Source organism: Microbacterium sp. NPDC057944, assembly GCF_042887445.1.
In the GTDB taxonomy this organism is placed as follows: domain Bacteria; phylum Actinomycetota; class Actinomycetes; order Actinomycetales; family Microbacteriaceae; genus Microbacterium; species Microbacterium natoriense.
Map to the genome: position 1 here is coordinate 547756 of NZ_JBHVPJ010000001.1, position 112741 is coordinate 660496.

Consider the following 112741-nt stretch of genomic DNA (forward strand, 5'->3'; position numbering starts at 1 on the left):
CGTCCAGCACGATCGCATGGTCGGCGAGCACCTCTCCGGCGAGCACGTCGGCGACCGCTCCGGCGCGGATCACCCTGATGTCCGTCGCCGCGCTCATCGGACGACCTCCACACCGTCGACCGCGACGAGTCTTCGGCCGAAGCCGATGCGCACGACGATCATCGCGACGGCGACGGCGGCGCCCACGATCGCGAATGCGGCGAAGTAGCCGGTCTCGTTCTCGCCCGGCGCGAACCCCTCGCCGGTCACGCCGGCCGCGGCGATCCCCATGGCGACCGCGAGGTAGTGCACCGAGAGCATCCTGGTCTCGAACCCCGGGGGTGCGACGGCCGTCGCGAGGGAGAGGCCGGAAGGGGAGACGACGACGTCGGAGGCGCCGAAGACGAACACGATGAAGACGAGGACGATGATCGGCGTGAGCCCTCCGGCTCCCGAGGCGACGGCGAGCCACCCCATGCCGATGGCGCATCCGGCGAACGCGACCGCGAACTTCACGGCGAGGGAGGGCTGGCGATCGCCGAGCCGTCCCCACACCGCGGCGAGGATCGGCGCCACGAGGATCGTGCAGAGGGGAGCGATGCCGAGCACCGTGGACGGCGGCAGCTCCACGCCGAACACGACGCGGTCCGTGCTGGCCTCGGAGTGGATCGCCACGGTCGTGTAGAGCTGCTGGTAGAGCATGGCGAACACGCCCGTCGCGACGAAGAACGGGAGGTAGCGGATGACCCGGCCCTTCTGCTCGCGGGTGAGATCGCGGCGCGACAGCAGCTTCACCAACGCTCCGACCGCGAGGACGAGGGCCCCGAGGCCGACGATCGTCGCGGGGTTGAACCCTGCCGCGACACTGCCCACCACCAGCACGATCGCGAGCGCCACCGCCGCGATCGGCCACACGAGGGCCCAGCCGCGGACGCCGGTCACCGGGACGGGCGGCGCCGTCGCCTCGGTGCCGCGTCGGAACGGCAGGTAGATGAGGAGTCCGATCAGGATCGCCACGGCCGACGCGAGGAAGCCGAGTCGGAAGCCGACGGCCGACTGCAGCACGCCGCTGAGGGTGATGCCGATGAGAGCGCCCCCTGCGCTGCCGAGGTAGTAGACCGTGAAACCCGCCTCCCGGTGCGATTCGTGCGCGTCGAGCGTGCCGCCCAGCACCACGCCCTCACTCACCCACATCGAGGCGGCGCCGAACGCGATGGCGATGAGTCCGATCGTGAGCCCGATGGCGCCGGGGACGATCGCGAGGGTCAGGTAGCCGGCGAACGCGAGCACGGCGCCGTAGCGGAGTCCTCGCCCCGCGCCGAGCACGTTGTCGGCGAGCCACCCCATGAAGATGGTGGCGAGGAAGGTCGCGGCGCTCGACGTCGACACGATCGCGATCGCGACGGCCGGCTCGAGAGCCAGGCCCCCCTCGCTCGCGGAGAAGTACACGTAGTAGACGAGGATCGTCTGCATCCCGTAGAAGGAGAGGGCGTCGAAGCCGGCGAAACCCGCCACGGGGAACATGGTGCGAGGCAGGCCGAAGAACGTGCGCCCGACGGGTGGGGCGTCTGTCGTGCTGCTGAGGGTCATTGCGCCTCCATCGGAGCAGTGGTGCCGCCGCGCGGCTTCAGGGTTGTCGAGAGTCAATCCGATCCCCGAGGCGCCGAGGATCCGACAGACGTCGGAATGTCCGGCAGAACCTGCGACACATGTCGCCTCCACCGCCATCATCCACCCGCGACCATGGTCGGATGAGCATCGACGCAGATCTGCCCTTCACCCGAGACGAGTACGCCGATCGCCTGCGACGTCTGCGGGCGGCGATGGCCTCGGCCGACGTCTCCGTGGCGGTCCTCACCGCTCCGGACACGATGGCGTGGCTCACCGGCTACCGCAGCCGGTGGTACCGCCAGCACACGTCGACGTCGATGCCCCCTGCGCAGTGCGTGGTCCTCCACGTCGAGGAGGGCGCCCCCTTCCTCATCGAGGCCGGCTACCACGAGGAGCTCGCCCGCACGACGACCGTGCTCGACGACATCCGCACCCTCTCCACGACGGACGAGACCAGGGAGTCCACCCTCGGCGAGTACGTCGCCTTCCTCGCCGAGCAGCTGCGGCCGTGGGCGGGGAGCCGCGTCGGCATGGAGCGGTGGAGCTGCATCCCGAGTCCTGCCGTCGCCGACGTTGTCGACGAGATGCTCGACGGCCTCGGATGCCGGGTCGTCGACGTGACCCTGCCGTTCCGGGGCGTCCGGCGCCTCAAGAGCCCCGCGGAGATCGGGAAGATCGAGGCGGCGCAGCGCGCGGCGGATGCCGGCATCCGCGCGATCCTCTCCGAGGCGACGCCCGAGACGACCGAGCTCGAGGCCTGGGGCCTCTACTCCCTCGGCATGGTGCGCGCTGGGGGCGAGCCCGCCGTGCTGCACGAGACCGTCGCCGCAGGGTCCTCCGTGTCGGCGCTGCACCGGCTGAGCGGGCACACGCGCCTCGGCTCCGGACCGGTCGTCCACCCCGACATGGCGTCGGCCGTCGACGGCTATCACGCCCGCGCGACCAGGCCCCTGATGTTCGGCGCGCCGTCGGCGGAGCACAGGCGGGAGGTCGCCGTCGCCGCGGGGGCCTACGACATCCTCGCCGAGCACGGCAGGGTCGGCGCCCCCTGGCGCGTGCTGCTCGACGCGCTCCGACGCCACTTCGCCGACAGCGGCGTCGACGGGTCGGGAGCCGGAGGGTACGAGCTCGGCCTCTCCGTCGCTCCGACGGACTGGGTGGGCGAGTTCTGCTGGTCTCTCGGCGATGACAGGGACGACGTGATCGAGGCGGGACTCGTGACGAACTTCGAATCGTGGAACTCCCTGATCCTCGTCGACACGGTCGTGTTCGAGCAGGACGGCCCCCGCTTCCTCTCCTCCCTCCCCCGCGAGATCCTGGAGTTCTCGTGATCGGGGCGCCGTGGATCCGCGAGTTCGAGATGCCCGTCGCGCACGGGAGTCTGCGCGTGCGCGAGTGGGGCGACCCGCACGGTCCGCTGGTGGTGTTCCACCACGGGACCCCGAGCAGCTCGATCGCCGTGCCCGGCGGATGGAGCGGACCGGCATCGGCGGGTGTGCGGCTGTGCTCCTACGACCGCCAGGGCTACGGCGGCTCGCCGACCCTCCCCGGTCGGACGGTCGCGGATGCCGCGGACTGGAGCGCCCGCATCGCCGACGCGTGCGGGGCCGACCGCTTCGCCGTCATGGGCACCTCCGGCGGTGGCCCGCACGCCGTCGCAGCGGCGGCCCTGCTCCCCGACCGGGTGACCGCGCTCTGCGTCGACGTCGGGATCGGCCCGTCCGGGTTCGGCTTCGACGCGTCGACGGGCATGGTGCCGGAGACGCTCGCGGAGATCGACGCGGCACGGCGGGGCGAGACGGCGCTGCGTGCGTACGTGGAGTCGCTCGGCGACGGCGCGGAGGCCCTGAGCGACTGGGTCGAGCGCCTGCCCCCGAGCGACCGCGAGGTGCTCGGCCGCGCAGACGTGCAGCATGAGGAGTCCGTCGAGGCCGACGAATGGGCGGCGCAGGGCGTCGAGGGCTGGATCGAGGACGATCTCGCCCTGTTCGCGCGCGAGTGGTCCTTCGACGCCGCGGCGATCACGGCGCCGACGCTCCTGGTGTACGGCGGAGCGGACGTGCTCGTGCCCTCCGCGCACGGAGAGGCCTGGCTCGCGCTGATCCCCCACGCGGAGCTGCGGATCGTCGCGGGCGGCGGGCACTGGCTGCGCGATCACGAGGTCGGCGCCCTGCGCTGGTGCGCAGCGCAGGGCGCGGCGACTCCCGTCGTCTGAGCTCAGTGCGCGGGAACGGGCATCACCGTGTTGCTCCGGCGCGCCTCCTCCGCGAGCCACACGATCCGGTGCGTGGCGAGGCTCTCCGCCGGTCCGGAGAGCAGCAGCGACCTGTCCCCCGTGCGCACGGCCGCCAGGAAGGCCTGGACCAGCGCGTCATCGGCGCCGCCGTGGCCGTCGGCCGCGCTCGCCGCCCCGCGGGACTCGGGCACGACCTCGTACTTCTCGTCGCGCACGAAGTCGTGCACGAGCAGCGTCCTGCCGTCGCCCTCGATGCTCCCCGACGTGCCGAAGAGGCGCGTCTTGCGGAAGTCCAGTTCGGTGAACGCGGTCACGGTGAAGGATGCCGTCACCCCGCCGCTGTACTCGATGTTCACGACCTGATGGTCGACGACGTCGTTCTGGCCGTCGAACACGCATCGTCCGTACGGGCCGTCGCGGAGCGCGCGCTCCACCCCCTCCGGGGTGACGTCGGTCGTGAGCACCGCGAGGGGCCAGCGCTCGAAGGTCTCGTCGCCGAGGAAGCCGCGGTAGATCGTCGTCGCGGAGTACGCGCAGGAGTTCTGCAGCGGGCAGTCGAGGCACCGCGCCGTGGCGTCGGCCGGCTTGTTCTCCGGCCGGAAGTGCAGGAGGCTCCCGAACGACGACACGCGCTCGGCCGGGAGACCGACGATGTACGAGAGCCAGTCGATGTCGTGACTGCTCTTGGTGAGCAGCATCGGCCCCGACTCCTCCTCGCGGGCCCAGTTGCCCCGCACGTACGAGTGCGCGAAGTGCCACCAGCCGATCGGCTCGAGGTGCTCGACCGACACTAGCCGGCCGATCGCGCCGTCGTCGAGCAGCCGCTTGAGGGTGTGCGAATAGTCCGAGTACCGCATGACGTGGCACACCGCGAGCATCACCCCTGCGGCATCCGCGGCGGCGACGATGCGGCTCGACTCCTCCTCCGTGGGGGCGATCGGCTTCTCCAGGAGGAGGTGGTACCCGGCTCCGGCGAGGCCGATCGCGGGCTCGGCGTGCAGGCGGTCCGGCGTGGAGACGACCACGGCATCCGCGACCCTCTCCTCTCGCGCGGCGAGGTCCTGCCAGGTGCCGAAGCACTCGATCGGCTGATCGGCGAACTCGGCGAGGAACACCCGCAGTCTCTCCGCATCCGGCTCCACCACGGCGGTGATCGTCGCCCCGTCCGCGACGGCTCGGCGCGCGTATCCGGTCCCGCGCGATCCGGCTCCGACGATCGCGAGGCGGAGGGGGGCGTGGGCGGTCATTTGAGGGCTCCTTGCACGAGGCCGGCGACGAACTTTCGCTGGAAGATGAAGTAGAGGACGACGATCGGCGCGATCACGATGATCGTCCCGGCCGCGAGCAGCGGGATGTTCTCCCCGTACTGCTGCACGAACGTGCCCAGCCCGGACGGGGCCGTGCGGCGCGAGGGATCGCGGATGAGGATGAGCGCGAGGAGGAACTGGTTCCACGCCCACATGAACGTCAGCAGCGCGTACGTGATGATGGCGGGCTTGGCGCCGGGGATCAGGATCTGCACCAGGGTGCGGAACCGACCGGCGCCGTCCAGCTGGGCGGCCTCGATGATCTCGGCGGGCACGGATTCGAAGTGCGTCCGCATCCAGAAGATCCCGAACGGCATGAACGCTCCGACCAGGGGGAGGATGACCGCCCAGTACGTGTCGATCAGGCCGGTCGACCTCATCGAGAAGTACAGCGGCACGACGATCGCCTCGTACGGGAGCGTGAGCCCCGCGATGAAGAAGGCGAACAGCACGCCCTTCGCCGGCATCCTCATCGTGCCCATCGCGTAGCCGGCGAGCGTGGCGCACACCACCGAGATCGGGACGACCACGACCGCGATGATCGCGCTCGAGGCGAGGAGGGAACCGAAGCCGGCCATGCTCCACGCCGTGGCGAAGTTGCCCCACTGCGGATCGCTGGGCCAGGTGAGTCGGGGGACGAGGGTGTCGGCCGGCTGGAGGGCCGCGGACACCAGCGCGAGGAACGGGATGACGACGCTGAGCACCGCGACGAGCAGGAACACCGCCGACAGCACGCGGGAGGCGGAAGATCTCATGCGCTGCGCCTTCCCACTCGGCCGATCACGGCGACGAAGACGAGGATGATCGCGCTCAGCACCGTCGCGAGGGCGCAGGCGAGCCCGACCTCGTTCGAGGTGAAGACGAGCTTGTAGATCAGCACGCCGGGCACGATCGTCTGATCGCCGGGGCCGCCCCCGGTGGTGACGTAGACGATGTCGAAGCTCGCGAGGGCGGAGATCAGCGTCACCGTGACGGCCACGACGATCTCTGCGCGCACCCCTGGCACCGTGACGTGCCAGAACTGGCGGATCGGTCCGCAGCGGTCGAGTCGCGCCGCCTCGTAGAGCGAGGGGTCGATCTTCTGGATGCCGGCGAGCAGGAGCATCATGCACAGTCCGGTCGTGACCCAGGTGCCGATGATGCCGACGGCGGGGTACGCCCAGGTGAAGTCGCCGAGCCATGCCCTCGCGACATCGCCGAGGCCGATGGCGGTCAGGAACTGGTTGATCGGACCGTCTGCCGCGTAGAGATAGCGCCACACGACGCCGACGGCCACCAGCGGGAGGATCTGCGGCAGGAAGAGCACGGTGCGGACGAGCCCGGAGCCGCGCCTCGGGCGCGCGGCGATGACCGCCGCGATGACGAGACCGAGCACGAGCGGGAACGCGGTGTAGAACACGATGAATCCGAGGCCGTTGCGCAGGGCGACGAGGAGCCGGTCGTCCGTGAACACGCGGAGGTAGTTCTCGATGCCGGCCCAGGTGGCGGCCCCGATCCCGTCCCAGTTCCAGAAGGAGAGCCAGATGCTCTGCACCCAGGGGGCGATCGTGAACGTGCCGTAGAAGACGAACGCCGGGAGCAGGTACAGGAGCGAGCTCCACCCTCGGCGGGGCCGACGGGAGGGGCCGGCCGCGAGACCGGACCCCTCCCGCCGGGGAGACAGCGACGTGGTCATGGATCAGCCGGCGTGGGCGTCGGCCCAGTCGTCCTGGACCGAGGTGAGGAAGTCGTCGACCGAGGCCTGTCCGGCGATGAGCTTCTGCGTGCCGGCCTTGAGCGTGTCGTTCATGGTCGCCGTCGCGTTGTTGTTGAACGCCACGAGTCCGTTCGCCTCCGCGACCCGCGCCCAGGCCGCGACGATGTCGCCCTGCAGGGTTCCCTCGTCCGCCACCGCGACCGTCGGGTCGTCGGGCATGAAGCCCTGCGCGAACTGCTGGGCGCTCGCCTCGGGGGACCGCAGGAAGTCCAGGAACGCCGCCGCCTCGTTCGGGTGCGCGCTCTTCGTGGAGATCGCGTAGGCGACCGAGGTGCCGATCCCCGTCACGTTCTTGCCGGGGAACGGGAGGAAGCCGGCATCCGCTCCCAGCCCCTCGGCGATCTTGCCGGCGTCCCAGATCCCGTCGACGAGGAACAGGCCCTTGCCCGCGATGAAGTTGTCGACGGCGCCCTGGAGGTCGGTGCCGTTCACCGTCGTCGGATCGCCGAGGTAGCCGGCCTTCTGCCAGGAGACGAGGGTGTCGACCGCGGTGCGGTTGGCGTCGGTGTCGAACGTCTCGCCCTTGTGCCCGAACGCCCAGGCGTTGGCGTCGTCGGCGCCGCCCTCGCCCTGGCCGAGCAGCTGCACCACGAAGGCCGCGTGCCCCTCCGCGTTGCCGAGCTGGACGGGGAGGATGCCGGAGCCCTGGGCCGCGGCGAGCGCGCTCTCGAAGTCGCCCAGGGTGGTGGGTGCGGTGATCCCGAGCTGGGCGGCCAGGGCCTTGTTGTAGTACGTGCCGACGAGCGAGAAGCCGGCGGGGGCCGCGTAGAGGTCTCCGCCTTCGCCGAGGGTGGAGCCGTCGTCGGCGACGCGCCACTGGTTGAGCTGGTTGGTGGGGAAGAAGTCGTTCCACCCGTAGAGGTCGGCGTAGTCGTCGAGGGGCAGGACGAGCTTGTTCTTGACGGTGTTCGCGACCGCGTTCAGCAGGACGATGTCGGGGGACTTGTCGCCTGCGAGGTTGAGGTTCACGCTCTGGTTGTAGTCGTCGTAGTTGGTCTGGGAGTACTCGATCGTGATGTTCGGGTGCTCCTTCTCGAAGGCGGCGATCGTGGCCTCGGTCGCCGCGCCGGACTCCGGTGTCGACATGAGCGTGAGGGTGATGTCGTCGTCGGTGAGCGTGGTGCTGGCGTCGACGGCGGCGCCGCTGCCGTTCGTCGCCGGTCCTGGCGCGCAGGCGGTGAGGGCGAGGCCGAGGAGGGCGCCGGCGGCGAGAGGCGCGAGCACGAGTCGGGTGCGTCGTTGCATGTGAGTGTCGCTTTCTGGTGAAGAAGGGGAAAGGGTATTTCGCAACTCTCTGTTGTAATTCACAAGATAGGTCAGCCCCCTCGCACTGTCAAGCCGGGGTTGCCGGAATGTGATAGTCAGGACAGGTGACCACCCAGGCGCTCGGCACCGACCTCGCAGCGATGCGTCGGCTCAACGACCACGCGGTGCTGACCACCCTGTGGGACGCGTCCTCCCCGATGACGGCCAGCCAGCTGGCGACCTCGACCGGCCTGTCGCGCACGACGGTCGAGACCGTGCTGTCCGGGCTCGTCGAATCCGGCCTGGCCGACTCCGAGCAGCTGCGCCCGACGCGCGCCGGCCGCCCGGCGCGCGGGTACCGATTCGCCGCCGATCAGGGCGTCGCCGTGGGGATCGACGTCGGCCCGCACGGCATCTCCGGCGTGGCCGGCGACCTGCGCGGAACGGTCAGCGCGGCCCACCGCCGCCAGGAGCACGACCTGTCGAGCGGAGAGCATGCGGCGGCCGCGATCATCGCGCTCGTGACCGAGCTGCTCGACGAGTCGACGACGGCATCCCACGAACTCGTCGCGCTCACCGTCGGCATCCCCGGCATAGTGGATGCGGACGGTCGCCCGGTGAAGACCACGGTGGTGCCGGACTGGCTGACCAGCGACATCGACGCGCAGCTGCGCGCCGCCTTCCCCGGCGCCAGGATCGCCTTCGACAACGACACCAAGCTCGCCGCACTCGCCGAGATCGAGCACGGATCGGTCGGGGCGGATGAGACCGCCGTGCTCCTGCGCATCGGGAACCGGATCTCCGCGGCATCCATCGTCGACGGCCGCGTGGCCCGAGGGGCGCACGGGGCGGCCGGCGAGATCGGAGCGCTCGGCAGGGTCGCGTGGCCGGAGGCGCAGCAGAGGCTGGCCGAGCGCGCCCCCGACGGCCTGGAGCAGCTGTTCACGGCCTCTGCGGCGCCCGGTGCAGAGGGCACGGATGCCGTCACCGGGTTCGCCGCCGACATCGCCGACGGCCTGGGCGCCCTGGTCCTCGCGATCGATCCGCACGTCGTCGTCGTCAGCAGCAGCATCCCCGGCGCCTCCGCGAGACTCGCGGCGGCACTGGGCTCCGAGCTCGCCGGACGGTCACTCTTCCTCCCCGACGTGCGCACCTCCGACCTCGGTGCGATCGCACCGTCGGTCGGAGCGCTGGCCGTCAGCGCGGCGAGCGTGAAGGAACAGCTCTTCGCCCGCGAGTATTGACAATTACGCAAGAGTTCGGGTTAATTACCTCGCAGGACGGTGCGCACCGCACCGCGTCCACGCACTGATCACCGACGATCACCGAGGAGAACCCCATGTTCCATCGAAAGACATCCCGCGGCGCCGCCGCCGCAGCCGCGTTCGCCGTCGCGGTCACCGCCTTCACACTCGCCTCCCCCGCCGCCTTCGCGGCCGACACCCCGCCGAATCCCGTCGACAAGCCGGGCTACACCCTCGACTTCAGCGAGGAGTTCACCGGTACGACGCTCAACACCTCCAAGTGGCTGCCGAACTACCTCCCGCACTGGGTGCCCGCCGCCGACATCGCCGACACGGCGGCGCGCTACACGATCTCGAACGGCACGATCAAGCTCCGCGTCGACCAGGACCAGCCGCCGTGGAACCCCGACCAGGACGGCACCGTCGTCTCGTCGGCGATCCAGACCTTCAACCAGAACAACTGGCACAGGTTCAACTCGTCGGCGGTGAACCGCAACAACCTGCCCACGTTCAACGGCTACTCCACGAAGTACGGCTACGTCGAGGTGCGCGCCAAGAACTCGAACGCCGGGGGCGGCGGGCACCAGGCCCTCTGGCTGGTCGGCACGAACACCACCGGCGGCCAGTCCGAGATCGACATGATCGAGACGTTCTTCAGCACCCCGAACAGCTGGCGCATCGCCGCCTACGGCTGGGGTGACCCGAACTTCCTCGGATCGTGGTCTCTCGACACCGTGCCCGTCTCGGGCTCTCCGACCACGGAGTTCCACATCTACGCCATGGACTGGACGCCGACCCAGCTGCGCTTCTACTACGACGGTCAGCTCGTGAAGACGCTCAACGACGCCCCGAACACCGCCATGGGCATCATCATGAACATCTACACCGGTGCGGGCTCCGGCCAGCCCAACAGTGTCTGGCCCAAGCAGTGGGAGGTCGACTACCTGCGCGTCTACAAGGACAACGCCGGATACTCGGAGGCCGTCTCCCCCACCTGGAAGCTCATCAACAACCGGCACAGGGCCGGCGCCGTCAACGTCGAGCCCAACGACGGCATCGTCCGCTTCGGCGAGGTCCCCAGCACCTACTGGAGCGCCCAGTGGGTGCCCGAGACCACGGCATCCGGCACCACCAAGTACCGCAACCGGTGGACCAACCAGTACCTCTACGTGAGCGGCTCGACCGTTCGCCACGGCACCGCGGCGACGGCGGGAACCGCCGCCGAATGGTCGACGCCGTCCGCCGGCAGCGGGTACACACGCATCCAGAACGCCTCCGGCGCCCTGCACGTCGAGAACGGCACGGGCATCGTCGAGTTCGGGAACGTGCCGACCACGTGGTGGTCGTCGCACTGGCAGCTCAACGCCGCTCCCGCCAACTGACCGACCGAGAGACCCGGGGAGGGCCGCACCGCCCTCCCCGGGAGGAGGAACCCATGCTGAGAACCACCGCGAAGGCCCTCGCCGTCCTCGTCTCGCTCGTGATCGGATCGGTCGCGCTGTCCGGATGCACGGACAGCGGCCCATCGACGGCATCCGAGGGCTCAGCGGCCACGCCGAGCGCGAGCCCCACACCGCACTTCGACCCCGACGACACCCTGTGGACGATCGCGTCGACAGGGGAGCACCTGACCCTCGACGACCCCGACGTCCAGGCGCTGCAGCAGGTCGTCGCGCTGCACTCCGGAGCATCCGACAACCGGACCCCGAGCACGGTCGCCGACTCCGTCGCGGCGGAGGAGCAGTTCTTCTCGCCGCTCTTCCTCGACAAGCTGGCAGGCGAGGACTACGCGGATGCCGTCACGGCCATGTACGTCGACAACGACCTGTCGATCGCGCAGACCGGAGTGGCCTGGACAGCCTCGACGATCGACGCCGACCGGCAGCACGCGACCGTCGGATTCGAGTCCCTCTTCACGATCGTCAGCGCCTCCGACGGCTTCCTCCACGAGCTCGGAGCCGACGCCGGAGACGAGTTCGCCCAGCCCCGCGAGTACACCCTGACGAAGGTCGAAGGCGCCTGGCTCATCGACGACATCGCGAAGGGCCCGCTGCGCGCCGCCGCCGCGACCCCCTGAACTCGCTCGCAGGACGGATGCCGTCACCCGAGTAGCGTTGTGCCATGCGCATCCCCGTCGCGATCAGGGCCGCCAGGCGCTCACCCCTGCTGCAGGTGGTGAAGTCCGCCGCGGCGACCATCGCCGCGTGGCTCATCGCGGGGGCGATCTTCCCGGAGCAGCTGCCCGTGTTCGCGGCGATCGCCGCGCTGCTGGTCGTGCAGCCCAGCGTCAACCAGTCGCTGTCGAAGGCGCTCGAGCGCAGCATCGGCGTGATCGCCGGCGTCGTGATCGCGCTCGCGCTGGGCTGGCTGCTGGGCTCGCCCGCGTGGATCGTGCTGCTCGCGATCGTCGTCGCCATGCTCGTCGCCTGGGCCTTCCGCGCCTCCCCCGGAACCGGCAACCAGATCGCCATCTCGGCGATGCTCGTGCTGGCCCTCGGCTCGTCGACACCGGCCTACGCGCTGTCGCGCATCGTGGAGACGCTGATCGGCGTCGGCATCGGCATCGTCGTGAACGCGCTCATCGTGCCGCCCGTGCTCACCGGACCCGCACGGCGCGACCTCGGGCTCCTCGGCCGCGAGCTCGCCGCCTGCCTCGACCGTCTGGCCGCGGCCCTGCCCGCACCGCAGTCACCAGCCCGCCTGCAGGAGCTCATGCTCGAGGTGCGGCTGCTGCGGCCGATGAAGGATGCCGCCGAGGCCTCGATCGCCGCTGGAGAGGAGTCGCTCACCCTCAATCCGCGGCGCTCGGCCCATCGCGACGAGCTGCGGGAGATGCGCGCGCTGCTGGAGCGGCTGTCGCCGATCGTCACCCAGACCATCGGCATGACCCGCGCCTACTTCGACCACTACGACGACACCATCGGCGAGGAGCCCGCGGTGGCGGCGATCGCCGAGCAGCTGCGGCGCGCCGGCCACGACGTGCGCCTCGCCGTGCAGCTCGCGGAGGTCTCGCCGGAGCCCGAGGCGCTGACCTCCGCGATCCCTGCGCTCACCGCTCCGCTGGTGATCACACCGCCCTCCTCCGGCCACTGGATCCTCATCGGTTCGCTCATGGAGGATCTCCGCCGCATCCACGGCGAGCTCCTCGGCGAGGGCTGAGCGCGCCGCGTCGCGCCGACACGGGTGCACCGACACGGTGATGCCGCGGCATCCTCCGGTCGCGGCATCCTCCGGCCGCGCATCCTCGAACGGCGGCATCCGTGTGCGGCATCCTCCGGTCGCGGCATCCGAAATTCGGACGGATGCGCGGAATTCGGATGATGACGGCGCGTGCGTCCGAGAAAAGCGCCATCATCCGAAATTCGGACGACCCCGGACGGACACGGACGACCCCGGACGGACGCGGACGGGACACGGACCGCGCCACGACTCGAGAGGATGCGAGGGACGCCGCGGCCCCGAGCCCTACCCTGGAGACATGGAACTCGCTGATGCCCTCGCCGAGCTCGCGGCGCTGGAGGATCCGAAGATGCGCGCGGCGAACGAGAAGCGCGGCGACGATCACGGCATGAACCTCAGCCGCCTCCGCGCGGTCGCGAAGAAGGCCAAGACCGATCAGCCGCTGGCCCGCGAGCTGTGGGAGACGGGCGAGACCCCGGCCCGGCTGCTCGCGCTGCTGGTCTGCGCCCCGCGGCAGTACTCCGCGGAGGACCTCGACGGGATGCTGCGCGAGCCGCAGCCGCCCAAGGTCAACGACTGGTTCGTGAACTACGTGCTCAAGAAGACGCCGCTCTCCGACGACCTGCGAGAGGGGTGGCGGCACGACCCCGCCGACACCGTGTCGGCCGCGGGGTGGTCACTGACGTCCGTGCGGGTCGTGAAGCAGCCCGACGGCCTCGACCTCGGCGCCCTGCTCGACGAGATCGAGCGGGAGATGAAGGATGCCGCACCACGGACGCAGTGGGCGATGAACGAGACGCTGGCGCAGATCGGCATCCACCATCCGCACCTGCGCGACCGCGCCCTCGCGATCGGGAACGATCTGCAGGTGCTCGCCGACTATCCGACGGCGCCGGGGTGCACGTCTCCGTTCGCCCCGATCTGGATCGCCGAGATGGTCAGGCGCCAGGGCTGACCGGTCGTGCGGATGCACGACGTCGCACCCACAACGCGACGAGCAGCACGCCCCAGCCCATCTCGAACGCCATCACCGCGATCTGATACCAGAGCGGAGCAGCACCCGGGGTGATCAGCTGCGTCCAGTTGCCGAGCGCGTGCAGCACGACACCCGGCCAGATGCTGCCGACGAAGAGCCGCAGACGGGCGAAGCAGACGCCGAACGTCGTCGCGCTGAGCACCTGCCACCACGTCTCATCCGGACTGCTGCCGAAGAACACGCCGTTGCCGAGATGCCACAGACCGAACAGCACCGAGGTCACGAGCACCGCCCGCCAGATCGCCCCGGTCGAGGCGACCGCTCCCAGCGGCAGTCCACGCGACCCGGTCTCCTCCGACACTCCGAGTGCGAGCATCCCGATCGCCAGACTGATCATGACGCCGCCGTCGCCCTGTACTCCGGGCACGCCTTCGCGTCCGAGCCACAGGTAGCCGAGGGCGATCAGCAGCACGGGAGCTCCGGCCCACAGCATCCGCGCCTCGCCACCGCGCCAGCCCGCCAGAACCTGAAGCCCCGTGTCGCCGAGCCACCCCGCCCGCGAGAAGAGCGCCGCGGCGGCCCACACGGCTCCGAGGCTCAACAGGTTCGTGATGACGGTTCCGAGGTTCGGGAACCATCCCGGCTGCAGTTCGGGGAACGGGATCGATCCGAACCCGTAGGTCACCACCCACCAGAGAAGCATCAGCGAGACTGCGACCACCCCGCGTCTGACGTCGGTCACGCGGACCACCCTACGTCACAGAGCAACCGCCGTCATTACTCATGCGACTCTTCGGCTCGCGACACTCATGCGGCTCTTCGGCTCGCGACCCGGCCGCAGCTCTAGAGGACGTACTCCCAGATGATGACGGCGATCCCGCAACACAGCGCTCCCAGTGCGATCGCCGTCCACACCCGCCTCCGCCGATGAGCAGCAGCGGCACGACGCGCGTTCTCGATTCGGGTGGCCTGGAGTGAATGCGCGCCGAACGTGCGGACGGCGGCCGGTGCCATCCACGCGAGCATCATGAGCGCGTCGCGTGGCCGTCTCAGCTCGGTGAAGGTGTCCGAGATCCTCTCGGCCGCCTCGAGCGTGACGAGGTGGTCCGATCCATGCTGCAGTTCAGCCGCCTCCACTGCGCGGGCGTACTCGCGAATGGCGGAGTCCCGCTCACCGAGCGTGCGGAGCCGGTCACCGGCGACGATCTGCTGACGTATGAACTCGCTCTGTTCGCTCGCGTCCGGCACTCTCGACCGCCTCCCCCATCCGTGTCACCACCGTGTCCAGCATCTGCGAGAACCCGAGTCGCCCAGCCGCCCTGCTCACGAGAACAGCGCCGCGGTGGCCCACACCGCCCCGAGGCTCAGCAGGTTTCGCGACCACCGCTGACTCTAGGCGATCGCCGCCTGCTCCCGCGTGCTCTCCACGCGTCCGCGGATGAAGATCAGCAGTACCAGTCCGACGATGATCACGACGATGTTGCCGAGACCGGCGATGCCGGTGAGCGCACCCTCGGCGGGGTGGGCGGACTGCAGGAAGATGCTCGGATCGGTGGTGGCGTGCAGCAGGATCGGCACGATGATCGTTCCGGTCACCCGCATCGCGAGGTACATGCAGATCCCGAACGCGAAGGTGTAGCCGAGCTGGACCAGCGTCGGGAGCAGCGCCTGACCGGACAGCAGGTTGCCGGCGTGCAGACCGGCGAAGACCGCCGCGGAGACGACGGCGACGACGATCTCCCGGTAGCCGGCCTTGCGGAGCAGATTCACGACGAGTCCGCGGGTGAGCACCTCCTCCGCGAAGCCGATCAGCAGCCCCGCCAGCATCCAGGCCGGCACGACTCCCGCCTCGGTGTCGGCGTAGTCGATCGTGGCGAAGCGCAGGATGTTGAACAGCAGGACGGCCGCGACGGCGATCCACATCCAGCCGCTGCCGCGGATCGGCTGCGGTCCGAAGATCTCGCCGAACCAGCCGACCGACCAGATGAACGCGATCAGCAGCAGCGCGCCGACCGTCACGGGCAGGACGTAGAAGACGAACACGGCCGCGGCGCTCTGCGGGTCGGTGATCCCCTCGGCCAGCGGTCCGAAGAGGAGCGACAACCCTTCGTACAGCACGAAGTAGACGGCCGCGAGGACGAGCGCCCTCCACCAGCCGCCGCGCTCCCAGAATCCGCGCCACCCCGATGCCGCCGCGTGCTCCGCCATGTCGCCTCCCTCTCGCCGCGAGAATCGCGATCCCCTTCACGCTATAGGAACCGGAATATCAGTTCCAGGCACCCCGCGCGGCGACCCCTCACTACGCTGACCCCATGAGCACGCACATCGCCGCAGAGCCCGGCCAGATCGCCCCCATCGTCCTGTTCCCCGGAGATCCGCTGCGGGCGAAGTGGATCGCCGAGACCTTCCTCGACGACGCGCAGCTGTACTCCGAGACGCGCGGGATGCTGGGCTTCACCGGCACCTGGGAGGGGCACCACGTCTCGGTGCAGGGGTCGGGCATGGGCCAGCCCTCGATGGCGATCTACGCGAACGAGCTGTTCGACTCCTACGGGGTGCAGACGGTCGTCAGGGTCGGGTCGTGCGGCGCGCTGACCGAGAAGCTGAAGGTGCGCGACATCATCATCGCGAACGGGGCGTGCACCGACTCCGGCATCAACCGGGTGCGCTTCCACGGACTCGACTACGCCCCCGTCGCCGACTTCTCGCTGCTTCGCGCCGCCGTCGAGGCGAGCGAGTTCGAGCCGCCGGAGTCGAATGTGCACGTCGGGCTTCTGCTCTCGAGCGACCAGTTCTACAGCACCCGCCCCGAGCTCACCGAGCCGTTCGTGCAGCACGGCGTGCTGGGCGTCGAGATGGAGACGAGCGGCCTCTACACGCTCGCGGCGTACTACGGTCGGCGGGCGCTGAGCATCTGCACCGTCTCCGACCACATCGTCACGGGCGAGGAGACCACCGTCCTCGAGCGCGAGCAGACCTTCGGAGACATGATCCGCATCGCGCTGCAGGCCGCGACCGCCTGAGGGTCGCACACCTCCTCTCGCGCGGGCTTCTCCCTCTCGGGCTTCCCCCTCGCGGGCTTCCCCCCTCGCGGGCTTCCCCCGCGCGCGGACCTTCCCCTTCACGCGCCTCCCTGCCCTCACGTTCGGGAGGAGAACTCACGCATCGGCTGAGGATCCGTCCGCATTCCTCAGCCCGAGGGTGCTTTCTCCTCCCGAACGCGCGAGCGGCGCACGCGTCAGGGAGACCCCCGGACGCGAGGAAGGCCGCCGCGACGGATCGCGACGGCCCTCCTCATCCTCGGTCAGTCGATCTCGACGGCCTCAGCGGTCGCGCGGCGGCGACGCATCAGCACGAGCGCCGCGCCCAGGAGGAGCAGCAGACCGGCCGCTCCGCCGAGCACCCACGGCACCGCACCACCCGTGACCGCGAGGCCAGGAGCCACGATCGGAGCAGGAGGCGCGAAGCCCGCGTCGAGCGTCGGCAGGTCGACCTCGCCCGGCAGCGCCGAGTTCGATCCCGTCGCCGGAGTGGTGAAGGTCACGCGGCCGGTCTTGGGGTCGGCATCCGAGTCCTTGTCGTCACCGCCGACGTTCGCGGACGTCAGCGGATAGGTGACCCCTCCGATGACCACGGAGGTCGGGAACTCGATCGAGTACTGCGTCGACGGCTCCAGGTCGGTGAACACGTAGAACCCGTTCGCGTCCGTCTTCGTCGTCGCGACGAGGTTGCCGTCCGCGTCGTACAGCTTCACATCGACGCCGGCGACCGGCTTCTCCGCGGGGTCCTGCACGCCGTCGCGGTCAGCGTCGATCCAGACGTAGTCGCCGACCGAGACCTTCACGGGCGCGTAGCCCGCATCGATCGTCGGGTCGTCGGCCTCGCCGGGCTCCGCCGAGTTCTGCCCGGAGGCGGGCGTGGTCACGGGTGCGCGACCCGTCGTCACGGCCGGGTTCGAGTCCCCTCCGTCGCTCTCGCCCGCGCCGGGCGTGGTGAGTCGGTGCTCCACGCCGTCGACGGTGACCGAGAGCGGGAACTCCACGATGAAGTCCGTCGAGTTCGGCAGGTCGGTGAAGACGTAGTAGCCGTTCGCGTCGGTCGTGGTGGTCGCGATGACCGTCTCGCCGTCGGGCGAGAGCAGCTTCACCTCGACACCGGCGACGGGGGACTCGCCCTCGTCCTGGATGCCGTCTCCGTCGGCGTCGAGCCACACGTAGTCGCCGATCGAGACCAGCACCGGCACGTAGCCCGCGTCGATCGTCGGGTCGTCGGCCTCGCCGGGCTCACCCGAGTTGCCGCCGCCGAGGGGCGTCGTCACCGGGGCACGGCCCGTGTCGACGGCCGGGTTGGAGTCGGTCGCCGACCCGCCCTGCGCCGGCGCGGTGAGCACGTAGCGCACGCCGTCGACCGTCACGGTCGTCGGGAACTCCACGACGTAGTCGACGCCCGGCGCCAGGTCGGTGAAGGCGTAGAAGCCGTTCTCGTCGGTCGTCGTGGTCGCGATGACCGTGGCGCCGTCGGGCGACAGCAGCCGCACGGTCGCGCCGGGAACCGGCTTCTCGCCCTCGTCCTGCTGGCCGTCGCGGTCGGCGTCGAGCCACACGTGGTCGCCGATCGAGACCGGCGGGGCGATGAAGCCCGCGTCGATCGTCGGGTCGTCGGCCTCGCCGGGCTCCGCCGAGTTCGCTCCGGACGCCGGCGTCGTGATCGAGACGCGGCCCGTGTCCGGGTCGGCATCCGAATCCGCAGCGTCGTCATCGCCCGCGTCGCGCTCGGTGAGCGGGTAAGTGATGCCGCCCACGGTCACCGTCGTCGGGAACTCGATGATGTAGTCGGTCGAACCGGGCAGGTCGGTGAAGACGTAGTAGCCGTTCGCGTCGGTCGTGGTGGTCGCGATGACCGTCTCGCCATCGGCTGACAGCAGCCTCACCTCGACCCCCGCGACGGGCGTCTCGCCGGCATCCTGCACGCCGTCCTTGTCGGCGTCGATCCACACGTAGTCGCCGACCGAGACGATCGGCACGTAGCCCGCGTCGATCGTCGGGTCGTCGGCGTCACCAGGAGTGCCCAGGTTGTCGCCGGACGCGGGGGTGCGCACCGGCGCGGCGCCCGTGTCGACGGCAGGGTTCGAGTCGGATGCCGAGGCGCCCCTGCTCGGCGCCGTGAGACGGTACACGTCGCCGTCGACCGTCACGGTCGTCGGGAAGACGACCGTGTAGTCGCTCGATGCACGCAGATCCGTGAAGGAGTAATAGCCGTCGGCATCCGTCGTCGTGGTCGCGATCACCGCTCCCGTCGAGTCCTTCAGCTGCACGGTGATGCCGGCCACCGGAGGCTCTCCTGCGTCCTGCTGCCCGTCGTTGTCGCGGTCGATCCAGACGTAGTCACCGATCGAGACCGGCGTCGGGACGAAGCCGAAGTCGAAGGAGTGGTCGTTGCGGCCTGCGGCAGGGGAGGTGACGTTCGCGACGACGGTCGGAGTGCCGCCGACGTCGACGGTCTCGCCGTTGCTGTCGATGCCGCGGTTCGGCCCCACGGCGGTACCCGTGGGAACGGTTCCGGCGAGCGGCCCTCCGGCGGCGAAGTCCGCCGGGCGGTCGAGACGGATCTGGTAGTCCGTCGCCGGCAGCAGACCGTCGTCGGTGTCGAACCAGTACTCGCCGTTCGCGTCGGTCACGGTGGTCGCGATCAGCGTGCCGGCCGTGTCGTACAGCGACACCTGCACACCGGCGACCGGCGGCTCGTCGGCATCCTGGATGCCGTCCTCATCGGTGTCCAGCCAGATGCGGTTGCCGATCTGCTGGGTCGCCGCGAGCACGAGCGCCTCCATGTCAGCGAGTCCTTGCGCCTTCTGGAAGTCGTCGGTGACGAGCACGTTCGCGGAGCCGGTGCTGCCTGCCGCCTGGTTGCCCGTGGCGGGGTTGAAGGCACGCAGGCCGTTCGAGAACAGCCCGGTGGCATCCATCTGGTTGATGACGAGTCGGTCGGTGCCCGGCACGTGGACCATGCCGCCGAACGCGGCCTCGTTGTGGAAACCGCCGAAGTCATCGAAGTCGCCGCCCCGGGGCTGGCTGCCCCGGCAGTCGAAGTCGAGCGTGGAACCGGAGGCGCACACACCGACGATGTCTCCGGCGGTGACGTAGTTCGAGTAGGCGCCGAGACCGTTGGTGCGGGTGCCGTAGTAGAGCAGCGAGCTGTACTGGTCACCACCACGGTCGCGGAAGGCGAGGATCATGTCGCCGGCGGCGGTGAACTCGATGTCGGAGAGCATCGGCTGCGGCACCGAGAACTGCCCGGCGAGTCCGTTGGCCGCCGGGTTGATGGGCGTCGAGGCGGCGCCGGCGTTGATGCACGCCTGCGCGACGCCGTCACTCCACGGCAGCCAGTCCACGAAGCGGCACGAGGCGTCGACGGCGAGGTTGCCCGACATGGCGCCGCTGTGCCCGGGGGCCGTCGTCGGGTCGCCGGAGTAGACCACGCCGGTGGGACTGAGGATGCCGGAGGCCGAGATGTCGTACTCGATCACGCTCGCCTGCATGGTCACGCCGCACACGGCGCCGACGTAGATCTTGCCGGCGTTCTCGCCGATCGCCATCGGCGCCCAGTCCTGATCCGCCGCACAGGCGACGGCCGGGATCGGGAGCGTCTGCACCGGAGCAGGGTTCGGGGCCGTCTGCACCGGGTACACGACGACCGAATCGGTGTGCATGTTCACCGCGAGGAGGTACTTGCTGTCCTCCGTGACCTCCACGTCGCCGAGGCTCTCACGGCCCACCGCGGTGCGGAAGTCGAAGTCCTGGGTCTGGTGCCCTGCACCGTTGACGCTGGTCATGTCGTGCACCGTGGTGCCGACGTCGGCGACCGTGGCGTAGACCTCGGTGGCTCCCGACCACGGGTCCACACGGTAGATCGCACCGGGGCCGCCCGCACCGTAGACCGAGCCGCGCTTGGCGTAGGCGCCGGCGTAGAGCTTCTGTGCCTTCTGGTCGAGGCCGATGCCGTACACCGACCCCGTCGTGACCCGCGAGGTGACGCCCGTCGGGGCGCTGTTCAGGCGGTAGGGGACCTGGTAGATCTCGCGACCCTCACCCGCGCCCGGCCAGATGCTGTCGGGCTGGATGGCGGAGAAGATCGTGGCGTTGGAGGGGCCCAGCGTGCTCACGTCCACGTAGCCGATGCTGAGCGCGGCATCCGCACCGCTCGACACGTCGACGAAGGAGGTCGCCGGGGCGAACTGCGGCTCGGCGTGCCCGTCGAGGATGCGCGCCTCGGTGTAGGTGCCGGTGTTCGGGTTGGTCACCTCGATGCGGTACTTGCCGCCCACGAGCGTGTTGCCCGCATCCGCTCCGCCGAGCACGACCTGACCGGCCGCGTTCGTGGAGCGCGTGAACGTGTGGTTCTGCGGGTCGGTGAAACGCACCGTCACCCCGTTGAGCGCGGCGTCGGCGGCGTCGCGCGTGCTGTTCGCGTTGACGTCGTTCACGACGGTGAGCGTGATCGTCCCGTCTCCTGCCGCGGCGACCGCCGGCGGCGCGACGACGATGGACAGTGCGGCCGCGGTCGTCAGCGCAGCCACTCCAGCGAGTGTCTTCTTCACGTGTTCCTCTCCCCCGCGCCCGATTCCCCAACCGGCCGCGACTCTCGTTTCGAGTTCCCCAGAAGACTTGTGCCCACCGACATACTGGCGAGCACATGGCCTGCTGTGCCAAGGTGACGCTCCCTCTGACCCCCGTGAGGGGTCAGAGGGAGCCTCACGCCGTTTCGACCCGCCCGATCAGGCGCGACGCCGGCGCGCACGCACCAGCATCGAGCCGCCGAGCAGGAGCACGGCCATCGCGCCGAGCGCGACGCCGGTCAGGTCTGCCCCACCGGTGTTCGCGAGCGATCCGCCGGTGCTGCCCTTGCCGCCCGCGCCACCCGTGGTGCCCCCACCGGTTCCCGGCACAGTCGGGCAGGCTGCCGTCGTGAACGGGATCGTCGCGCTCTTCACTCCGTCGACGGTCTGGTCGACGACGTACTGCGTGTTGCACGTCAGACCCGAGGTGAGCGACCAGGCGCCGTTCTCGCCGACCACGGCGGTGGCGACGACGTCGCCCTTCGTGTTGCGGACGGTGATCGTCGCGCCCGAGGTGCCGGTTCCGGTCGCGCCGGTAGGCGTCGTCCCGGTCACGGCCGGAGCGGCAGGAACGACAGCGGTGTCCTCGTCGATGCTCGAGTACTGCGAGGTGAACCCGTTCGCGTCGACGGTCTGCACGCGCAGGAAGCCCGTCGTGTGCGTGGTGGGGATCGACACGGACGCGCCGGGAGCGACACCCGTGATCTCACCCAGGTACTCCTCGGCATTGTCCGCCGCCGTCCAGTAGACGTGGAGCGTCACGGGAGCTGCCGCGGTGTTGTTGCCGATGAGGTTCGCCGGCTGGACGGCCGTGAACGTGGCGGTGGCGCCGTCGTAGCGCACCGTCTCCGGACGGAACGTCTGCACCGTGTTGTTGCTCACCGAGTCGCCGACGTTCCAGAGGAACCAGAAGCCGCTCTCCTCGATCACCGGGTCGGTGCCGCCGCGGGTGTTCGCGCCGAACGTGTTGCCGATCACCGGCAGCTTGCCGATCGCGTTGTGCACGATCGGAGCCTGCGAGCGGTCACGACCGCCGAAGCCGTCGATCGCGTTGCCGATGATGCTCCAGCCCACCGGGGCGTCGGCGTTCGCGGCGTTCGCGGAGTTGTAGATCGCCCAGTGGTTGTCTGCATGGGCAGGCAGGGTGTCGTCGGCCAGATCCTGGAACAGGATGTTGTTCTGCACGATGTTGCCGGTACCGGGGGCGTCGATGCGGATCGCCGAGCGCGAGATGTCCGCGATCAGGTTCTCGATCGAGTTGTCCGCGATGACGACGTCGGTGGCGCCGGCGCCCTGCACGCGGATCGTGTCGACGGCCCAGATCACATCGAATGCGTTCCCTGTCACGTCGACGTTCTCGGTCGTGCTGCCCAGCTGCAGAGCGGCGAACGCGCCGTCGCTGACGTTGGTGAACGAGTTGTCGGCGAAGGTCGCGTCGGTGAGCGTTCCGCCGAAGACGACGGAGCCCGCGTAGGAGACGTCGTTGCCGGAGAAGACCAGTCCGTTCCAGTCGGCGGTGTTGTTGCCGATCGTGCGCGAGATGTTCTTGCCCACGTTGCCGCCGAAGGTGGTGCCCGTGATGCTCGTGTCGGTCAGCGTCTGACCTGCGCCGAGGAAGAACAGGCCGTTCTGGTTCGGCGACTGGATCGTCGAGTCGGCGATCGTCAGGCCTGTCACCGCGACGTCCGCGTTGACGTAGACGCCGTGCGAGGGCGAGGTCTCAGCGGGGTTGCCGAGCACGCTGTCGCGCACGGTGAAGCCCGTGACGGTCGAGGCGTCCTCGAACATCACGTGGCCCCAGGCCTCGACGCCACGGCTGGCGAGGCCGTCGACGACGGTGTTCGTCACGGTGGCGCCGTTGTCAACGACCACGCTGCCCCAGTACGGGCTCTGGATGACGAGATCTGTGAGGGTGGTGTCGGCCGCGCCGTCGATGAGCAGGACGCCGACCTCCTGCCAGTTCGTGTCGTTGTCCTTGAGCTCGACGTTCGTGATCTTCGTGCCGGCGCCGCCGACGACGATGCCGGACTCCGCCGCCCGCATGTTGGCGAGGTTGCTGAGGGTGACGTCGTCGGAGGCGACGTAGATGCCGGCAGCGGCCGAGCCGTCGATGTCGGTGATGCCGTCGAGGTTCGTGAAGTCGATCGAGACGGGAACAGTCGAGTCGACGAGGAAGCGCGCACCCAGGGTGGAGTTCTCGGATGCCGGACCGGTCATGTCGGTGGTGAGCATGCTGTTCGCCGAGCCGCCGGTGAGCGACAGCTCGCCCGTGCCCGCGAGAGCCGCATCGAAGACGATCCGCACACCGTCGGGGTTCGTGGAGGCGTTCGCGGTCTCGAGCGCTCCGCGCAGCGTGCCTGGACCGCTGAGCCCGAGGCTGGTGACCGTGATAACGTCTTCCGCCGCGCTCGCAGCGGTGGCGGGCAGCAGGACCCCACCCAGAACCGTGACGGCTCCGACCGCCCATGTCATCGATCGGGTGAATCCCCGACCCCTCGTGCCACGGCTGCTCGCCGTCCGACGCGATACGTGCTCCATACCTTGCCCTCTCCCTCGGTGATGTGTCGCCCGTCTCCGATCGCGCAGCGAAACGAGTCCATGAGGGGACTCAGGAGCCTGCGGGGATGTCGAAGCGGACGCATGGCGCGCACTGGGGGGCGCGCTCGGTGGGGAGTCAAGCAGGATGCCGCATCGACGCGTCATATCGGACGTGCAGGTGACCCCTGACGGGGGTCAATTCCACCGTGGGGCGTCACTTCCCCCGACCCCGGCGGCACACGACGACGGTAGGCCGGCATCCGTCCGGTAGGGGATGATCGAAGGATGCTCCTCGATCACACGGCCGTACCCGACGGATCCGATGCGGATGCCGTGTACCTGGCGTTCGTCGAGTGGGCCGAGTCCACCGGCATCAGCCTGTATCCCGCGCAGGACGAGGCGGTCATCGAGATCGTCTCCGGGAACAACCTGATCCTCTCGACACCGACCGGCACGGGGAAGTCGCTCGTCGCGGTCGGGGCGCACTTCGCCGCCCTCGTGTCCGGTCGGAGGACGTACTACACCGCCCCGATCAAGGCTCTGGTCAGCGAGAAGTTCTTCGCGCTGGTCGACATCTTCGGCGCCGCGAACGTCGGCATGATCACGGGCGACTCCTCCGTGAACGCCGATGCCCCGATCATCTGCTGCACGGCCGAGATCCTCGCGAACCTGGCCCTGCGTCAGGGCACGGATGCCGAGGTGGGACAGGTCGTCATGGACGAGTTCCACTTCTACGCCGACCCCGACCGCGGCTGGGCCTGGCAGGTGCCGCTGCTGGAGCTGCCGCAGGCGCAGTTCATCCTGATGTCGGCGACGCTGGGCGACGTCACCGAGCTCGCCGCCGACCTCTCCCGACGGACAGGTCGCGACACGGCATCCGTCACCGGCGTCGAGCGGCCGGTGCCCCTGCACTTCTTCTACGAGACGACGCCGATCCACGAGACGATCGACGACCTGCTGAGCACCGGCCAGGCGCCGGTCTACATCGTGCACTTCTCGCAGGCCGCAGCCATGGAGCGCGCGCAGGCGCTGTCGAGCACGAAGGTCGCCACGCGCGAGCAGCGCGACGAGATCGCTGCGCTGATCGGAGAGTTCCGCTTCACGACCGCGTTCGGCAAGACGCTCTCCCGGTTCCTCCGTGCGGGCATCGGCGTGCACCACGCCGGCATGCTGCCGAAGTACCGCCGGCTCGTCGAGCAGCTCGCCCAGCGCGGGCTGCTGCGCGTGATCTGCGGCACTGACACCCTCGGCGTCGGCATCAACGTGCCGATCCGCACCGTGCTGCTCACGGCGCTCACGAAGTTCGACGGCACCCGGATGCGGCAGCTCAACGCGCGCGAGTTCCACCAGATCGCCGGTCGCGCCGGTCGCGCGGGGTACGACACCGCGGGCACCGTGGTCTCGCAGGCGCCCGAGCACGAGAGCGAGAACGCCGCCGCCATCAAGAAGGCGGGCGACGACCCGAAGAAGAAGCGCAAGATCGTGCGCAAGAAGGCGCCGGACGGCTTCGTGTCGTGGGGCGAGCCGTCGTTCCGCAAGCTCATCGACGCCGTCCCAGAGACGCTCACCTCGCACATGCAGATCACGAGCGCGATGATGCTGAACGTGATCGCCCGCGGCGGAGACGTCTTCGGGAATATGCGCTCACTGGTATACGACAACCACGAGCCCCGGAGACGCCAGCGCGAGCTCGCGCTGCGGGCCCTCGGCATCTACCGGACCCTGCTCGAATCCGGCGTGGTCGAGCAGACGGATGCCGGTGAGATCCGCCTCACCGTCGACCTGCAGCCCAACTTCGCGCTCAACCAGCCGCTGTCGCCGTTCGCCCTCGCCGCCTTCGATCTGCTCGACCCCGACTCCGCCGGTTTCGCGCTCGACATGATCTCGATCGTGGAGTCCACGCTCGACGACCCCAGGGCCATCCTCGGGCAGCAGGAGTTCCTCGCCCGCGGCGAGGCGGTGGCCGAGATGAAGCGGGAGGGCATCGAGTACGACGAGCGCATGGAGCTGCTCGAGCAGATCACCTATCCGAAGCCGCTCGACGAGCTGCTGAGCGCGGCGTTCGAGACGTTCAGCGCGGCGCAGCCGTGGATCCGCGACTTCGAGGTGCATCCGAAGTCCGTCGTGCGCGACATGTACGAGCGCGCCATGTCGTTCGGGGAATACGTCGCCTACTACAAGATCGCCCGCTCGGAGGGCGTGGTGCTCCGCTACCTCTCCGACGCGTACCGCGCGGCGTCGCAGACGATCCCCGAGGAGCTGAAGAACGACGACCTGCGCGACCTCATCGAGTGGCTCGGCGAACTCGTGCGGCAGGTCGACTCGAGCCTCCTCGACGAGTGGGAGGAGCTGGTGCACGGTCACCCCGTCGACCACGAGGACGGTCCGGTGGTCCCCCCAGCGCCCAAGCGCCTCACGAGCAACGTCAGGGCGTTCCGCATCCTCGTTCGCAACGAGCTGTTCCGCCGCGTGCAGCTCGCCGCCAGGGAGGACGTCGAGTCCCTCGCCGAGCTCGACCCGCACTTCGGCGCAGCCTCCTGGTCCGACGCCCTGGACGCCTACTTCGCCGACCACGACGACATCCTCACCGGCGCCGACGCCCGCAGCTCCTCGCTCATCCTCGTCACCGAGGGCGCGTCCGAGTGGACCGTGCGGCAGATCCTCGACGATCCAGCGGGCGACCACGACTGGGGCATCTCGGCGACCGTCGACCTCGCGGCGTCCGACGAGGAGGGCGCCGCCGTGGTGACCGTGACCGGGGTCGACCGGCTGTAGCCGTCACCCCGACCGCTGTGCGGTCAGTGCTGCACCTCCCGAGATCCGGAGGGCAGCGCTCTCGCCCGCTCCCGCGCTCGAGTCAGGGGGAGCAGCGGGTCGAAGAGGATGCTCAGCCCCAGGCGCATCAGCAGCGCGTGCACACCGAGGCAGATCGCGATGACGACCGCGGCGAGCACGAGCGGCTCGACGGCCTCGATCAGCGGGACGGTGCGGATGCCGGTCGACCGCAGCGCTCCGTCGAGCAGGGCGAGCGGGATCATGTGGATCACGTAGATCGGCAGGGTCCGCCGCCCGATCCAGCGCAGCGGTCGTGCGACGGCCTCCACCCGCCGGTCGAGGAGCACGCACGCCGCGATGCCGAACGCGACGGCGAGCACCGACAGCAGGGGCCAGACGCCCGGCCACTGACGCATGCCGAGCACGCCGACGGCCGCGGCCGCCGCGATGTATGCCGCGGCGAGCATGAAGGCTCGGAGCAGGCCCGTCGTCGCCGCGAAGCGCTCGACGAGCTCGCGGAGACGCAGCCCCGCGAGGAAGAAGAACAGGTTCTGCAGGACCTGCCACAGGTTGCCGAGGTCGGGGAGCACTCCGGATGCCGCCACCGCCGACACCACGAAGGCCGCCGGCAGCAGCACCGCCGTCGGCACGTGCCTGGTGAACCGCGCCACGGCCAGATACACGGCGAGCGCGAGCAGGTACCAGAGGTTGGTCGGGCTGAAGGTCAGCTGCGCGAGGAGCTCCCCGGCGTCCTCCGCCCGAGCCGTGTCGAAGTCGGGGGTGAGCGCGAGCACCGCGGTCTGGATGAGGACCCAGACGACGTAGACGAGAGCGAGACGGCCCGCGCGCATGCGCCAGCTCCCGCCGCTCGGCGCGGTGACGGCGCGTCCGGCGAACATCCCCGAGATGAGGAAGAACAGCGGCATCCGCAGCGGCAGCAGCTGGGCGTTCAGCGTGGCCCAGGCATCGGTGACCGGCCCGGCGCCCTGCACGTCGATCGCGTGCTTGGTGACCACGTGCCAGAGCACCACGAGGACGATGCACACGCCCTTCGCGACGTCGGGCCACCCCTCACGCTCGCGCATGGTCCCTCCGTGTCGTCGCACTGCGCTCGCTCGACGCCCGACGGTCGGCCGCGGCCCGCACGAGTCTGTCCATGAGCTCGGGGTACGGCACCTCCGCCGCCGCGAACATGCGCGGCACCTGCGAGGCCGCGGTGAGCCCCGGCATCGTGTTGACCTCGTTGAGCACGGGCCCTTCCTCCGTGAGGAAGAAGTCCATGCGGGCCACCCCGGCGCAGCCGAGCGCGTCGAACATCGCCACGGCCGTGCGCGTCAGCGCTCCCGCCTCCGCCGGCGTGAGCGCCGCGGGGACGGTGAACCTCGCGGTGCCGTCGTACTTCATCGCCGTGTCGAAGAGCCCGGCGGCGTGGATCTCCAGCGGCGGGGCCGCCCAGCGCACTCCCCCGGCCTCGCGGATCACGGCCACGTCGATCTCGCGACCGCGCATGACCTCCTCGATGAGGATCCTGCTGTCGAACCGCGCCGCGGTGCGCAGCGCATCGAGCAGGTCGCCGGGCTCGCGCACGAGCCCCACGCCGTAGCTGGATCCGGCGGAGACCGGCTTCACGACGACCGGTCCCTCGTACTCCACGTCGCCGAGGTCGGATGCCGAGATCACGAACCCCGGTGCGGTCGCTATACCCGCCGCCTCCGCCACGAGCTTGGTCGCCCACTTGTCCATGCCGATCGCCCCCGCGCGCAGGTCGGAGCCGACGACGGCGACTCCGGCGAGCGCACACAGGGCCGCGAGCGCTCCGTCCTCGCCGAGAGCACCGTGCACGGCGGGGAACACGACGTCGGCCCAGGCGAGCGCGGGCATGGCCGCGGCGAGCGACTCGGCGGGGGTGGCGACGGGCGCGGCATCCCACACCCCGTCCCGCGAGATCGTGACCGTGCGCACCTCGTGGCCGATCGACCGCAGCGCCGTGGCGACCGCGGCCGCCGAGGCGAGCGACACCTCGTGCTCGGAGTTCTGTCCTCCGCCGATGACCAGTACCCTCATGCCCTGCTCCTCTCCACTCGCGGGCCGATGCCCGTCACGATCGTGTGCGGGATGGTCCCCGCCCAGCGCGCCCACTCCTGCACGCTGGGCACGGCCCCGCCCTCCGGTCCGAACACGGTCGCCGTCTCCCCCCTGGGGAACTCCCTGCCCCCCGTGTCGACGACGATCTGGTCCATCGACACCCTCCCCACGATCGGATGCCGAGACCCCCCGATCTCGACACCCGCCCCCTCCGTCAGCTCGCGCGGGATCCCGTCGGCGTACCCGACGCCGATCACGCTGAGGTGCGTCTCCGCCGGGGTGACGTACGTCCCTCCGTAGCCGATCGCCGTACCGGCGCGCACGAGCGCCGAGTGCACGACGGATGCCGTCAGCCGCGACGCCCCGTGCAGCTCCACGGTGCCCGACGGGTCGATGCCGACGAGGCCGGCGCCCACCCGCACCAGGTCGAAGTGCGTGGCGGGGTCGGTGAGCGCGCCCGAGGTCGCGGCGAGGTGCGTGACCAGCGGTCCGAAGCCCGCACGCAGCACGGTGTCGCGTCCGTGCCGCATCCGCAGCACCGCGGCGGCGTTCGCCCGCGGATCCGCGTCGTCGGCCAGGGGCAGATGCCCCATCACCCCGACGATCTCGATGCGGCCGGCGGCGGCCCGCGCGACGCGCAGCAGCTCCGCCCAGTCCTCGACCGGGCACCCGCCGCGCGACATGCCGGTGTCGAGGTGGAGGTGCACGCGCACGGGCTCCTCGGCATCCCCGGCCAGCTGCCGCAGCTCCTCGACGGAGCCCACGGCGATGTCGACCCGATCGGCGGCGGCCTGCGCCGCATCGACGCCGGACGGGTTCAGCCACGCCAGGATCGGCACCTCGAGTCCCGCGTCGCGGAGCGCGGTCGCGTCTGCGGCATCCGTCACCCCCAGCCAGTCGGCGCCGGCGTCGACGGCCGCCCTGGCGACGGCGACCGCGCCGTGCCCGTAGCCGTCGGCTTTCACGACGGCCATGATCCTGGCGTCGGTCGCCGCGCGCACGCGGTCGACGTTGGCCGCGACCGCGGCGGGAAGGGTGGTGAGCGTCGGCGCGTGCAGACGCGACAGGGGGGTGGTGAGCGTCATGGTCATCGCTGGGTCCTCGGATCGGCGGTGGGGTCGTCGTACATGAGCGGGCAGTCGTTGGCCGGAGCCGACGGACGCAGCTCGAAGTGCCACGGCTCGTTGCCGTAGATCTGGCACAGGCCGAACTCCGCACCGTGGCGCGAGAGCCAGTCCTGACCGGCGACGGGGCCGAGGTCGATCGCCTTGCCGGAGACGTGCTCCGACCGCTCGGGCGTCGCCACCCAGCGCGCGGCCTCCTCCGCCGAGCCGTACTTCGCGACGGCGTCGGCGAGCAGCTCGTCCTGGTAGGCCGGGGAGCGCCAGCCGCTGTTGACGTGCAGACGGATGCCGTCCTCCTCGGCGGCGGTGGCGGCCGACCGCACTGCGGCGAGCAGGTCGGCGTCGAGGTTCGACACCGCGGGGGTGTCGGCGAACACCGAGATCCGGTCGGCCTCCTCGATCTTGCCGTCCTGTTCGTCGACGGTTCCGTCGGTGGCCGCCGCGCCTCCTGGGGCATCGATGGTGGCGGATGCGGGGGCGGACGCCTGCTGGGCGATCACGGCGATGAATCCGGCGACCAGGGCGGCGAGGAGCGCGAGGCCGAGCACTGTGGTGAGGCGTCGCTGTCTGAGGGAGCGGCTGTCGTTCATGATTCCAGTGAAGAAGGGAGCCTGTTGCCACGGCGTATGCGGTTTTCCATATGCTCCCGATATGCCCGGTTGCGTAAGCTCTCAGCCATGCGCGTGCTGATCGTCGAGGACGAGCCCTACCTCGCCGAGGCGGTTCGCGATGGACTGCGCCTGGAGGCCATCGCCTCCGACATCGCCGGAGACGGCGACACCGCGCTCGAGCTCCTCGCCGTCAACTCCTACGACCTCGCCGTGCTCGACCGCGACATCCCCGGCCCCTCCGGCGACGACGTCGCCCGGTGGATCGTGGCCTCGGGCAGCGGCATCCCAATCCTGATGCTGACCGCCGCCGACCGCCTCGACGACAAGGCCTCCGGCTTCGAGATCGGCGCCGACGACTACCTCACCAAGCCGTTCGAGCTGCGGGAGCTCGTGCTGAGGCTGCGCGCCCTCGACCGGCGTCGCCAGCACAACCGTCCGCCCGTGCTCGAGGTCGCGGGGCTGCGGCTCGACCCTTTCCGCCGCGAGGTGTTCCGCGACGGACGCTACGTCGCCCTCACACGCAAGCAGTTCGCCGTGCTGGAGGTGCTGGTCGGCGCGAACGGCGGGGTCGTCAGCGCCGAGGAGCTGCTGGAGCGCGCGTGGGATGAGAACGCCGACCCGTTCACGAACGCCGTGCGGATCACCGTCTCGTCGCTGCGCAAGCGCCTGGGCGAGCCCTGGCTGATCCTCACCGTGCCCGGGGTCGGGTACCGCATCGGGACGGATGCCGATGCCTAGGCGCCGCGGGATGACGGCCCGCATGAAGCTCACGCTGAGCTACGCGGGGATCGTCGTGGTCTCGGGACTCCTGCTGCTCGCCGCCGTGGGGCTGTTCCTGCTCCGCTACGTGCCCGACGTGCAGATCCCTCAGGCTCTGGAGGGCATGTTCATCCCCAACCGCTCCGACCTGATGCGGGCGTTCGTCCCGGTCGCGATCCTGGTCATGATCGTGCTGCTCGCCATCGGCTGGGCGGGCGGCTGGTGGCTGGCAGGGCGGATGCTGGCTCCGCTGAACCGCATCGGCTACGCGGCGCAGCTCGCCGCGCAGGGATCCCTGTCGCACCGCGTGGCGCTGGAAGGACCGCGCGACGAGTTCCGCGACCTCGCCGACGTGTTCGACTCGATGCTCGACCGGCTCGAGCAGAACATGGCCGAGCAGCAGCGCTTCGCCGCGAACGCCTCGCACGAGCTGCGCACCCCCCTGGCGATCTCGCAGACCATGCTCGACGTGGCCCGCGCCGATCCCGACCGCGACGTGGACGAGCTGATCGACCGCCTGCAGGAGGTCAACGTCAGGGCCATCGAGGTCACCGAGGCTCTGCTGCTGCTCAGCCGCGCCGATCGTCGGGCGTTCACCCGCGAGATCGTCGACCTGTCGCTGCTCGCCGAGGAGGCCGCCGAGTCGCTGCTGCCCCTGGCCGAGAAGCGCGGCGTCGCCGTCGACGTCGCGGGCGATGCGGCGATCGTGCTCGGCAACCCCGCGCTGCTGCAGCAGCTGATCATGAACCTCGTGCACAACGCGATCGTGCACAACCTCCCCGACGACGGCGCCGTCACGGTGCGCACGCACGCGCAGGAGCGGGCCCTGGCCCTGGTGGTGGAGAACACCGGCCCCCACCTGCCCCCGCACGTCGTCGCGGCTCTCGCCGAGCCGTTCCAGCGCGGAGCCGAGCGCGCCCGCGACGCCGACCACGTGGGCGTCGGCCTGGGGCTCGCGATCGTGCAGCGCATCGCGCAGGCCCACGACGGCTCCCTCGTCCTGACCGCACGCCCCGGCGGCGGCCTGAACGTGACGGTGTGGCTGCCGCATCCGCTCCCCTACCCGCTGCAGGGGCACCCGGTCGCGTAAGCGCGCGGGGTCACCAGGGGCTGGGCTCGTAGTCCTTCAGGAACACGCCGTGCACGTCTTCGCCGGCCTCGCCGCGCACGATCGGGTCGTACACGCGGGCGGCGCCGTCGACGAGGTCGAGCGGGGCGTGGAAGCCCTCCTCCGCCAGGCGCACCTTCGTGAAGTGCGGGCGCTCGTCGGTGATCCAGCCGGTGTCGACGGCGGTCATCAGGATGCCGTCGGTCTCCAGCATCTCTCCGGCGCTGGTGCGGGTCAGCATGTTCAGCGCGGCCTTCGCCATGTTCGTGTGCGGGTGACCGGGGCCCTTATAACGGCGGGAGAACTGCCCCTCCATCGCCGAGACGTTGACCACGTACTTGCGGTGCGAATCGGATGCCGCCATCGAGGCGCGCAGGCGACTGATCAGCAGGAACGGCGCGGTCGTGTTCGCGAGCTGCACCTCGAGCATCTCGAGCGGGTCGACCTGGTCGATCGACTGCACCCAGCTGTTGACGCGGTTCACGTCGGGCACGAGGCCGCCGGCGTCGATCGCGGTGCCGTCGGCGTGCTTCTCGAGCGACGACGACCCGGGCGCCATCGCGAGGCGGGCGAGGTCCTCGGCGGTGAGCGCCTGGCCGCCCTGCTCGGCGACCGTGCCGCCGAGGGCGGCGACGGAGAGCAGCGGATGCGCGTCGACCGAGGCCTGCAGCGCCTGCGGGTGCGGGTCGGCGGTGTGCCCGAACGTCTCCATCTCGGGCAGCGGTCCGTCGGGCAGCGGCTGCAGCTCGGCATCCGCCAGCAGCGAGTACGCGCCGGGCGAGCGCCGCACGGTCTGCGCGGCGTTGTTGATGAGGATGTCGAGCGGGCCCTGGGCGGCGACCGAGTCGGCGAGGCCGATCACCTGGGCGGGGTCGCGCAGGTCGATGCCGACGACGCGCAACCGGTGCAGCCAGTCGGCCGAGTCCTCGAGGGCCGAGAAGCGGCGGACGGCATCCCGCGGGAAGCGCGTCGTGATCGTGGTGTGCGCGCCGTCGCGGAGCAGCCGCAGCGCGATGTGCATGCCGATCTTCGCGCGGCCTCCGGTGAGCAGCGCGCGCTTGCCGGTGAGGTCGGTGCGGGCGTTGCGCTTTCCGTGACTGAACCGTGCGCAGTCGGGGCAGAGCTGGTGGTAGAACGCGTCGACGAGCGTGTACGGCTGCTTGCAGATGTAGCAGTTGCGCGGCTTGATGAGCTCGCCGGCGATCGGGGCGTCGACCACGCTCGTCGCGAGGTCGTTGCCGCGGGTCTCGTCGTCGATGCGGTCGGGGGCGCCCGTCGCGGTGCGAGCGACGACGGCCTTGTCGGCCTCGGCGATCGCGTCGCGGATCTCCTTGCGACGCACGCGCTTGACGGCCTTGAACATCGCGGCGGTCGCGTGGCGCACGGCCACGAAGTCCGGATGCTCGTTGTCGATCTCGTGCAGCTCGGACAGCACTCGCAGCGTGGTCGCGAGATCGTCGGGGTCGACGCCCGGTCCGAGGAGGTCAGCGGGGTCGGGGGCATCGGTCATTGTGCTGATTTTACGCGAGTGTCCTGGGGGCGGCATCCGCTCCCGTCGCGAATGATCCCGGTATCCGCTCCGAATACCGGGAGTTCTTGCGACGGGAGCGCCGCGACGCGTCAGGCGTGCTGGCGGCGGAGCGCGGTGAGCACGGTGCCGTTGGCGCCCGCCCATCCGCCGAGCGTCGCCGGGACGATGGGCGGAACACGATGGAACGTCGCCCGCTCCCGCACGTAGCGCTCGGCGAGCGTCACCAGATGATGCGGCGCCTGGGCGAGCCCGCCGCCGATCACGATGCCCCCGGGGTCCACGACCGCGCAGAGCGTGAGGATGGCTTCGGCCAGAGCCGACGAGGCACGGCGCACGATCGCGGTCGCCGCGCCGTCGCCCGCCGCGAACGCGTCGAGCAGCGCCTCCGGTCCACCGCGGCCACCGGCATCCGCCCACGCCGCATCGAGCGCGGGGGCTCCGATGATGGTCTCCAGGCACCCGCGGCGACCGCACGAGCACTCGCCGCCCATCGGGTCGATCGTGACGTGTCCGAGCTCCCCCGCCGATCCGTGGGCACCCGTGACGACCCGCCCGTCGACCACATGCGCGCCGGCGATCCCGGTGCCGAGGGCCAGCACGAAGATGTCATCGATGCCGGCGCCCGCACCCCACGAGGCCTCGGCGACCGCCGCCGCGTGCCCGTCGTTGATCACGTCGACCGGCACGCCGAGCGCGGACTCGAGCTGGCGTCCGAGGGGGGCTCCGTCGAGCGCGGGGATGTTGGTCGACCGGATGACGACGCCGTTCTCCTCGTCCACGATGCCGGGGATCGAGAGCACGAGGCGGGCCAGGGAGTGCTCGCCCGTCACCGTCTCCGCGATGGCCGCCAGTGCCTCGGCCGGCGCGGAGGTGGGCGTCGCGTTCCTGCCGCGCGCGAGCGGCGTCGGCGGCTGCGACATCGACGCGTCGGCGCTGGCGAGGAGGTGCTTGACGCTGGACCCGCCGACGTCGAGCCCCAGCACGACCGCGGTGCCGCGGTCACTCATCCTGCCCCTGCTCCTGTGCGCGTCGGAGGCGAGCGCCGTCACGGGGCGGTCACCCGGGCGGCCGCTCGGGCCTCCCGTCGCAGCGCCTGCTTGTCCGGATCGGGCACGGGGACCGAGGCCAGGAGGCGACGGCTGTAGGGATGCTGCGGAGCCAGGAGCACGTCGTCAGCCGAACCGGTCTCGACGATCTCGCCCTTCAGCATCACGGCCACCCGGTCGGAGATCTCGTGCACGACCGCGAGGTCGTGGCTGATGAAGAGGCAGGCGAAGTGCATCTTCTCCTGCAGGTCGCGCAGCACCTCGAGCACCGCGGCCTGCACCGAGACGTCGAGGGCCGAGGTCGGCTCGTCGGCGATGATGAGCTCCGGCTCCAGGGCGATGGCGCGGGCGAGGCCGATGCGCTGACGCTGTCCGCCCGAGAGCTCGTGCGGGTACCTGGTCGCGTAGTTCGCGGGGAGTTCGACGGCGTCGAGCAGCTCGGCCACGCGGGTGCGGCGCTGCGCGGCGGTCGTCGGCATCTTCCGCCGCTGCACGAGCATCGGCTCGGAGATCGCCTCTCCCACCGTCATGCGCGGGTCGAGGCTCGACCCCGGGTCCTGGAAGATCGCTCCGACCCTGCCGCGCAGCTCGCGCTCACGCCGCCCGGAGACGCCGCCGCGGCCGACCTTCTCGCCGAACAGCGTCATCCCGCCGCTCGACAGCGGCAGCAGCCCGAGGGCGGCGCGGCCGAGCGTCGACTTGCCCGAGCCCGATTCTCCGACGAGACCGACGATCTCACCGGGGGCGATGCTCAGGCTCACGCCGTCGAGCGCGAGGAAGGGCCGTCCGCCGCGACGGTAGGTCACGCTGGCGGCATCCAGTTCGAGCACGGCGTCGACGAGCTCGCGCTCGGGCTCCCGCTCCACGACGCTCGCGGCGTCGGGCAGCGAGGGCACGGCGCTGAGGAGCTTCTTCGTGTAGTCCTCTCGGGGCGCGGTGAGCACGGTGCGCGTGTCGCCGACCTCGACCATCGTGCCGCGGAACATCACGGCGACCCGGTCGGCGATGTCCGCCACGACGCCCATGTTGTGCGTGACGAGGAGGAACGCGGTACCCGATTCGGCCGCGAGGCGGCGGATGAGATCGAGGATCTCCGCCTGCACCGTCACGTCGAGCGCGGTCGTCGGCTCGTCGGCGATGATCAGCTGCGGCTCGCACGAGAGGGCGATGGCGATGACGACGCGCTGACGCTGACCGCCGGACAGCTCGTGCGGATAGCTCTTCGCCCGCCGAGACGGATCGGGGATGCCGACGCGTCCGAGCATCTCGACCGCGCGCTCCCACGCGTCGGCCTTCGACACGCCGCCGTGGTTGAGGATCGCTTCGGTGATCTGATCGCCGATGCGCATGCTCGGGTTGAGCGCGGTCATCGGCTCCTGGAACACCATCGAGATCTCGGCGCCGCGGATGCCGTTCATCTCCGCTTCCCTGAGCGGAAGGAGCTCTCGTCCGGCGAGCCGGATCGAGCCGGTGACGGCGGCCGTGCGCGGCAGCAGCTTGAGGATGGCCATCGCCGTGACGGACTTGCCCGAGCCGGACTCGCCGACCAGCGCGAGCACCTCACCGGGGCGCACCTCGAGGTCGATGCCCTTCACGGCATCCACGGCGCCGTCCTCGGTGCGGAACGTGACCTTCAGATCGGAGATCTGCAGCAGTGCGTCGCTCATGCGGCACGCCCCTTCACGTCGAAGAAGTCACGGAGTCCGTCTCCGATGCTGTTGAACGCGCAGACCGTGAGCACGATGCAGAAGCCTGCGGGGAAGATCAGCCACCAGGCACCCGCGTACGTGTACGTGATGCCGCTCGTGAGCATGGCGCCCCAGTCGGTGGCCGGCTTCTGCAGCCCCATGCCGAGGAACGAGATGTAGGCGACGAGCAGGATGGCGTCGGCGACCTGGAACGTCGCGTTCACGACGATCGTGCCGACCGTGTTCGGGACGATGTGCTTCAGCACCGCGCGGGAGTGGGTGCCGCCCATGGCCCGCAGCGCCAGCACGTACTCTCGCGACTTCAGCGAGATCGATTCGGCGCGCACCAGACGCGCGGGGACGAGCCAGGACACCAGCCCGATGACGCAGATCATCAGCGGGACGCTCGGACGCAGGATCGCGGAGAGGATCAGCAGCAGGAAGGTCGCAGGGATCGCGATGCCCGCGTCGACGACGCGCATCATCACGGTGTCCACCGCGCCGCCCACGTACCCGGCGATCGCTCCCCAGAGGGTGCCGATCACGGTCGCGAGGACCCCGGCCGCGAGCCCGATGAGGATCGAGATCTGTCCGCCGACCATGAGGCGACCGAGCACGTCGTAGCCGACGTCGTCCGTGCCGAGGGGGTGCCCGGCCGAGCCAGGCGGCAGCATCGTGCTGCGCAGATCGGTGTGGATCTGATCCGTCGGATGGATCAGCGGCCCCACGAAGCAGAAGAGCAGGAACAGGGCGATGGTCACGATCCCGAAGACCGCGAGCTTGTTCTGCAGGAAGCGGCGCATGCCGCGCTGGCGCGGGGTCAGCGTGCGCATCACGATGGTCGTCGTGCTCACGAGAGCTCCTCTCGGGTGCGCGGATCGAGCAGCGCCTGGATGATGTCGGCGAGCAGCGATCCGATGACCGTCGCGAGCGCGATCACCAGGATGCAGCCGATCAGCACGGGGTAGTCGGAGGTCTGCGCCGAGGTCCAGAACAGCAGGCCCATGCCGGGGTAGTTGAAGAGCGATTCGACGACGATCATGCCGCCGAACATGACCGGAAGGTAGTAGCCGAGCATGGCGATCACGGGGGTCAGGGAGTTGCGCACCACGTGACGGGTGATCACCACGGGGATCGGCGTGCCCTTCGCCCTGGCGGTGCGGACGTAGTCCTCGGAGAGGTTGTCGATGGTCGCGGAGCGCATGTAGCGGGAGAACGTCGCGATGATGCCGAGCGCCGCGGTCAGCACCGGCAGCACGAGACCCGCCGGATTCGCCAGCACCTCGCCGACGGTCTCGCCCTGCGGCGCCTGAGCCGGCACGAGCCGCAGCCACTGGGCGAACACGATCACCAGGATGAGCCCGAGGAAGAACGACGGGGTCGAGTAGATGATGAAGTTCCAGGTGGTCAGCGCGTAGTCGGCCGCCTTGCCGCGGCGCACGGCCTGGAAGATGCCCATCGGGATCGCGATGATCAGGGCGAAGATCATCGAGATCAGCGCGAGGATCAGCGTCTTCGGCAGGCGCTGGCCGATGGCGTCGGCCACGGGGCGGTTCAGCTTGAACGAGTCGCCGAGGTCGCCCTGGACCAGCTGCCCGAGGAAGTTGAGGTACTGCTGCCACAGGGGCAGATCGAAGCCGTTCTCCTTGTTGAACGCATCGATCTGCTCCTGCGAGGCCTGCATGCCCAGGATGCCGGCTGCCGGCCCCTGCGGCATGGCGAGGTGGAGCAGCGCGAACACGATCAGCGTCACGATGAGGATGACGATCACGCCCTGGCCGACCCGTCGCAACAGGTACCACCAGAACCGCGGGCCGCCGGCCCTCTCCTTCTTCTGCTGCGCGTTCTGCGCCGCTTCCACCACGCTCATGTCACCTACTCGTTACTTGGCCCAGGACCAGCGCTGCGGCAGGAACGACGCACCCGGGTCCTGGTGGGCGATGTCGAGTCCGTCGCGGACGACGGAGACCTGGTAGACCGGGTTCGGCATCCACATGACCGGGAGGTCGGTGGCGAGGAACGCGGAGTACTTCTTCGCGATCTCGGGGTCGGTCGAGAAGGCCATCGCCTGCACGAGCTCCTCCGCCTCGGGGTTGTCGTACTGGCCCGCGTTCCACTTGGTGTCCTTCGCGAAGACGCGCTCACCGGTGGCGTAGGGCGGGAAGTACCAGCTGCCGGCCGTGCCGAAGAAGACGAGCTCCCACGTGCACGCGCTGCCGGTCTTGCACTCCTGCGCCTGGGTGAGGACGGTGTCCAGCGGCTTGGAGTCGATCGTCATCTTGACGCCGATCTTGCCGAGCGAGGACTGGATCTCCGCCATCATGTTGTCGGTCTCCTGCGAGCCGTTCTGCGTGGTGACGACGATCTCCGCCTTCGCACCGGCGGCGATCCCCTCACCGCACTGGTCCTCGCCCGCGCCCGCCTCGGCGCACTCGAGGGTGCCGTCGGATCCCTTGACCCAGCCGTGGTCGGTGAACAGCTTCTCGGCCTTCTTCAGGTCGAACGGGTACGGGTTGTCCTTCTGCACGTCGGAGAGTCCGTTGGAGTCCGCCGTCTGCGGGATGGGACCGTAGTCGGGCGTCGCGGCGCCGTGCCAGACGACGTCGGAGATGCTCTCCTGGTCGACGGCGTGCTGCAGCGCCTGGCGCACGTAGAGCTGCTTGTAGAAGGAGCCCTTCTCGGGGTTGGCGAAGTTGTAGGGCATGTACGTGATCGACCAGCCGGCCCACGGCTCGATGCTGTAGCCGAGGTCGGTGAACTGCTTCTCGTTGGTGAGCTGCGAGCTGGTCACGTAGCCGTAGTCGACGTCACCGGAGCGCACGACGTTCATCTCGGCGTCCGCCGAGGTGAACGGCAGGAACTTGACGTTGTCGATGCTCGGCTTGTCCTCGCCGGTGTACTTCTTGTTGGCGGTGAGCTCCACGAGGCCCGAGTCCGACCAGCTCTTCACCGTGTAGGGACCGGCGACGGTCTTCCACAGGTCGTTCGAGGCGTAGGTCTTCATGTCCTCCGCCTCGGAGAAGAGGTAGTCCAGCACGTCGGCCGCGCCCGCGGCGTCGCGGTCGTGATCGCCGATCTCGCCGTCTGCGCTCGTCTTGTCCCACACGTGCTGGGGCATCGGGTACATGAGGCTGAGCTGGTTGCCGAGGAGGAACTCCTCGTTGTACACCTTGTCCATCGTCAGCGAGAACGTCTTGTCGTCGACGGTCGTGAACTCGACGATGTTGTCGGGCATCAGGCCGGCCGAGTAGCCGCCGGTCTTCTCGCCGTTGAAGCGCACGAGATTGTACCAGAACTCGACGTCGCGCGAGGTGACGGGCGTGCCGTCCGACCAGTCGAGGTCGTTCAGCGTGATGGTGATGGTCTTGCGGTCCTCCGAGAACTCGTAGGACTTCGCTGCGGACGCCTTCTTGTCCCAGCCCATCTCACCGTCGACGCCGTTGTACTCGAACAGACGCGGCCACATCGTCGCCTTGATGGCGCTGTTGTGCGTGGCCATCTTGTCGGGCGACGAGATCGGCAGGATCCAGTTGGGACCTGTTCCCACCTGGAGCGCGAAGCTGACCGTGTCCTTCTCGCTCGCCGTGCCGTCGCTCGTGGCTCCGGCCTGGCAGGCGGTCAGGGCGAGCGTCGCGACGGCGAGCGCACCCAGGGGGGCGAGCAGCCTGCGACGCAGCGACTGAGATCGCATGTAAACCTCCTCGTTCACCGCCTCGTCACCGAAGCGTTCGTCCAATTTAAGACGCACTTTGAATCATGCACGAACTAAGTTAGTCACAAAAGTCGATCTTGTTACGTTTGAGTAACTAACTTGCTTCGCTGTCGAACCAAAGAGGAACGACCCTCGTCATCCCACCATCTCGGCGGTCAGGTCGGGCGCGGCGTCGAACGCGTCGAACGGATGCATCGGCCGCTGGATGCGGTGGTGCCCGAGGCGCTCGAGGTCCTGGTCGACGCCGCCAGGGGTGAGCGCCAGCGTCCATCCGCGCATGATGGCGTAGAGCTCGGGCTCCATGTAGCCGATCTTCGTGACGACGATCTGCGCCGCGACCGGGTCGAGTCCGATCGAGGTGAAGTCGGAGACGTCGTGGTACGCCTTGCGGTACTCCGTGACGATCACGTGGAGCCCGCCGACCCGGATCACGGCGATGCCGCCCGCATCCTCATCGCCCTCGTGCAGGCTGTGCAGCACGCCGTTGACCAGGACCGGCCCGTGCGGACCGCTGTCGACGCGCGCGCCCACCTCGACGGACACCCGCTCTCCCACCGCACAGCCGCGAAGGATGTCCAGCGCGCCCTTGTCGAACACCGACGCGCACAGCGTCACCGGCGCATCGTCCGCGGTGAGCTCGGGCTTCTGCAGCAGCTGGGCGAGCGTCCAGGTCACGTCGCCCGTGCCACCCGCGCCGGGGTTGTCGCCCGAGTCGCTGATGAAGTACGGGGTGTCGGTCGCGGCCAGTCCGGCAGCGACCCCCTCGTCGAGCGTGCCGGGAGGGCCCACGAACTCGAAGTCGTCGCGCACGTCCCAGAACGCGCGACCGAGCTCCGACGCGGCAGCGGACGTCGCCTCGTCATCGGTGCCGGTCACGACGACCGTGGCGTGGCATCGGGGCTCATCGGCCCAGGCGTAGCCGATCCAGATCGCCGCGTCGGTGACGCCGGGGCGCGACTCGATCTCGGGGATGCGGGCATAGAGGCTCCTGGCGGGCTCCACACGGGTGCTGGTCTTCTCACCGGGCAGCAGGATGGGCACGCGCACCCAGGCGCGACGCGGGGTGACGCCGCTCTCGAGCGCCTCGACCAGGTTGCGGATGGCGCGGTCGCGGGTCTCCCACGTGTCCTCGTGCGGGGCCAGTCGGTAGCAGGTGATGATGTCGACGTTCTCGATCAGGGCACGCGACACGTTGCCGTGCAGATCCATCGATGCCGAGACGACGACGTCCGCGCCGATCACCTCGCGGATCGCGGTGATCAGGTCGCCCTCGGCATCGTCCATGCCCACCACGCTCATCGCCCCGTGGATGTCGAAGAAGAGACCGTCGAGCCGCCCGCCGCCGGCCACGAGTTCGCGCAGCCCGTCGCAGATGCGCGCCTTGATCGCGTCGTACACCTCGCGCAGCACCGCGCCGCCGGGAATCGACCGGGCGTAGTACACCGGCAGCCACTCCGCCTTCCCCGTGAGCTCCCCTTCGCGCAGCGCGTCGTAGCGCCTGACGAGGTCGTCGCCCTCGATGCGGAGGAAGTCCCGTTCGCCTGCTCGGTGCGGCGAGAAGGTGCTGGACTCGATGGCCATGCCGGCGATGGCGATGCGCGGGAGCGGTGAGGTCTCGGTCATACTCCGAGTCTAGGGTCGCTCTCGAATCAAGATGAGCCACTTGGTGCTACCGGCATCCGACTTATGCCGATGATCGAACTACTGAGTGACGAGACGCAGCTCCTCGTCGATTCCGGCGGGGTCGAGCAGCCGCTCCAGCAGCTCCCAGGCGACGCCGCGGGCCCCCGCCAATGCACCGGCGCGGCTCACGCCGATCTCCAGAGCATCCGTCGACATCGGAAGGCAGAGGGTGAACAGCGCCTGCCGCACCCCCGCCACGAAGGCATCGGCCGTGGCCAGACGCCCGCCCAGAGCGAGCGCCTGGGGGTTGAAGAAGTTGATGATCGTCGCGAGCACCTCGCCCGTGCGGGCACCCGCCTCCCGCAGGGCGGAGGTGGCCTTGGGGTGCGCGTCCTGCGCCAGTGCCAGCACGTCGTCGAGCGTCTCCACCGCCGCCCCCGCCTCTCGCAGCGCATCGACGATCGCCGCCCCGCTCGCGACCACGTCGAGGCAGCCGACCCGACCGCACGAGCAGATGATGGGCGGTGCGTTGTGCAGGGCGACGTGGCTGATGTCGCCCGCCACCCCGCGGAAGCCGCGGTAGACCGCACCGTCGAGGATGATCCCGCAGCCGATGCCGCTGCCCGCCTTCACGAACACCAGCTGCTCCTGCTCGCCGCCGCGCTCGATGAACTCGCCGACGGCCATCGCGTTCGCGTCGTTGTCGATGAGGAAGGGGAGCCCCGTGGTCTTTCCGAGGACCTCGCCGACGTCGACGCCGTTCCAGCCCGGCATCCGCATCGGCGCGAGCAGTCGCGAGGTGCGCGAATCCACGGGACCGGGGAGGCTCATCGCGATGCCCTCGATCGTGAGGCCGCCGTGCTCCTCCGCCAGTCCGCGAGCGTGCTCCCACACCTGGTTCACGACGCTCTCGACACCGTCGAGGAGCGACACCCGGGCGACGGTCGAGGCGACGACCTCCGCCCGACGGTCGAAGAGCGCGACGGTCGCGTGCTGCTCGCCGAGATCGACGCCGACGACGACGCTGCCCCCGGCCTTCACCGTGAGCACGCGGGGCCTCCGCCCGCCGCGCGACACGCCCTCGCCGTTCTCCTCGATGTAGTCGTGGGCGATCAGCGCCTCGATCCGGAGCGCGACGGTCGACGGGGAGAGCCCGGTCAGCCGGGCGAGGTCGGCGCGCGACTGCGCCGCTCCCGTGCGCACGAGCCGGAAGATCTCACCCTCGGAGAATGCGGTCTGGGTCGCCGGCGCCACGGTGTCCTCGAATCATCTTGTTTCGGTGGTCAAACAAAGATACTCCCAGGACCGCACAGTGTCACCCCGTACGACACGGGGTGACACACGTGTTCAGGCGATGCCGCCGCCGTCGACCACCAGGGCCGAACCCGTGACGTAGGAGGAGTCGTCGCTCGCGAGCCAGACGACGGCCTGGGCGACCTCGCTCGGCTGCCCCATGCGGCGCAGCGGGCGATCGGCGGCCTCCGCGAGGAACGACGCCGGGTCCTGCCCGAGCTGACGGGCCTCGTCGCTCAGCATCCCGGTGTTCACATCGCCGGGGTTGACCGAGTTGACCCGGATGCCGGCGGGGCCGTGGTCGATCGCGAGCGCGCGGGTCATGTTCACGACCGCGCCCTTCGAGGCGCAGTAGGAGATCGCCTGCCCGCCGCCCTTGAGCCCCCAGCCGGAGCCCGTGTTGATGATCGAGCCGCCGCCAGCAGCCTCCATGATCGGCACGACGTGCTTGCACATGAGGAAGATCGAGCGCACGTTCACGCCGAACACGCGATCCCACTCCTCGACGGTCGTCTCCACGGCGGTCGTGCGGCGGATGATGCCGGCGTTGTTGAAGACGACGTTCACGCCCCCGAACTCTGCGACGGTCGTGGCGATGACGCGCTCGATGTCGGCCTCGCTGGCGACGTCGGCGGCGATCGCGACCGCGGCTCCTCCAGCCGCGCGGATCTCGGCGGCGACGACCTCCGCGGCCTCGGCGTTCAGGTCGACGACGGCGACCGCCGCCCCCTCCGCGGCGAGCGCGAGCGACGTGGCGCGGCCGATGCCGCCCGCGCCGCCGGTGACGATGGCCTTCTTGTTCTCGAGACGCATGATGTTCCTTTCAGAGGGTGTGGGAAGAGGCGACGGCGTACAGGCTGCTGGTGCCGACGCCGGTGGTGATGCGCACGTGGCCGGAGAGGCGCGCGTCGAGCGCGGCGTCTCCGGTGTCGACCAGCAGCGGACGCCCGCGCAGGTCGATGATCTTCTGCTCGGGGGCCACGACCATCAGAGGCTCGTCGCCGAGGGAGCGGATGACGGATGCCGAGAGCTGCTGATTGCCCCGGCCGAGCAGGAACCCCTGGCCGCCGATCACGGTGACGACGGCCTGGGCGGGCCCCGCGGCGGTCTCGGCGAGAAGCTGCTGCTCGCTCGCGCCCGCCACCGTGACGGCGCCGTCGAGCACGACGTCGACGCCGAGCGGGGTGCCGACGACTCCGAGCTGACGGGCGACCTCGGCCGTGGTGCCGCCGGGGCCGAGCAGGTAACGGACGCCAGGCCGCATGCGCGCGACGGCGCCTCTCGCCGCGGCCTCGACGGCGGCGGCCTCGCTCGCCGGGGTCGGCGCTTTGCGGGCCTGGGTGCGGCCGCGGCGCACCGGAACCCGCAGGAATCCGTGCAGCACCGGGTCGACGCGTGCGCGCCGCAGCGCGGCCTCGTCGATGTCGAGCACCTCGCGCTCCTCGGTCGGCAGCACGCCCTGCGCCACCCAGTCGGCGGCGATCGCCCCCGCGGCGGCCGGGCTCACGGCGAACACCGGCGAGTACATCTTCACTCCGGCCGGGATGCCGAGCACCGCCGGCATCCGTTCACAACTCCTCATAACCTGCGTGGTTTCAGCGGAGCAGGGGGCTTTCCCCGCCGAAACCGCGCGTTCGTGAGGAGTTGTGAACGCACCGAGCCCCGCGACGGCGTCGCGCAGCGTCCCGTCCCCGCCCACGACGAGGATCAGTTCCGCGCCCGCCTTCGCCACCGCCTCCACGGCACGCGCCGTGTCCGCGGCATCCGTCTCCTCGGTGTCGCCGTCGAGCGCACGAGAAGTCGTCGAGTGCACGGGCTCTCGACGTGAAGAACCCGTGCACTCGGCGAGATCACGTGCACTCGACGCGGCAGACGACGCGGCACTCGACGCGGCATACACGACGCGCGGCACCAGGGCGGCGGCGCGCACGGCGTCGGCGCCCATCGGGCCGGCGGCGGTCAGCACCTCGAGGGACGGATGCCGAGCGGCCAGCACCGCGAGAGCGGCGGCCGTGCGCTCCTGCACGCGCGAACGGGCGCCGCGCGCGAGGGCGAGGCGCTGCACGTCCGCGCCGTCGGAGCCGGCGAGACCCGCGGGCCCGCCGACTCCGGCGACAGGGTTGACGACCAGTCCGATCACGTCGCGTCAGGCCTGCGCGGCCAGCTCCGCCGCGCGCCGTCCTGAGCCTGCCGAAGGGTACTTGCGCTGGTACGCCCGCCAGGTGATGGCCCAGCGCTCGGGGTCGTCGAGGTCGTCGTGATGCGTGTGGTGCACGGTCTGGTTGTGCGGGGCCGTGCGCACGACCTCCGGGGTCTCCCTGGCCTCGCGCGCCACCTCGGCGAGCGTGGCCGCGTACTCCTCCAGCTCCGCCTTCGAGTACGACTCCGTGGGTTCGAGCGTGAACGGCTGCGGCACCACGTAGGGGTGGTGGCTCGTCCAGTAGTGCATCCCGAAGTCGGTCATGCGGATGCCGATCTCCTCCGACGAGACGCCGGTCTCCTCGAACAGCTCCTCCCACGAGTAGCGCACCTGCTCGATGCGGCGGCGGCCGGTGGCGTAGGGCGCGGAGGCCCCGGGGATCGCCAGCACGAGCGACATCAGGTAGTTGTTGTTCAGCACCGCGGTCTCGGCGGCGGCGAGCAGGCCGGGGGCGCCGAGCGCCATGATCCACGAGTACGCCTTCACGAGCGCGGGGATGACGCCGTAGAACGGGGCCACCGCGCCGATGGACTGCTCGCCCGCCTCGGAGACGGCGAACGTCCCGTCGTCCTCCCGCACCACACGGGGTCCGGGGAGGAAGGGCGCGAGCGCCGCCGAGACCGCGTTGGCGCCGGAGCCCGGTCCGCCGCAGCCGTGCGGCGTGCCGAAGGTCTTGTGCAGGTTGAAGTGGCACACGTCGAAGCCGGCGTCGCGGGCGCGGGTGATCCCGAGGATGCCGTTGGCGTTGGCCTGGTCGTAGGAGGCGAGGGCGCCCACGGCGTGTGCGGCATCCACCCACTCCCGGATGGCCGGGTTGTAGATGCCGGTGTCCTCGGGGTTGGTGACCATGATCGCCGCCGTGCGGGGGGACAGCGCGGCCTTCAGCGCGTCGAGCGAGGGGTAGCCGTCGGCATCCGGGTAGACCGTGATGACCTCGTAGCCCGCGGCCTTCGCGGCCGCCGCGTTCGACGGGTGGCTGAAGATCGTGGTGATGACCTCGCGGCGCTGCTCACCCTCGCCGTTGGCCTCGTGGAATCTGCGGATCATGGCGATGTTCGACCAGATCGCGGCGGATCCGCCCTGGGTGTGCAGGGAGACCTCGTCCATGCCGGAGATCTCGGCGAGCATCCGCTCCAGCTGCCAGAGGATCTCCAGCACGCCCTGAGCGTCGGCCGGGTCCTGATGCGGGTGCATCGCGGTGATCTGCGGGGCGCCGGCGAGCTGGTCGTTGATCTTGGGCGCGTACTTCATGGTGCACGTGCCCTGGCCGATGTCGACGTTGAAGTCGGCGCCGAGGTTCTCCTGCGACAGCCGCAGGTAGTGCTTGAGCACGCGCATCTGGCCCATCTCGGGGAGCTTCGCTGCCGACGGGCGACGCAGGGATGCCGGGAGCTCCGCGACCACGTCTCCGACGGCCTCGCGGATGCCGGGCTCGACCTGCGAGACGAGCACTCCGCGCTCACCCGGGGTGGACAGCTCGAAGATGATCGGCTCGTCCCAGCGGGCCTGCTGGAAGCGCCGCAGCGCGGGCTTCGGGGCGACGGGAAGGGTCACTTCGACTCCTCGATGACGGTGGCGGATGCGGTGGCGGATGCGGTGACCTCGGCGAGCGCCGCGGCCAGGGTGTCGATGTCGGCCTGGGTGGTGAGCTCGGTGACGCACACCAGCAGCCGGCGCTCGCCCACGACGACGCCGGGTTCGATGCCCTTCGCCCGCAGCGCGGAGACGACTTCGGATGCCGGGATCGGCAGGGTCACGGTGAACTCGCGCAGGTGCACGGCGTCGTCGTCGAGCGCGACGCCGGGGATCGCGGCGAGCGTCTGCTGCGCGTAGCGGGTGCGGGCGAGGAGGGTCTCGCCGAGCTCGGCCATGCCTGCGGGGCCCATGAGGGCGAGGTAGACGCCCGCGGCGATGCCCCAGAGGGCGGCGGCCGTGCCGACCCACTCCTTGCCGTCTTCGCGGTGGGCGAAGGAGGTGCGGTCGTAGGCGACGTCGCCGAATCCGTACTCACCGGGGACGTCGGTGGACTCCAGCCCGAAGAGCCGCGAGGGCATCTCCATCACGAACGTCGGGTCGTCGTGCACGGCGATGAATCCGCCGTGGGCGCCGCCGAACCACTGGTGCAGGCCGAGCGACTGGATGTCACCGGTGACGATGTCGGCGCCGTGCAGCGACGGCGGGGTGAGGATGCCGTAGCCGATCGGGTCGGTGCCGACCACGACCACGGCGCCGGCGGCGTGCGCGGCATCCGCGATCTCCTGCAGCGAGGCCTCGACGGCGCCCGTGACGCTGGGCGTCTCGACCCAGACCGCCGCGACGTCGTCGCCGAGCGCGGCGCGGATCGCGGTGACGTCGGCCGTGCCGTTCACCGTGGGCACGTGGTCGAGGGCGAGATGCGCGCGGACGTAGTCGTGCACCTTCGACAGCTTCGCCGGCAGCACGTCGCTGACGACGAGCACACGGGGCCGCCCGGTGATGCGGCCCGACATCGTGAGGCCGGTCGCGGTGGCCTGGTAGCCGTCGTAGGTGGGGACGTTCACGACGTCCATCTCCAGCAGCTCGGCCATCAGCGACTGGTACTGGAACAGCGCCTGGAAGCGGCCGTGGTCCTCGTAGGGCTCACCGGCGTAGGCGGTGAGGAACTCGCTGCGGCCGATGACCTCGTCGACGACGGCCGGCACGTAGTGGTTGTAGACGCCGGCGCCGAGGAAGCTCAGGCGCTCCTGCGTCGAGCGGTTCCTGGCGAGCAGCCCGCGCACGTGACGCGCGAGATCCTGCTCCGCCACGAGCGGCGCCGGCAGGTCGAGCGGGCGGCCGAGGCGCAGGGACTCCGGCACGTCGGCGTAGAACTCGGAGACGTCGGCGGCGCCGACGGCGGCGAGCATCGCGGCCCGCGACTCCGGCGCCGTGTTGGGGATGTACGGATGCACGAACGGCTCGGTCATGCGTCCTCCTTCGCGGTCGGGATGAGGGTGGAGAAGGGGATGGTCTCTGCACGGGGCGCCGCGAGCACGGCGACGCCGTAGCGGCCGAGGTCGAGGCGGTCGGAGTGGCGGATGCCGGTGAGCAGGTCGGTCGCGTCTCCGGGGAGCGCGAACGCCACCGGGCTCTGCCCGTGGTTCAGATAGAACGTGTAGTCGGTGGTCTCGTCGGCGCGCGTGACGACCTCGACGTCCACGTCGGTGTCGTCGCGGGCGGGGAGGCCGGCGCCGACCAGAACGTCGCGGAACACCGGCAGCATGCTGTCGTGCTCGAGCATGGCGCTGAGGTACCAGGCCGCGCCGGCTCCGACCGGGCGCCGGGTCACGGCGGGGAGCCCGGTGAGCTCGCCGGAGGAGTACGCACCGCGCACCTCGACGTCGGCATCCGCCTCGATCCATTCGCTCCAGCTGGGCGCCGTGAGCGTCTCGCCGGCGTAGTCGACCGTCTCGGTCAGTCCGTCGGCGATCGGCCACTGCTCGTCGACCTCGATGCCGAGGAGGTCGCGCAGCAGGCCTGGCGCGCCGCCGTCGTGCACCTTCTCCGTCGCGTCGACGACACCCGAGAAGGGGCCGACCACGAGGTGCCCTCCGCGCTCGACGAAGGCGCGGAGGGCATCGGCCTGCGGCTGCTCGATGATGTAGAGGTTCGGCACCACGACCACGTCGTACTCGTCGAACGGCCCCGTGGCGCGAACGGCATCCGTCGGCTGGCCGAGCGTATAGAGCGCGCGGTGCCAGGCCCGGGCCTGCTGCGCCCACTGCAGGCGCTGTGAGGGGAGGGATTCGAGGGCGCTGGAGCCCCACCAGGAATCCCAGTCGACGACGAGCGCGACCCGGGAGCGCACGCGGGTGCCGCGCACGGGCTCCAGCTTCTTCAGCTCGAGCCCGAGAGCCCTGGTCTCCCGGAAGCTGCGCGACTTCTCGCCGCGGTGGCCGAGCATCGACGAGTGGAACTTCTCCTGGCCGTACTTGGCCTGGCGCCACTGGAAGAACATCACGGCGTCGGAGCCGTGGGCGACGGCCTGCAGGCTCTCGACGCGGATCTTGCCCGGCGCCTTGGGCACGTTGACGTCGCGCCAGCTGGTGGCGGATGCCGACGACTCCAGCAGCAGCCACGGCTGTCCGCCCTTGAGGGAGCGCATGAGCCCGTAGTTCAGGGCGGCGCCGACGTGCGAGGTCGGGTCGGCGGGCTCGGGGTAGGCGTCGTCGGTCACGACGTCCTCCGCCGCGGCGAAGTCCCAGTAGTCGAGGTCGCGGAACATGCTCATGAAGTTCGTCGTCACGGCGATGTCGGGGGTGACCTCGCGCAGCACGTCGATCTCGATCTGGAACAGCTCCAGGAGGGCGTCGGAGGAGAACCGCTCGAAGTCGAGGAGCTTGGTGGGGTTGATCGGCCCTGGCGCCTTCTTCGGGGTCTCGATGTGGTCCCAGGAGGTGTAGCGCTGACCCCACACGTTCACGCCCCACGCCTCGTTGAGTCCGTCGAGGTCGCCGTAGCGGTCCTCCAGCCAGCGGCGGAAGTGCGCGGCCGATTCGGGGCACCAGCAGCGCGAGGTGTGGTCGCCGTACTCGTTCGAGATGTGCCACAGGGCGAGCCCGGGGTGCTCGCCGTAGCGCTCGGCCATGGCCCGCGTCATCCGTGCGACGTTCTCGCGCCAGACGGGAGACGAGGGGCAGTACGTCTGGCGGGAGCCGAACTCCAGCCGGTGCCCGTCGGCATCCCAGGGCGCCATCTCGGGGTGGGCGCGCAGCAGCCAGGAGGGCGGCGTCGCTGTGGCGGTGGCCAGGTCGATGCGGATGCCGGCCTCGTGGAGCAGATCGATGATGCGGTCGAGCCATCCCCAGTCGTAGACGCCGGGCTCCGGCTCCAGCTGCGGCCAGCTGAAGATCGGCAGGCTGACCATGTTCACGCCGGCCTCGCGCATCAGGCGGATGTCCTCATGCCACGTCTCCTCCGACCACTGGTCGGGGTTGTAGTCGCCGCCGTAGGCGAGAGCGTCGATGCGGACGCGTCGGATCGGCTGGTCGGATGCGGGCACGAGGGCTCCTCTCTGAGTCATCTGCGGCGGACTCTGGTGCAATTCCCCTGTCCGCTGTATTCTGTATACACCACAGTAGATCGTCGCACCGGAGCCGTCAACCCATAGGCTGACGGGCAGGGGCGACGCAGAAGGGGGATGCCATCCATGGCCATCGAACGCAAGAACCTGCGCTCGCAGGTCCGCGAGGAGCTCCTGACGCGGATGCGGGCCGGTCTCGTCCAGCCCGGCGAGGGCATCAACGAGGTGCAGCTCGCCGCCGAACTCGGCGTCAGCCGCACGCCCCTGCGCGAAGCGCTGATCGCCCTGGAGTCCGAGGGGCAGATCGAGAGCGAGAACGGCAAGGGGTTCCGGTTCGTGCCGCTCAGCGCCTCGGAGTTCCGCGACCTCGCCCCCGTCATGGCGGCTCTCGAGAGCCTGGCCCTCGAGCTCAGCCCGCTCGACGAGCTGCAGGCCATCGGCGCGCGGCTCAAGGAGATGGCCGATGCGTTCGCCGATGAGCTCGTCGAGCACCAGCTCGTCATCACCAAGGACGACGAGTGGCACAGCCTCATGCTGTCGGCGTGCCCGAACCAGCGGCTCCTCGACGTGATCGAGAGCGTGCGCAGCTCCTTCCACCGGTACGAGTCGCTGCTCGTGCCGGAAGACGTCAAGGTCGAGCGCGTCGCCGCGGAGCACGCCGAGATCGCAAGGCAGCTCGCCGCCGGTGACGTCCCCGCCGCCGTCGGCGCCCTCAAGCTGAACTGGACGCACGGCATGCAGCGCATCCTCGACAACGCGTCGAGCTCGTACTTCACGGCGTAGTCCGGCATCCGCGCTCCTGTCGCGAAAGATCCCGGAATGGCGACGTCATGGCGGGATCTTCTGCGACGGGAGCGCTGAGTCTAGCTCGACAGGCGGACGGCGAGGTCGATGAACAGCGCAGCCGACCAGCCGAACGCCGTGGTCGCGCGCTCGGCCTTGAACCCTGTGCGCGGGTTGAAGTACTCGTGCGGGCCGCCGCCGTGGATCACGAGGGCGACGGTCTGCTCGCGCAGCTCCCGCGCGCGCTCCGGGTACCCGGAGGCCTCGAGCCCCTCGGCCACGAGCACGCTCGTGTTCACCCAGATCGGCCCCCGCCACATCCGCTCCGGCGAGAAGTCGGGGTCGGATGCCGCGACGGTGGGCAGGCCCCACTCCAGGGCGAACCGGGACGGATCGTCGACGGCCGCGCGCAGCGCCTCGGAGACGGGGGCCGGGAGCGTGCCGGTGAGCAGCGGCAGGAGTCCGACGACCGTGTCGCTCTGCAGCACCTCGCCGCCAGGTGCGCCGAGGGCTCCGGGGATCGTCCCACCGCCGTACGCGAGGAACCGGCTCTCCTCCGACGACCACATCGTCAGCAGGAGCTTCTGCGTGCGGGCCGCGCGCTCGCGGAAGCGCGTGACGTCGACGCCGGGCTCGTACCGCTCGAGGAGCGCCGCGATCTCGAGGTCCTGCCGCACGAGATAGGCGCCGAGGTCGGGAGCCGCCGTGGGCAGCGGTCCGTCGAAGATGGGGCTGTCGTCGAGGCCGGAGGAGTAGGGATGCCCGTATTCCGGCATCCCGTCGTGATCGAGGTCGCTGCCCGCGAACCACCAGTCCTGCGAGCGGATGACACGGGCGAGCTGCGTGCGCGCGTAGTCGGGGTCGTCCTGCACCTCGAGCACCGTGCGCAGCGCCCAGGCCGCGAGCGGAGGCTTGGTCAGCGGCACCGGCGCGCTCGGGTCGGCGATCTGCGACCCTGCCCTGCGCAGGTTCGCTCGATCGCTCTCGGGCAGGTCGTCGCTCGTCGCGAGCACCCCGAGCTCGTGCACGACGTCGGGCAGCTGACCGTCGGGCTGCGGGAACCGGAACGCGAGGTCGAGCTGCTCGCGCGCCAGCTCCGGGTCGCCGTGACGCAGGCCGACCGCGATGAAGTAGGCGTCCCACTGCCACAGCCCCACGTAGCCGATCTTCGACGGGACGATCGCGCGGGCATCGCCCAGAGACGGCAGCTCGACGATGTTCGCTCCGAGCACCCACCAGCAGAACGCGGTCATCTCCTGCAGGTCGTCGCGCACGATCGGGCACCTCGCGAACCACTCGTCCCAGACGGATGCCGTGGCCGCGAGCGCGCCCGCGTGCCCCCTGCTCTCCACGGAGACGGTGCGGTCGGCCGCGATGCGCAGCCGGATGCCGTCGCCCAGCGGATGCTCCTCGACGGAGCCGTCCGGCCGCACCAGACGTACGCGCGCGCCTGGCGCTCCGCCGAGGCTCAACGCCGATGGGCCGTCGAAGGTGAGCGTGACGTCGCCCCCGAACCGCACGCGCCCAGGCAGCACGTCGGCCACCGGAAGCACCGCTCCCTCGGCATCCGTCACGACGACCGCGTCCAGCACCCGGCACTCCGACAGCCGCTTCTCGTACTCCGAGGTGTGCACGCGCACGCCGTCCCCATTCTCCGCGCGGAACACGAGCACGCGCGAACGCGGCAGGGTGAAGGGCGCGGAGACGAGGTCGAGATGGCGGCCGGCGAGGGCGGCCAGGTCGGCGGCATCCGTCATGTCATCGTCCTCCGAGGCCCGAGGCGGCCATGCTGTTCAGGATCTTGCGCTGGCCGATCACGAACACGATCAGCATCGGCACGGTGGCGATCGCGGACGCCGCCATCACGAGCCCGTAGTTGACCGAGCCCTGCTGGCTCTGGAACGCCTGCAGCAGCAGCGGCACGGTGAAGAGATCGGGCGTGTTCAGCAGCACCAGCGGGAACAGGAACGAGTTCCACACGTCGAGGGCGACGATGATGCTGAGCGCGGCGAGGCCCGGCTTGAGGTTGGGCAGCACGACGCTCCAGAAGGTGCGCCAGCGTCCGGCGCCGTCGACGAGGGCCGCCTCCTCGAGCTCCCGCGGGAGTGCGAGGACGAACTGCCTCATGAGGAACACCGCGAAGGGGTTCGCCATCATGCCGGGGACGATCAGCGCGAGGTGCGAGTCGACCCAGCCGAGCTGCGACATCAGCAGGTAGAACGGGATGAGCGTCACCTGCTTGGGGATCATCTGCGTCGCGAGGAACACGACGAAGAGGATCCTGCTGCCGCGGAACCGGATGCGGGCGAACGCGTACCCCGCCATCGCCGAGGTCAGCAGCGTGCCGACGACCACGAGGACGGCGATGTACGCGCTGTTGAGGTACGCCTGCCCGAACGGCACCGCGTTCCACGCTGTCGTGTAGTTGTCGAACGTCCACGGGTCGGGGAGGAACTGCAGCGGGTTCTTCAGGAGCTGCGACAGCGACTTGAACGACGTCAGCAGCATCCAGATGAACGGGAAGACCATCGCGATGCCCGCGACGGCGAGCACCACGTGCAGCAGGGTCGCGCCGATCCGACGACGGGCGCGGTCGGCGCCGGGTCCGCCGCGTCCACGCGAGCGGTAGCCCGGAGCGGTGAGCGCGACCGTCGACCCCGTCGGAGGGGCCTGCCGGGTGAGGGAGGGTGTCTGGGAGGTCATGCCGGGTCATCCTCGTAGTGGACGAACTTCTTCTGCGCGGCGAACTGGATGCCCGTGATCACGAGGGTGATGAGCAGCAGGATCACGCTGGCCGCGCTCGACAGGCCGAACTCGAACTTCGTGAAGCCGAGATCGAAGATGTGGAACACGATCGTGCGGGTCGCGTTGTCGGGTCCCGCGTTCTGCACGAGCACGTAGACGGTGTCGAAGGTCTGCAGCGACGAGATGAAGGCGACGATCGACGAGAAGAACACGATGGGCGAGAGCAGCGGGAGGCGGATGCTGGTGAACAGCCGCCACGGGCCCGCCCCGTCGATGCGGGCGGCCTCGATGACAGAGGGCGAGATGTTCTGCAGACCGGCGAGGAAGATCACCACGTTGAGGCCCATCGACGACCAGATGGTGACGATGCAGACGGCGAGGAGGGCGAGCTTCGGATCCTGCAGCCAGTCGGGGGGCGCGATGCCGAAGATCTTCGAGATCGCGGTGGAGAGCACGCCGTCTGCGCGGAACATCTGCTGCCAGATCATCGCGACCGCGACGGTCGACGTGACCACCGGCGCGAAGAACAGCACGAGGTACAGCGTGCGGGTCTTGAGCTTCTCCAGAGCGATGGCGACGATCACCGCGAGCGCGAGCCCGATGGGCACCGTGATGATCGCGATGAGGAGGGTGTTGAGGATGGCCCGTCCGAGCAGCGGGTCGGACAGCTGGTCGGCGAAGTTGGCGAAGCCCACCCATTCGAGGTCGCTCAGCCCGTCCCACGAGGCGAAGGCGAGCACCATGCTCCCCAGGAACGGCAGCACGACGAACAGCCCCATGCCGATCAGCTGAGGGCCGACGAAGACGTAGCCCCAGCGGCGGTCGCGCCGGCGCCAGGCCGCCTCCTTGCGCAGGGGTAGGGCGGATGCCGCAGGGGTGGCCTGCGGCATCCGTCCGTTGTCGGTGAGCGTGGACACTCCTACTTCTCCGACCGGTCCTTGACGAGGCTCGCGACGTTGTCGAGCGCGGCCTTCGCGTCTTCCTTGCCCTCGTAGAGCTTGAGGAGCTCGTCGGCGATGTCGACCGGCAGGCCGGGGACGGCCGCCTCGGCGGGGTAGTCCTCGAAGCCGATGTCGCGCATGTCGAGGAAGGTCTGCGCGTGCGCCGGGTAGCCGTCTTCGAGCACGACGTCGTCGGCGCCCTTGATCGACGGGACCGCGTTGCCGCCGCCCTGCAGGCGGAAGGTCTGCCCCTCGGCCGAGAGGAACTCGGTCCAGAACGTGAACGCCGCGTCCTTCACCTTGGTCTTGCCGTTGATCGCGAGGAACGACGTGGCGACGCCGGTCGGAGCGGCCGTGCCGTCGGGGGTCGGCCACGGCGCGATGTCGTAGCTGGCCTCCTCGCCGGTCGCCTTCACGGTGCCGATCGTGTACCGGCCCTGCACGAAGAAACCGGCCTTGTGGGTCACGAACACGCTGTCCGCTCCGGCGCCGTCCGGCAGGCTGTCGGCGACCACGAAGGTGCCGTCCTGGAACAGGTCGCCGAACTGCTGCATCGCGTCGACCGCGGCGGAGTCCTTGTTCGCCGTGAACTCCCCGGAGTCGCTGTAGGGCGCGTCGACGCCCTGCGAGGAGAGCCAGCTCCAGTGGGTCGCCCAGTAGTTCCAGTACATCGTGCCGGTGAGGCCGGCGTCGTGGAGCTTGGCGTTCATCTCGAGGAACTTGTCGGTCGTCCACTCCCCGTTCTCGGCGAGCGTCGCGGGATCCTCGGTGATGCCGGCGGTGGCGAGGGCCTGCTTGTCGTACCAGAACACGTCGGGGTTGGAGTCGTTCGGGGCGGCGTAGGTCTCGCCGTCCTTCTCGGCGGCGCCGAAGAGGCCGGGGAAGAAGTCGTCCTTCTTGGTCTTGCTGTCCTTCGAGTCCATGAGGTCGTTCAGCGGCATCAGGCGCTTCGAGTCGACGAACTGGCCGATCTTGTCGTCGCCGACGTAGAAGACGTCGGGGGCGGTGTTGCTGGTGAGCTGCGCGAGCAGCTTGGAGTGGTAGTCGCCGTAGCTGGCGACCGGCTGCAGCTTGACCTTGATGTCGGGATGCCGCTTCATGAAGTCCTTGTTGAACTCCTCGTAGCGGGTGAGTTCGTCGGCCGTGCCCCACGTGGACCACACGACGGTCGCGGTGCCGTCTGCCGAGACGCCCCCGCCGCCGCCGCTGCCGCTGCACGCGGCGAGCCCCAGGACCAGGGCTCCGGCGGCCCCCACTGCCAGATACCGCGTCACCTTCGCTCGTGCCATCTCGCTACCTCTTTCGTCATCGGAAGATCGTGTCGGGAACCCCTCGGGGCATACTCGTATTCTGTATACAGAACGCAGATGTGTCAAGAGACACCCCTCTTCCTCGGGGCATCGAGATCATCTCGTGACGTCGCGCGGAGTGGGCTTCAATGGGTGCATGAGCGCACCCGATCCGCACCTCCTCGGCCCCGGACTCCTGCCGACCCCGTTCACCGCCGCCGAGATCCGCGACGCCACGGGACCCGGCAAGACCATCCGCATCCGCATCGACCTGCCCGATGGCACGACGGCCACGAGGGTCAACCGGTTCAGCGAGACGGATGCCGACGGCGCCACCCTCGAGCGCTGGTCGCTCCCCGACCGCTCCGACCTGACGGCGGACCGCGTGACGTGGCTCGACCTGCAGCGGCACGCCGCCTTCGACGCCGCGACGACGACCGTCTCGACCGAATCGCTGACGACCCCGCTCGGCGAGGTCGAGTGCCTGCGGTACGACTCCGAGGACGGTACGTTCTGGTTCTCCCTCGCCCACCCGGGGATGCCGGTGCAGTACGAGTCCGAGGGCGTGCGCACGACCGTGGTCGACATCGAACGCAACCCCCGGGCGAACGTCGCACCTCCGGCGTAGGGTCGGGGCATGAGCAGCCGCACCGCATCTCCCGGAGTCGTTCCCTCCTACCTGCTCGCGCGCCTGGCCGAGTCGGGGCGGTTCCCGCGCGCTGCGGCCGCCGCACGACAGACATTGACCGCGGGACGCCCGCCGTTCCGCGCGCGCATCGACCTGTCGATCGACGAGAACGGCGACCTCGTGGCGCAGCTGTCCGATGCGCCGAACCGCACCATCAGCGACGCCGGCAACACGCAGAAGCTCCCCGGCATCCTGGTGCGCAGCGAAGACGATCCTCCGGTCGAGGACGCCGCCGTGAACCAGGCGTTCGACGGGCTCGGCGCCACCTTCGAGCTGCTGCTCGCCGCGTTCTCGCGCAACTCCCTCGACGATGCCGGGGCGCCGCTCGACGCGAGCGTGCACTACGGCGTCGACTACGACAACGCCTTCTGGGACGGCCAGCGCATGGTCTTCGGCGACGGCGACGGAGAGGTCTTCACGGGCTTCACGGCGTCGACCACCGTGATCGGGCACGAGCTCGCGCACGGCGTCGTGCAGCACACCGCGAACCTCGAGTACCAGGGCCAGCCCGGTGCGCTGAACGAGTCGATCGCCGACGTCTTCGGCGCGCTCACCGAGCAGTACCTGCTCGGGCAGACGGCGGCCCAGGCCACGTGGCTGATCGGCGCGGAGATCTTCACGGATGCGGTAGAGGGCGAGGCCCTGCGCTCCATGCTGCACCCCGGCACGGCCTATGACGACGACGAGCTCGGCAAGGATCCGCAGCCCGACCACATGAGCGGATTCGTGCGCACGACGGAAGACAACGGCGGCGTGCACATCAACTCCGGCATCCCGAACCGCGCCTTCGCCCTGTTCGCCCGCGATCTCGGCGGCAACGCCTGGGAGGGCGCGGGCCTGACCTGGTACCGCGCTCTGACCGGAGGACTGTCGAGCACCGCCACGTTCGCGCAGTTCGCGGAGGCGACGATCACCGCGGCGTCCGCGATCGACGACGCGACGGCGGCAGCCGCTCGACGCGCCTGGACGACCGTGGGAGTCTTGGAGGATGAGCGAGACCCCTCCTCCAGCCGAGGAGCGCACGCAGACTGACGACGACATCGTCGTCATCGCGGTCGTGCGCACCGGCGGCATCGCCGGCATCCGTCGCCGCTGGCGGGTGACCGCCGCCCCCGAGGACGCAGGGGACTGGATCGCCCTCATCGATCGCTGCCCCTGGGACGCACCGCCCTCTGACACGGAGGGCGCCGACCGCTTCGTGTGGAGCATCCGCGCCCGCACCCCCTCCGAGCGGCGGGAGCAGGACCTGCCCGACGCGGCGCTCGACGGTCCGTGGCGCGCGCTGGTCGACGCCGTGCGGGCAGCATCGGCGGAGTGACTACGCTGAACCCACGTCGACCCAGGGGGAACCATGCTCACACCGGATGAAGCCACACGGCTGCTGTCGCTCGCTCAGGATGCGCAGACCAGGGGCGATGTGCTCCTGCATCTGCACGTGGAGATCGGGCGGCTGACCGGACAGACGTCGTCATGGGGCTCGGCAGACAACGGCCTGGCCGTGAACGAGAGCATCGGATACTTCCTCGGGCAGGTCGAGCGGATCGGGTGGCGGCTCGAGCACACGGGGTACACCTTCATCGAGTCCGGGGCGACGACCTCGAACCGCGTCCTGAGCACGGGAACCGGCGTGGTCAACCACGGCGCCGTGTCGGGGTACTTCACGTTCCGGCGCGCCGCCCCCACGGCATCCTGAGCGGCGCACAATAGGGACATGGGACTTTTCCAGCACCGTCCAGAGGAAGAGGAGAACCAGTGGGTCCTCCCCTCCGAACCGCTCGATCGCGATGCGGCCGATGTGCTCGACGCCGTGCCCTCGGCCGACCCGCTGTCGCTGGGGTTCGAGGGGCAGGTGACCTCGATCGTCTTCCCCGTCGCGCCGGTGCTGCCGGAGGCCGGAGCCGACGAGACGGGCGAGCCGAAGGACTGACGGGGCACTGCCCCCCGCCCGCCGCCGGGCGGTGTCGCCGACCGCGGCTACGGTGGAGGGATGACGATCACCGCCGCCGCAGACGGCTCCGCCCTGGGCAACCCCGGCCCGAACGGCTGGGCCTGGTACATCGACGACGCGAACTGGGCCGCCGGCGGCTCACCGCACGGCACGAACAACCAGGGAGAGCTGCAGGCCGTTCTCGAGCTGCTGCGCGCCACGGCCGGCGCCTCCGAGAAGCTGGTGATCGAGTGCGACAGCAAGTACGTGATCGACTCGATCACCAAGTGGATGCCGGGCTGGAAGCGCAAGGGATGGCGCAAGTCCGACGGCGGACCCGTGCTGAACCGCGACCTGATGGAGGCGCTCGACGAGGCCATGCGAGGCCGAGACGTGACGTTCGAGTGGGTCAAGGGCCACGCGGGGCACCCCCTGAACGAAGCGGCGGATGAGCGTGCGAACGGCGCGGCCAAGGCGTACCAGGCGAAGCAGGAGCCGAACCGCGGCCCCGGTTTCACGCGGGGCGCGGCGGATGTCGATGCCCCCATGGCGACGCAGCCCGACCGGGACTGGCTCGCTCCGGCCGACGACGCGCGGGCGGATTCCCCCTCCCCCGCTGCCGCACCCGCTGCTGCATCCGTCGCCCCCGTCGCGTCTCCCGCCGACCTTCCCGCCGAGCCGCTGTGGGCCGAGGCATCCGACCTCTTCGACGGCCTCGACGACGCTCCCGCAGACGACCCGATCGAGCTGCGCCTCACGCTCAGCGGCGATGAGCATGCGCGTCTCGCCGACCTCGCGGACGCGCAGGGCGTCACCCTCGAAGAGGCGCTGCGCCGCCTGATCTGAGCCGTGCGTCGACACGGCGTTCACGACTCCTCACGAATCACGGCCGACGCCGCAGAAAAGGCCGGATCCCGTGGGATCCGGCCTCTTCTCGAGGAGTTGTGAACGCTCAGACGGCGAGCAGCTCCCGCTCCAGGCGGGCGTACGAGGCTTCCATGCCGTCGGTCATGCCGGTGGCGAGGATCATGTCGCGCGTCTCCTTGTCGGGGTACTCGATGAGGAGGGTGATGAGCGTCGCGCCGTCCTCTTCGTAGAGGTTGAGGTCGTTGAGCGTCTCCGTCGGCATCCCGGTCATGCGTTCCGTGGTGACCGCGCGGCGAGGGGCGTCGACGAGCAACGCCTCCCCCTCGAATCCGAAGGGCTGGCCCTCGGTGTCACCCACCGGCGCCCACGAGGTGCGGTACGTGTCTCCGGGCGCGGTCGCGACCACGCACTCGGTCATCTCCCACCCGTCGGGTCCGAGCAGCCACTGCTTCATGAGCTCGGCCTCGTGGTGCGCACGCCAGACCAGCTCGCGCGGACCCTCGACGAGCCGGGTGATGCGCACGTGCGTGTCGTCGATGAGCTCGGTGCGGGTGCCCTTGCCCTGCGCGTAGTCGCGGAGGTCCTGCAGCACGGCGTCGAGCTGGGCCATCGCCATCTTCGTGCCCTCGACCGCGCCCATCGACACGACCTGCTCCAGCGCATCGGCAGACGCGAAGTGGCTGGTGGTGACCATGCGCGTCCCCACCTCGGAGGGCTCGAACGTGAACACCATCCGCATCGAGGGCAGGTCGGGGTCGGGCGTGCCCTCCTCGTCGGCGAACGCGTCGAGCACCTCGAAGCCGTGCGGGGCGTCGATGCGCAGGAACTCCCACGTACCAGAGGCCTTCTCGCCGCGGGGTCCGTTCATCGTGTAGTTGGCCTTGCCTCCGACCGTGTGGTCCCAGGCGGTGAAGGTCGCCGGCCATCCGGGAGGACCCCAGAAGCGCTCGAGCTGGCGCGGCTCGCTGTACGCGGCCCAGACCCGCTCGATCGGCGCCGCGAAATCGGCGACGACGGTCATCGTCAGGTTTTCGGCATCGGTGATGACGTCGGTGACAGGCATGTCACTCTCCTTCTTCTCTTCGTTCGTTGTCGGTGGCGTTGTCTGCTCGACCCGCGGGCGCTTCGGCCAGCAGGTCGTCGAGCCGGGCGATGCGCGACCGCCACAGCTCTTCGTATCGGGCGAGGAGCGCCCTGGCGCGGGCGATCATCTCGGGGTTCGCGCGGACGAGCCGCTCGCGCCCATCGGCGCGCTTGACGATGAGGTTCGCCGCTTCGAGCACGGACACGTGCTTCTGCACCGCGGCGAAGGACATCTCGTATTCGGAGGCGAGGGTCGAGACGGACTGCTCCCGCTCGATCGTCCGGCGCAGGATGTCGCGCCGGGTCGCCGTCGCCAGTGCGTGGAACACACGGTCGACCTCCGCTTCGCTGAGTTCTCTTTGTACAACCATTTGGTTGTACGTTATGCGACGACGGATGCCGTGTCAAGAGGTTCCCGCGAATCGGCTACCGCGGTCCGATCTAGCGCCGCCGCCCCTCCAGAGCCCCGGCGAGCAGCACGGCCACGAGTCCGGCGACGGGCGCGATGACGAGTCCGACCCGAAGGCTCGTTTGATCCGCCACGAGGCCGACCAACGGGGGCGCGAAGAGGAAGCCCAGGCGCAGCAGCCACGACACGATGGTCAGGCCGACGCCATGCCGCAGGCCCGGCAGCTCGTCGGCGGCGTGCATCGCTGCAGGGATCAGCGTCGCGATGCCGAAGCCCACAGCGGCGAAGCCGACGATCGTGCCCGGGATGCTGGGGAACAGCAGCGCGAGACTCATGCCGATCGCGGCGATGATCCCGCCCACGCGCGCGACGGCGCGCTGCCCGAACCGATCGACCAGGGGGTCGCCGAGCATCCGCCCGATGAACTGCGCACCGACGAGGGCGATGAAGCCGAGCGGGGCCACCGCGGCCGGGGCGTCGAGGGAGTCGGCGAGGTACAGCGTCGCCCAGGAGTTGCCCGCATCCTCCGCGATGCCTCCGGCCATCGCGATGAGCGTCAGCGCGGCGAGCATGCCGACGATGCGCGGGCTCACCCTCCGCTCCGGGGCGCCAACCTCGGCCTCGGTGGTCACGGCATCCGCAGCATCCGGTCCGGGGAGACAGAACCGCAGCGCGCAGAGCGCGACGACCGCGAAGAGCGCGGTGGAGATCGAAAGATGCAGGCCCACCGGAAGCCGCAAGGCGATCGCGACGGCGCCCATCGCACCTCCGAGAACCGCTCCGATCGACCAGATCGCATGGAACGAGTTGATGATCGAGCGTCCGAAGCGCCGCTGCACGCGGAGCCCGTGCGTGTTCTGGGCGACGTCGGTGATCGCATCGCTCGCCCCGGCGAAGAACAGCGCGGTGGCGAACAGCACCGCCGACGGCGCGAACCCTGCGCACAGGTACCCGCCGCTCGTGAGCACCGTGCCGAACACGGCGACCTTCGCCGAGCCGAAGCGACGCAGGAGGACCGCGGCTCCCAGACCCGCGACGATCGCACCCGCGGGGAGCGCCGCGATCGAGAGACCGTACGCGGCGTTGTCGAGTCCGAGCGCCGCCTTGATCTCCGGGTAGCGAGGCAGGATGTTCGCGAACAGGGCGCCGTTCGTGAGGAAGAGCGCGGAGACGGCGATGCGGGCCCGTCTGGCGGCGGCATCCGTCGTGTTCATCGCGCCCCATCCTCCCACGGGGCGACGGCTCACAGCCCTTCGGCGATCTCCTTGATCGCGGCGAGGCGGCGGTCCCAGTCCCGGCCGATGGCGTCGAGCTTCGCGGCGGTGACGGCGAGCTCGGCGCCGATCACGCGGAAGCGCACCTCGCGCCCGACCGGGATCGGCTCGACGAGCCCGACCTCCTGCAGGACCGCCAGGTGCTTCGCGATGGCCTGACGGCTCACCGGCAGGCGCCCGGCGAGGGCGGATGCCGAGGCATCCCCCTCGCCGAGAGCCGTCAGGATGCTCCACCGCGTCTCGTCTGCGAGAGCGGCGAACATGGGGATCAGGGTGTCCGCGGTCACACTTCACCTTCGACCAGGGCGACGAGCTTGTCCAGCTCGGAGTCCCAGCCGATGCGGTGGCTCTCGAGGTTCTCGAGCGGGGCCGACGTGCGCTCGAAGCCGCTCTCGACGACGGTGAGCTGCGTGCCGCCGTCGATCGGCTCCAGCGTGAACGTGAAGACCGTCGAGGTCTCGGGGTCGAGCACCTCAGGTCGTGCGTCCTGCGCGTCGTCGTTGCCCCAGCGGTAGGCGATGAGGTTCGGCTCGTCGCAGGCTTCGACGCGCAGCGGGATCGCTCCGTAGTCGGGGAACGTCATCGTGCCGGTCGCTCCGACGCCGGCGCCGTCGAGCACCGTGCGGCCGAACCAGCGCGAGATGTGCTCCGGTTCGGTCACGGCGCGCCAGACCTTGTCGACGGATGCCGCGATGCGGATCGTGCGCCGCACCGAGAACGTCTCCTCGTCGACGACGGATGCGGGGTTCTCTGTCATGTTGACCATCATGGTTCCTTTCCCGGGGTGCGGCCGGATCGCCGCTCACCTGCAACTCAAGAGTTGCACACACTCCTCACTGACGCAACCCTGGAGTTGCACTTGTTCGACGGCCCTGTCTCACGTCCGGAGCGTTCGCGCAACCCGCTGTGACCCCGAGCACCACGCGCCTACGCTCGGAGCATGGCCGAGCTCACCCAGCCCACCGGACACGAAGACGCACTGCGCGCCCTCCCGCGCGACGACGGCACTCCTCCGCGCGTGCTGGTGCTCGGCGCGACCGGCTACATCGGCGGACGCCTCACCCCGCGACTCCTGAACGCCGGCTACCGCGTGCGCATCCTCGCGCGCGACGCAGCGCGGGCGGCATCCTTCCCGTGGGGAGCCGACTGCGAAATCGTCGAGGGCTCGGCCGACGACGCGGATGCCGTCGCCGACGCCGTGCGCGATGTCGACGTCGTCTACTACCTGATCCACTCGATGAGCGCGGGCAAGGGCTTCGAGGAGGCGGACGAGAGGGCGGCGGAGACCGTCGCCGAGGCCGCGGCGACCGCGGGCGTGCACCGCATCGTGTACCTGGGCGGGCTGCATCCCGCCGACGTCGCGCTCTCCCCGCACCTGCGCTCCCGCGTGCGCGTCGGAGAGATCCTCCTGGCGTCCGGCGTGCCGACGCTCGTGCTGCAGGCGGGGGTCGTGATCGGCTCCGGCTCGGCATCCTTCGAGATGATCCGGCACCTGACCGAGGTGCTGCCGTACATGCCGGCGCCGAAGTGGGTGCGCAACCGCATCCAGCCGATCGCGGTGCGCGACGTGCTGCACTACCTCCTCGGGGCGGCCCGCGTGGACGCCGACGTCAATCGCGCCGTCGACATCGGCGGACCCGACGTGCTGCGGTACGGACAGATGATGAACGGCTATGCCGTGGAGGCCGGACTCCCGCAGCGGGCGATCGCCGCGCTGCCCGTGCTCACGCCGGGGCTCGCCTCGCACTGGGTGAACCTCGTCACCCCGGTGCCCCGCGCGATCGCGCGGCCGCTCGTCGCGTCGCTGCAGAACGAGTGCGTCGTGAAGGACAGGGCGGTGGACGAGATCATCCCGCTCCCGTCGGGCGGACTCACGCCCTACCGCCAGGCCGTGTCGCTCGCGCTGGGCCGGCTCGACGCCGACAGCGTGGAGACCAGCTGGCAGGATGCGGAGGTGTCCGGCGCCCCGAGCGACCCGCTGCCGAGCGACCCGGACTGGGCCGGCCGCACGGTGTTCACCGACGCGCGCACCGTCGAGACCGACGCCTCGGCCGCGGACCTGTGGCGCGTCATCGTCGGGATCGGCGGGGAGAACGGGTGGTACTCGTCGCCGCTGCTCTGGGCGGTGCGCGGGTGGATGGACCGGCTCGTGGGCGGTGTCGGGCTTCAACGAGGACGCCGCAGCCGGAGCGCCGCGAGGGTCGGCGACGCGATCGACTTCTGGCGCGTCGAGGCCGTCGAGCATGCGGATGCCGGGAGCCTCCTGCGCCTGCGCGCCGAGATGAAGGTGCCGGGCGACGCCTGGCTGGAGCTGCGGGCGGTGCCGGAGGGGGATCGGGCGAGGTACGAGCAGCGGGCCGTGTTCTTCCCCCGCGGGCTGGGCGGGCGGCTGTACTGGCTGGCCGTGCTGCCGTTCCACGGCTTCATCTTCGCGGGCATGGCGGCGCGGATCACCGCGGCGGCCGAGATGCCCAGGGAGCCGATGACTCCGGTCGCGGACATCGCGGACGACGCCGCCCCCTCGCGCACCTGACCGTCGCGCGACGGTCAGGACGGACTAGCGCGGCCCGCGCCTGCCCACGCCCGCGAACAGCGAGTGCAGCAGTGGGAGCACCGACACGCAGACGAGCGTGATCCCCAGCGGCGGAGCGGACGGGACGAGCAGGGCGCCGCCGATGAGCAGCGCCGCGAACAGCACGCCGGAGGCGATGCGCCTCGCGATGCCCTCCAGACGATCGAGCCGTCGTTCGAGGCGCGACGTGTCGAAGGTCACGCTGCCCTCGTCGACGCGCGAGATGATGTCGTCGATCCGCTTCGGCAGCCGCCAGGTCACGGCGGCGTTCTGCATGGCCTGCTTCGCGAGGTCCTGAATCAGGTTCCCGGACTCGTCGCGCAGCAGGCGCCCGGCGTAGGGCTCCGCGGCATCCCACACGTTGAACGACGGGTCGAGGCTGCTGCACATGCCCGACGTCAACGAGACGGCACGGATCAGCAGCAGCATGTTCTCCGGCAGCTGCAGGGGCAGCGAGCGCACCATGTCGCCGAACTCGTCGGCGAAGTCGCGGAACTCCCGCGGGTCGACCGTGCTGAGTTCGGCGAAGCCCATGCCGCCGAAACGCGCGAACAGGGCGGTCAGCGCGCGTTCGAGCTCGGCCGTATCGGCCGAGGGCAGCAGCACGCCGATCTCCTGCGCGGCCTTCACGAGACCGCGGCTGTCGCGCCCGGCGATCGCGATGAGGAGGGTGCGCAGCCCGTCGCGGAGACTGTCGGGCACCTCGGCCATCATCCCGAAGTCGATGAACGTGAGCCGGAAGCCGCGTTCCCCGGCGGCGGATGCCGGCACCGGGGTCACGAAGATGTTGCCGGGGTGCGGGTCGGCGTGCACGAAGCTGTGGGTGAAGACCTGGTCGAACATGACCTCGGCGAACACGTCGGCGACCTCGGAGGGGTCGATGCCCGCGGCGCGCAGGGCGTCGGTGTCGTTGATCTTGATCGCGGTGACGTCCGACAGGGTCAGCACCCGACGCGTCGAGCGCTCCCAGACGATCTCGGGGGTGTCGACGCGGGGGTCGTCGGCGAAGTTCTCGCGGAACCTCTCGGCGCTCGCAGCCTCGTGCAGGTAGTCGATCTCCTCGAGGCTCGTCTGGGCGAACTCCTCGACGAGACCGGGGGCGTCGACGCGGTCGGCGACGATCCGCACCCGGGTGAGCCAGCGGGCGACCCGGCGGAGAGCGGCGAGGTCGGTCGCGACGATCGCGTCGATGCCCGGTCGCTGCACCTTGACGACGACGTTCTCGAGGCCGGTGTCGGCGGCGTCGAGGTCGGAGAGCCGGGCGCGGTGCGCCTGGCCGAGGGATGCCGCGGCCACAGGGTTCTCGTCGAACCACGCGTAGGCGCGCTCCAACGGAACCCCCAGCTCGGCCTCGGCGACGACACGGATGTCGGCGAACGGCACGGCGGGCACCTCGTCCTGCAGCCCCTCCAGCTCCTTCGTGATCTCCGGCGGGAGAACGTCGAGGCGGGACGACATGAACTGCCCGACCTTGATCATGAGCCCGCCCAGAGCGATGGCGAGGGCGTGGAAGCGCCGGGCGAAGCGCTGCATCCGACCGGCGCGCGTCCGCTCGGACACGCGGCTCAACCCGATGCGGGGCAGGACCAGCTCGAACCACCAGATGGCGAGGAACTCGCGCGCCGCGAACGACAGGATGCGACGGTAGCGGGCGCGGTGTGCGCCCTGCGCCGCAGCATCCGTCATCGCGCCGTCCTCTCGCTGCTCCTCAGCGGAGGCCGCACTGCCACGCGGTCAGTCCTGGGCGAGGATCGAGTACAGCCTACGACGGGCCTCGTCGAGCACCTCGATGGCCTGCTGCACCTGCTCGGGCGACCCCGTGCGCCCCACCTGGGCGGCAGCCGCGGCGAGGTCGACGCCGGCCTTGGGCAGCGCACTGAAGCGGGTGTGGTCGCGGGGTCCTGAGGCCTCCCACGGCGCGGGGGTCTCGGTGGCCTCGGCGGCGACCTCTGCTCCGGCATCCGTGAGCGAGTAGGTCTTGCGGCCGTTCTGCTCCTCGGCGGTGATGAGACCCTCGTCGGCGAGCAGCTGCAGGGTCGGGTAGACCGAGCCGGCGCTGGGCTTCCACGATCCGCCGCTGCGCTCGGCGATCTCGTTGATGATCTGGTAGCCGTGCATGGGCTTCTCGGCGAGAAGCGAGAGCACGGCCGTGCGGACGTCGCCTCGCGCCATGCGCGAGCCGCCGCTGGGTCGGGGCGCGAACGAGGTGCGCAGCTGCTCCATGGCCTCGAAGAGGGCGGATGCCGGTCCGGCGCCCGCACCCGCGAACGGGTTCGAGGGGAATGAGTTGTTCATGGTGACCTCCCGATATCGGTAGCGATACTCAACGATATGTCGTTAAGACTGGGAGTGGGGTGGGAGTCTCAGACGTCGAGACGGCCGTGCACGACGCCCCACGACTTCGTGACCGGGTCGAGGATCGCGGGCACCTCGGAGTGCGGAGCCGCTCGGCCCGCCTCCACGCACTGCCCCTGACTGCACTGATGCTGCACGACCACGAGTTCCTCCTCTGGCAGGCGGAGGAAGAGCCGGAAGATAATGCTCTCGTCGGCGATCTCCTCCGATCGCAGCACGCGGAGGGCGGTCGGGGCGCCGACCCTGACCAGCTCGACCGTGGCAGCCGCGCTCATGCCGACGTGGAACCAGAGGCTCAGGCCGATGATCCCGAGGAAGACGCTGACGAGGAACACCGACACGACGACCCACCAGTCGGGCACGGCGAGGATGCTCAGGACCACGCCGACGAGACCGACCACGACGAGCATGGCCGCGATGATGCGCTGACCGACCGCGCCGCGGTGGCTGGTCAGCTCGACCTTGGTCCATTCCGGGGGTTCGGCGGGCATGTGGTCACTCTAGGGCGCGCCGTCGCGGAGACGGGCTTCCGGGGGCCAGTTAGCTCCCGGAGGGCTCAGTCGGTTCCCGGAGGCCTCAGTCGCGCAGCACGGAGTCGAGCAGGCCGGGGAACAGCTCGTCGAGGTCGTCGCGGCGCAGCGTCAGCGTCCGTCGGCGCCCGTTGGGCTCGTTGCGGATGACACCCGCTTCGCGGAGCACCTTCATGAAGTGCGACTTGGTCGACTTCGGCAGGTTCGGGTCGGTGGAGTGGCAGGCGGCCATGTCGAGAGGGCCGTCGGCGAGCTGTCGCGTGATCGCCAGACGCTCGGGGTCGCTGAGCGCGAAGAGCACGTCGGTGAGCCGGATGTCGGATCGATCCGGGTGGGGGAGGTCGCCAGGCATGGTTCGAGAATAGTTGAACAATCGACGGATGGCGAGTACGCTCCGATAGTTCGATGATTCTCGAACCGACAGGAGAGGTCATGACCATCACTCAGCCGATCGTCACTCCGGGGGCGACCCACTCGCCCGCCGGGCCGCGGCGCGCACGGTTCGGTTTCGCGCTCGCGATCGCGGCGCAGATCGCGATGATGATCGGCGCGAGCGCGCCGTCGCCCTTCTACCCGGTGCTCGCGCAGGACATCGGGTTCGACGCGATCGTGATCAGTGCGGTGTTCGCCGTGTACGCGATCGCCCTGCTGCTCGCGCTGCTCACCGCGGGGCCCCTCTCCGATCATGTCGGGCGTCGGCCGGTCGCGATCGCCGGGTTCCTGCTGCTCGCCGCGAGCATGGCGCTGTTCTGGCATGCCGACTCCGTCACGGCGCTCGTCCTCGCCCGCGTGCTGCAGGGCGTCGCGAGCGGCATCCTGATCTCCGCGCTGTCGGCCGCCGTGCTCGACCTCGCGCCGGGTGGACGGACCGCCACCGCCGCACTGTGGAACGCGCTCAGCCCCGGCATCGGCCTCGCGCTGGGGGCGCTCGTCTCTGGAGTCGCTCTGGACCTCACCGGTCAGCCGCTGCTCGACGTGTTCGCCCCGCTCACCGTCGTGTACGTCGTGCTGGCGGCGCTGTTCCTGCTCGCGCCGGAGACCGCTCCGCGACGACCGGGGGCATGGGCGTCTCTGAGCTTCCGGCTCTCGATCCCCGCCGGCATCCGCGCGGACTTCTGGCGTGCGGCGCCCGCGGTGATCGCCGGCTGGGCGACCGGTGGACTGTTCCTGTCGCTGGGCGCGACGATCGTGCGCACTGAGCTGGGCGGCGAGGCGCACACCTGGCAGGGACTCTCGGTGGCGATGCTCGCCGGGGTCGGAGCGCTCACCGCGTTCGCGATGCGGCGGCGTCGCCCCCGAACGACGGTGATCTTCGGCACGGCCGCTCTCGCATCCGGCACGGCGCTGTCTCTCCTGGCGCTCGGGGCGGGGTCGCTGCCGTTCTATCTCGTGGCCACGGCGATCACGGGCATGGGCTTCGGCACCGCGTTCTCGGGGGTCGTCGCTTCGCTGGCTCCGCGCATCCCGGCGACGGAGCGGGCGGACACGTTCGCCGTGATCTTCCTGCTCGCGTATCTCGCGTTCGGCGTTCCGGCGGTCGTCGCCGGCGCCCTTGTCGGCGTGGTCGGGCTCGGTCCGGTGTGCATCGGCTACGGGCTCGTCGTGATCACTCTGGCGGTGGTCGCGCTCGTGCTGCGGGTGCGGCGCGGGGAGTAGCGGGACGCCGGCGCGGCCAGTGTGATGGATGCGCTGGGGAGCTCGGGCGGCGGTCGCGTGACGGTCACCCGTGCGAGCCCGAGGGCGGTCGTTCGCGTAAGTAGAGCTCGCTGGCGGTCGTTCGCACAAGTAGAGCTCACGGGCGTTCGTGTGCGTGAGCACAGCTTACGGACGGTCATTCGCGTGAACTCGCGCGAAGGCGACCCGCGCCGCCTCACGCCGCGATGTCGAACCGCGCGCGCCCGCCCAGCCTCGGCGTGCGGGACGCGTCGACGTATCCGGGCGGGATGAACCACACCCGTGCCGAGACCCGCGCACCGTCGATGCGGATCTCCCACCCGTTGTCGTGGATGCGGTGATGACAGCTCTCGCAGAGCAGCACGCCGTTCGACAGGTCCGTCGGACCTCGGTCCCTCCGCCACCAGCGGATGTGATGAGCCTTCGTCATCCCCGGCGGGAGGCCGCACATCGCGCATCCGCCATCGCGTTCGACGAGGGCGAGGCGCTGCGCCCGCGTGAAGAGCCGCTTCTCTCGCCCCCAGTCGAGGATCTCGCTGTCGCCGCCGAGCACACAGGGGATGACTCCGCCCGCCGCGGCCATCCTGCGGGCCGCTCCGACGCTGATCGGCTGATCGATGCCGTCGATCGTCGCCGAACCGGTGCCGGACTCGAGATCGTCGAGGGTCATCCGCACGATGACGGTCGCACCGGCCAGCGGGAGCCGTCGGTTCTCGCATCCGAGGACGTGCGCGCACACGGCCGACAGCGCGTCGGCCTGAAGCATCGGGACCGTTCGCCGGTCGACATCGGGCGCATCGACGTCGGGCGCATCCTTGCGCGCGGCGAACGCCGCGGTGACGTACCCGCGGATGGCGGTGACGAGCGGCGCCGCGGTCTCGGCATCCAGTTGCGCGGAGAGATGCAGCATCCCGTCGCGCTCGAACATGGTGAGCGACCGTCGTGAGCACTGCTCGTCCGACCGCGGCTCGACGCCGTCGGGGTCGAGCCACGCTTCGGCGCGCACGACGAGTGTGCGAACCTCGTCGAGCGCGAGCCCTGCGGCCGCCGCGGTCAGCACGCGCTCACCCTCCGCCACTCGCCCCGCACCGGCCGCGACGCGGCAGCGTTCGAGCAGGCCGATGATCAGCGACGCCGCCTGCGCGCCGATCTCCCCCGCGGCGAGCGCGGCACGGACGAGCGGATAACGCGCGGGGAGACGAGCCCCCAACAGGTCGGTGCGGGGCGCCGTCGCCTCACCCACCGAGACCAGCCTCGACGCGTCGCCGGTCGAGACGCCGACCGTCGCGGCGATGAGCTTCGCCGGCGAACGGAAGCCCTGTTGCTTCGCCAGCCCCTCGGCCCCCAGTTCAGGTCGCGACTCCCGCGAGATGGAGGCCGCCACATCGACGTGCACGGCATCCAGTCGCCTGCGCACCATGCCGAGGGCCTCGTTCACGGCGAGAAGCTGCTCCCGACTCAGGTCGGTCGAGTCGTCGGCATCCGCCCACGCCTCATCGAGGCGGGACATCGCCTCCTGCAGACCGACCAGCTTCGACATGTCCCCATTTTAGGAGAGATGAGGTCGAGTTTCGTAGTTATGTTCGAATGAATTCCAGAACACCGGCATCCGTCGGTGGCGCTCTCGCCTCGTCATCCGCGGGGCAGTGTCAGCACCTCCGCGCCCGACTCGGTGATCGCGATCGTGTGCTCGGTGTGCGCCGTGCGGCATCCCGTGGCGCTGCGGAGCGTCCAGCCGTCGTCGTCCGTCACGAGCCGGTCGGCGTCGGCCATGACCCACGGTTCGAGGGCGAGGAGCAGTCCGGGGCGCAGGATGTAGCCGCGCCCCGGGCGGCCGTCGTTGGCGACGTGCGGATCCTGGTGCATCGTCGAGCCGATCCCGTGGCCGCCGAACTCGAGGTTGACCGAGTATCCGGCACCGCGCAGCACGGTGCCGATGGCGCGCGAGAGGTCGCCGATGCGGGCGCCGGGGCGTGCCGCGGCGATGCCGGCCGCCAGTGCGCGCTCGGTCGCCTCGATCATCGCGAGATCGTCGGGAGACGCCGCCTGCCCGACGACGAAGCTGATGGCCGCGTCGGCCGCGATCCCCCGCAGTGAGACGGCGAGGTCGAGCGTGAGCAGGTCGCCTTCTGCGAGCGCGTAGTCATGCGGCATGCCGTGCAGCACGGCATCATTGACCGCCGTGCAGATGTAGTGACCGAAGGGTCCGCGCCCGAAGGACGGGGCGTAGTCGACGTAACAGGACTCGGCACCGGCATCCTCGATCATCTCCTTCGCCCAGCGGTCGATGTCGAGCAGATTCACCCCGATCACCGCGCGCTCCTTCAGGGAGTGCAGGATGCCGCCCACGAGCGCCCCCGTCGCTCGCGCCCGCTCCAGCTCGTCGGAATTCAGTATCTCGATCATGATGCGCCTGCTCTCCAATAACTATCCCGGTAATACTATCCCGGTATTAGAATCGTCACCATGATGGTCCGCCTGCCGTTGACGCCCGCCGAGATCGAGCGAGGAGAGCGGCTGGGCGCGCTGCTGCGGCGGGCGCGGGGAGAACGCTCCATGCTGGGCGTCGCTCTCGACGCCGGCGTCTCGCCGGAGACGCTGCGCAAGATCGAGTCCGGACGCGTGGCGACCCCCGCGTTTGCGACGATCGGCGCGATCGCTCACGTGCTCGGCCTCTCGCTCGACGAGGTCTGGGCGGAGGTCGGCCCTCAGCCCGTCGACGCGACCCGCACCCGGCTCGCGTCCTAGCGTCGTCCTACCGCCCGCGGCAGTTCCCGAGGCGGTCTGCCTCCGGCTGAGTCACCGCCCCGCGAGCAGCTCCCCGAGCCTCCGGGCCTCGGCCTCCGGCATCCCGTATCCGTGCTCCGGCGCCGGGTACACGCCCTCGCGCACCTCGTCGGCGTAGGCTTCGACGCCCGCGACGGCGGCGGTGCGGAGGTCGGCGTAGCGCTTGACGAACTTGGCGGCGCTGCCCGGATAGAGGCCGAGGAGGTCGTGGAAGACGAGGACCTGCCCGTCGGCATCCGCTCCGGCGCCGATGCCGATCACGGGGATGTCGAGCAGCGGCATGAGGGCCGCGGTGACCTCCGACGGCACGGCTTCGACGACGAGCAGCGAGACGCCGGCCGCCTGCAGGGCGAGGGCGTCGTCGATCACGGCGAGGGCGGCCTCGGCGGTGCGGCCTTGAGCGCGATAGCCGCCGAGGGCGGTCGCGGTCTGCGGGGTGAGTCCGACGTGGCCGACGACGGGGATGCCGGCGTTCACGAGCGCGCGGGCGCGGTCGACGGTCGTGCCGCCGCGCTCGATCTTGACGAGGTCGACGCCCGCCTCCTTGACGAAGTGCCGCGCCGTCTCGATCGCCTCGGAGTCTGAGGCCTCGTACGAGCCGAACGGCAGGTCGCCGACGAGGAGCGGGCGGTCGAGTCCACGGCGGACCGCCCTCGTGAGCATGAGCATCTCGTCGACCGTGACGGGCACGGTGCTGTCGTAGCCGAGCACGGTCATCGCGGCGGAGTCGCCGACGAGCACGAGGTCGACCCCGGCATCCTCGACGATCTGCGCGCTCGGGAAGTCGTAGGCCGTGACCATGACAAGACGCTCGCCCGCGGCCTTCTTGGCGGCGAGGTCGCCGAGGGTGAGGCGCTTCGTGGGGGCGGCGTGGGCGCTCACGCGGTCACCAGCTCTCCGACGGCGTCGTCGACCCTGATGATCGTGTTGCTCCGGTCGACGTGCACGACGGTCGGCACGTAGTGTTCGAGGTCTTCTCGGGAGTAGTCGGCGTAGGAGATGACGATGATCGTGTCGCCCGTGTGCACAAGGCGCGCGGCGGCGCCGTTGACCTGGACGACGCCGGTTCCGCGCTCTCCTTCGAGGGCGTAGGTCACGAAGCGCGAGCCGTTGTCGACGTCGACGACGTGCACCTGCTCGTGCGGGCGGATGTCGGAGGCCTTGAGCAGGATGGGGTCGATCGTGATGGAGCCGACGTAGTGGAGGTCGCTGCCGGTGACGGTGGCGCGGTGGATCTTCGACTTCAGCATGGTGCGGAGCATCAGCGGGTGCCGTTCTGTTCTGAGGTGCGGCGGGGTTTTGCGGGGTGGGCGGGTTCTGGGGTGCGGCTGGGGTCTGGGATGCGGCTTGGTACTGGGGTGCGGTCGGGTTCTGAGGGGTAGGCGGGATTTGGGATGCCGCTGGGGCCTGGGATGCAGTCGCGTTCAGTGATGCGGTCGTGCTCCGAGATGCGGTCGTGTTCCGAGGGGTGACCGGTGAGGAGGTGGTTGTCGATCAGGCGAGCCGCGCCGACGTGCGCGGCGACGGCGAGGAGGGCGTCCCGTGACGTGTCGGCGACGGGTTCGAGCGTCTCGGCGTCACGGAGCTCGAGGTACTCGGTGCGGATGCCGGCGGCGTCGAGGACGTCGCGGGCGGCCGCGAGGATACGGGCGGAATCCCGTTCGCCGCCGTCGTGCAGCTCCTGCGCGGCGTCGAGGGCGCGGTTGAGCGCGGTGGCCTGCTGCCGGGCGGCGGGGTCGAGGTAGACGTTGCGCGAGCTCATGGCGAGTCCGTCGGCTTCACGGACGATGGGGCACGCCTCGATGCGGACGTCGAGGTCGAGGTCGCGCACCACGCGCCGCACGACCAGGACCTGCTGAGCATCCTTCTGTCCGAAGTAGGCGGCGTCAGGGCGGACGATGCCGAACAGCTTGGTGACGACGGTGGCAACGCCGTCGAAGTGGTGCGCGCCACGGCTCGCACCGTCGAGGACGTCGGTGATGCCGGCGACGTGAATGCTGGTGGCGAAGCCGAGCGGATAGACCTCGTCGGGCGCGGGGGCGAAGAGGATGTCGACGCCCTCCGCCTCAGCCTGCGCGGCATCGCGCGCTTCGTCGCGCGGGTAGGTGCTGAGGTCTTCGTTCGGGGCGAACTGCGTCGGGTTGACGAAGAGGGAGACGACGACAAGGCCGTTCTCTTCGCGCGCGCGGCGCATGAGGGAGAGGTGACCCTCGTGGAACGCACCCATCGTCGGGACGAGGCCGACGGTTCTTTGTTTGGCCCTGGCTTCGCCGACCGCCTCGCGGACCTCGGGGATCGTGCGGAGGATCTTCATGCGCGGTCCTTCTCGGGGGTGTGCGGGGCGGCCTCGGGGGTGCGTGGGTCGGGCTCGGGGGCGTGCGAGTCGGGCTCGGGGGTGTGCGGGTTCGTCTCCGGGGTGCGCGGGTCGGCCTCAGAGGTGTGAGACACGGGCTCGGGGGTGTGCGGGTTCGTCTCCGGGGTGCGCGAGTCGGCGATGCGCCTCGTGGCGGTGGTGAGCGCGTCGAAAAGGTCCCGGTGCGCGCCTGTGGCGGCCCTCTGCGTCGCGACGGTGGCCTCGTCGCCGCGGACGATGGGTCCGGTGAGGGCATCCGCCGCGCCCTGATGCTGCCAGTTGTCGACCGACTGCCGGACGAGCGGGGCGAGGACTTCGCGCGGATCCTCGACGCCCGCGGCGATGGCGAGCTGCTCCGCCGCATCGAGCACGGTGAGCACGAAGTTCGACGCGAAGGATGCCGCCGCGTGATACGCCGCCCGATCGGTCACAGTGAACGGGGTCATGCCGAGGGCGCGAGCGAGGTCTCTCGCGAGGCTCTTGTCCTCCGCGGTGCGTCCGTCGATCGCGGCACCGATGCCGTGGAACACGTCGGGAGTCTCGCCGCCGGTGAAGGTCTGGAGCGGGTGGATGCTGAAGTCCACCGCGTCGAGGCCAGTGGCGCCGGAGAGATGGGCGACCCGGCGCACATGCGGGCGCGCGACGAACGCGACGGCGGAGATCGCAGCATCCGGGACGGCGAGGATGGCGATGTCGGCGGCCGGCATCGGCTGTTCCCGACGGAGCGGTCCGAGGACACTGAATCCCGCCGCACGAAGCGCCCGGGTGAGAACTCCTCCGAGACGACCGGCGCCGATGACGGCGATGGTCGTGGCTGGCGCGAGTTCAGAGTCAGGATTCATGGGGAGGGCTGGTCGGAAACGGCGACGTGGATGCCACGAGTATCTGCCTGCGACAGCATCCACTCCAAATCGGAGAGCAGATCGCAATGGTTCTTACCCCTTCTGATTGTCGTTCTGCCACCAGTTCCTGACACAGTCTTACCTTTTCGCTCTCGCTATCCTCGCAACGCGAGACTGAGCCCGTGTGGATTGGTTGGATCGAGTTCGACAACCTGCAGGGCGACGTGCGCTCGCTAAAGAAGAAGCGCGGAGCCATCCCGCCCCTCATCGCCGATCTCCGTCGGCGCACCGAAAGCGCGATCGCCGAGGTCAGCGCGCAGGATGCGCGGTGCGCAGAAGGTCCTCCCCGGCGTATCGAGGCTGTCTACGATCTGCCGCTCGACCCGCTGGCGCACGACGATGTCGAGGTGCTCGGGCGGGTGATGACACCTGCGCGCGAATCCGCCGCGGTCGGCGGGAAGGCATAGATCGAAGGCCGAGTGACACCCGCAGGTCGTTCAACCAGCGAAGCGAGACGAAACGCCACCACCCTCACCCGTCAGGGCAACGTCATCGGTGAGATCTCGACGTCGATGGTGCCGAACGGGAAGGGGCTGAAGACCGACCAGGACCCTGACATGAAGTCCTCGATCGAGACCAGACGGAACCACACCTGCGAAACGACGATCGCGAGCACCACGATCCCGACGACGGCGAACGCCGAGCGGTTGAGGCTCCTCCGGGCGGTCAGTTCGCCAGGCGCCTTCATCGCCCGACCGATCGCAAGGAGGACGAGCACGGCGATCCCGACGTAGAGCAGCGGGCTCGGGCCGAGGGCCAGCTGGACGCATCGGGGAGCTTCGTCTACAGCTCGACCAGACGCATCGATGAATCCTCCTTGTCCGTCGAATCCGCCGGCACAATAGCCTCGGCTCGCAGTCATGAAGACCGGGTAGAAGAACGCAGCGATCACCGAGACGATCACGAGTCGACGGATCACGCCGATCACAGTCGCACCGGGAAGCGCCGAAGATGCGACGCCGCGCAGCGAAGTCTGGGTCAGCGGCAAGACGGTCTCCTTCGGCGTCGGTCCTCCTCATCATGTCTCATCGGTGATAGGTGCGGAAGGGGCCACAGATGCTGACCCGCGAGTTGCTCACAGGTCCGTGGCGGTCGGAGTCGTTGGCGGGGTGCTGGTCGCATCGGTGCTGTCACGCAACGGTTCGCCGGCTATACACGTGGTTATGAACGACACGAGCGAGTATCCAGCCGACGCCTTCGCTCCCAGCGGTGAGCTTTGGTGGAATCTGCAGCATTGGCCTGGCACGCAAACTCGGTTCGGCCAAGAGGCACGGCTTTCCGCCTGGTTGTGGTTTACCCGCGAGGTCGGCGATGTTTTCACTTTGCCAGAGGCAAAGGCGGAACTAGGAGAGGATCTCGCTTCAGACTCCCAGCACTTTGATCGGCGCCTCCGTGAACTCCGGAGGGTGGACTGGCTTATCCCTTCTGGGCGTGATGGCGGCAACGGACTTAGGCCCGAGCAGTACCGGCTCGAGTACAAGGGCGTGCGCTGGTGGATCCCTGAGGAGCGCCGTGGCGTCAAGCGGTTCGCGCCATCGTCGACCATTCGTCGATACGTGTTTGAGCGCGACGGCGAACGTTGCGTTCTATGCGGGGTCGGCTCGCGTGAAAGTTATCCAGGGGAGCCGAACACAGTGGCCAGACTGACCTTAGGCCATCGAGTCCCTCAAGAGCGCCTGCGCCAGTACGGCCAGCGTGACAACATCGATAACTGGCGCACAGAGTGCGCCAGATGCAACGAAGAGGTGCGAGACTCAGCCCCCGACCCCCAAACCTACGAGGAAGTAATGGCTTCGGTGAAGGCCCTAACCAAGTCAGAGAAGTCACAGCTGCGTGACTGGGCTACACGGGGCGAGCGCGTTCGCACTGCGCTCGATCGCGCGTATGACCAGGTGAGGATGCTCAGTGAAAGCGATCGCGTCCGCGTTCTGGCATACGTCGAGGGCTTCTAGAAATCCGTGCTGTCGGACTGGGCTCAAGCGGCCAAGGAATCCCACCTGCGGCACCGCAGTTTCGCGGCCACTAGCACCAGCCGATGCGCGGTTGCTTCCGAGGTAGAGCGTCGTCAGGCTACTTGAACGCCACATCCGGAGCCCCATCCAGACACTCCTCTGATTCGCTCGCTGCGCGCCATGGAGCACCGTCTAGCTCCGCTACAAACGGCTCATCCAGACGAGCACGACGGAGACGGACACTCACAACTTCTCCCGGCCCCGGAACTGCAACGCCAAGCTCCGCTGCGACGATTCGGTGCTTCTCATAGTCTCCTCCAAGAATCACGTACCCTTCGGGTCGCAGAGCGGTGCGTGCGCCGCCGTTAGCACGCACGCGCTTCATGAAGTCATCCTGCTGCGCGACAGTCGCGATAACATTCCGTCCGATTCGCTCCCCTGTGATAAGTCGAAACAACTGATTGACACGCTGTTGCCCAGATCGAGGATCAAAGATTGCGGCGATCGTCTGGGAATCACACTGGAGCAGAACATTCGGCGGCAGATCCCCAGGTCGTTGAAGCCACCGAACGGCGTCGCGACCTGTTTGGTTCAACTGAACCTTGGCGTCGCGGTTCGTTGTCGTACGGCAGTGTTCTGCCGTCGCCCGGACCACGCCAAGAGCGAACTCACGCTTGGCGTCGCTGACATAACCCACGACAAGAAGGTGTCCTAAGGCCTCCGGCGGAATCATCCACCCATTCATCCGCTGGGAGAACTTACAATCGACGTCCACACCAGCGATCTTGTAGTCCAGCTTGATTCCCTCATCGATGACGTCGTCAAACTCGCGGCGGAGGTTGATCTCAAAGAGGGTACCGAAGTGCGTCCGCTCAGTCTTGTGCAGCTGTTCCCATGAGTAACGCCCAGTTCGCTGCCCGTCGTACAGCTGATCCAGCGTTCGGCGCATTAGTCGCCCCGTTCGAGTCCCGTCAGGATCCGCGTTGTTGAGCACTCGAAACACAGCAATGAGCTCCGAATCGCCCTCCTCTTCTAGAGGGTCGACTTCCCATCCGCGCAGGAGATCGAACGTCATTCTGGCTAGCTGACTCGGTTTCGGAAGCGTGACACAACCTCATGGCGCCAGTGATCGGACTGCCCGATGAACCCCTTGAAGTCACCGAGGAGATAGCGTTCCGTTCCCTCCACATCAACGGTATGAAGCTCAAAATCTCTTCCGATGGCAGCGAGTCGCTGTTGCACTGCGGATGCGCTTCCCTCGTTGTACGCGTCAACCAGCTCTTGAAGGCTCAACGGCCTGTCGCTTTGTGCCAGCGCTCGATACACAGGATCGTGCAGACTAACCTGTCCAGGCTCATTATCCATCGCTGTGCCTTCATGATTGAGCGCGGCACGGATGCTCCGCCCGATCGCTTCCGCTACCGGAGGCGGGAACGCGTTCCCGATCTGTCGGTACTGCGATGTCTTGCGGCCAGCGAACATATAGCCGTCCGTCGTCGTCCAACCCTGAATGCGTGACGCCATCTCGATGGTCAACCGCGGTGGGGTTGTCCTGAACGATGGCGACCTGCGGTCCGGGGGCGAGTCCGCAATGCCTCTGCCGTCCACACTCAACTTGGCCCACGCAGCCTTTGCTCTGGTAGGACCAAGATCTGCTCCACCGTGCTTCTTGCTGCCACCCACTAGCGTCGGCCCAATATCATTTGCCGCGTCGCGCCATGCGTCCGCGTATTTCCAGCCATCGACGGCCATTAGATCGTGCAGCGCGTCACCGACCGTTACCCGCGGCCCGAGATGCGCCTCGGGCCAATAGAAGTAGCGCATCTCGCTAGTCGGCATGGCAACAAGCACGAACCGGGGTCTCAACTGCGGAACCCCGAAGTCGGATGAGTGAAGCAGTTTCCACTCCCCTACGTATCCAAGCTCGTCGAGACGGTCTAAGATCCGTTGGCGGTATGCGGCAAACCTAGGAGCCGCGAGCCCTCGCACGTTCTCAAGCATCACCGCACGAGGCCGGATGATCGAGACCTGCTCGATCGCCCAGGCGAAGAGATCCCGTTCATCGGAAGTCCCCAGTTGCTTGCCGGCAGCAGAAAACGGGGGGCATGGCACTCCGCCCGCAAAGAGATCGACTCCCTCGTACGACCGAGGCGTCCACACTGACGGATCCGCCACGTCTCCAACTGCAACTTGCACTCCGAGATTTGAGCTCAGAGTCTCCGCAGCCGTCGCATCGATCTCGATCGCCAACGAGTGAGAAAAGCCTGCCTTATGCAGCCCCAGAGATTGCCCTCCGGCACCGGCACATGCCTCAACGAGGCTCAACGACTGTTCTGCGGATCGCTCGTTTTCTGGCACGCAATTATCGTACGACTGCCCAGCGACATCGGCATGGCGCACCGCCGACCTGCCGTCGCCACCCGCGGCGCGTCCTGCCTTTGCGCCCGGATGGGTCTATCCGCGGAGTGCACGGCGTCAGGCTCCGGCTCCCCGGCCAAACTGCTCCCCGGGTTCACCTGCTGAGCCACCCGCCGCAAGGTCAACAACAACGGCTCCACCAGCACCGACTCCAACATCAGTACTGCACCCTCAGCGGACTCGTCCGGCGCCTCGGCGATCTCGGCGTCCGCAATCCGCCGCATGCTCGCGAAGTAAGGAGCCGCCGGCAGCATCCTGCTCGCTCCGGTCACGATCGGATTCCAGGACATAGACGGCGATGACCTGCGATGGATCCGGGAGCGCTGACACCTCGCCGTCTACGTTGCAATCCCCCGCAGCAACACCGCCACCGTCGCATCCACCCGCGCATCTCCCAACGGCCGCCCCAACAACGCGGCATAACTCGCCATTGCGATGAACTGATCCGCAACCGCGGCAGCATCCACATCCGCCCGCACATCCCCCGCGGCAACCGCGAGCGACAGGCGCGATGTCACCCACTCGCGAATCGGCGCAGCCAGCTTCTCGTTCAGCTCCAGTCCCAGCCCCGGGTCCGACGCCGTCACCGCGATCAGCGCCCGCGCGACGGCGACGCCATCCGCATCCGCCAGCCCCGCCGACATCGCCGAGAACCACGCCCGCAGATCCGCCCCGAGGTCCGCGGTCATCGGCACAGCGACATCCGCCCCCGGCAGCTCCCCCTCCAGCAGCGCCTCCCCGAGGATCGCGGCCTTCGACGGCCACCACCGGTAGATCGTCTGCTTCGAGACCCCGGCGACCTCGGCGAGGCCCTCGATCGTCACAGCCTCGTAGCCCGAAGAGGACAGGGCGGCGCGCATCGCCTCCAGCACGGCCTGCCGGGCGGATTCACTTCGAGGTCTAGGCACGATCACAGGCTACTCAGGCGTACACTGATCCATAACGAGACGCACCGTTGCGAAACAAGAAGGAGCACCAGCATGGCCCTCACCGCTCACTCCACCATCGGCGACTGGCTGAACGACGAGGTCGGCGGGCCGCTCATCCGCGGACTCTTCGAGAAGACCGGCGCCGACCCCGAGCTCCTCACCCCCGTGCTCGGGCTCCCGCTGCAGCAGCTCGTCGCGATGAGCCAGGGCGCACTCCCGCAGTCGGTCGTCGACGACCTCGTCCGCGCGGCCAACGGCGGCGAGATCCCCGAAGACACCGGCGCTGAAGGCTGGTCCGAGACGCCCACCACCGGACGCTTCGCCGGCAAGACCGTGATCGTCACGGGCGCGGCATCCGGAATCGGCAGGGCCACGGCATCCCGCATCGCCCGCGAAGGCGGACGCGTGATCGCCGCCGACATCTCCGCCGAGAAGCTCGACGCGCTGAAAGCCGAGCTTCCGGGCGTCGTCACCGTCGCTGGTGACCTCACCCAGCAGAGCGCGATCGACGCCGTCATCGCCGCCGCGGGCGACCGCATCGACGGCCTCGCGAACGTCGCCGGCATCAACGACGACTTCTCCCCCGCAGGCGAGACGACGGATGCCGTCTGGGACCGCGTCATCGCGATCAACCTCACCGCCCCGTTCAAGCTCATGCGCGCGGTGCTCCCGATCATGGAGGCGGCCGGCAGCGGTTCGATCCTCAACGTGTCGAGCGAGGCCGGCCTGCGCGGCAACGCCTCCGGCAACGCCTACACGGCCAGCAAGCACGGCATCATCGGCGTCACGAAGTCTGCGGCGTTCATGTACGGGCCGAACGGCATCCGCGTGAACTCCGTCGCCCCGGGCGGCGTGGCCACCGGCATCCCGATGCCCCCGAACATGTCGGAGTACGGTTCGGGTCGCCTTGCGCCGTTCCAGCAGGCGATCCCCACCGTCGCGACCGCCGAGCACCTGGCGGCGTCGATCACGTTCCTGCTCAGCGACGATGCCGTGAACATCAACGGCGCCGTGCTCGCGTCGGACGGCGGGTGGTCGGTGCAGTAGGGGGCAGCCGTACAGAACGGGTATGCCCTGATCAGCGGAGCGCTGAGATCAGGACGGAGTCATGCAATCGTCTTGTTCTCTGAAGAAGACCCGGATCTCGATTGCCCACGATCGCACCAAGGTAAACAATCGCCGAAGCGCCATCAATATCGTGCCCCGAAGCATCTGCGTACCGTCGAACAACGTTGAGCGTCTCTGGCCGAGTGAGCGCGCTCATCAGATCTTGAACCGTCAACACGTCAACCTGCTGCAGGACCCCAACAAGTCGATCAGCGTCCTCGATCTCCAAGGAAAGACCATCGGGGCCAAGCTTCGGCGCGTCCCTCAAACCTTCAGACAAGGCGCCAAGCAATCTAAGTGAACTCAGCTTCTCTTCAAGACCGCTGCCCGAATGGTATGCGGATTGGAGCTCGCGAACATGGTCCACCAGATCTGAAGCGATCGAGGAAAACTCACGGTCAATCAGTTCAAGCGCACCTGCGAGCGCGTCGAATCGTCGCTTCAAGGGTTGCGGAACGGAGTCGCCAGCTTTATACCTAAACGAGTGTTCAATCTCGGCCCACGCATGCGAGATAACGCTTCGAATCTGAACTTCGACTACTGCGATACGAAGAACTTCCTTGACGTCCTCGAGCCCAGTGGGTTTTGGCTTCAAAACGAGATGAACGCTTCGGTAACCAACTTCACCGGGCCCAAGACCGTCAGTCTTATTGACAGAGTATTGAGGCATCTCCTGGAAACGACGCTTGAGGATGTCGCCCGCCTGCTCGATCGAGTGATCGAACAGAGTAACGACTCGGGCACCGAGGATGTCAGTCATCTGTTGCGCCGGCCTCCCATAGGCTTTGCGAGAGATCTTTTCCGCGGCAGAGTCAGGATCTTTCGCGCGGACATCAATCATCTGCACGCCATGAGCTCGCCCCGAAAGCGCGTCCTCTAGCTGCTGGCGAACCTCGTCAGCAGCTCTCTCATAGCTTGTGAACTCTGACCGATACCTCGCCAGCCACTTTTCTGCGACGACACCCATGATTTAGGCCTCGCCTGTCACCACTTGCCGAAGGATATCGATACGCGTCCGACGCGGACGAATGTTGTCCGTCTGCCTCGACTGTGCGGCTAGGTAGGCCGCCTTTCGCGGATTCGCCTCATCGTTGTCCAGCAGCTCACGATCGAAGCGAGAAAGACGCTCAAAGAGCTGCTCCGAAGTCGGAAGCGAGTCTCCATCAGCCTCGATTTCGCTAAGCGCCCCGACAAGTGCGTAGAAGTTTGCCGGCCTCTTGATGAAGAGCTGCTTAATGTTCGGAAGGGACTCTCTGATCATCTCCACATACCTCAAGAGACGTTCCTTCAACTGATCACCTTCAACAAACTCAGTTGCATACGCCTCGTAATACAGATCCACCGATTGCTTTTTGTCCTGAGGGCCCTCCTGCAAGAGGATCAGTAGCTCGGCGGCAAACTCATCGTTCTTCATCCTCTTAGCAGCCTGGGGGGAGACGATCCCCATCTGCTTCCACTGGCCCCAGCCGCCGACGCTCTCTGCCAGTCGTTTGAACTCACCATCCTCGCCCGCATGGCGTCGTTCCTGAGGGTTCAGCGCAACGACATAGCGGTTCATCCTTGCGAACATCGCTCGAATCGCGGTAGGAGTGAATCCTGAAAGCTCTTGGATAACAAAGTCATACTCGAGAATCTTCGAGCGGTCGTCGGCAGAGAGCGTCTTCCACCTCAAGCGGCTCCACGACTCGCCTTCAGACTCGGTGAGCGAGAAGCGATTGGCGAGAAAGTCCATCACCGCGGACAACCGTTGCTGTCCATCCACAACTGTGTACTCGATACGACCGGTCTGTACACTCACCGTCCGCTGAAAGTAGAGCACAGGAATGGGATTTCCGGTGAGAATCGTATCCATGAGGTATGCCTTAGCCGGCCTTGGCCATACAGCATTCCGCTGAAACTCCGGACTGAGCTGAAGCTGACCCTCATCGTAGAGCTGCTTAAGGAGACCGATGTCTTTGGTCGTGGTCGCAATCTTCGGGGCCAAGATCTCTCCTCACAGCTCGTTCACGCCGGACCGGCGCACAGTTACTCCACCGACGTTACAGATGAATCAGCCTTGGAACCACAATAGGATCCTGCTCCGCCTCGGTCGCCACCACAGGCCCCCTACCGCACTCCCCCACTCAGGCGTACCCTCACCTCAGAGGTGCACTGATGCCCGTTCCCGACAGCATCTTCTCCGGGTCCATCCCTGAGAACTACGACCGCTACATGGTGCCGCTGATCTTCGAGCCCTATGCGGCCGATGTCGCGCGCCGGGCGGCGGCGCTGGAGCCGCGACGGGTGTTGGAGACCGCGGCCGGAACGGGCGTCGTCCCGCGATTCCTGCTGCCGCTGCTGCCCGCCGGCTCGGCCTATGTCGCGACCGATCTGAGCGCGCCGATGCTGGACTACGCGGCATCCGTCCTGCCCGATCCGCGGCTGCGCTGGCAGACCGCCGACGCGCAGGACCTGCCCTTCGACGACGGCGCCTTCGACCTGGTGCTGTGCCAGTTCGGGGCGATGTTCTTCCCCGACCGCAGGCGCGCCTACCGCGAGGCGCGACGGGTGCTCGAACCCGGCGGGAGCTTCATGTTCGCCGTCTGGGACGCGATCGAGAGGAACGACTTCGCCGACGAGGTGGGGCACGCGCTCGCGGCGATGTTCCCCGCCGACCCTCCGCGCTTCATGGCCCGCACCCCGCACGGCTATCACGACGTCGCCCTGATCGAGCAGGAGGTGCGGGATGCCGGCTTCACCACTGTCACGATCGACACCGTGACCGCGCAGAGCGTCGCACCGTCGGCCCTCGTCGCGGCGACCGCGTACTGCCAGGGCACACCCCTGCGCGGCGAGATCGAGGCGCGGGACCCCGTCGGCCCTCGCGGAGGCGACGGTGCGGGCAGCCGCCGCGATCGCCGCCCGTTTCGGCGACGGCGAGGTGCGGGGGCGGATCCAGGCGCACGTCGTCACGGCCTCGGGCTGACGCGCGACGGGCGAACGGGCGACGAGCGACGAGCGACGAGCGACGAGCGAACGTTTCGTCTCGCTGCGCTCGCTCAACGACCGGGGGGCTGTGCCCCTCCCCTAGACTTCCCTCAACCATGGGAGTCCCGGCAGGGGCTGAGAGGGCGCTGACGCCGCGCCGACCGTCATACCTGATGCGGGTCATGCCGCCGTAGGAAGTCGAGCCATATGTCGCGCCTCATCGCCGAGCCCACCGTCTCCCCCTCTCGAGCCCGCAACGCCGTCCGCGGCGGACTGCTCGGCAACTTCGTCGACCAGGTCGACATCTTCCTACCGGTCATCGCCCTCGCCCCCGCCGCCGCGATCGTGCTGGGTCCCGATGCGGCCGCCGCCCAGACGGGCCTGATCTTCGTCGCCACTCTGCTCGGACGTCCGCTCGGCGCCGCGATCTTCGGGAGCCTCGCCGACCGTCACGGACGAACGAGAACCACCACGGCGGCGATCACCGGCATCGCGATCACGACGCTGCTGATCGCCCTGATCCCCACCCACGACGTCGGCGGCGCGGCGACCCTGTGGGCCTTCGTGGCCCTGCGCTTCGTCGGCGGCGTCTTCCTCGGCGGCGAGTACTCCGCGGCGATCCCCCTCGCCATGGAGTGGACCGCCCCGCGCCGGCGCGGCCTGCTCAGCGGCGGCATCATGGCCATGTCACCCCTCGCCAACGCGTTCATCGCCGGGCTCACGCTGACCCTCGTCCAGGTGCTCGGACCCGACGCCTACGCCGGCTGGGGGTGGCGGATGCCGTTCATCGCCGGCGCGCTGCTCGCCGCGGCGATGCTCTGGTACTACGTCGCCGGCGTCGACGACGCCCCGATCCCGACGAACGGCGCCCGCCGCGCACGTCCGCTCACCGCCATCCTCATCGGTCCGTTCCGCCGCCAGCTGTGGCAGGTGTTCGTGCTGATGACCGGGCTCTGGCTGTTCACCCAGATGGCGATCCCCGTGCTCACCGGGATGCTGCGCGAGGCGCCGCAGGTCGGACCGACGACCGTCCCGTTCATCATGCTGATCGCGACCCTCGTCTCGGCAGCCGCGATGCTCTCCGCCGGCGCGCTCTCGCAGCGGATCGGACGGAGACGCTTCTTCGTGGTCTTCGGTGCGGGGGCGCTCGTCGCCGCACCCCTCGCCTTCGCGTGGGCACTGACCTCGCAGGGCGTCGCCGCCGTGCTCGCGGTGACCGTCGTGCAGATCGTCACGGTCTCGGCCTACGGTCCGGTGGGCGCGTACCTCGCCGAGCGCTTCCCCTCCGCCGTGCGGTCGAGCGGCTACGGGGTCGGGTACTCGCTGTCCCTCGTCGTGCCGGCGCTCTTCCCGTTCTGGCTGCCCTGGTTGCAGAGCACACTCGGCCCGGTCGCGGCGGTCATGGCCGTGCTCGCCGCGGCATCCGCTCTCCTCGTGATCGGTGCGCTCCTCGGCCCCGAGCCGGATCGGACCGCAGCTCTGGAGTGAGCGACGCGTGAGGAGTCAGAGAACGTCGGATCCGGACGGTCGGATGCCGCGATCTCTGACTCCTCACGGCCCGGATACCCCGGGTCAGTCCTTCGGGACGTTCTCGTCGGAGCTGTAGTTGCCGTCGCCCGACAGCGAGAGCGCACTGAACCGGATGGGACGCGTCACGCTCTTGAAGTCGAGAGGGCAGTGGCGCAGCCCGGCCGGGATGTACAGCGCACCCGACGTCGTGACCGAGTACGTCTCGCCGTCGAGGTCGATCAGCAGTTCGCCGCCGAGGTCGTGCGGGTTCTCCGGGTCGGACCCGGTCCAGATGAGCACTTCGTCGTAGTCGTGCTCGTGCTCGTTGACCCAGTGGCTGGGCTCGTCGGTGGGGTTGATCCACGAGTAGGTCATGTGGACCTTCGCTCCGGGGACGTCCGCCGCGCGCATCAGGGCGAACGCGTCGCCGATGTGGGCGGGGCGGGGCTCTCCGGTGCCGATGGCGCCCTCGTTCACGAGGTCGTCGGTGGTGTCCTGCATGTGCCGGACGAACAGGTGCTCGTACTTCGCTGTCACGACTGCTTCCTTTCAGATCGGGCGGCCCGCATCGCCGAGATCAGGGGATGCGGATGCCGCCGCCTTCGACGCTAGGTACCCGTCCGACGCCCCGACCAGGGACTTCCATCGCCTGTCCTGGTACGTCCGCGGGGTACCTTCCCCGCACCCTCCCCGCCCGCACGACAATGTTCGACATGACCTCACCGAACGTGCTGTCCGACGACGCGCAGCGCACCCTCCCCGACCTGGACCGGCTCGTCGGCCTCCCCCTGCGCCGCAAGCCCCGCATCCTCAGCCGCTGGATCCCCGCCGTCCTCTTCGGCGCCGTCGCCCTCGCGATCGGCTGGACCGTCGTCAGCGCACCCGCTCTGAGCTGGCCCGTCGTCGGCGACTACCTCTTCAACCCGCGCATCCTCAGCGGCGTGCTCCTCACCCTCGTGTTCACGGTGCTGACCTTCGTGATCGGCCTCCTGCTGGGCGTGCTCCTCGCCGTCATGCGCCAGGCCGGCAACCCCGTGCTCACCGTCCTCGTCACCGGCTACGTGTGGATCTTCCGCGGCACCCCGCTGCTCGTCCAGCTCGTCTTCTGGTTCAACCTCGCGCTGCTGCTGCCGTTCATCGGCATCCGCATCCCCGCATGGGGCATCGTGATCGGCGGAGAGACGAACGCCATCGTCACCCCCTTCCTCGCTGCGCTCATCGGGCTGGTGCTGCACACCGCCGCCTACATGGCCGAGGTCGTACGCGGCGGGTTCCTCGCGGTGCCTCCCGGCCAGACGGATGCCGCGAAGGCGCTGGGCATGACGACGCTCGGTGCACAGTGCCGCATCGTGATCCCGCAGGCGATCCGCGTCATCCTGCCCCCTCTGGGCAACCAGTTCATCGACATCCTCAAGGCGACGTCGATCGTCTCGGTGATCGGCGGAGGCGACCTCATGACCCAGGCCCAGCAGATCTACGGACAGAACTACCAGGTCATCCCCCTGCTTGTCGTCGCCTCGCTCTGGTACCTGGTGCTGGTCACCGCGGCGAGCATCGGACAGTACTTCCTCGAACGGTCCGTCGACCGCTCGAGACGACGCGTCGCGATCGCGAAGGAGGCCGCACTGTGACCGGCAACGCCCTCACCCTGCGCGGACTACGCAAGGCCTTCCACGGCACCACGATCCTCGAATCCATCGACCTCGACGTCGCCCCCGGCGAGGTCATCTGCATCATCGGACCCTCCGGCGGCGGCAAGTCGACGCTGCTGCGCTGCATCAACCATCTCGAACCCCTCGACGCCGGCATCGTCCTCGTCGAGGACGAGCTCGTCGGCTGCGCGGTCGAGGGCGAGCACCTCGTCGAGACCGGCGACCGCCAGACCAGCAGGGTCCGCCGCCGCATGGGCATGGTGTTCCAGCAGTTCAACCTCTTCCCTCACCTGACGGCGCTGGAGAACGTGACGATCGGTCCGATCAGGGTCCTGAAGGAGCCGAGGAGGGATGCCGAGCAGCACGCCCGCGCCCTCCTCGACCGCGTCGGACTCGGGCAGCACGCCGACAAGCATCCGGCCCAGCTCTCCGGCGGCCAGCAGCAGCGCGTCGCGATCGCCCGCGCCCTCGCGATGCGCCCGTCTCTCATGCTCTTCGACGAGCCGACCTCGGCGCTCGACCCCGAGCTGGTCGGCGAGGTGCTGCAGGTCATGCGATCGCTCGCGGATGCCGGGATGACGATGCTCGTCGTGACCCACGAGATCTCCTTCGCCAGGGAGGTAGCCGATACGGTGGTGTTCATGGAAGGCGGCGTGATCGTCGAGAAGGGGCCGGCGGCCCAGGTCCTCGCGCGCCCGACCTCGCCCCGCACGGCCTCGTTCCTGCGCAGCACGGGCACCCTGTCTCCCCAGCCGGAAGACGTCGGGCTCCAGCCGTGACCGTCGCGCAAGGCCGCCCTCCTCTGCACTCCATCGACGCCACGATGGCCGCGGCGGGAGGGCTGTTCCTGCTCGCCGACCTCCGCACCCAGGGCCCCGGTCCGTGGGCGGAGGTGCCGCACCGCCACGACTTCGTGGAGCTCGCCTGGCTCAGCGCCGGCTCCGGTCGCCACGTCATCGACTTCCAGGAGCACACCGCCGAACCCGGCGACCTCTTCATCGTCGCCGCAGGGCAGATGCACCACTGGGAGCGCGGCGAGGTCGAGACCGACGGCGCCCTCGTGCTGTTCCGCCCCGAGCTGCTCCTCGGCAGGGGCGGCCCCGGAGAGTGGGCGCCACTGTCGGGCAAGTGGCACCCCGACCCCGCGTCCGCTGCGCGCATCGACTCCCTCCTCGCGCAGCTCGACGTCGAGCAGCGGCAGCGCGCCCCCGGGCACGAGTTGGCGATCCGCAGCCTCCTCACCGCCCTGCTCGTGCTGTGCGGCCGGTACGTGTCGTCCGGCACGGTCGCCGACGGACTCGCCGCCCAGTTCGAGCGCCTCGCGCGCGAGAGCCGCGGCACGCTCCGCACGGTCGCCGAGTGCGCCAGGGAGCTGTCCGTCACCCCCGGCCATCTCAGCGAGGTCGTCTCGACCGCAACCGGACGACCGCCGGGGGAGATCCTCCGCGAGGCCGTCGTGTACGAGGCCCAGCGCCTCCTCGCCCGCTCGGACTTCAGCTGCGCCCAGATCGCCAGGGAGCTCGGCTTCGACGACGCGTCGTACTTCTCCCGCTTCTTCCGCCGCGAGGTCGGGATGACCCCGTCGCGGTTCCGCGACCTCCAGCGCGACCACATCTCCGCGGCCTGAGCGCGGGGCCCCGCCCTCGGCGGACGCCCCGCGAAATGTGCCAGCCCTCCCGCTCTGGGTCCCTCGTCGGCGGCATCCCGCGATTCCTACGCTGACAGCATCCCGCCGCATCTCAGTACGAAGGAGTCCTGAATGATCACCCGAACCCGTCTCACCCTCGCCGCCTCCGCCTCCGCCTCCGCGCTCGCCCTGCTGCTCGCCGGCTGCGGGTCAGGCGCCGCCGCCGGCCCGTCGGGAGAGAGCGCCGACCCCGCCCTCTCCGAGCTCATCACCCCCGGCGTGCTCACCGTGGGCCTCGTGCTGCCCGACGCGCCGTACTACATCGCCGATGACGACAACGTCCCCGTCTCCGGCATCACGAAGGACCTGCTCGACGCCGTCGCCGACGAGCTCGGCGTCGAGGTCGAGTACGTGCCCGTCGCGTGGGAGGGCGGCATCACCGGCGTCGCCGCCGGGCGCTACGACATCTTCGGCGGCAGCCTCTACGACACCGCGGAGCGGCAGGCCGCAGGCACCTTCATCGACTTCATGAAGGAGCAGGCCACCCTCATCACCACCGCGGGCAGGGCGGGCGAGTTCTCGGAGCAGGCGGATGCCTGCGGCCACTCGGTCGCCACGATCCGCGGCACCACCGACGTCGCCTACGCGACCGCCCTGTCGGAGCAGTGCACGAAGGACGGGGCCGAGCCGCTGACCGTCACCGAGTACCCGACGCAGCAGGACGCCGAGCTGGCCCTCGAATCCGGTCGCACGGATCTCGGCATCCAGAGCGTCCCCGCCGCGGAGTACGCCATCAGCCAGGGCGCGAACAAGGCGCTCGTCGGCGACCCCTTCGACGGCGGCTTCTATGTCGGCAGCATGATGAACACGCAGAAGAAGGCGCTGATCGACGCCGTGCTCGCCGCGATGACGACGCTCTACGACGACGGCACCACCGCCGAGCTGTTCGCCCCCTACGGCATCGAGCCCGCCGCCCCCGGCGTCAACCTCCAGAAGTAGCGCGTCGCGCGGCGCGTGCGTGAGCGTACTTGCTTGCTTGCTTGCTTGCTTGCTTGCTTGCTTGCTTGCTTGCTTGCTTGCTGAGCGTGCGTGCTGAGCGTGCGTGCTGAGCGTGCGCGTGAGCGTGCACGTGGTGAGGAGTCAGAGAACGTCGGATCCGGACGGTCGGATGCCGCGATCTCTGACTCCTCACTGCCGCTTGAGGCGCGGGCGCAAGGCGCGGGCGCGGGCGCGAGGCGCGAGCCGCCGTTCGGGGCGCGGGGCGAGCGCGCTCAGGAAGCGCGCACGTCGAGAACCCACGTGACGCCGAAGCGGTCGGTGAGCATGCCGAATCCGGCGGACCACGCGGATGCCGCGAGCGGCTCGACCACCTCGGCGCCCACAGCGAGGGCGTCCCAGTATCCGGTGAGCTCGTCGAGCGACGTGGCCCGCAGCGACTGGAAGAACGGGCGATCGGTGATGGTCAGACCGTTCTCCCTCCGCGTCTCGCCCGCGGTCGCGGAGGCGTCGTCGAGGCCGGGGATGTCGTAGGCCATGAGACGGATGCCGCCGCCGTCCAGCTCTCCGAACACGAGGCGGTCAGCGCCGGGAGCATCGGCCGGCATCCCGAACTCCCCGTAGGTGGCGAGCGCGATCTCGCCGCCGAACACGGAGCGGTAGAACTCCAGCGCCTGGCGTGCAGTGCCGCGGAAGTTGAGGTGCGTGGTGGTGGTGATGGTCATGGTGTCTCCTCGGATCGGCGACGGCCGAGTGCCGTCTACGACCACGATTCCCGCAGAAGAGGTCTGTTTCTGTCCTCTACTCGGAAGAGAATGGGGGAATGACCGGCAGCTCCTCCCGCATGCTCGCCCTGCTGTCGCTGCTGCAGACGTCGCGCGACTGGCCGGGGAGCGTGCTCGCCGGCCGCCTCGACGTGAGCCCGCGCACCGTGCGGCGCGACGTCGAGCGGCTGCGCGAACTCGGCTACCGCATCTCCGCGATCAAGGGCCCAGACGGGGGCTACCGCCTGGCTGCGGGTTCCGAGCTGCCGCCGCTGCTGTTCGACGACGACCAGGCCGTCGCGATCGCCGTCGCTCTGCAGAACGCCCCGTCGAGCGGCATCGACATCGACGAAGGAGCCGCGCGCGCCCTCGCCACCGTCCGTCAGGTGATGCCCTCCCGACTGCGGCACCGGGTCGACGGCATCCGTTTCTCCGGCACGGGGAACGAGACCAGGGTCGATGCCGCCGTGCTGGAGGCGGCGAGCGCGGCCGTGCGCGACCGGAAGGTGCTGCGCTTCGACTACGGCGCCGATGACGACCGGCCGGCGCGGCGCACCGAGCCGCACGAGATCGTCGCGCGGGAGAACCGCTGGTACCTGCTCGCGTGGGATCTGGATGCCGACGACTGGCGCATCTTCCGCCTCGATCGGATGCGGCCGCGCATCCCGACCGGCCCGTCGTTCACCCCGCGGCCGCTTCCCGCGGGGGATGCGCGCACCTATCTCGCCGCACGCGCCAAGGGCTCGGATGCCGAGGACCGCTGGCCCTGCGTCGGGGAGGTCGTGATCGCGCTGCCGGCGCGCGAGGTCGCGGTGTGGATCGGCTCCGACGGCACGGTGCAGCCCCGCGACGAACGCTCGTGCCAGGTCACCGTCGGGTCGTGGTCCTGGGTCGGCGTGCTCGCGTCGGTGATGAGGTTCGACGCCCCGTTCACCGTCGTGGGCCCCGAGGAGCTCCGCGTCGCCGCGCAGACGCTCACCGCTCGCCTCGCCGCCGCGGCATCCCCGCGCTAGCTCGCCCCGAGCGCTCCCCACGCCCACGCCCCGCCCCACACACCCCACGCCCCCACGCCCCACGCGCGCGCCCACCGCCCCGCACACCCCACGCCCACCCGCAGGCTGAGGGGCCACGAAGTGCCGCGTCAAGGGGCGTGGATGCGGCGCTTCACGACCCCTCACGACCGAGGAACGAGCATCGCCCCGCCCGCGGGATGCGGACGGGGCGATGCGTTCAGGATGCTGCGATCAGGATGCTGCGGTCACTCGCTCTCGGTGGCGCCGAGCGCGCGGCGGCGACGGTGCGTCATCCACGCGCCCGCTCCGAGCGCCATCAGCAGCGCACCGAGCAGGGCCGCGTTCGCCGCCGCACCGGCGTCGCCACCGGTGTTCGCCAGCGTGCCGCCAGTCCCGCTGCCCGTCCCCGCCGCCGTGCCCGAGCCGCCGGCGCCGCCGCCGGCTCCGGCTGTACCGGTCCCGGCCGCCGTGACCGTGAGCGCGAGCCTCGCGAGCTCGGTCTCACCGTCGCGGATCACGATGTGATGCGCACCGGGCTCGATGTCGGCGGGGATCACCAGGGCGATGTCGAGCGCGCCCTCGGAGACCTCGACGTTCGCGAGCGCACGGTACGTGCTCTCGATCCCGATCTCGACCGCCTCCGACGGAACCCCGGATGCCGTGAGCGTCACCGATCCGCCCGCGGCGACCTCGGTGCGCGACAGCTGGGCGACGAGCTCGGCGCCGGGGCCGTCGTCGACCGGCGTGAACGCCCAGTTGTCGACCTCGAACAGGTCGGCATCGGCGTCGGCGCCCTCGGGAGCCGCGAAGACGAAGAACACGTCGTGCTCTCCGGCGGCTCCGGTCACGTCGGCCTGGACGGTGGTCCACTCGCCGACGGTTCCGTCGACCGGGATCTCCGCGACGACCTGTCCGTCGACGTCGTCGAGACGCACCTGGATGCTGCCGCCCTCGACGATCGGCTTCACGCGCGCCGACACCGTCTTCGCGCCGGAGCCGAAGTCGACGCCGGAGACACCGGCGAAGTCGCCGTCATCGACACCCGACAGCACCATGTTGCCCCCGCCGTTGTGCTCGGGGAACTCGACGGATGCGGCATCCGTCTTGGCCGTGCTGATGCCGAGCTGCCAGGCCAGCGTCTCCGCCTCGAACGTGCGGTACGGGTCGAAGCTCTCGACCTGCGCGACACCGGCACGCGTGCCGACGATCGGCTTGATCGTCCCGTCGGCGTTGAACTCCAGCTTGTCGATGTGCACCGAGCGGTAGCCCTGGGTCGCCCCGGGGGTTCCGAGCGCCGCCGCCCACGCCGCGCCGCGCGTCTGCGCGTGATACGTGAAGTACGTCTCGCCCTTGTAGGTGAACATGTCGGAGTGATTGTTGCCGCCGTTGCCCGCTCCGAAGAACGTGCCCTGGTTCTGGAACGCCACACCCGCGTACTCCGACGATCCGAGCTTCATCGGGTCGTCGGTCATCATGTACGCGATGCCGCCGCGCGACGGGTACTGCCCCGGCACCTCGTTGACCTGGAAGTTCGACGAGTAGGAGTAGTAGTACGTGTCGCCGCGCTTGAACATGCTCGAGGCCTCGAACATGCCGGGGCCGTCGATCTCGACCGGGTCGCCGTCGAGGGTGACCATGTCGTCCTTCAGCTTGACCACGCGGGTCGACTTCGGGTTCTGCGGTCCCTGCACGTTCGGCGCGGTACCGATCTGGGAGTTGCCGCCGAAGTACAGGTAGCCCTGGCCGTCGTCGTCGATGAACACCTCGGGGTCGAAGAGCCACATGCCCGCGGGGAATCCGCCGCCGGCGATGTAGTCACGAGACACGGTGTCGGGGATGATCTTCTTGCCCAGCGGGTCGTTCCACGGGCCGAGCGGCGAGCCGCCCACGACCACCGCGGTGCCGGTTCCGCTGTCGCAGAAGTAGAGGTAGACCTTGCCGTCCTTCTCGATCGCGGCGGGAGCCCAGGAGTTCCTCGACCACGGAGCCGCTCCGCCCTCACGGGCGATCGGGATGCTGCCGTGGTCGACCCAGTTGACCATGTCGCTGGTCGACATGACGTTGAGGCGGGTGATGCCGCCGTACCCGTTCGACTGCGTCGGAAGCCCGTTGGCGTCCTTGCTGTTCAGCTCGTACTGCTGCGTGTCGTCGGTCGAGTAGATGTAGAGACGGCCGTTGTAGATGAGGTGGTGCGGGTCGGCTCCGAACTTGTGGCCGACGAGCGGGTTGTGGTCGCCGACCGGCTTGGTCTGCACCTTCTCGAGGCTGGTGAACTCCGGCCCTTCAGGGGCGTCGGCGATCTTCACGAGCGACAGCTCGTCGACCTTGAAGTCCTGCAGCGCACTCGATCCCCAGGGCGTCTCGACGAAGAGCCAGCCCGCGGCGACGTGCTTCGCCTCGGCCGTGAACTCCTGCGAGAACGACCCCCACTCGCCCTTCGTGAACGTGTGACCGTAGTCGGCGCATCCGTTGAAGTTCGTGGGGCAGAACGTGAAGTTGAACTGCTGGGTGGCGTTGCCCTCGTCGTACTTGAGCTTGCCGGTGAGCCGGTAGGAGGCGCCGAGCTCGATCTTGTCCGCGACGCTCGCGAACGGACCGGACTGGGTGTTCTCGCGCCCCGTCACCTGCAGGGAGTGCGCGCCGCTCGCGGCGTCGTCGCTGAGAGCGAGCGTGCCGCCGCGGGTGTTCGTCCATCCCGTGAATCCGGAGACGAAACGGCCGTCCGGCAGCAGGTTGCCCGGCACGGCGGGCGGCTCGACGACGGCGGGGCCGCCGTCGTCGGTGGTGAGGGAGACGTCGTCGATCACGAACGACTGGATGTCGGTGTTCCAGGGCGTCTCGACGAAGAGGATGTCGTAGTCCGAGGTCAGCGGGGTGAACGTCTTCTGCACGCTCGCCCACTGTCCCGCGGTCGCCGTGGTCGACGCGACGACGTCGCAACGGCTGCGCGACGACGTGCACAGGACGATGTTGAAGTTCTGCGTCGCCCGCCCGGTGTCGAACTTCAGCGAGAGGTTCAGGTCGTAGGACGCGTCGGTCGACAGCAGCCCGGTGACGGTGGCCGTCGGCCCCGACTGGAACGAGGTGCGTCCGCTGATGGCGAGGGACTTGGTGCCGGACTTGGCGTCGGTGCTCTGCGAGAGGGTGCCGCCGAGCGGGGCGCTCCATCCGGAGATCCCGCTCTCGAACGTCCCGTTCTGGATGATGCTGGTCGGCGCCGCGTAGGCGGCGCCACTGATGCCCACCGCGGTCACGGACGAGGCGATGAGCGCGGTCACGCCCATCACCGCCGCGGCGCGAGCGCCCGGTAGCCGTCTCCGGCCCGATCTGACTTCTGGTCTCACGTGTCTCACTCCTTGCTGTCGATCGCTCGAGGGCGCACGAAAGCAGCGGCTCCCGTCGATGGACGGAGCCTGCGATCGGCCTCGGGCGAAGCGGGGATGTCGCCGGCCGACGCAGCGTCTTGGGGGTCGCTGCGGAAGGCCGGTCCTGCGTCGGTTCTGAGAGCTCGATCCCGCACTGGCCGCCGATGCGCGGCCCAAGGCGAGTCTCCCTGGCGTTCTCCTCCTCGAGATCCGAGCGCACGGCCATCGTGCGCGCATCGCACGGTGCGGGGACGTGCGTCTGGGGACGCTTCGAAAGTTACCGGTAACAGAGAGTTCTGGCAACCCTCGATGAGAATCCTGTGACGTTCTCGTGACCTTCCCTCCCACCTCTGCGGCGCGAGGGGTCGGAGAACGTCGGATGCACGCCCCGCGATGCCGCACTTCGCGACCCCTCAGGGCACTGACCCCGCGAGGGAAGGGGGCTCGCACGCCCGGTAGAATGGGATCGCCCGCCGGCCCCCTTCCTGAGGAGTGCGCGTGACCAACGCCCCCGAAGCCACCGCCCACACGCACGTTCCCGACTCCGTCGAGAACGCGATCGCGACTCCCGAGAAGGAGCAGCCCTACGCGGCCCTCGGACTCAAGGACGACGAGTACGCGCGCATCAAGGAGATCCTGGGCCGCCGCCCCACCTCGGGCGAGCTGGCGATGTACTCGGTGATGTGGTCGGAGCACTGCTCCTACAAGTCGTCGAAGAACTACCTGCGCCGCTTCGGCCAGAAGGTCTCCGACGAGATGAAGGAACGCCTCATGGTGGGCATGGGCCAGAACGCGGGCGTCATCGACGTCGGCGAGGGCTGGGCCGTCACCTTCAAGGCCGAGTCGCACAACCACCCCTCGTTCATCGAGCCCTTCCAGGGTGCGGCGACCGGCGTCGGCGGCATCGTCCGCGACATCATCTCGATGGGCGCACGCCCGGTCGCGGTCATGGACGCCCTGCGCTTCGGCGCGATCGACCACCCCGACACCGCCCGCGTCGTGCACGGCGTGACCAGCGGCATCAGCTTCTACGGCAACTGCCTCGGCCTGCCGAACATCGGCGGTGAGACGGTCTTCGACTCCGTCTACCAGGCCAACCCGCTCGTCAACGCCCTCGCGGTCGGCGTCCTGCGCCACGAAGACCTCAAGCTCGCCAACGCGACCGGCGTGGGCAACAAGGTCGTGCTGTTCGGCGCCCGCACGGGTGGCGACGGCATCGGCGGCGCCAGCATCCTGGCCTCCGATTCCTTCGACTCCACCGGCCCGACCAAGCGCCCCGCGGTGCAGGTCGGCGACCCGTTCGCCGAGAAGGTGCTCATCGAGTGCTGCCTCGAGCTCTACCGCGACGAGCTCGTCGAGGCGATCCAAGATCTGGGTGCCGCCGGCATCTCGTGCGCCACGAGCGAGCTCGCGGCCAACGGCAATAGCGGCATGAAGGTGTCGCTCGACAACGTGCTGCTGCGCGACCCCACGCTGACCGCTGAGGAGATCCTCATGTCGGAGTCGCAGGAGCGCATGATGGCGATCGTCGCTCCCGAGAAGCTCGACGCGTTCCTCGCGGTCGTGAAGAAGTGGGACGTCGAGACCTCGGTGCTCGGCGAGGTCACCGGAGACGGCCGCCTCATCATCGACTGGCAGGGCGAGCGCATCGTCGACGTCGACCCCTCGACCGTCGCGGTCGACGGTCCCGTCTACGACCGTCCGGTCGCGTACCCGACGTGGATCGACGCACTCCAGGCGGATGCCGCCGAGAACCTGCCCCGCTCGAACGACGCCGACGTGCTGCGGTCGCAGTTCCTCGATCTCGTCGCGAGCCCGAACCTCGCCGACACCCGCTGGATCACGAACCAGTACGACTACTACGTGCTCGGCAACACGGCCCTCGCGTTCCCCGACGACGCCGGCATGATCCGCGTCGACGAGGAGTCGGGCCTGGGCTTCGCGATCTCGACCGACGCGAACGGCCGCTACTGCCAGCTCGACCCGTACGCGGGCGCGCAGCTGGCCCTCGCCGAGGCGTACCGCAACGTCGCCGTCACCGGCGCCGTGCCCACCGCGATCACGGACTGCCTGAACTTCGGCTCCCCCGAGAACCCCGAGGTCATGTGGCAGTTCGGCCAGACCGTCGACGGTCTCGCCGACGGATGCTACGAGCTGGGCACCCCGGTGACCGGCGGCAACGTTTCGTTCTACAACCAGACCGGCGACGTGCCGATCCACCCGACCCCGCTCGTGGGCGTGCTCGGCATCATCGACGACGTCTCCCGCCGCATCCCCTCGGGGTGGCAGGACGAGGGCCAGAACATCTACCTGCTCGGCACGACCGCGACCGAGCTCTCCGGCTCGGCGTGGGCCGATGTGGTGCACCAGCACCTCGGCGGCCTGCCCCCGAAGGTCGACCTCGCCGGCGAGAAGCGCCTGGCCGGTCTCCTCGCCGCCGCGCGCGACGAGTGGCTGATCTCCTCGGCGCACGACGTCTCCGAGGGCGGTCTGGCTCAGGCCCTCGCCGAGGGCGTCATGCGCTTCGGCGTCGGCGCGCGCGTCTGGCTGAACGAGATCATCGAGCGCGACGGCGTGGACGCGGCATCCGCCCTCTTCTCGGAGTCGACCGGTCGCGTGCTCGTGACCGTCCCCCGCGAGGACGACGTGAAGTTCCGCGGGCTGTGCGAGGGTCGCGGCTACCCGGTCGCGCGTATCGGCGTGACCGACAGCGAGCCTCAGCTCGAAGTGCAGGGCGTCTTCACCGTCTCGGCCGCCGAGCTGCGCGAGCGCTCGCAGGCCACCCTTCCCGCGGCCTTCGGCCCGACCGTCGCGGAGCCGGTCGCATGACCGACGACAGCGACTACGGCGACCTCGACGTCCGCCGCAACCGGCGCGTCCGCATCGTGGCCTGGACGGTCATCATCGCGCTGATCCTCGGCGGCGGCGGCGCGACCGTCCTGACGCTGCTCTTCGGCTGAGCCGGGGCGTATCACCGCACACCTTCTTTAGATTTGCATCGCATCTCACCAATAGGACAGGATGCACATTGTGCCCACCTCTGCGTCGCGTCCATCAGAGACTTCGGCCGGTCACGCATGGCTCTCGCACTTCGAAGGAGACGAAGTCGACACCGCGTCGCTGCTGATCGATAGCCTAGAAATCCACGAGCACACCCATGCGCTCAACGCCCTCCGAGATGAACTTCTCCGCGTTTTGGGCGAGGTGGGATCGCAACCCGCGGCGCTGATCGCAATCCGATCGCTTGAAGATCTACCCGCAATCGACGAATCTGCTAACCACGTTGCGTATCGAACGTTCCAACCTGGATCTGCCTTCCCCTCCCTTCCGGGCAGCGAGGCAGACATCGGAGCACTCAGCAGAGACCTGGTGAATTCCTACCCTGATGTATTTCTGTCTCCGGAACTGGACCTCGTAGAGCTGAAGCGTCGTGAAGTTAGGACCATATACCTAGTCTCTGATTACAGCGGCAGCGGCAAGCAGGCCCTGCGATTCGCCGAGACGTTCTTGAGCAACCCAACGATTGCAAGTTGGATTTCATATAAGCTCATACGCGTTCGAATTCTGACGTATGCCGCGAGCCTCACTGCCGCCTCTCTGTTTGAGAATAGCAAGCACTTTGACTTCAGGTCGCTTCAAACCGCAAAGTCCGCGGAAGGGGCCAATTGGAGCCAAGAGCAGCGTCACGCGATCGAGCAATTATGCACGAAATATGCCGACCCTACTCAGGATGATGCACTCGGGTACAAGGGTAGCTTCGGTCTACACTTGTCAAACTTTCGCGTACCGAACAACTTGCCGCAAATCTTGATTAGAGGATCGGGTGCTGCGTGGCCGGGGCTATTTGCCAATAGGTCACTGCCAGTCGGGTTCTACAATGAACTGCCATCTTACCGCCCCTCCGATTCTTTGACGCAAACGCTACGCAATTTGGGCGCGAGTGACATTGCCGACCGGATAGAGAAGAGCCACCGCCCTGTGCCTGGCTTGCGCGCACTCGCGGCGCTTCACCTGCTTGATTACAACCTCTCCGAGGCCCACGTGTTTGGATTACTCGAGATGTCAGAAGAGAACCTACATAAACTCAAGGCATCGCTGCTTTCACTGGAGCTGATTACGATCAATAATCGGGTGACTCGACTCGGGCGACAGGAACTTTCGCTCGCTCGACGGCGAGCCAGTCCGCGAACTTACCGCGAGCAGTCCGGCGGCCTGGTAGATTATGTACCAACTCGGTTGAGGTGAGCGAGTTGGGACACCTAGTGATGAAGCTGACCGAAAGGGTCGGCTCTGGTGCCGATACGGCATCGGGTTGCAGCTCTCTGCAGCCGTTGGCCAAACACGCGATTCGGAGGCAACGGGGTGGATTCGCACTCCGAAGCCTCAAAGCACGAACCCACCCCGTCCCCTCCGGGGAGAATTCGAAGTAGATGTCGCATGCACCTCACCTCAGCCGAGTCATCGCCTCTCAGCACGGTCTCGACCCAGACTCGACCTCCGCATACATTCGGCGTCTTGAGATTCTTCGTGCGACAGGCTCCCCAGCGCTGCTCACACTTAACCATCTGGCACTAAGCGCAAACGTTGACTGGGCTGAGCTGCGCGGTATAGTGCGACGCTCCAGCGCGCCATACCGCCCTATTCGCATCCGCAAGAAGAGCGGCGGCCACCGCGATCTACTTTCTCCGAACGACGAGCTCCTCAAGGTGCAGAGGTGGGTACTGGACAACATCCTTGTTCACTCTCCAAGGCACCCGGACAGCTTCGCCTATTTTGAAAAGGTTACAACTCGCGAGTGCGCTGAGCGGCACGTTGGAGCAACTTGGATGCTCAAGACGGATCTCCACGACTTCTTCCCGTCCGTGACAGAGCGCCAAGTGTATCGAGTATTTTTGGAACTCGGATATTCGCCGCTTCTCTCGTTTGAACTAGCACGCCTGTGCACCTGGCCCAATCAGCGCACATCGGTGGCCTCATTGAGCCCGAACGATACACGTCCATATGCAAGAACCGTGGAGGGAGTTCTGCCACAGGGTGCGCCGACGAGCGGCGCACTTGCGAATGCTGTAAGTCGCGGTCTGGACAGAGGTCTTTCGAGACTCGCGTTGAGACATGGCCTGGTGTACACCCGATATTCGGACGACATTACGCTTTCGGGAAGCGGTTCATTCTCACGCAAATACGCGGCTGCTCTGATCCCAAAGGTACGAGCAATAGTGGAACGGAGCGGATTCAACCTCCATCAGAAGAAGACCAGGATCATTCCGCCGGGCGCGCGGAAGCTCGTGCTCGGCATAATGGTCACTGAATCTGGTCTTGCCATAATGCCCGAGCAAAAACGTCGCGTTGACCTCTACATACACAGCGTCGCAAAATATGGACCGGTTGAATTTGCCAAACATCGAAAGTTTGAATCCGCACTCGCGATGATAAACCATGTCGAGGGGTGGCTTGCATATCTTTATCACATCGATGCCGCCTGGACACGAACCCGTTCTGTGAAGTGGTTTAAAGCGCTCGAGTCCCACCAAGTCTTCTCTGCAGCCTTGGCCTGATCGGAACCGGTCGCGCATTCCGGACCGGCTCCCTCGCGGTGCCTCCTCGATCGCGAGCCAAGCGGGACTTTTCATCGCCGTAGTCGCGGCGAGCAGTCTCGACGTCCGCCGCAACCGGCGCGTCCGCATCGTGGCCTGGACGGTCATCATCGCGCTGATCCTCGGTGGCGGCGGCGCGACCGTCCTGACGCTGCTCTTCGGCTGAGCCGGCCCGCCGCTCCCGTCGCGAAAGGTCCCGCCATCCGCGGCTGATAGCGGGATCTTCTGCGACCGGAACGCGACCGCGACCGTCGGACCCCCGGCCTAGAGTGTCGGGATGAGTCCCGATCCGCGCACGATCCTCGACAGCCTCCGCGCCGTTGCGGCCGCCCGCGCCGCGGCGACGGCGGCGACCCTCGGCGAGCTCATGCACGACCGCGAGGGCTCGAACGACGACGACGAGCACGACCCCGAGGGCGTGACGCTGTCATCGGAGTGGTCGCGGTTGACAGGGCTGGCGGATGCCGCGGCATCCGAACTCCGCCAGGTCGACGAGGCACTCGCCCGGCTCGACACGGGCGACTACGGCGTGTGCGCCCGGTGCGGTCAGCTGATCCCTGCGGCGCGCCTCGAGGTGCGCCCGTACGCGACGCACTGCGTGGCCTGCGCGGAGAAGCTCGGACGCTGACGCGCACCACGATCGCGCGCCGAGGGGCCAGATAGCGCGGCATCCGACCGCCGCGATCCCGCACATTTCGACCCCTCGCATGGAGAGCTCGCTCACGCGCGAACGCATGCTCACACACGCCCGGACGTGCCCACATGCGAGGACGTGCGCACACGCGAACGCATGCTCACGCGCGCGGAAATGCTCACATCCGAGGATGGCGCACGCGCGGACGTGACCTCGCGGAAGGGCGCGCACGAGCACGCGCTCGCTCGGGAAGGCGTGCGCTCAGTTCGCGTCGACGTTGCGTCCGCCCGCTTCCAGCACGTCTCCGGCGGGGCGCTCCTGGTGCCCGCCGAACTGCAGGCGCATCGCCGACAGCACCTGGTTGGCGAAGCGGTCCTCGTCACGGGAGGCGAAGCGCTCGAAGAGGGATGCCGCGAGCACCGGCACCGGCACGCCGACGTCGACAGCGGCCTTCACGGTCCATCGGCCCTCGCCCGAGTCCGACACGCGTCCGGCGAGGCCGTCGAGTCGAGGGTTCTCATGCAGGGCGGCGGCGGTGAGGTCGAGCAGCCACGACGACACCACGGATCCGCGTCGCCAGAGCTCGGCGACCTTCGCGGTGTCGATGGGGAACTGGTAGTACTCGGGCTCCTCGAGCGGAGCGACTTCGGCGGAGTGCTCGGCTTCGCGGATGCCGGCATCCGCGTTCTCCAGCAGGTTGAGCCCCTCGGCGATCGCGGCCATGATTCCGTACTCGATGCCGTTGTGCACCATCTTCACGAAGTGACCGGCACCGGACGGACCGCAGTGCAGGAAGCCCTGCTCCTCGGGGGCGAGATCTCCGCTGCGCCCCGGGGTGCGCTCGATCTCGCCCACTCCGGGGGCGATCGTGCGCAGGATCGGCTCGATGTGCTGCACGGCGGTATCCGATCCGCCGACCATCAGGCAGTATCCGCGGTCGAGGCCGAAGACGCCGCCGCTGGTGCCGATGTCGACGAACTCGATCCCGCGCTCGCGCAGCGCCGCGGCCCGACGCACATCGTCGCGGTAGTTGGAGTTGCCGCCGTCGATGATGATGTCGCCGCGGTCGAGCACGGCGGCCACCTCGTCGACGACCTGGCCGGTGAGGGATGCCGGCACCATGAGCCAGACGACGCGCGGCGTGTGCAGCTTCGCGGCGAGGTCCGCATAGCTGTCGGCGCCCGTCGCCCCCTCGGCCACGAGCGTGGCGACCGCCTGCGGATTCACGTCGTAGACCACGCACTCGTGCCCCGCCCGCATGAGGCGCCGCACGATGTTCGCGCCCATCCGTCCGAGTCCCACCATCGCCAGCTGCATGTTCGCTCCTCACACCACGGACGGCTCTCTGCGGAGCCGGATGCGCTCATCCTGACACGCGCGCCTGAATCCCTCAAACGCGAGGGGCGCCGACCCGCGCCGCTCCCAGACCTGCAGGTTGCGCTGCCCTTCGCTGTAGACGCGGCCGAAATCTCTGCCGCGCGTACAGCGAAGAGCAGCGCGACCGGGGAGTCAGCCGCGCATACAGCGAAGAGCAGCGTGTGACTCGGAGACCAGCAGCGCGACCCGCGGACCAGCAGCGCGACCCGCGGACCAGCAGCGCGACCCGCGGAACAGCAGCGCGACCGGACGAGCTCCGGCGGGCTTCGATGACCGAGCGTCAGGCGACGGGGTCGAGGCGGGACTGTGCGGCGAAGCCGTTCCAGACGGCGCGGAGCCGCGCGACCATGTCGATGGATCGGTCGAGCAGCCACTGCTGCTGCAGTCCGTCGGCGGCCGCGACGATGATGTCGGCGATCAGCTCGGGGTCGGCGTTCGGCCCGAACTCCCCGCTCTCCTGCGCCGCGCGCACCGACTGCGCCGACAGCTCGCGCACCCACGCGTAGCGCTCGACGAAGTACTCGTGGGCCGGGTGCTTGCCGATGCTCGCCTCCGCCGAGAACTCGACGTAGAGCTGCACGAGACCTGGTACCCGCGTGTTGTGCTCGATCACGTCGAGGAAGCCCTGGAAGTTGCGCTTGTCGACCCAGTGCGCCGCGGTGTCGCGCTCGTCACGGGCCCGGAGCACGGCCAGGTACAGCTCTTCACGCGAGCCGAAGTAGTGCATGAGACCGGGCTGGGTGAGCCCGACACGGCTGGCGATCTCGCGGTTCGAGGCGTTGCGGCATCCGAACTCGGCCACGACGTCGAGCGCCACCGCGAGGATCTCCTCCCGCTTGGCAGCGCCCTTCGCGTACTGACCCCGACGATTCATCGCCATAAGTCTAGGAGACGGACGAATCCGGCAGGCGAAGAGCTCTCCTCCGTGCACCGCGCGGTGGTGGGGCGGCCGGAATCCCCCGAGGATCCGGCCGCCCGGTCTGTGTCACGCGGTCATCTCACCGACTTGATCGGGAAGATGACCAGCGCGCCGATTAGGGCCGCGATGGCGCAGATGGTGAACCAGACGGAGTAGTCCGAGCCTGCCGCTCCTCCGAACGTCGCCATGACGAGACCGCCGACGAGCGGGGCGGCCGTCTGCGGCAGCGCGTTGGCGAGGTTCAGGACGCCGAGGTCCTTGCCCGCGTCATCCGGGTTCGGCAGCACGTCGACGACGAGCGCGAGGTCCACGCCCACGTAGATGCCGTACGCGGCGCCGAGGAACAGTTCGAGCACGTAGTACGACGGGACGTCCTGGATGAAGATCAGGGCGAGCGTGCCGACCGCGAACAGGGCCGTCGACGTCCAGACGAAGACCTTGCGCCTGCCGATCCTGTCGGAGATCTTGCCCGCGATCCACGCCGTGACGACGAGCGCTCCGGTGTAGACGAGGGTCGTGTTGGCGATGAGGAGGCCGACCTCCTCGACGGGCACCGACAGGTGGTACTGCATGTAGAAGAAGCGGAACGTGGTGAATCCGAACGCGGCGAACGTGATCAGGAAGCGCGACCACCAGGCCAGCGCGAAGTCGGGGTGCTTCGCCGGGCTGACCCAGATCGTCCCGAGGATCTCGCGGAACGTGATGCGCGTCGGCTTCACGGGGAGCTGCTTGTCGGGGAGCACGATGACGAAGATCAGCAGCGCGATGATCGACAGGATCGCCGGGATGACGAAGACGATGAACAGGCTGAAGGAGAACCAGCCCGCGACGTACACGCCGCCGACGATGCCGAGGTTCTGGGCGATGCCGAGACCGGCGGTGATCGATCCGCGCTGGAACTTGGGCACCTGGTCGGCGATCGTCGCGACGAAGGGCGCGAGCGTCATGTTCGCGCCGAGCTGGGCGATGGCCCACCCGACCGTCGCGATGGCGAGGCTGTCGCCGAGCGCCATGAACACGAAGCCGATCGTCATGATGACGGCGCCGAGCACGATCCAGATCCGGCGACGCCCCCACTTGCTCGTGGTGCGGTCGGAGATGCGCCCGAACGTCACGTTGGCGATGGCGGCGAAGAAGGCGCCGACGCCGCCGAGGATGGCCGAGGCCGAGTTCGCCGCGGCGGCCCCCTCGGCGATCGCACCCGCGGCCTGCAGGGAGGTGATCTTCAGGCCGACGCCGACGATCGCGGGGCCGAGCAGCGCGATGAAGAAGACGAACTGCGCGATGATCAGCCACGTCACGTAGCTCTTCTTGGCCGGCTCAGTCGGCTCCGCGAACCAGTGATGTCGGCCCGAGCCGAGCGTGCGACTCGCAGACGTCATCCCGGACGGATTGCCCGCGGCCGCGCCGCTGACTGAACTCATAGCTGCCTCCTTTGGCTGGAGGGCGCCCCGTCGCTCATCGCCGAGCGCGAGTCGGGTGACGCCCTTGTCGATGAAAACCTAGACGGCTAAGGTTTCTAGCGCAAGAGGCGTCACGAAGTGTGTCGAACCGGTCGAGGCGCTCCCTCTGCCGACCGCCGGGATAGGCGCGACGGCCTGCGGAGCGCGCGGGTTCAGCGCCGCGACGGCCGCCCTGTACGTGCGGGCTGCGCAGCGTCGAACAGCTCCGGATGCTGCGTCCGCACCGCATCGAGATCGGCGAAGACGAAGCGGAGGTGCTCGCGCAGCGCATCGGCCGCGGCATCCGCATCGCCCGCGGCGAGCGCCTCGACGACCCGCTCGTGATCGTCGACGTAGTCCTGCACGGTGCGCGTGGCGCTCATTCCGACGTACCGCGCACGGTCGAGGTGCCCCTTGGCTGCGCTGACCGCGGCCCAGGCGTTGGCGTGACCGGCGAGTCCGAGCAGCGCCCGGTGGAACTCCTCGTCGAGCGGATAGAACGCGTCGCGGTCGGATGCCGCCCGCTGCCGCGCGATGATGTCGCGCAGCATCCGCTCCTCGTCGTCCGACGGCGTCGCGCACGCCGCGAGGGAGGCGAGCTCGATGGCCTCGCGGATGAACTGCGCCTCGCGCACGCGGTCGGGGTCGATGCGCGTGACGTAGGTGCCGCTCTGCGGGCGCACCTCGACGAGCCCCTCCTGCGCGATGAGCAGCAGGGCCTCGCGCACGGGCTGGCGGCTGATGCCGAGCGCGGCGGCGAGCTCGTTCTCGGAGAGCAGGGCGCCGGGAGCGCTGCGTCCGGCGATGATGTCGTCGCGGATCCGGCCGTAGGCGAGCACGCGGGCGGAGGGGCGCGCACTCGGCTCGGACTCGGGCATACCGTCACGATAGCTTGACGAAACTTGTATGGCAGTGATTTCATGAGAGTGCCATACAAGATGTGCGCGCGATGCCGCCGCACCGAGCCCGAGGAGCAACGATGTCCATCGACAAGGCCGAGGTGATCGTCACCAGCCCAGACCGCAACTTCGTCACCCTCAAGATCACGACGGCCGACGGGGTCTCCGGACTCGGCGACGCGACGCTGAACGGCCGCGAGCTCGCCGCGGTCGCCTACCTCGCCGAGCACGTCGTCCCGCTGCTGATCGGCGCCGACGAGGACCGCATCGAAGACACCTGGCAGTTCCTCTACCGCAGCGCCTACTGGCGTCGCGGCCCCGTCACGATGGCCGCGATCGCCGCGGTCGACATGGCCCTGTGGGACATCAAGGGCAAGAAGGCGGGGATGCCCGTCTACCAGCTCCTCGGCGGAGCCAGCCGCACCGGCCTCCTCGCCTACGGCCACGCCTCCGGCAAGGAGCTCCCCGAGCTGTTCGACTCCGTGCGCTCTCACCTCGAGCAGGGGTACCGCGCCATCCGCATCCAGACCGGCGTCCCCGGGCTCAAGGCGATCTACGGCATCGCCTCCCAGGCGGCGGATGCCGGTGGCGGCGAGGCCCGCTACGACCACGAGCCCGCCCGCCGCGGCGCGAAGCCGGTCGAAGAGGACTGGGACACCCGCGCGTACCTGCACCACCTCCCCGGAGTGTTCGAGGCCGTGCGCAACGAGTTCGGCCCCGACATCCCCCTGCTGCACGACGGCCACCACCGGATGACGCCGATCCAGGCCGCGAAGCTGGGCAAGTCGCTCGAACCCTACGACCTGTTCTGGCTCGAGGACTGCACCCCCGCTGAGAACCAGGAGGCGCTGCGGCTCGTGCGCCAGCACACCACCACGCCGCTCGCGATCGGCGAGATCTTCAACACGGTCTGGGACTTCAAGGACATCATCCGCGACCAGCTCATCGACTACGTCCGCGGAGCGGTCACCCACATGGGTGGCATCAGCCCGCTGAAGAAGACGCTCGACTACGCGGCGATGTACCAGATCAAGTCGGGCATGCACGGACCGACCGACATCTCCCCGGTCGGCATGGCCGCGGCGATGCACCTGGGGCTGTCGATCCACAACTTCGGCATCCAGGAGTACATGCAGCACGGCAGCCGCACCAACGAGGTGTTCCAGCAGTCGTTCACGTGGCGTGACGGCCTGCTGCACCCCGGCGACCAGCCAGGACTCGGCATCGAGCTCGACGTCGACGAGGCGGGCAAGTACCCGTACGAGCGCGCGTACCTGCCCTACAACCGCCTGGCCGACGGCACCGTCCACGACTGGTGAGCCCGGCTTCACATTCCGTGCTCCTCCTCCGGCCGCACGGGAAGTAGGCTGGGCACACTATGGAGTGGTGGGGTTACTGGTGGCTCATCTTCCCGCTGATGGGCGTCGCGGGGGCGGTTGCCAAGCGCTGGGAGTGGGCGGCACGCCGCCGTCATGAGCGCCGTCTCGAGACCATGAAGATGAAGGCGCAGCTCAAGACCGCCGAGATCGAGGCCCGCTCGCTCACCCAGCAGGCGAAGCGCAAGGGCCCGACGATCGTCGACACCACGGCATCCGTCGCTCCGAACCACCTTCTCGAGCGGCTGTTCTCCGAGCACGACGAGATCACCGCCCGCTGGCTCGACTACGAGCTCGACGTCGCGAAGCTCATCGCCTTCCCCGCCATGAGCGACGGGCGCCAGCCGCTCGTCGCCGCGTTCCTCCGCGCGAAGAGGACAGCCGACGCCCTGCGCCCCGACTCGGCCGACGCGAACGTGTCGGAGAAGCAGGTGTCGGAGTACCTCGACGCGGTGGGTGCCTACGCCGTCGCCTTCGAGGTGGCCGAGAAGGATGCCAGGCGCCTGCGCGACTCCACCTTCACCGAACCGGAGCGCAAGCGTCTGGAACGCGCGCAGCAGCTGCTCAAGGTCGCCGTCGACGAGTCGGCCACGCAGGCCGAGCGCAACGTCGCCTACAAGCGCGTGCGCGACGAGCTCGACGGCCTCATCCTGCTCTCCGACGACGCGGTCGAAGTGCTGGAGAAGCAGGTCGCCAGGGCGCTGCCCTCCGCCCCGGATGCCGCGACGCCTGCGCCCGAGCCCGAACCTCTGCCGATCCGACGCGACGACGCCTGACGACCGGGGTGCCGCAGACCTCACCACGTTTCGACTCGCTCCGCTCACTCGACGACCCGCGGGGGTGGGAGGGGTCCGGTCGTTGAGCGAAGGAGCACAGCGACCGAGACGGAACGCGGTGACGTCCTCGACGCTCAGCATCCGGAGCCTGAATCCAGGTTGGGGGAGTATGCTGTCCCGTTGGGTCGTAAGACCCTCGAGTGCTCGAAAGGCGGTGATGGCGATGTCCGGTGATAGTCACGACGCCGCCTTCGCTGCGTCGCACTCGCCCGCGCGTTGAGCATCCGCTCCGCGTCTCGCAGGCCTGATCTTCCGCAGCCGTCGGCGGCGTCATCCGCACCCGATGGATTCTGCGCACCCGCTCCCTGAGCCGGCGTGCGCCTGCAAGAACGGAGCCGCACCATGGCGCTCATCGACAACGGCGTGTACGTCCACGGACGTCGCGTCGAGACCCCGAAGAACCTGGACGAGACCTACCGCATCCTCGACGCCCACGGAGGCATCGCGTGGATCGGCCTGTACCGGCCGAGCGCGCAGGAGGTGCACTCGGTCGCCCGCGAGTTCGACCTGCATCCGCTGGCCGTCGAGGACGCGCTGTCCGGCCACCAGCGCTCCAAGGTCGAGCGCTATGGAGACACGCTGTTCGCGGTGCTGCGGCCCGCCCGCTACCGCGACGAGCAGGAGTCGATCGAGTTCGGCGAGCTGCACCTGTTCATCGGCCCCGACTTCGTCGTGACGATCCGCCACGCCGAGTCGCCGAACCTCGCCGCCGTCCGCCGCCGCATGGAGGCGCACCCCGACCTGCTCTCGATGGGACCGGAGGCGGTGCTCTACGCGATCCTCGACGAGGTCGTCGACGAGTACGAGCCGATCGTCGCCGGGCTCGAGAACGACATCGACGAGATCGAGGACGAACTGTTCGGCGACAGCGACGACGACGCCCTCTCCCGCCGCATCTACCAGCTCTCCCGCGAGGTCATCGGCTTCCAGCGGGCGGTGCATCCGCTCGCCGGGATGCTGGAGTGGCTGCGCCGCGGGTCCGACAAGTACCGCATCGACGAGGAGCTGCAGCGGTCGCTGCGCGACGTTCTCGACCATGTCATCCGCGTGAACGAGCGCGTGGACTCCTTCCGCGCGATCCTCGACAACGCGCTGACCGTGCACTCGGCGCTGGTGTCGCGGCGGCAGTCCGACGCGAGCCTCGCGCAGAACGACGAGATCAAGAAGATCTCCTCGTGGGCGGCGATCATCTTCGCCCCGACCCTCGTCGGCACCGTGTACGGCATGAACTTCGACGCCATGCCCGAGCTGCACTGGCAGTTCGGCTACCCCCTCGCCATCGGCGCCATGGCCGCGTTCGCGATCGGCCTGTACGGAGTCTTCAAGTACAAGCGCTGGCTCTGACCCGCGCGCGGGTCGCGCCTGCGTTCGCGCGTGGTCTGGCACTGCGTCCGCGTCGAGATCCCGCGCACTCGCCGAGTGCACGGGATCTCTGCGTGAAGAGCCCGTGCGCTCGGCAGGATGGCGTGCACTCGGCGCGATCCCGGGTACTCGGCAGGATGCCGTGCACTCGCGTGCTCACGGGCATTCCACGGGTTGCCACTCGGCGTGATCCCGGGCACTCGGCGCGATCCCGGGCACTCGGCGGGATGCCGGGCGCTCGGCAGGATCGCGCGTACGCCGCGGGTTGCCGGTTACGCGGAGGATCCCGTGCATTCGTCGAGATCCCGTGCACACACCGAGTGCACGGGATCTCTGCGTGAAAAGCCCGTGCACTCGGCAGGATGGCGTGCACTCGCGTGCTCACGGGGCGCAGGGCGGGCGGGGCGTGTCAGCGGGAGGGCCGCAGGAGAGGGGTGAGGGCGACGGCCACGGCGGTCAGCACGGCGGCGGCGATCAGGATGCCGTGCACCCCGGCTGCCGTGTACGCCACCGCGGCGAGCGCGGGGCCCGCGACCGCGCCGAGGTTGAGCGCCACCGTCGCATAGGCCCCGCCGAGGACGGGAGCCCCCGACGCCTCGCGCACGATCCGTGAGATCAGGGCCGCGCCGACGGCGAACGACACCAGCCCTCCCGCGAAGGCGCCGACGTGCACCAGGATCGCCGCCCCTGAGCCCAGAGCGAACAGCATCCACACCGCGGTCGCCGCGACGGTCCCCGCAACGATCCATGTGTGCTCCCTGCGCGCGGCCGCCCGCGCGGTGACACTGACCCCGAGGAACGCGCCGACGCCGAACACCGCGAGCAGCAGAGGGATCCACGGCTCGGCGACCCCCGCCTCCGCGCCGATGACGCCCAGGAAGGTGAACACCCCGAAGGTCGCCGCATTGACGAGCACCGCGAGCGTGATCGGCACCACCACGCGTCGACGGCGCAGCTCTTCGAGCTCGAAGCGCACGCCGGGATGCGCGGCCCGCGCGACCGACTCCAGGGTGCGATCCCTGAGAAGGGCGACGACCGCAGGCACGCACAGCAGCACCACGCCCCAGAACGTCGAACGCCAGCCGAATGCGGCGGCCAGCATCGCTCCGGCCGGCACGCCGACGATCGTCGCGAGCGTGGTGCCCGCGAGCAGCGTCGAGACGGCGCGGGTGGTCAGCGCGGGCGGCACGATCGCCCGCACGGTCGCGAGGGCGATCGCGAGGAACCCGGCGTTGGCCAGGGCCGCGACCACCCGGGTGAGCAGGAGCAGCCAGAACGTCGAGGCCACCGCGCCGACGACGTGCGCGGCGATGAACACCGCCAGCAGCAGCACGAGAGTGAGACGCGGCCGCCAGCGGGATCCGAACACGGCGACCAGTGGAGCGCCGACGACCATGCCGACCGCGAAGGCAGAGGTCAGCAGCCCGGCGGTGGCAGGTTCGACGCCGAGGTCGGCGGAGAGCGGGAGGAGGAGTCCGGCGAGCATGAACTCGCTGGTGCCCTGGGCGAAGATCGCCAGGGCGAGGACAGGGATGAGGAACGGCATGAGGCATCCAGACAGGACGAAGCCATCCGCGCCGCACGGGACGGCGGACGGCGAGCGAGAAAGGGTCGACAGAGGATGCGGGGAGCGCACGACGTGCGCTCTCACCCGCAGGCTACGGTCTGTCTGACTCGGGACTCACGGCTCCACCCTAACGCGCAGACGGCACCTGCCACCCGTGCGGCGCTAGGCTCAGAGCCGTGCCGAACGCAGAATCCCCCGCCTCCGCAGCATCCGATCTCCGCCGACTCACCGAGGCTCTCGCCGCAGAGACACCGCTGAACTGGGTCATCACCGGAGACTCCATCACGCACGGACTCGTGCACACCCAGGGCGAGCGCAACTACGCCGAGCACCTGCACGAGCTGATCCGCGGAGAGCTCTCACGCACCCGCGACATCGTGATCAACTCGGCCATCAGCGGTCACCGCATCACCGACATCCTCGGCGACTGGGAGCGACGCATCTCGTCGTGGAAGCCCGACGTGGTCACCCTCATGATCGGCACGAACGACCTGGCGATCGGCGACGACGGGGTCGGCATCGACCCTGCCGCGTTCGCCGCGTCGCTGCACGAGTTCGTCTCCCGCGCGAGGGAGCTGGGCGCGATCGTCGTGCTGCAGACCCCGCCGTCGATCGACATGCCCAACGCCCCCGGGCGGGAGAGGCTCGACGAGTTCGCCGACGCGGTCCGTGCGGTCGCCGCCGACGACGACGTGATCCTCGTCGACCAGCTCGCCCGCTTCACCGCCCTCGGCAACGGCGGGGTGCCGTGGGGGCTCATGGGCGACCCGTTCCACCCCAACTCGGCCGGGCACGCGGCGCTCGCCCTCGAGCTCGCGAACGCTCTCGGCTTCAGCCCCGAGCCGCTGCGCAACCGCACCCTGCCGCTGCTCGCCGCCCGCGTCGCGATGGCACGCCTCAACCCGTAGCCCCGGCCGGCCCGCCGGGTTCAGCCCGCCGCCCGGCCTCCCGCCCCGACCCCGCCCCGGCACCGC

Annotated in this window: 101 protein-coding genes and 1 riboswitch (1 of these 102 cut by a window edge); of the genes, 40 read left to right on the forward strand and 61 right to left on the reverse strand. The window is 69.2% G+C overall.

Annotated elements, in window-relative coordinates; genetic code table 11:
• Nucleotides 1–97 carry the beginning of an amidohydrolase family protein gene (locus tag ACFVRO_RS02405; protein WP_386948837.1) on the reverse strand. 1136 nt of this gene lie to the left of the window's left edge, so only the first 97 of its 1233 coding nucleotides appear in the window; its start codon is at nucleotides 95–97; the stop codon falls past the left edge of the window.
• A complete protein-coding gene (locus tag ACFVRO_RS02410) occupies nucleotides 94–1569 on the reverse strand; it encodes a peptide MFS transporter (RefSeq protein ID WP_386948840.1) in 1476 nt (491 codons plus the stop codon). Before ACFVRO_RS02410 ends, ACFVRO_RS02405 begins: the two co-directional genes overlap by 4 nt.
• A gap of 161 nt (nucleotides 1570–1730) precedes the next feature.
• Here ACFVRO_RS02410 and ACFVRO_RS02415 point away from each other — a divergent pair, with 161 nt between their 5' ends.
• Nucleotides 1731–2921 (forward strand): M24 family metallopeptidase, encoded by a 1191-nt coding sequence (locus tag ACFVRO_RS02415; RefSeq protein ID WP_386948842.1) that lies wholly within the window; start codon nucleotides 1731–1733, stop codon nucleotides 2919–2921.
• Nucleotides 2918–3805 (forward strand): alpha/beta fold hydrolase, encoded by an 888-nt coding sequence (locus ACFVRO_RS02420; protein ID WP_386948845.1) that lies wholly within the window; start codon nucleotides 2918–2920, stop codon nucleotides 3803–3805. The genes ACFVRO_RS02415 and ACFVRO_RS02420 overlap by 4 nt, the downstream gene beginning before the upstream one ends.
• Before the next feature lie 2 nt (nucleotides 3806–3807).
• Here ACFVRO_RS02420 and ACFVRO_RS02425 read toward each other — a convergent pair whose 3' ends face one another.
• From ACFVRO_RS02425 to ACFVRO_RS02440, 4 genes are read right to left on the reverse strand one after another with little or no spacing between them, the layout of a single operon-like run.
• Entirely contained in the window at nucleotides 3808–5073 is a 1266-nt protein-coding gene (locus ACFVRO_RS02425; protein WP_386948847.1) for a Gfo/Idh/MocA family protein, read from the reverse strand.
• Entirely contained in the window at nucleotides 5070–5888 is an 819-nt protein-coding gene (locus tag ACFVRO_RS02430; protein WP_341940582.1) for a carbohydrate ABC transporter permease, read from the reverse strand. Before ACFVRO_RS02430 ends, ACFVRO_RS02425 begins: the two co-directional genes overlap by 4 nt.
• Entirely contained in the window at nucleotides 5885–6808 is a 924-nt protein-coding gene (locus tag ACFVRO_RS02435) for a carbohydrate ABC transporter permease (RefSeq protein WP_386948850.1), read from the reverse strand. The genes ACFVRO_RS02430 and ACFVRO_RS02435 overlap by 4 nt, the downstream gene beginning before the upstream one ends.
• Before the next feature lie 3 nt (nucleotides 6809–6811).
• The gene (locus ACFVRO_RS02440; protein WP_386948852.1) at nucleotides 6812–8134 is read right to left on the reverse strand and encodes an ABC transporter substrate-binding protein; all 1323 of its coding nucleotides are present in this window, start codon (nucleotides 8132–8134) and stop codon (nucleotides 6812–6814) included.
• A 125-nt stretch (nucleotides 8135–8259) separates the two neighbouring features.
• On the opposite strand from ACFVRO_RS02440, the gene ACFVRO_RS02445 reads away from it, so the two are divergent.
• The 5 genes from ACFVRO_RS02445 (at nucleotide 8260) to ACFVRO_RS02465 (ending at nucleotide 13513) form a co-directional block, all read left to right on the forward strand.
• Complete coding sequence (locus ACFVRO_RS02445; RefSeq protein WP_386948855.1) at nucleotides 8260–9378, forward strand: ROK family protein; 1119 nt, start codon at nucleotides 8260–8262, stop codon at nucleotides 9376–9378.
• Nucleotides 9379–9473: 95 nt separating this feature from the next.
• Nucleotides 9474–10760, forward strand: a complete 1287-nt coding sequence (locus tag ACFVRO_RS02450; protein ID WP_386948858.1) for a family 16 glycosylhydrolase — start codon at nucleotides 9474–9476, stop codon at nucleotides 10758–10760.
• A 53-nt stretch (nucleotides 10761–10813) separates the two neighbouring features.
• The gene (locus tag ACFVRO_RS02455; protein WP_386948861.1) at nucleotides 10814–11455 is read left to right on the forward strand and encodes a hypothetical protein; all 642 of its coding nucleotides are present in this window, start codon (nucleotides 10814–10816) and stop codon (nucleotides 11453–11455) included.
• Between the two features lie 44 nt (nucleotides 11456–11499).
• Nucleotides 11500–12537 (forward strand): aromatic acid exporter family protein, encoded by a 1038-nt coding sequence (locus ACFVRO_RS02460; protein WP_105673150.1) that lies wholly within the window; start codon nucleotides 11500–11502, stop codon nucleotides 12535–12537.
• Nucleotides 12538–12856: 319 nt separating this feature from the next.
• Nucleotides 12857–13513: a DNA alkylation repair protein gene (locus ACFVRO_RS02465; protein WP_386948863.1), complete on the forward strand. Its 657-nt coding sequence runs from the start codon at nucleotides 12857–12859 to the stop codon at nucleotides 13511–13513.
• Here the strand turns inward: ACFVRO_RS02465 and ACFVRO_RS02470 are convergent.
• The 3 genes from ACFVRO_RS02470 to ACFVRO_RS02480 all read right to left on the reverse strand — a co-directional run bounded on the left by ACFVRO_RS02470 (nucleotide 13497) and on the right by ACFVRO_RS02480 (nucleotide 15742).
• Nucleotides 13497–14276, reverse strand: a complete 780-nt coding sequence (locus ACFVRO_RS02470) for a CPBP family intramembrane glutamic endopeptidase (protein ID WP_386948866.1) — start codon at nucleotides 14274–14276, stop codon at nucleotides 13497–13499. The two genes, ACFVRO_RS02465 and ACFVRO_RS02470, sit on opposite strands and share 17 nt — an antisense overlap.
• Nucleotides 14277–14377: 101 nt before the next feature.
• Complete coding sequence (locus ACFVRO_RS02475; RefSeq protein ID WP_386948869.1) at nucleotides 14378–14782, reverse strand: tetratricopeptide repeat protein; 405 nt, start codon at nucleotides 14780–14782, stop codon at nucleotides 14378–14380.
• Nucleotides 14783–14926: 144 nt separating this feature from the next.
• The gene (locus ACFVRO_RS02480) at nucleotides 14927–15742 is read right to left on the reverse strand and encodes a type II CAAX prenyl endopeptidase Rce1 family protein (RefSeq protein WP_386948873.1); all 816 of its coding nucleotides are present in this window, start codon (nucleotides 15740–15742) and stop codon (nucleotides 14927–14929) included.
• Between the two features lie 104 nt (nucleotides 15743–15846).
• Here ACFVRO_RS02480 and deoD point away from each other — a divergent pair, with 104 nt between their 5' ends.
• Nucleotides 15847–16557: a purine-nucleoside phosphorylase gene (deoD, locus tag ACFVRO_RS02485; protein ID WP_386948876.1), complete on the forward strand. Its 711-nt coding sequence runs from the start codon at nucleotides 15847–15849 to the stop codon at nucleotides 16555–16557.
• A 281-nt stretch (nucleotides 16558–16838) separates the two neighbouring features.
• Here the strand turns inward: deoD and ACFVRO_RS02490 are convergent, their stop codons facing one another.
• A complete protein-coding gene (locus ACFVRO_RS02490) occupies nucleotides 16839–21131 on the reverse strand; it encodes an SdrD B-like domain-containing protein (RefSeq protein ID WP_386948878.1) in 4293 nt (1430 codons plus the stop codon).
• A gap of 177 nt (nucleotides 21132–21308) precedes the next feature.
• Complete coding sequence (locus tag ACFVRO_RS02495) at nucleotides 21309–23621, reverse strand: hypothetical protein (protein ID WP_386948881.1); 2313 nt, start codon at nucleotides 23619–23621, stop codon at nucleotides 21309–21311.
• 351 nt (nucleotides 23622–23972) lie between these two features.
• On the opposite strand from ACFVRO_RS02495, the gene ACFVRO_RS02500 reads away from it, so the two are divergent.
• Nucleotides 23973–26462, forward strand: coding sequence for a DEAD/DEAH box helicase (locus tag ACFVRO_RS02500; protein WP_386948883.1), 2490 nt, complete (start codon nucleotides 23973–23975; stop codon nucleotides 26460–26462).
• Between the two features lie 23 nt (nucleotides 26463–26485).
• On the opposite strand, the gene ACFVRO_RS02505 is transcribed toward ACFVRO_RS02500, so the two are convergent.
• Genes ACFVRO_RS02505 through ACFVRO_RS02520 form a run of 4 tightly spaced genes read right to left on the reverse strand, consistent with a single transcriptional unit; the run spans nucleotide 26486 to nucleotide 30261 of the window.
• Nucleotides 26486–27547: an acyltransferase family protein gene (locus tag ACFVRO_RS02505; protein ID WP_386948886.1), complete on the reverse strand. Its 1062-nt coding sequence runs from the start codon at nucleotides 27545–27547 to the stop codon at nucleotides 26486–26488.
• Nucleotides 27534–28526, reverse strand: a complete 993-nt coding sequence (locus ACFVRO_RS02510; protein ID WP_386948889.1) for a D-alanine--D-alanine ligase — start codon at nucleotides 28524–28526, stop codon at nucleotides 27534–27536. The genes ACFVRO_RS02505 and ACFVRO_RS02510 overlap by 14 nt, the downstream gene beginning before the upstream one ends.
• Nucleotides 28523–29638 carry an alanine racemase gene (gene alr / locus ACFVRO_RS02515; RefSeq protein WP_386948892.1) on the reverse strand — a complete coding sequence of 372 codons (1116 nt, stop codon included), beginning with the start codon at nucleotides 29636–29638 and terminating at the stop codon, nucleotides 28523–28525. The genes ACFVRO_RS02510 and alr overlap by 4 nt, the downstream gene beginning before the upstream one ends.
• Complete coding sequence (locus tag ACFVRO_RS02520) at nucleotides 29635–30261, reverse strand: M15 family metallopeptidase (RefSeq protein WP_386948895.1); 627 nt, start codon at nucleotides 30259–30261, stop codon at nucleotides 29635–29637. The genes alr and ACFVRO_RS02520 overlap by 4 nt, the downstream gene beginning before the upstream one ends.
• An 87-nt stretch (nucleotides 30262–30348) precedes the next feature.
• On the opposite strand from ACFVRO_RS02520, the gene ACFVRO_RS02525 reads away from it, so the two are divergent.
• Nucleotides 30349–31020, forward strand: coding sequence for a response regulator transcription factor (locus ACFVRO_RS02525; protein WP_105673140.1), 672 nt, complete (start codon nucleotides 30349–30351; stop codon nucleotides 31018–31020).
• Between the two features lie 10 nt (nucleotides 31021–31030).
• Nucleotides 31031–32131 (forward strand): sensor histidine kinase, encoded by a 1101-nt coding sequence (locus ACFVRO_RS02530; RefSeq protein WP_386948898.1) that lies wholly within the window; start codon nucleotides 31031–31033, stop codon nucleotides 32129–32131.
• Nucleotides 32132–32141: 10 nt separating this feature from the next.
• Here the strand turns inward: ACFVRO_RS02530 and ACFVRO_RS02535 are convergent, their stop codons facing one another.
• The 13 genes from ACFVRO_RS02535 to ACFVRO_RS02595 all read right to left on the reverse strand — a co-directional run bounded on the left by ACFVRO_RS02535 (nucleotide 32142) and on the right by ACFVRO_RS02595 (nucleotide 50262).
• Nucleotides 32142–33659 (reverse strand): SDR family NAD(P)-dependent oxidoreductase, encoded by a 1518-nt coding sequence (locus ACFVRO_RS02535; RefSeq protein ID WP_386948900.1) that lies wholly within the window; start codon nucleotides 33657–33659, stop codon nucleotides 32142–32144.
• Between the two features lie 110 nt (nucleotides 33660–33769).
• Complete coding sequence (locus ACFVRO_RS02540; protein WP_386948903.1) at nucleotides 33770–34687, reverse strand: ROK family protein; 918 nt, start codon at nucleotides 34685–34687, stop codon at nucleotides 33770–33772.
• 38 nt (nucleotides 34688–34725) lie between these two features.
• The gene (locus tag ACFVRO_RS02545) at nucleotides 34726–36393 is read right to left on the reverse strand and encodes an ABC transporter ATP-binding protein (protein WP_386948906.1); all 1668 of its coding nucleotides are present in this window, start codon (nucleotides 36391–36393) and stop codon (nucleotides 34726–34728) included.
• Nucleotides 36390–37268: an ABC transporter permease gene (locus ACFVRO_RS02550; protein WP_223587300.1), complete on the reverse strand. Its 879-nt coding sequence runs from the start codon at nucleotides 37266–37268 to the stop codon at nucleotides 36390–36392. The genes ACFVRO_RS02545 and ACFVRO_RS02550 overlap by 4 nt, the downstream gene beginning before the upstream one ends.
• Nucleotides 37265–38284 (reverse strand): ABC transporter permease, encoded by a 1020-nt coding sequence (locus ACFVRO_RS02555; protein ID WP_223587301.1) that lies wholly within the window; start codon nucleotides 38282–38284, stop codon nucleotides 37265–37267. The genes ACFVRO_RS02550 and ACFVRO_RS02555 overlap by 4 nt, the downstream gene beginning before the upstream one ends.
• A gap of 12 nt (nucleotides 38285–38296) precedes the next feature.
• Nucleotides 38297–40105, reverse strand: coding sequence for a peptide ABC transporter substrate-binding protein (locus ACFVRO_RS02560; RefSeq protein ID WP_341940604.1), 1809 nt, complete (start codon nucleotides 40103–40105; stop codon nucleotides 38297–38299).
• Nucleotides 40106–40261: 156 nt separating this feature from the next.
• The gene (locus tag ACFVRO_RS02565) at nucleotides 40262–41749 is read right to left on the reverse strand and encodes a M81 family metallopeptidase (protein ID WP_386948909.1); all 1488 of its coding nucleotides are present in this window, start codon (nucleotides 41747–41749) and stop codon (nucleotides 40262–40264) included.
• A gap of 78 nt (nucleotides 41750–41827) precedes the next feature.
• On the reverse strand, nucleotides 41828–43003 hold the full coding sequence (locus ACFVRO_RS02570; protein ID WP_386948912.1) for an ROK family transcriptional regulator: 1176 nt from the start codon (nucleotides 43001–43003) through the stop codon (nucleotides 41828–41830).
• A gap of 93 nt (nucleotides 43004–43096) precedes the next feature.
• Nucleotides 43097–43855, reverse strand: a complete 759-nt coding sequence (locus ACFVRO_RS02575) for an SDR family NAD(P)-dependent oxidoreductase (protein WP_386948915.1) — start codon at nucleotides 43853–43855, stop codon at nucleotides 43097–43099.
• 10 nt (nucleotides 43856–43865) lie between these two features.
• Nucleotides 43866–45182, reverse strand: coding sequence for an ATP-NAD kinase family protein (locus ACFVRO_RS02580; protein ID WP_386948917.1), 1317 nt, complete (start codon nucleotides 45180–45182; stop codon nucleotides 43866–43868).
• A 6-nt stretch (nucleotides 45183–45188) separates the two neighbouring features.
• Nucleotides 45189–46796: an aminomethyl-transferring glycine dehydrogenase subunit GcvPB gene (gene gcvPB / locus ACFVRO_RS02585; RefSeq protein ID WP_341940609.1), complete on the reverse strand. Its 1608-nt coding sequence runs from the start codon at nucleotides 46794–46796 to the stop codon at nucleotides 45189–45191.
• Nucleotides 46793–48187 (reverse strand): aminomethyl-transferring glycine dehydrogenase subunit GcvPA, encoded by a 1395-nt coding sequence (gene gcvPA / locus ACFVRO_RS02590; protein ID WP_386948920.1) that lies wholly within the window; start codon nucleotides 48185–48187, stop codon nucleotides 46793–46795. Before gcvPA ends, gcvPB begins: the two co-directional genes overlap by 4 nt.
• Nucleotides 48184–50262: a beta-galactosidase gene (locus ACFVRO_RS02595; RefSeq protein WP_386948922.1), complete on the reverse strand. Its 2079-nt coding sequence runs from the start codon at nucleotides 50260–50262 to the stop codon at nucleotides 48184–48186. The genes gcvPA and ACFVRO_RS02595 overlap by 4 nt, the downstream gene beginning before the upstream one ends.
• A gap of 147 nt (nucleotides 50263–50409) precedes the next feature.
• Here ACFVRO_RS02595 and ACFVRO_RS02600 point away from each other — a divergent pair, with 147 nt between their 5' ends.
• The gene (locus ACFVRO_RS02600) at nucleotides 50410–51066 is read left to right on the forward strand and encodes a GntR family transcriptional regulator (RefSeq protein WP_386948925.1); all 657 of its coding nucleotides are present in this window, start codon (nucleotides 50410–50412) and stop codon (nucleotides 51064–51066) included.
• Nucleotides 51067–51146: 80 nt separating this feature from the next.
• On the opposite strand, the gene ACFVRO_RS02605 is transcribed toward ACFVRO_RS02600, so the two are convergent.
• From ACFVRO_RS02605 to ACFVRO_RS02620, 4 genes are read right to left on the reverse strand one after another with little or no spacing between them, the layout of a single operon-like run.
• Nucleotides 51147–52823, reverse strand: coding sequence for an amylo-alpha-1,6-glucosidase (locus ACFVRO_RS02605; RefSeq protein ID WP_386948928.1), 1677 nt, complete (start codon nucleotides 52821–52823; stop codon nucleotides 51147–51149).
• A gap of 1 nt (nucleotide 52824) precedes the next feature.
• Complete coding sequence (locus ACFVRO_RS02610) at nucleotides 52825–53769, reverse strand: carbohydrate ABC transporter permease (protein WP_105673125.1); 945 nt, start codon at nucleotides 53767–53769, stop codon at nucleotides 52825–52827.
• Nucleotides 53766–54728 carry a carbohydrate ABC transporter permease gene (locus ACFVRO_RS02615; protein WP_105673124.1) on the reverse strand — a complete coding sequence of 321 codons (963 nt, stop codon included), beginning with the start codon at nucleotides 54726–54728 and terminating at the stop codon, nucleotides 53766–53768. Before ACFVRO_RS02615 ends, ACFVRO_RS02610 begins: the two co-directional genes overlap by 4 nt.
• A 2-nt stretch (nucleotides 54729–54730) precedes the next feature.
• A complete protein-coding gene (locus ACFVRO_RS02620) occupies nucleotides 54731–56041 on the reverse strand; it encodes an ABC transporter substrate-binding protein (protein ID WP_386948930.1) in 1311 nt (436 codons plus the stop codon).
• A gap of 157 nt (nucleotides 56042–56198) precedes the next feature.
• Here ACFVRO_RS02620 and ACFVRO_RS02625 point away from each other — a divergent pair, with 157 nt between their 5' ends.
• The 6 genes from ACFVRO_RS02625 to ACFVRO_RS02650 are packed head-to-tail and all read left to right on the forward strand — an operon-like array spanning nucleotide 56199 to nucleotide 59502.
• Nucleotides 56199–56669 carry a hypothetical protein gene (locus ACFVRO_RS02625; RefSeq protein ID WP_386948933.1) on the forward strand — a complete coding sequence of 157 codons (471 nt, stop codon included), beginning with the start codon at nucleotides 56199–56201 and terminating at the stop codon, nucleotides 56667–56669.
• Nucleotides 56670–56678: 9 nt separating this feature from the next.
• Complete coding sequence (locus ACFVRO_RS02630; RefSeq protein WP_386948935.1) at nucleotides 56679–57761, forward strand: M4 family metallopeptidase; 1083 nt, start codon at nucleotides 56679–56681, stop codon at nucleotides 57759–57761.
• Nucleotides 57718–58047, forward strand: coding sequence for a protealysin inhibitor emfourin (locus ACFVRO_RS02635; protein WP_386948938.1), 330 nt, complete (start codon nucleotides 57718–57720; stop codon nucleotides 58045–58047). The genes ACFVRO_RS02630 and ACFVRO_RS02635 overlap by 44 nt, the downstream gene beginning before the upstream one ends.
• A 33-nt stretch (nucleotides 58048–58080) precedes the next feature.
• Nucleotides 58081–58422, forward strand: coding sequence for a hypothetical protein (locus ACFVRO_RS02640; protein ID WP_105673120.1), 342 nt, complete (start codon nucleotides 58081–58083; stop codon nucleotides 58420–58422).
• 18 nt (nucleotides 58423–58440) lie between these two features.
• A complete protein-coding gene (locus ACFVRO_RS02645; protein WP_105673119.1) occupies nucleotides 58441–58656 on the forward strand; it encodes a hypothetical protein in 216 nt (71 codons plus the stop codon).
• Nucleotides 58657–58716: 60 nt separating this feature from the next.
• Nucleotides 58717–59502 (forward strand): ribonuclease H, encoded by a 786-nt coding sequence (locus ACFVRO_RS02650; protein WP_386948941.1) that lies wholly within the window; start codon nucleotides 58717–58719, stop codon nucleotides 59500–59502.
• A 106-nt stretch (nucleotides 59503–59608) separates the two neighbouring features.
• Here ACFVRO_RS02650 and ACFVRO_RS02655 read toward each other — a convergent pair whose 3' ends face one another.
• The 5 genes from ACFVRO_RS02655 to ACFVRO_RS02675 form a co-directional block, all read right to left on the reverse strand.
• On the reverse strand, nucleotides 59609–60586 hold the full coding sequence (locus ACFVRO_RS02655; protein ID WP_386948944.1) for an SRPBCC domain-containing protein: 978 nt from the start codon (nucleotides 60584–60586) through the stop codon (nucleotides 59609–59611).
• A gap of 1 nt (nucleotide 60587) precedes the next feature.
• On the reverse strand, nucleotides 60588–60977 hold the full coding sequence (locus ACFVRO_RS02660) for a helix-turn-helix transcriptional regulator (RefSeq protein ID WP_105673116.1): 390 nt from the start codon (nucleotides 60975–60977) through the stop codon (nucleotides 60588–60590).
• A 70-nt stretch (nucleotides 60978–61047) separates the two neighbouring features.
• Nucleotides 61048–62229 (reverse strand): MFS transporter, encoded by a 1182-nt coding sequence (locus ACFVRO_RS02665; protein ID WP_386948947.1) that lies wholly within the window; start codon nucleotides 62227–62229, stop codon nucleotides 61048–61050.
• 29 nt (nucleotides 62230–62258) lie between these two features.
• Entirely contained in the window at nucleotides 62259–62576 is a 318-nt protein-coding gene (locus ACFVRO_RS02670) for an ArsR/SmtB family transcription factor (protein ID WP_386948950.1), read from the reverse strand.
• Nucleotides 62573–63046 carry an SRPBCC family protein gene (locus ACFVRO_RS02675; RefSeq protein WP_386948953.1) on the reverse strand — a complete coding sequence of 158 codons (474 nt, stop codon included), beginning with the start codon at nucleotides 63044–63046 and terminating at the stop codon, nucleotides 62573–62575. Before ACFVRO_RS02675 ends, ACFVRO_RS02670 begins: the two co-directional genes overlap by 4 nt.
• Nucleotides 63047–63229: 183 nt before the next feature.
• Here ACFVRO_RS02675 and ACFVRO_RS02680 point away from each other — a divergent pair, with 183 nt between their 5' ends.
• On the forward strand, nucleotides 63230–64822 hold the full coding sequence (locus ACFVRO_RS02680; RefSeq protein ID WP_386948956.1) for an SDR family oxidoreductase: 1593 nt from the start codon (nucleotides 63230–63232) through the stop codon (nucleotides 64820–64822).
• A 24-nt stretch (nucleotides 64823–64846) separates the two neighbouring features.
• Here ACFVRO_RS02680 and ACFVRO_RS02685 read toward each other — a convergent pair whose 3' ends face one another.
• The 4 genes from ACFVRO_RS02685 to ACFVRO_RS02700 form a co-directional block, all read right to left on the reverse strand.
• Complete coding sequence (locus ACFVRO_RS02685; RefSeq protein WP_386948958.1) at nucleotides 64847–66547, reverse strand: ABC1 kinase family protein; 1701 nt, start codon at nucleotides 66545–66547, stop codon at nucleotides 64847–64849.
• A gap of 48 nt (nucleotides 66548–66595) precedes the next feature.
• A complete protein-coding gene (locus ACFVRO_RS02690) occupies nucleotides 66596–67156 on the reverse strand; it encodes a PadR family transcriptional regulator (RefSeq protein ID WP_223587331.1) in 561 nt (186 codons plus the stop codon).
• Nucleotides 67157–67224: 68 nt separating this feature from the next.
• Nucleotides 67225–67707: a hypothetical protein gene (locus ACFVRO_RS02695; protein ID WP_386948960.1), complete on the reverse strand. Its 483-nt coding sequence runs from the start codon at nucleotides 67705–67707 to the stop codon at nucleotides 67225–67227.
• A gap of 85 nt (nucleotides 67708–67792) precedes the next feature.
• The gene (locus ACFVRO_RS02700; protein ID WP_105673110.1) at nucleotides 67793–68098 is read right to left on the reverse strand and encodes a helix-turn-helix transcriptional regulator; all 306 of its coding nucleotides are present in this window, start codon (nucleotides 68096–68098) and stop codon (nucleotides 67793–67795) included.
• An 80-nt stretch (nucleotides 68099–68178) separates the two neighbouring features.
• Here ACFVRO_RS02700 and ACFVRO_RS02705 point away from each other — a divergent pair, with 80 nt between their 5' ends.
• Nucleotides 68179–69402 carry an MFS transporter gene (locus tag ACFVRO_RS02705; RefSeq protein WP_386948963.1) on the forward strand — a complete coding sequence of 408 codons (1224 nt, stop codon included), beginning with the start codon at nucleotides 68179–68181 and terminating at the stop codon, nucleotides 69400–69402.
• A 214-nt stretch (nucleotides 69403–69616) separates the two neighbouring features.
• Here ACFVRO_RS02705 and ACFVRO_RS02710 read toward each other — a convergent pair whose 3' ends face one another.
• The gene (locus ACFVRO_RS02710) at nucleotides 69617–70960 is read right to left on the reverse strand and encodes a DUF222 domain-containing protein (protein WP_386948966.1); all 1344 of its coding nucleotides are present in this window, start codon (nucleotides 70958–70960) and stop codon (nucleotides 69617–69619) included.
• 92 nt (nucleotides 70961–71052) lie between these two features.
• Nucleotides 71053–71826: a type I methionyl aminopeptidase gene (map, locus tag ACFVRO_RS02715; RefSeq protein WP_386948969.1), complete on the reverse strand. Its 774-nt coding sequence runs from the start codon at nucleotides 71824–71826 to the stop codon at nucleotides 71053–71055.
• A gap of 63 nt (nucleotides 71827–71889) precedes the next feature.
• Here map and ACFVRO_RS02720 point away from each other — a divergent pair, with 63 nt between their 5' ends.
• Nucleotides 71890–72168, forward strand: a complete 279-nt coding sequence (locus tag ACFVRO_RS02720) for a helix-turn-helix domain-containing protein (protein WP_223587489.1) — start codon at nucleotides 71890–71892, stop codon at nucleotides 72166–72168.
• A 51-nt stretch (nucleotides 72169–72219) separates the two neighbouring features.
• Here ACFVRO_RS02720 and panB read toward each other — a convergent pair whose 3' ends face one another.
• From panB to ACFVRO_RS02740, 4 genes are read right to left on the reverse strand one after another with little or no spacing between them, the layout of a single operon-like run.
• The gene (gene panB / locus ACFVRO_RS02725) at nucleotides 72220–73089 is read right to left on the reverse strand and encodes a 3-methyl-2-oxobutanoate hydroxymethyltransferase (protein WP_386948972.1); all 870 of its coding nucleotides are present in this window, start codon (nucleotides 73087–73089) and stop codon (nucleotides 72220–72222) included.
• Nucleotides 73086–73469, reverse strand: a complete 384-nt coding sequence (panD, locus tag ACFVRO_RS02730; RefSeq protein ID WP_386948975.1) for an aspartate 1-decarboxylase — start codon at nucleotides 73467–73469, stop codon at nucleotides 73086–73088. Before panD ends, panB begins: the two co-directional genes overlap by 4 nt.
• Complete coding sequence (panC, locus tag ACFVRO_RS02735; protein ID WP_386948978.1) at nucleotides 73469–74521, reverse strand: pantoate--beta-alanine ligase; 1053 nt, start codon at nucleotides 74519–74521, stop codon at nucleotides 73469–73471. The genes panD and panC overlap by 1 nt, the downstream gene beginning before the upstream one ends.
• The gene (locus ACFVRO_RS02740) at nucleotides 74518–75402 is read right to left on the reverse strand and encodes a DUF2520 domain-containing protein (protein WP_386948981.1); all 885 of its coding nucleotides are present in this window, start codon (nucleotides 75400–75402) and stop codon (nucleotides 74518–74520) included. The genes panC and ACFVRO_RS02740 overlap by 4 nt, the downstream gene beginning before the upstream one ends.
• 182 nt (nucleotides 75403–75584) lie before the next feature.
• Between ACFVRO_RS02740 and ACFVRO_RS02745 the strand changes: the two genes are divergently transcribed.
• On the forward strand, nucleotides 75585–75869 hold the full coding sequence (locus tag ACFVRO_RS02745; protein ID WP_386948983.1) for a DUF503 family protein: 285 nt from the start codon (nucleotides 75585–75587) through the stop codon (nucleotides 75867–75869).
• 71 nt (nucleotides 75870–75940) lie between these two features.
• Here the strand turns inward: ACFVRO_RS02745 and ACFVRO_RS02750 are convergent, their stop codons facing one another.
• Entirely contained in the window at nucleotides 75941–76450 is a 510-nt protein-coding gene (locus ACFVRO_RS02750) for a hypothetical protein (RefSeq protein WP_386948985.1), read from the reverse strand.
• Nucleotides 76451–76625: 175 nt separating this feature from the next.
• Here ACFVRO_RS02750 and ACFVRO_RS02755 point away from each other — a divergent pair, with 175 nt between their 5' ends.
• Nucleotides 76626–77414 (forward strand): HNH endonuclease, encoded by a 789-nt coding sequence (locus ACFVRO_RS02755; RefSeq protein ID WP_386948988.1) that lies wholly within the window; start codon nucleotides 76626–76628, stop codon nucleotides 77412–77414.
• 118 nt (nucleotides 77415–77532) lie between these two features.
• On the opposite strand, the gene ACFVRO_RS02760 is transcribed toward ACFVRO_RS02755, so the two are convergent.
• From ACFVRO_RS02760 to ACFVRO_RS02770, 3 genes are all read right to left on the reverse strand, one after another.
• Entirely contained in the window at nucleotides 77533–78489 is a 957-nt protein-coding gene (locus ACFVRO_RS02760; RefSeq protein ID WP_386948991.1) for a NaeI family type II restriction endonuclease, read from the reverse strand.
• Nucleotides 78490–78494: 5 nt separating this feature from the next.
• Nucleotides 78495–79772 (reverse strand): DNA cytosine methyltransferase, encoded by a 1278-nt coding sequence (locus ACFVRO_RS02765; RefSeq protein WP_386948993.1) that lies wholly within the window; start codon nucleotides 79770–79772, stop codon nucleotides 78495–78497.
• A gap of 398 nt (nucleotides 79773–80170) precedes the next feature.
• A complete protein-coding gene (locus ACFVRO_RS02770; protein ID WP_386948995.1) occupies nucleotides 80171–80740 on the reverse strand; it encodes a TetR/AcrR family transcriptional regulator in 570 nt (189 codons plus the stop codon).
• A 72-nt stretch (nucleotides 80741–80812) separates the two neighbouring features.
• Between ACFVRO_RS02770 and ACFVRO_RS02775 the strand changes: the two genes are divergently transcribed.
• Nucleotides 80813–81808, forward strand: a complete 996-nt coding sequence (locus ACFVRO_RS02775) for an SDR family NAD(P)-dependent oxidoreductase (RefSeq protein WP_386948997.1) — start codon at nucleotides 80813–80815, stop codon at nucleotides 81806–81808.
• A gap of 31 nt (nucleotides 81809–81839) precedes the next feature.
• Here the strand turns inward: ACFVRO_RS02775 and ACFVRO_RS02780 are convergent, their stop codons facing one another.
• Together ACFVRO_RS02780 and ACFVRO_RS02785 are read right to left on the reverse strand one after the other, a co-directional pair.
• Entirely contained in the window at nucleotides 81840–82835 is a 996-nt protein-coding gene (locus tag ACFVRO_RS02780) for a GTP pyrophosphokinase family protein (protein WP_386948999.1), read from the reverse strand.
• 3 nt (nucleotides 82836–82838) lie between these two features.
• Nucleotides 82839–83852, reverse strand: a complete 1014-nt coding sequence (locus ACFVRO_RS02785) for a DUF262 domain-containing protein (protein ID WP_386949002.1) — start codon at nucleotides 83850–83852, stop codon at nucleotides 82839–82841.
• Nucleotides 83853–84022: 170 nt separating this feature from the next.
• Between ACFVRO_RS02785 and ACFVRO_RS02790 the strand changes: the two genes are divergently transcribed.
• Nucleotides 84023–84985: a class I SAM-dependent methyltransferase gene (locus tag ACFVRO_RS02790; RefSeq protein WP_386949004.1), complete on the forward strand. Its 963-nt coding sequence runs from the start codon at nucleotides 84023–84025 to the stop codon at nucleotides 84983–84985.
• A riboswitch (TPP riboswitch) is annotated at nucleotides 84942–85048 on the forward strand. Its footprint overlaps the gene before it by 44 nt.
• A complete protein-coding gene (locus ACFVRO_RS02795) occupies nucleotides 85043–86323 on the forward strand; it encodes an MFS transporter (RefSeq protein WP_386949007.1) in 1281 nt (426 codons plus the stop codon). (Overlaps the previous riboswitch by 6 nt.)
• Nucleotides 86324–86407: 84 nt before the next feature.
• Here ACFVRO_RS02795 and ACFVRO_RS02800 read toward each other — a convergent pair whose 3' ends face one another.
• Nucleotides 86408–86881, reverse strand: a complete 474-nt coding sequence (locus ACFVRO_RS02800; RefSeq protein ID WP_223587351.1) for a hypothetical protein — start codon at nucleotides 86879–86881, stop codon at nucleotides 86408–86410.
• A gap of 176 nt (nucleotides 86882–87057) precedes the next feature.
• Between ACFVRO_RS02800 and ACFVRO_RS02805 the strand changes: the two genes are divergently transcribed.
• From ACFVRO_RS02805 to ACFVRO_RS02820, 4 genes are all read left to right on the forward strand, one after another.
• Nucleotides 87058–87975 (forward strand): amino acid ABC transporter permease, encoded by a 918-nt coding sequence (locus ACFVRO_RS02805; RefSeq protein WP_386949009.1) that lies wholly within the window; start codon nucleotides 87058–87060, stop codon nucleotides 87973–87975.
• Nucleotides 87972–88775, forward strand: coding sequence for an amino acid ABC transporter ATP-binding protein (locus tag ACFVRO_RS02810; RefSeq protein WP_386949011.1), 804 nt, complete (start codon nucleotides 87972–87974; stop codon nucleotides 88773–88775). The genes ACFVRO_RS02805 and ACFVRO_RS02810 overlap by 4 nt, the downstream gene beginning before the upstream one ends.
• Complete coding sequence (locus ACFVRO_RS02815) at nucleotides 88772–89623, forward strand: helix-turn-helix domain-containing protein (RefSeq protein ID WP_386949013.1); 852 nt, start codon at nucleotides 88772–88774, stop codon at nucleotides 89621–89623. Before ACFVRO_RS02810 ends, ACFVRO_RS02815 begins: the two co-directional genes overlap by 4 nt.
• A 132-nt stretch (nucleotides 89624–89755) precedes the next feature.
• Nucleotides 89756–90622, forward strand: a complete 867-nt coding sequence (locus ACFVRO_RS02820) for a transporter substrate-binding domain-containing protein (protein ID WP_386949016.1) — start codon at nucleotides 89756–89758, stop codon at nucleotides 90620–90622.
• A 272-nt stretch (nucleotides 90623–90894) separates the two neighbouring features.
• Here the strand turns inward: ACFVRO_RS02820 and ACFVRO_RS02825 are convergent, their stop codons facing one another.
• Nucleotides 90895–91344: a VOC family protein gene (locus ACFVRO_RS02825; protein ID WP_386949019.1), complete on the reverse strand. Its 450-nt coding sequence runs from the start codon at nucleotides 91342–91344 to the stop codon at nucleotides 90895–90897.
• Between the two features lie 98 nt (nucleotides 91345–91442).
• Here ACFVRO_RS02825 and ACFVRO_RS02830 point away from each other — a divergent pair, with 98 nt between their 5' ends.
• On the forward strand, nucleotides 91443–92396 hold the full coding sequence (locus ACFVRO_RS02830) for a helix-turn-helix transcriptional regulator (protein ID WP_386949022.1): 954 nt from the start codon (nucleotides 91443–91445) through the stop codon (nucleotides 92394–92396).
• 245 nt (nucleotides 92397–92641) lie between these two features.
• On the opposite strand, the gene ACFVRO_RS02835 is transcribed toward ACFVRO_RS02830, so the two are convergent.
• Nucleotides 92642–95680 (reverse strand): carbohydrate binding domain-containing protein, encoded by a 3039-nt coding sequence (locus tag ACFVRO_RS02835; protein ID WP_386951583.1) that lies wholly within the window; start codon nucleotides 95678–95680, stop codon nucleotides 92642–92644.
• A gap of 579 nt (nucleotides 95681–96259) precedes the next feature.
• On the opposite strand from ACFVRO_RS02835, the gene purL reads away from it, so the two are divergent.
• The 5 genes from purL to ACFVRO_RS02860 all read left to right on the forward strand — a co-directional run bounded on the left by purL (nucleotide 96260) and on the right by ACFVRO_RS02860 (nucleotide 101983).
• Nucleotides 96260–98590, forward strand: coding sequence for a phosphoribosylformylglycinamidine synthase subunit PurL (gene purL, locus ACFVRO_RS02840; RefSeq protein WP_386949025.1), 2331 nt, complete (start codon nucleotides 96260–96262; stop codon nucleotides 98588–98590).
• Nucleotides 98587–98721: a hypothetical protein gene (locus tag ACFVRO_RS02845; RefSeq protein ID WP_258132733.1), complete on the forward strand. Its 135-nt coding sequence runs from the start codon at nucleotides 98587–98589 to the stop codon at nucleotides 98719–98721. The genes purL and ACFVRO_RS02845 overlap by 4 nt, the downstream gene beginning before the upstream one ends.
• Before the next feature lie 70 nt (nucleotides 98722–98791).
• A complete protein-coding gene (locus tag ACFVRO_RS02850) occupies nucleotides 98792–100006 on the forward strand; it encodes a hypothetical protein (RefSeq protein ID WP_386949028.1) in 1215 nt (404 codons plus the stop codon).
• Nucleotides 100007–100191: 185 nt separating this feature from the next.
• The gene (locus ACFVRO_RS02855; protein ID WP_386949030.1) at nucleotides 100192–101316 is read left to right on the forward strand and encodes a reverse transcriptase family protein; all 1125 of its coding nucleotides are present in this window, start codon (nucleotides 100192–100194) and stop codon (nucleotides 101314–101316) included.
• Between the two features lie 316 nt (nucleotides 101317–101632).
• Nucleotides 101633–101983 carry a TraR/DksA family transcriptional regulator gene (locus ACFVRO_RS02860; protein WP_386949032.1) on the forward strand — a complete coding sequence of 117 codons (351 nt, stop codon included), beginning with the start codon at nucleotides 101633–101635 and terminating at the stop codon, nucleotides 101981–101983.
• A 267-nt stretch (nucleotides 101984–102250) separates the two neighbouring features.
• On the opposite strand, the gene gnd is transcribed toward ACFVRO_RS02860, so the two are convergent.
• The 4 genes from gnd to ACFVRO_RS02880 form a co-directional block, all read right to left on the reverse strand.
• Nucleotides 102251–103306: a phosphogluconate dehydrogenase (NAD(+)-dependent, decarboxylating) gene (gene gnd, locus ACFVRO_RS02865; protein ID WP_386949035.1), complete on the reverse strand. Its 1056-nt coding sequence runs from the start codon at nucleotides 103304–103306 to the stop codon at nucleotides 102251–102253.
• Nucleotides 103307–103646: 340 nt separating this feature from the next.
• On the reverse strand, nucleotides 103647–104240 hold the full coding sequence (locus ACFVRO_RS02870) for a TetR/AcrR family transcriptional regulator (protein WP_386949037.1): 594 nt from the start codon (nucleotides 104238–104240) through the stop codon (nucleotides 103647–103649).
• 119 nt (nucleotides 104241–104359) lie between these two features.
• The gene (locus ACFVRO_RS02875) at nucleotides 104360–105709 is read right to left on the reverse strand and encodes an MFS transporter (RefSeq protein WP_386949038.1); all 1350 of its coding nucleotides are present in this window, start codon (nucleotides 105707–105709) and stop codon (nucleotides 104360–104362) included.
• A 191-nt stretch (nucleotides 105710–105900) separates the two neighbouring features.
• A complete protein-coding gene (locus ACFVRO_RS02880) occupies nucleotides 105901–106605 on the reverse strand; it encodes a GntR family transcriptional regulator (RefSeq protein ID WP_386949040.1) in 705 nt (234 codons plus the stop codon).
• Between the two features lie 101 nt (nucleotides 106606–106706).
• On the opposite strand from ACFVRO_RS02880, the gene manD reads away from it, so the two are divergent.
• From manD to corA, 3 genes are all read left to right on the forward strand, one after another.
• Nucleotides 106707–107945, forward strand: a complete 1239-nt coding sequence (manD, locus tag ACFVRO_RS02885) for a D-mannonate dehydratase ManD (RefSeq protein ID WP_386949043.1) — start codon at nucleotides 106707–106709, stop codon at nucleotides 107943–107945.
• Between the two features lie 59 nt (nucleotides 107946–108004).
• Nucleotides 108005–108778 carry a hypothetical protein gene (locus ACFVRO_RS02890; protein ID WP_386949046.1) on the forward strand — a complete coding sequence of 258 codons (774 nt, stop codon included), beginning with the start codon at nucleotides 108005–108007 and terminating at the stop codon, nucleotides 108776–108778.
• 402 nt (nucleotides 108779–109180) lie between these two features.
• Nucleotides 109181–110182 carry a magnesium/cobalt transporter CorA gene (gene corA / locus ACFVRO_RS02895; RefSeq protein WP_105677228.1) on the forward strand — a complete coding sequence of 334 codons (1002 nt, stop codon included), beginning with the start codon at nucleotides 109181–109183 and terminating at the stop codon, nucleotides 110180–110182.
• A 427-nt stretch (nucleotides 110183–110609) separates the two neighbouring features.
• Here the strand turns inward: corA and ACFVRO_RS02900 are convergent, their stop codons facing one another.
• Nucleotides 110610–111746, reverse strand: a complete 1137-nt coding sequence (locus tag ACFVRO_RS02900; protein WP_386949049.1) for an MFS transporter — start codon at nucleotides 111744–111746, stop codon at nucleotides 110610–110612.
• A 197-nt stretch (nucleotides 111747–111943) separates the two neighbouring features.
• Between ACFVRO_RS02900 and ACFVRO_RS02905 the strand changes: the two genes are divergently transcribed.
• Nucleotides 111944–112675, forward strand: coding sequence for an SGNH/GDSL hydrolase family protein (locus tag ACFVRO_RS02905; protein ID WP_386949052.1), 732 nt, complete (start codon nucleotides 111944–111946; stop codon nucleotides 112673–112675).
• Nucleotides 112676–112741: the final 66 nt, after the last annotated feature.

Excerpts from the sequence above, each read along its gene's own strand:
- ACFVRO_RS02665 (WP_386948947.1), bottom strand. The coding sequence starts at position 62,229 with ATGAACACGACGGATGCCGCCGCCAGACGGGCCCGCATCGCCGTCTCC.
- ACFVRO_RS02775 (WP_386948997.1), top strand. The coding sequence starts at position 80,813 with ATGGCCCTCACCGCTCACTCCACCATCGGCGACTGGCTGAACGACGAG.
- ACFVRO_RS02560 (WP_341940604.1), bottom strand. The coding sequence starts at position 40,105 with ATGCGATCTCAGTCGCTGCGTCGCAGGCTGCTCGCCCCCCTGGGTGCG.
- ACFVRO_RS02460 (WP_105673150.1), top strand. The coding sequence starts at position 11,500 with ATGCGCATCCCCGTCGCGATCAGGGCCGCCAGGCGCTCACCCCTGCTG.
- ACFVRO_RS02565 (WP_386948909.1), bottom strand. The coding sequence starts at position 41,749 with ATGACCGAGACCTCACCGCTCCCGCGCATCGCCATCGCCGGCATGGCC.
- ACFVRO_RS02555 (WP_223587301.1), bottom strand. The coding sequence starts at position 38,284 with ATGAGCGTGGTGGAAGCGGCGCAGAACGCGCAGCAGAAGAAGGAGAGG.
- ACFVRO_RS02705 (WP_386948963.1), top strand. The coding sequence starts at position 68,179 with ATGACCATCACTCAGCCGATCGTCACTCCGGGGGCGACCCACTCGCCC.
- ACFVRO_RS02875 (WP_386949038.1), bottom strand. The coding sequence starts at position 105,709 with ATGAGTTCAGTCAGCGGCGCGGCCGCGGGCAATCCGTCCGGGATGACG.
- ACFVRO_RS02480 (WP_386948873.1), bottom strand. The coding sequence starts at position 15,742 with ATGGCGGAGCACGCGGCGGCATCGGGGTGGCGCGGATTCTGGGAGCGC.
- ACFVRO_RS02630 (WP_386948935.1), top strand. The coding sequence starts at position 56,679 with ATGAGCAGCCGCACCGCATCTCCCGGAGTCGTTCCCTCCTACCTGCTC.
- panD (WP_386948975.1), bottom strand. The coding sequence starts at position 73,469 with ATGCTCCGCACCATGCTGAAGTCGAAGATCCACCGCGCCACCGTCACC.
- ACFVRO_RS02465 (WP_386948863.1), top strand. The coding sequence starts at position 12,857 with ATGGAACTCGCTGATGCCCTCGCCGAGCTCGCGGCGCTGGAGGATCCG.
- ACFVRO_RS02635 (WP_386948938.1), top strand. The coding sequence starts at position 57,718 with ATGAGCGAGACCCCTCCTCCAGCCGAGGAGCGCACGCAGACTGACGAC.
- ACFVRO_RS02660 (WP_105673116.1), bottom strand. The coding sequence starts at position 60,977 with ATGGTTGTACAAAGAGAACTCAGCGAAGCGGAGGTCGACCGTGTGTTC.
- deoD (WP_386948876.1), top strand. The coding sequence starts at position 15,847 with ATGAGCACGCACATCGCCGCAGAGCCCGGCCAGATCGCCCCCATCGTC.
- ACFVRO_RS02625 (WP_386948933.1), top strand. The coding sequence starts at position 56,199 with ATGAGCGCACCCGATCCGCACCTCCTCGGCCCCGGACTCCTGCCGACC.
- ACFVRO_RS02755 (WP_386948988.1), top strand. The coding sequence starts at position 76,626 with ATGAACGACACGAGCGAGTATCCAGCCGACGCCTTCGCTCCCAGCGGT.
- ACFVRO_RS02455 (WP_386948861.1), top strand. The coding sequence starts at position 10,814 with ATGCTGAGAACCACCGCGAAGGCCCTCGCCGTCCTCGTCTCGCTCGTG.
- ACFVRO_RS02530 (WP_386948898.1), top strand. The coding sequence starts at position 31,031 with ATGACGGCCCGCATGAAGCTCACGCTGAGCTACGCGGGGATCGTCGTG.
- ACFVRO_RS02720 (WP_223587489.1), top strand. The coding sequence starts at position 71,890 with ATGGTCCGCCTGCCGTTGACGCCCGCCGAGATCGAGCGAGGAGAGCGG.
- ACFVRO_RS02790 (WP_386949004.1), top strand. The coding sequence starts at position 84,023 with ATGCCCGTTCCCGACAGCATCTTCTCCGGGTCCATCCCTGAGAACTAC.
- ACFVRO_RS02525 (WP_105673140.1), top strand. The coding sequence starts at position 30,349 with ATGCGCGTGCTGATCGTCGAGGACGAGCCCTACCTCGCCGAGGCGGTT.
- ACFVRO_RS02540 (WP_386948903.1), bottom strand. The coding sequence starts at position 34,687 with ATGAGTGACCGCGGCACCGCGGTCGTGCTGGGGCTCGACGTCGGCGGG.
- ACFVRO_RS02620 (WP_386948930.1), bottom strand. The coding sequence starts at position 56,041 with ATGGCACGAGCGAAGGTGACGCGGTATCTGGCAGTGGGGGCCGCCGGA.
- ACFVRO_RS02890 (WP_386949046.1), top strand. The coding sequence starts at position 108,005 with ATGGAGTGGTGGGGTTACTGGTGGCTCATCTTCCCGCTGATGGGCGTC.
- ACFVRO_RS02710 (WP_386948966.1), bottom strand. The coding sequence starts at position 70,960 with ATGTCGAAGCTGGTCGGTCTGCAGGAGGCGATGTCCCGCCTCGATGAG.
- ACFVRO_RS02825 (WP_386949019.1), bottom strand. The coding sequence starts at position 91,344 with ATGACCATCACCACCACCACGCACCTCAACTTCCGCGGCACTGCACGC.
- ACFVRO_RS02430 (WP_341940582.1), bottom strand. The coding sequence starts at position 5,888 with ATGAGATCTTCCGCCTCCCGCGTGCTGTCGGCGGTGTTCCTGCTCGTC.
- gnd (WP_386949035.1), bottom strand. The coding sequence starts at position 103,306 with ATGCAGCTGGCGATGGTGGGACTCGGACGGATGGGCGCGAACATCGTG.
- panC (WP_386948978.1), bottom strand. The coding sequence starts at position 74,521 with ATGAAGATCCTCCGCACGATCCCCGAGGTCCGCGAGGCGGTCGGCGAA.
- ACFVRO_RS02685 (WP_386948958.1), bottom strand. The coding sequence starts at position 66,547 with ATGACGGATGCTGCGGCGCAGGGCGCACACCGCGCCCGCTACCGTCGC.
- ACFVRO_RS02845 (WP_258132733.1), top strand. The coding sequence starts at position 98,587 with ATGACCGACGACAGCGACTACGGCGACCTCGACGTCCGCCGCAACCGG.
- alr (WP_386948892.1), bottom strand. The coding sequence starts at position 29,638 with ATGACCATGACGCTCACCACCCCCCTGTCGCGTCTGCACGCGCCGACG.
- ACFVRO_RS02645 (WP_105673119.1), top strand. The coding sequence starts at position 58,441 with ATGGGACTTTTCCAGCACCGTCCAGAGGAAGAGGAGAACCAGTGGGTC.
- ACFVRO_RS02640 (WP_105673120.1), top strand. The coding sequence starts at position 58,081 with ATGCTCACACCGGATGAAGCCACACGGCTGCTGTCGCTCGCTCAGGAT.
- ACFVRO_RS02415 (WP_386948842.1), top strand. The coding sequence starts at position 1,731 with ATGAGCATCGACGCAGATCTGCCCTTCACCCGAGACGAGTACGCCGAT.
- ACFVRO_RS02780 (WP_386948999.1), bottom strand. The coding sequence starts at position 82,835 with ATGGGTGTCGTCGCAGAAAAGTGGCTGGCGAGGTATCGGTCAGAGTTC.
- ACFVRO_RS02505 (WP_386948886.1), bottom strand. The coding sequence starts at position 27,547 with ATGCGCGAGCGTGAGGGGTGGCCCGACGTCGCGAAGGGCGTGTGCATC.
- ACFVRO_RS02870 (WP_386949037.1), bottom strand. The coding sequence starts at position 104,240 with ATGAATCGTCGGGGTCAGTACGCGAAGGGCGCTGCCAAGCGGGAGGAG.
- ACFVRO_RS02520 (WP_386948895.1), bottom strand. The coding sequence starts at position 30,261 with ATGAACGACAGCCGCTCCCTCAGACAGCGACGCCTCACCACAGTGCTC.
- ACFVRO_RS02435 (WP_386948850.1), bottom strand. The coding sequence starts at position 6,808 with ATGACCACGTCGCTGTCTCCCCGGCGGGAGGGGTCCGGTCTCGCGGCC.
- ACFVRO_RS02440 (WP_386948852.1), bottom strand. The coding sequence starts at position 8,134 with ATGCAACGACGCACCCGACTCGTGCTCGCGCCTCTCGCCGCCGGCGCC.
- ACFVRO_RS02830 (WP_386949022.1), top strand. The coding sequence starts at position 91,443 with ATGACCGGCAGCTCCTCCCGCATGCTCGCCCTGCTGTCGCTGCTGCAG.
- ACFVRO_RS02650 (WP_386948941.1), top strand. The coding sequence starts at position 58,717 with ATGACGATCACCGCCGCCGCAGACGGCTCCGCCCTGGGCAACCCCGGC.
- ACFVRO_RS02410 (WP_386948840.1), bottom strand. The coding sequence starts at position 1,569 with ATGACCCTCAGCAGCACGACAGACGCCCCACCCGTCGGGCGCACGTTC.
- ACFVRO_RS02450 (WP_386948858.1), top strand. The coding sequence starts at position 9,474 with ATGTTCCATCGAAAGACATCCCGCGGCGCCGCCGCCGCAGCCGCGTTC.
- ACFVRO_RS02700 (WP_105673110.1), bottom strand. The coding sequence starts at position 68,098 with ATGCCTGGCGACCTCCCCCACCCGGATCGATCCGACATCCGGCTCACC.
- ACFVRO_RS02495 (WP_386948881.1), bottom strand. The coding sequence starts at position 23,621 with ATGACATGGGCGGTCGGAGCCGTCACGGTTCTGGGTGGGGTCCTGCTG.
- ACFVRO_RS02855 (WP_386949030.1), top strand. The coding sequence starts at position 100,192 with ATGTCGCATGCACCTCACCTCAGCCGAGTCATCGCCTCTCAGCACGGT.
- ACFVRO_RS02680 (WP_386948956.1), top strand. The coding sequence starts at position 63,230 with ATGGCCGAGCTCACCCAGCCCACCGGACACGAAGACGCACTGCGCGCC.
- ACFVRO_RS02675 (WP_386948953.1), bottom strand. The coding sequence starts at position 63,046 with ATGACAGAGAACCCCGCATCCGTCGTCGACGAGGAGACGTTCTCGGTG.
- ACFVRO_RS02835 (WP_386951583.1), bottom strand. The coding sequence starts at position 95,680 with ATGGGCGTGACCGCGCTCATCGCCTCGTCCGTGACCGCGGTGGGCATC.
- ACFVRO_RS02610 (WP_105673125.1), bottom strand. The coding sequence starts at position 53,769 with ATGACCTCCCAGACACCCTCCCTCACCCGGCAGGCCCCTCCGACGGGG.
- ACFVRO_RS02655 (WP_386948944.1), bottom strand. The coding sequence starts at position 60,586 with ATGCCTGTCACCGACGTCATCACCGATGCCGAAAACCTGACGATGACC.
- ACFVRO_RS02900 (WP_386949049.1), bottom strand. The coding sequence starts at position 111,746 with ATGCCGTTCCTCATCCCTGTCCTCGCCCTGGCGATCTTCGCCCAGGGC.
- manD (WP_386949043.1), top strand. The coding sequence starts at position 106,707 with ATGTCCATCGACAAGGCCGAGGTGATCGTCACCAGCCCAGACCGCAAC.
- ACFVRO_RS02500 (WP_386948883.1), top strand. The coding sequence starts at position 23,973 with ATGCTCCTCGATCACACGGCCGTACCCGACGGATCCGATGCGGATGCC.
- ACFVRO_RS02695 (WP_386948960.1), bottom strand. The coding sequence starts at position 67,707 with ATGCCCGCCGAACCCCCGGAATGGACCAAGGTCGAGCTGACCAGCCAC.
- ACFVRO_RS02760 (WP_386948991.1), bottom strand. The coding sequence starts at position 78,489 with ATGACGTTCGATCTCCTGCGCGGATGGGAAGTCGACCCTCTAGAAGAG.
- ACFVRO_RS02795 (WP_386949007.1), top strand. The coding sequence starts at position 85,043 with ATGTCGCGCCTCATCGCCGAGCCCACCGTCTCCCCCTCTCGAGCCCGC.
- ACFVRO_RS02805 (WP_386949009.1), top strand. The coding sequence starts at position 87,058 with ATGACCTCACCGAACGTGCTGTCCGACGACGCGCAGCGCACCCTCCCC.
- ACFVRO_RS02740 (WP_386948981.1), bottom strand. The coding sequence starts at position 75,402 with ATGAATCCTGACTCTGAACTCGCGCCAGCCACGACCATCGCCGTCATC.
- ACFVRO_RS02425 (WP_386948847.1), bottom strand. The coding sequence starts at position 5,073 with ATGACCGCCCACGCCCCCCTCCGCCTCGCGATCGTCGGAGCCGGATCG.
- ACFVRO_RS02510 (WP_386948889.1), bottom strand. The coding sequence starts at position 28,526 with ATGAGGGTACTGGTCATCGGCGGAGGACAGAACTCCGAGCACGAGGTG.
- ACFVRO_RS02820 (WP_386949016.1), top strand. The coding sequence starts at position 89,756 with ATGATCACCCGAACCCGTCTCACCCTCGCCGCCTCCGCCTCCGCCTCC.
- ACFVRO_RS02605 (WP_386948928.1), bottom strand. The coding sequence starts at position 52,823 with ATGACGGATGCCGCCGACCTGGCCGCCCTCGCCGGCCGCCATCTCGAC.
- ACFVRO_RS02545 (WP_386948906.1), bottom strand. The coding sequence starts at position 36,393 with ATGAGCGACGCACTGCTGCAGATCTCCGATCTGAAGGTCACGTTCCGC.
- ACFVRO_RS02535 (WP_386948900.1), bottom strand. The coding sequence starts at position 33,659 with ATGACCGATGCCCCCGACCCCGCTGACCTCCTCGGACCGGGCGTCGAC.
- ACFVRO_RS02690 (WP_223587331.1), bottom strand. The coding sequence starts at position 67,156 with ATGAACAACTCATTCCCCTCGAACCCGTTCGCGGGTGCGGGCGCCGGA.
- map (WP_386948969.1), bottom strand. The coding sequence starts at position 71,826 with ATGATCGAGATACTGAATTCCGACGAGCTGGAGCGGGCGCGAGCGACG.
- ACFVRO_RS02860 (WP_386949032.1), top strand. The coding sequence starts at position 101,633 with ATGAGTCCCGATCCGCGCACGATCCTCGACAGCCTCCGCGCCGTTGCG.
- ACFVRO_RS02880 (WP_386949040.1), bottom strand. The coding sequence starts at position 106,605 with ATGCCCGAGTCCGAGCCGAGTGCGCGCCCCTCCGCCCGCGTGCTCGCC.
- ACFVRO_RS02575 (WP_386948915.1), bottom strand. The coding sequence starts at position 43,855 with ATGCGTCTCGAGAACAAGAAGGCCATCGTCACCGGCGGCGCGGGCGGC.
- gcvPA (WP_386948920.1), bottom strand. The coding sequence starts at position 48,187 with ATGACCGAGCCGTTCGTGCATCCGTACATCCCCAACACGGCGCCGGAG.
- corA (WP_105677228.1), top strand. The coding sequence starts at position 109,181 with ATGGCGCTCATCGACAACGGCGTGTACGTCCACGGACGTCGCGTCGAG.
- ACFVRO_RS02600 (WP_386948925.1), top strand. The coding sequence starts at position 50,410 with ATGGCCATCGAACGCAAGAACCTGCGCTCGCAGGTCCGCGAGGAGCTC.